An 89,369-nucleotide genomic window follows, 5' to 3' on the forward strand; every position below is an offset into this window, starting at 1 on the left:
CTGCTCCGCACGCTCGGCGCGACGCGCGCGCAACTGCGCGCCGCCGCGGCCTGCGAGTTCGCGCTGCTCGGGCTCGTCGCCGGCCTCACGGCGGCGTTCGGTGCGCTGGGCGCGGGTCTGTGGCTGGGCAATGCGGTGTTCCGCATCGAGGACTTCGTGCCGCCGGTATGGCCGCTCGTCGCCGCGGCCGCGATCGCCGCTTTCATCGTGATGATCATCGGGCTGCTCGGCACGCGAAAGGTGCTGCGCACGTCGCCGATGGCCCTGCTGCGGGAAGGATGATGCCAGGAGGGTGGCTCAGTCCGGCGCCACCATCTCCAGCGACATCACAATCGCGTCCTCGCGACCGCCCTTCGCCGGGTAGTACGAGGGGCGTCTGCCGATCTGGGTGAATCCGAGCGAGTCGTACAGGGCTTTCGCCACCGGATTCGACGGTCGCACCTCGAGAAAGATGCGCTCCGCACCGTACCAGCGGGCGAGATCGATGAGCCGGCGCATCATGCGCCGGCCATAGCCGAGCCCGCGATGCGTATCGGCGATGCAGACGTTGAGCACGTGGGCCTCCCCCGCCGCGACGGAAAGGATGCCGTAGCCGGCGATCTCGCCGTCGTGCACCAGCACCCAACAGTTGTGCCCTGCCTGCAGGCAGTCGCGAAAGATGCCGGCGCTCCACGGGAAGTCGTAGGACGCGTGTTCGATGGCGACGACGGCGTCGAGGTCCTCGCGGCGCATGGCGCGGACTTCCGTCGAGGGGCGGGCCACGGCGACCATAGACTCAGGCTCCGCGAAGCGTGCGTCCGAGCGCGCGCAGACCGTTCCACAGACGTCGCTTCGCCGCGGCGTCCGCGACGATCGCCGCCGGCGGATCGACGAGAACGATCTGGGCCTCGCTCATGACCGCCGCCGGAAGCTCGTGACCCAGCGCCCGTGCCTGCGCCTCGCCGAAGACGAGGTACGACCGCGCCACCGGCACACCCGTAAGGCCCTGCGCGTCGACGTGCATGCGCGGGGCGCGTCCGAGAATGGGGCCTCGACCGCGCAGGGCACGTCCGACGAGATCCAGTTCGCGCTCGGTGGCGTTCGCGGGCAGCACGACGACGCAGTCGACGCGACCGCGCGGTGCATCGTTGGCGGCGTCGACGGGCATCTCCGGCATGGCCGGTGCGCTGCGCAGGCGCCAGGGCGTGACCCCCATCACCCTGAGCAGACGATCCCGACGTTCCGGCCCGGCGACCACAGCCCTACTCCGGGGTCCTGGCGTGACGACGTGCGCGGCGACGGCGCGTAGCACGGCCCCACAACGTCATGACCGGACCGGAGATCGTGTAGATCACCGCCACGGCGAAAAGCACCCGGGCGGTGTCGACCAGCAGGAGCACGACGATCAGCACCGCCGCGATGAGCCAGATGAAGGGCACCCGGTCGCCCTTCGGCCACGCCTTGAAGCTGTAATAGCGAACGTTGCTGACCATCAGCAGACCGGCGATGACCGCCAGAGGCATGGCGATGAACGCGACCGACGGGCCGGCGATGTCGAACTTCTCCATCGTCCAGACGAACGACATGCAAAGGCCCGCCGCGGCCGGGCTGGCCAGACCCTGGAAGTAACGCTTGTCGGCGACCCCGACCTGGGTATTGAAGCGGGCGAGGCGCAATGCCGCGCACACCGCGTAGATGAAGGCCGCGGCCCAGCCGATCTTGCCCCAGACCGGGCCATACCCCGCCAGCGACGACAGGGCCCACGTGTACATGACCAGCGCCGGGGCAAGGCCGAAGCTGACCAGATCCGAGAGCGAATCGTACTGAACGCCGAATTCGCTCTGCGAGTTGGTCAGGCGGGCGACCCGTCCGTCCATGCCGTCGAGGATGCCGGCGACGAAAACCGCCAGCGCCGCCACCGCGTAATGCCCGCCGATCGCGGACACGATCGCGTAGAAACCGGCGAACATCGCGCCCGTCGTGAAGAGGTTCGGCAGCAGGTAGATGCCGCGATGACGCGGCCCCTGGGCCTGGATCGGATCGCTCATGGGCCATTCCGTGACGTGGGCCGACAGTGTATCCCAGGCGCCGTGAAGCGTCAGTGCGGCGCCGGCGGCGAGAATCGCGATCCCGTCGCTTGCGCGGCCGACGGGCCGGTGATACTTGTGTCGCCCACCTCTATCATCGTTGCCGGAAGGCCCCCATGCGTCGTTGCCTCGCCCTTGCGATTCTCGTGACGGTCTGCCCGCTCGCCTTCGCCCAGGCCTATAAGTGGAAAGATGCGCAGGGTGTGACGCACTACGCGGACGCGCCGCCGCCGGGCAGCGTCCGCTACGAGAAGATCAAGACCACGGGCACCGTGGAAGCGCCCGCTCCGCCCCCCGCCACCGCGAAATCCGGGTCTGCGGACGACGGCAAGACGTCCGCCAACCCGGCCTCGGCCGAGGACACCCCGGCGAACCGCAAGAAGCTCTGCGACCAGCTGCGGAAAAATACCGACATCCTGACGAACGAGCGGGTCGTGACGATGGACGACGGGAAGGGTGGCCAGGCTCCCCTCGACGACGCGGCTCGAAAACGGCAGATCGAGACCACGCAGGCGCAGATGACGCTTTACTGCAAGTCGTGACGGAGCGAGCGGCGGCTGCGCGGCGTAAGCGCCTATAATCCCGACTTTACCGTCCGGACCGCTCGCCGATGCGCCTCAGCCAGTTCCACCTCGCCACCGCCAAGGAAGTCCCCGCCGACGCGGAAATCGCCAGCCACCAGCTGATGCTGCGCGCGGGCATGATCCGCAAGCTCGCCTCCGGCCTGTACACCTGGACGCCGCTGGGCCTGCGCGTGCTGCGCAAGGTCGAGCAGGTCGTCCGCGAGGAAATGGTCCGCGCGGGCGCGGTGGAAATGCTGATGCCGTCGGTGCAGCCGCGCGAACTGTGGGAGGAGACGGGCCGCTGGGAGAAGTTCGGCGGCCAGCTGCTCAAGATGAAGGATCGCAAGGAACAGGACTTCTGCTACGGCCCCACGCACGAGGAGGTCGTGACCGACTTCGCGCGCAACGAGCTGAAGAGCTACAAGCAGCTCCCGCTCAACGTCTTCCAGATCCAGACCAAGTTCCGTGACGAAATCCGCCCTCGCTTCGGCGTGATGCGCGCGCGCGAGTTCCTGATGAAGGACGCCTACTCGTTCCACCTGACGCAGGAATCGCTCGCCGAGACCTACCAGGTGATGTACGACGCGTACTCCCGCATCTTCACCCGGCTAGGTCTCGCGTTCCGCGCGGTGGATGCCGACACCGGTGCGATCGGCGGCAGCGCGAGCCACGAGTTCCAGGTGCTGGCCGATGCCGGCGAGGACGCCCTCGCCTTCTCGGACGAATCGGCCTATGCCGCCAACATCGAACTGGCGGAAGCGGTCGCGCCAGCCACGGAACGCCCTGCCCCGTCCGCCCCGCTGACGCGCGTCGACACGCCGAAGCAGCGCACGATCGAGGAGGTCACCGCGTTCCTGGGCGTGCCGGCGTCGCAGGTCGTCAAGACGATCCTCGTGCGTGGCCGGGAGGGCCTCGTCGCCCTTTGCGTGCGCGGCGACCATGAAATCAACGAAGTGAAGGCGGCGCACCTGCCCGAGCTGCCGGACGACTCCGAGCTCGCGAGCGAGGCCGAGATCCTCGCCGCGACCGGTACGCGCCCGGGCTTCATCGGTCCGGTGGGCCTGCCCGATTCCATCCCGGTGATCGTCGATCGCAGCGCGGCCGTGCTCGCGGACTTCGTCTGTGGCGGCAACGCGGACGGCACCCATTACACCGGCGCGAACTGGCAGCGTGACGCGCGCATCAACCGCGTCGCCGACATCCGCAAGGTCGTCGAGGGCGACCCTTCCCCGGACGGCAGGGGCACCATCCGCCTCGGCCGCGGCATCGAGGTCGGCCATATCTTCCAGCTCGGGCAGAAATACGCCGAGGCGATGGGTGCCGGCGTTCTCGACGACCAGGGCAAGATGCGGACCATGTTCATGGGTTGCTACGGCGTCGGCGTCAGCCGGATCGTCGCCGCGGCCATCGAGCAACGCCACGACGATGCCGGCATGATCTGGACCGATGCGATGGCGCCCTGGCGCGTCGCGGTATGCGTCATCAATCCGAAGAACGACCCGGTGGTCGCCGAGGCCGCCGAGTCGCTTTACCAGGCGCTCGCGCAGGAAGGCATCGATGCGGTGCTCGACGACCGTGGCCTGCGCCCGGGCCCGATGTTCGCGGACATGGAACTGATCGGCATCCCGCACCGCGTGGTCGTCAGCGGTCGCGGCCTGGAGGCCGGCACGTTCGAATACCGAGCGCGCACCGACAGCGAAGCGCGCAACGTGTCGCGCGAGGAGCTCTTCGCCATCCTGGCATGAGCCAACCGCACGTCCGATGGATTATGCCCGCGTGCTTTTCATGCACGCGGGTTAATTCGATTAATGCGAAACATCCAATGCGATGACCGCCCTAAGCCCGTCTCGATACGCGGCCGAATCCCATGCGAATGATCCATCTAGGGAATGGCGCCATTTCGGGAAAGGCACGCGTAAAGACCGGACTGTAGGGCGTTTCCGATACTAACGTCGGAAACATGCAGAGGTCTCGATAATGGATGACATTATTTCGCGGATTAGGTCACAATTCAGTGTGTCCGCATTAATCGCGCACTACGCGACCCGTAATTCGCCGGGTCGACGCTGATCAAATCCACGCAATGGGAGATGCCAATGGCCGTCGATATCAAGAATCTCAACCATAACCAGCTCGAAGAGCTGATCGCCAAGGCCCAGACCCGTCAGACCGAACTGCGTAAGGAAAAGGTCGGCCGGCTGCGCGAGAAAATCAACGCGCTGATCAAGGCCGAGGGTTTCACGTTCGACGACGTGTTCGGCGCCCGCGCCCCGAAGTCGAAGCGCGCCGGCGCCACCGTCGCCGCCAAGTACCGCAACCCCGCCGACGCCTCGCAGACCTGGTCCGGCCGCGGCAAGCGCCCCCGCTGGTTCAACGATGCGCTCAAGGCCGGCAAGAAGGAAAAAGACCTCCTGGTCTGATCCCCATCACCGCACCGCGGCACTCATAGGGAGCCACCCATGCCTCTCGTCCGGATCGATCTGCGTCGCGGCAAGGATGCCGCCTACCGCACCGCCCTTGGCCGCGCCGTGCACGATGCCCTCGTCAGCATCGGCGTGCCCGCCGACGATCGTTTCCAGGTCATCGCCGAACACGACACGGAAGGCCTCGTCTACGACGCCCATTACCTCGGCATCGAACGCACCGACGACATCGTTCTGGTGCAGATCACGTTCAACGACACGCGCACTGTCGAGCAGAAGAAGGCCCTGTACAAGGCGATCGCCGAGAACCTCGGCCGATCGCCGGGGGTGAAGCCCGGCGATGTCTTCGTCAGCCTCGTCGAGGTGAAGAAGGAGAACTGGTCGTTCGGCAACGGCGTGGCGCAATACGCCAGCTGAGCGGCGTGCTCTGGTAGGAGCGCGCCCTGCGCGCGACATCTTTTGAAGCCACGACCCCGAGCTGGCGCGCCACCTTGGGAATCGGGGCGAAACGATGTCGCGCCCGGGTGCGCGCCCACGAATGGTGCGGTCGCGGTTACAACGACCGCCGTGGCGCCACCAGCAGGTCGCCGAACAGCAGCCCCGCGACCAGCGAGACCAGCAGGGTCACACCGAGAAGACCCGTGTCGACGCCGAGCGAGGCGTCGCGATCCAGCAGGTACGACACGCTGCGGAAACTGACCGAGCCGGGTACCAGAAGGATGATGCCCGGCTCGCGAACCACCGCGCCCGGTTGCTGCGCGTAACGGGCGTACACGTTGCTGAGCGAGCCCAGCAGCACGCCACCCACGAAGACGCCGAAGGGCGCCCCGGGCAATGAACCGGAGATGCTTCCGCCCCACGTGGTGGCGAGATAACCGAGGATCACCGAGGCCATCACGACGAGCCAGTCGCGGCGCGCGGCCCGGAACAGGATCGCGAACGAGAACGCGCCCAGCAACAGGATGGGCCAGTCGGCCCAGCCGGGCAGCGGCGGCAGCGCGTAGTTGCGCGGTTCGATGCCGAATGCCTCACACAGCTGGCTCGCGGCCACGGTACCGAACGTGAGCTTGAGCAGGGTCGCCATGGCGCCGCCCATGCGGGCGACGCCGGAAACGAGGTGCTGGCTCGATATCTCGCGAACGGCGGTCGTCAGCGCCATGCCGGGCATGAGCACGATCAGGCTACCGAGGATCACGGACTTCACGGCCAGCGGCACCAGATAGGCGCTGACGACGATGGTGATGACGGTCGCGACCATCGCGCTGATCGCTTCGCTCGCCGCCGCCAGGCGCGGCCGGCTGCCCGAGGCGACGGTGATGAGGCCGATGATCACGCCGATCACGCCGGCGGTGATGAGGTCGGGCCAGGAGCTGTGCAGCAGCAACGCGACGACGGCGGCGGCGCAGAGACCATAGCTGGCGATGACGCCGAGTTCCGCGCGGAAGGTTTCGGGCGCCCCCAGTTTGCGCAGCAGATGAAAGCCTTCGCGCAGCTCCATCTTGCCGTCGATGACGGCGTCCGCGATCCGGTCGGCCTCGCACAGGCGTCCCAGGTTCACGTCACCGGGCGGCAGGCGCATCACCTGCGTGACCTGGGCGACGCTCTCTTCGCCCTGTCCCAGATCCGCGAACGACACGATGATGGCCGTGGGGCTGGACCAGACCTCCGCGGAAAGACCCAGCCGTTGCGCCGAGCGCGCGACCGCGGTCTCGAGCCGCGGCGCCGTGGTGCCGTACTGGTGCAGCCGGCGGGCGAGTTCGGTAAGGAAGGCGATGCGGGTGTTGATCGCCGTGGTGGCGAAACTCACCGGTACCGCCAGCGGCACGGCTTCAGCCAACGTCCACCGCCTTCACGCGCAGGGTCGTGCCGTCGATGCCGATGACTTCCACCGGCGCGCCGAGCGGCAGGTCGGGTCCCGCGACGAGCCACATGCCGTCGCCGACCTTCGCCTTGCCGCGCCCGTTGACGATCGCCTCGCAAAGGACGAAACGCTGGCCGACCAGCTGCTCGCCGCGGCGGTTCAGGCGCTCGTTGCCGTGCGGAATGCGCTCGATGCGCGGGCGCACCAGCTTCCAGTAGGCGAAACACGAGACGAACGCGAAGACACCGAACACGATGGCCTGCGCCAGGGCCCCCATGTCGGGCACGGCGAGCAGGACGATGCCCATGGCGGCGGCCGCGATGCCGATCCAGAGCATGAAGTAGCCCGGCAGCACCACCTCGCCGCCGATCAGCAGCAGCGCGACGATCCACCAGACGTAGTGCATGGCGACGTTTTCCATGGCGTCAGCGCGGCAGGGGCGGCGTGCGGTTGGGCGCGGCGTCGGCCGGAGGCCGGCCCTGCGCCGCCAGCGAATCCTTCGCCAGTTCCGCGATGCCGGCGAGCGAGCCGAGGATGCCCGTGGTTTCCATCGGAAGCAGCAACGTCTTCTGGTTGGGCGACTTCGCCATTTCCTTCAGCGCCTCGACGTAGTTGTTCGCCACGAAGTAGTTCAGCGCGTTGACGTCGCCTCCGGCGATCGCCTGCGAAACCATCGTGGTGGCTTTCGCTTCGGCCTCGGCGAGGCGTTCGCGCGCCTCGGCTTCACGGAACGCGGCTTCCTTCTTGCCTTCGGCCTCGAGGATGGCCGACTGCTTCTCGCCGTCGGCCTTGAGGATCGCCGCCTGGCGGAAGCCCTCGGCGTCGAGGATGTTGGCGCGCTTCTCGCGCTCGGCCTTCATCTGGCGCGCCATGGCGTCGACGAGGTCGCGCGGCGGGGAGATGTCCTTGATCTCGATGCGGGTGACCTTGACGCCCCAGGGATGCGTCGCTTCGTCCACCACGCTGAGCAGCTTGGCGTTGATCGCGTCGCGCTGGCTGAGGCTCTCGTCGAGATCCATGGAGCCGAGCACCGTGCGGATGTTGGTCATGATGAGCGCGAGCGCCGCGGTTTCGAGGTTCGACACCTCGTAAGCCGCCTTCGCCGCGTCGAGCACCTGGTAGAACACCACGCCGTCGACGCGCACCACCGCGTTGTCCTTGGTGATGACGTCCTGCGAGGGAACGTCGAGCACCTGCTCCATCATGTTCATCTTGCGCCCGATCGCGTAGACGAACGGAATCAGGAAATGCAGACCGGGTGTCAGGGTGCCGGTGTACTTGCCGAACATCTCGACCGTCCACTCGTAGCCCTGCGGCACGATGCGGATCAGCTTCGCCAGCACGATCACGACCACCGCCACGACGACCAGCGCGACAAGACTTCCCATGGCCCGTTTCTCCCTCTCCCGATGTGTTCCGGGAGTATAGGGGAAGCGCCTCAAGGCGATTGCGTGGGCAGCACCAGCGTCACGCGGAGGCCACCGCCGTCGCGATTGGCCAGCGCGATGCGCCCGCCATGCGCCTCAGAAATTTCGCGTGCCAGGGCCAGACCGAGGCCCGTCCCGGACCGCTTGGTCGAGTAGAACGGCAGCAGCGCCTGCGCGAGCACCGTTTCGCTCATCCCGGGGCCGCGATCGGCGACCTCCACCAGCATCTCGCGGCCGACATGGTGCACCGCGAGCGTGACCTCGTTCGCGTCGCCGCCGGCCTCGTGCGCGTTCTTGATCAGGTTGATCAGCACCTGTTCGACCTGGGTCGGATCGAACCAGCCCGGTTGGTCGGGCGCCGCCGCCACGAGCCGGAACGACGCGTGCAGCGCCAGGCCGTCGAGGAACGGCCCCCAAGGCACCTCGCGCGCCTGCGGGGTCGGCAGCTTGGCGAAGCTGGCGTAGCCGGCGATGAAGCTGTGCAGGTGCTTCGCGCGGTCGCCGATCGAGGCGAACACGCCCGGCAATCGGGCGAGGTCGCCGCGCCGGGCGAGCTCGGCGCCCGAATGCGACAGCGACGAAATCGGCGCCAGCGAGTTGTTGAGCTCGTGGCTGATGACGCGGATGACGCGCTTCCACGTGTGGACTTCCTGCCGCGAGAGCTCGCGCGTCATGCGCCGGTAGAGCTGCAGCCGGTGCGGGCGTCCCTGCAGCCGGAACCCACGCTGCGACAGATGGAAGGTCTCTTCGCTCCCCTCCATCTCCACGGAGAAAAGGGCGTCTTCTCCTCCCTTCGCCGCCTCGCGCAGGCTTTCGGGCATGGATTCGAGCACCGTCCCGAAATCGAGGCCGGCGAGCGCCCTTCCCTCGTTGAACAGATGGCGCGCGGCGATGTTGGCGTAGGTCACCTTGCCCGCCGCGTCGGTGAGGATCAGGGCGACCGGCGTGTTCTGCACCACCGTATCGAGGAGCAGCTCGCGCTGTGCCAGGTGCTGCCGCTGGTCGCGCAGCGTCTGGCCCAACGTGTTGTGCATGCGGATCAGGTCGCCGAGTTCGTCGCCACGCGAGGTGCCGATCGACATGCTGAAGTCGCCGTCGCGATAGCTCGCCACCGCGCTCTCCAGCGCGCGCATCAGGCGGCGCAGCGGTTCCACGAGCGCATGCGCGACCCATGCGGAAAGCGGCAGCAGCACCAGCAGGCAGATGACCAGCGCGGTGCGGCCGTCGAACGATTCCACCACGTGGATCGCGGGCGCCCTGCCCGCCTTCTCCGGCACTTCGCGGATCCAGGCGAGCACCTGCGGGAAGGGCCAGATGGAGACGCCGGCGAAAACCAGCGCGCCGACGATGGCCGAGCCGGCGACGACCAGCGTCATCTTGCCTTCCAGCGAGAGGGTCTTCATGCCCGCGCCCTGGTCAAACGGCCAGCCCGTAACGCTCCATGCGCCGGTAAAGCGCCTGTCGGGAGAGGCCGAGGTTGCTCGCGGCGCGACTCACCACGCCGCCCGCCGACGCCAGCGCGGCCTCGACCGATTCGCGGCTGGGCTCGTCGAGGTTGCGGGTCGCCACCGGCGCCGGCGGCGGCAGGTTCAGGTGCACCGGCTCGATGCGTCCGTCGGCGGCCAGCAGCGCGGCGCGCGCGATGGCGTTCTTCAGTTCGCGCACGTTGCCGGGCCACGCGTGCGCCAGCAGCGCTTCGCGCGCGTCCTCGCTGAGCGTGGCGCGGCCGTCGAGGAAGAACTCGGCGAGCGGAAGGACGTCGTCCACGCGCTCGGACAGCGGCGGCAGGTTCACGTCGATGACGTTGAGGCGGTAGTAGAGGTCTTCGCGGAAGGTGCCCGCGGCGATCATCGCTTTCAGGTCCGCGTTGGTGGCGCTGACCACGCGGACCTTGGCATGCCGCGTGCGACCCGAGCCGAGACGTTCGAACTGCCCCGTTTCCAGCACGCGCAGCAGCTTCATCTGCCCGGGCAACGGCAGGTTGCCGATCTCGTCGAGGAACAGGGTGCCGCCGTCGGCCATCTCGAAGCGGCCCTCGCGCGCCTTGTTCGCGCCCGTGTACGCACCCGCGTCGGCGCCGAACAATTCGGCCTCGATCAGTTCCCCCGGCAGCGCGCCGCAATTCACGGCGACGAACGGACCGCGACGGACCGCGGAATTGGCGTGGACGATCGCGGCGATGCGTTCCTTGCCCGCGCCGTTCGGCCCCGTGATCAGCACGGGCACGTCCGAGCGGGCGACCTGGCAGGCCAGCTCGACGGTCCGGCTCATGGCTTCCGAGGCGAAAACGAGGCCGTCGAGGTCGTAGCGGCTTTCCAGCGCCTCGCGACGGCGGCGCCGTTCCACGCGCGCGCGCGTGACCTCGCGTGTGGATTCCGACAGTTCGAGCAGGTTCTCGACCGTCGCCAGCAGCTTGGTGTCGTCCCACGGTTTGGCGAGGTAATCCGCCGCGCCCGCCTTGACGAGTTCCACCGCCGCCTCGAGATGCGTCCAGGCGGTGAGCAGGATCACGGGCAGGTCGGTGTAGCGCGACCGGATCTGCTTGAACAGCGCGATGCCCTCTTCACCCGACGTCGTATCGGCGGTGAAGTTCATGTCCTGGATGACGACGTCGACGCGCTCGCGCGCGAGCGTGGCCAGGCCGTCGTCTGGGGTCAGCGCGACGAGCGCGCGGATGTCGCGCAGGCTCAGCGCGAGCGAAAGCGCCTCGCCCACGGCGGGGTTGTCGTCGATGATCAGTACGCAGCGCATCTTGTCCCTTCGCATGAACGCATGGATGCCTCTCCCGGCGAAAGGGTTGCATCCCCGCCGGCATTCTTTCCCATTCTAGCCACGGGTGGCGACCACCGGGGGCACCGAGGCCGCCCGCAGCGCGGGCGCCAGCACCGCCGCCTGGCCCAGCGCCCAGAGGATCGCCGCTCCCACGGGCAGGTAGACCAGGGGCAGGCCCGGCAATTCGTACTCGCGCATGAGCACGATGTTGATGCCGTAGGCGAGCACCATTCCGAGACCGATCCCCATGCTCGCCAGCAGGAAGTTCTCGGTCTGGAAGTAGCGGAGGATGTCCTTGCGGCTCGCGCCGAGCGCCCGGCGGATGCCGATCTGGCGTCGCCGCTGGCCGACCCAGAAACTCGCCAGCCCCACGATCCCGAGCGCCGTGATCACGAGCAGCGCGATCGAGACGGCGGCGAGCGTGACCGCGGTCGCGCGGTCGTCGGCGAAGAATCGCGCGCGGATGGCCGGATACGTCCGCGCACTCACGATCACCCGGCGCGGATCCAGCCGCTTCAGCGCCTTGACGGCATCCACGAGCGCCTTTTGCGTCTCGCCCTCGCGCGCTCTCACGATATAGCCGCCGCCGGAGGCCGGCACCATCCGCCACGGCAGGACGATCGAGTCGTTGGCGCGGTCGCGCGTGAAACCCGCCGCCCCGGGCAACCGTTCCAGGACACCGACGACGCGGAGGACGTCGCCATGCATGTACAACGTCCTGCCGAGCGGATCGCCGTCACCGAACAGACGCGTGGCGAGGTCGCGCGTGATCAGGGTCACCGTCGGACCGGGCGCCTTCCCCTGCAGATGATCGTCGAGCCACGCGTATTCGTCGGAACGAAAGAAACGCCCCGCGACGAGGCGACTCCCGAGGAGCTCCGCCAGGCCCTCGCCGTAGTAGAGGGTGACGGCGGTGGCCGGCGCGCCCTGCACGGGCGACCGGCTCACGTCGCTGTTCCACGTGGTACCGCTGAACGGCAGGGAGTTGCCGATCGTCGCGGCCTCGACACCGGGCAACCCACGCAGTTCGGCGAGATCGGCCTGCGCGCGCGCGTGGATGTCGCCACGCCGGCCGATGTCCGAGACGACGATGCGCATGAGGCGATCCTCGGCGACACCGGTGGGCGTCGTCATCCAGCCGAGCCGGTCGCCGATCAGGAAGATGGCGTTACTCACGATCGCGCACGTGAGCGCGATCTGCAGCACGAGGAGCGTCGCGGTCAGCCGATGCCGGCGCAGCGTCGAGAGGATGGGCAGCACGTCGAGGCGCATGGTCATTGGCTCTTCAGTTGCAGGGCGGCCGGGACGCGGCACGCGCGCCACGCGGGTACGACGCCCGCAAGCGCCGTGGCGACGATCGATGCCGCGAACGTCGCGGCCAGCATCGTGCCGTCGAGATGCGCCAGCTGCGCCGCGGCGGTCGACTGCAGGCGGACCAGTGCCAGTCCGAGCAACGCGAAGAGAAGACCGCCGACACCACCGGCGACGCCGATCAGCGTCGCCTCGACGACGAGCTGCGTGAACACGCTGCGCCGCGATGCTCCCAGCGCCCGCCGGACCCCCAGCTCGCCCGCGCCTCGCATGAACTTCGCCAGCATCAGCCCCACCGTGTTGACGAGGCAGACGACGAAGAAGCCGAGCGCGATCCACACCTGCAGGCGGACGTCGCCGGGTACGACCTGCCGCTCGTCGAGGTAACGCCGCACGTTGGTCAGGTCCGACGCCGACGGCCGGGTGAAGCGTCCGAGTGCGACCTGCTCGTGCGCGTAGCCATCGAGGAACGCGCGATACGACGCGACCGCGGCCGCGTCGTCCAGCTGCACCCAGAACTGCAGCCAGACGCACGTCGACGACTCGATCCTGTCGTCGTCCGTCCTGCCCTGTCCCCAGCATTCGATGCCGCCGTTGCGCTTCAGCTTCAGCTCGCGCGCCGTGAACAGCGGCACGAAGACTTCCTCGGCACCCGCGTATTCGCCGGTGGCGAGGTCGTAGAAATGCGGCACGGCGCGCCATGGCTCCAGCACACCGACGATCCGCAGATCCGCGCCGTCCACGTGGAGCGTGCGACCGACGCTGTTCCTGCCATGGAAGAGCCGATCGTTCAGCGACGCGGCGATCACCGCGACGCGCGCGTGTCCGTCATCATCCGCGGCGCTCCAGCCCGCCCCGAAGCGGAACGGCACGCCGAACATCGGGAAGAAATCGCCCGTCGTGTAACGCGCCGTCACCAGATAAGGGTCGACCTCACGCTCGTCGGACTGCACCGCCGTCGCGCCCCCGACCATCAACGCCTGGCGCGCAGCCCGACGCGCGTGGAGCAGATCGACCCCGTCGGTCCACGTCACCTGCGACGGCAGCGCGGCGTACGGGTCGTAGCCGTCGCGGTCGCGTGGATCGAGCCGCGGCAGGAAGACCGATCCGCTGCGCCCCGGCAGCGGATCGCCCGACAGCACGTGCAGGACGGTCAACGTCGTCATGCTTGCCCCGATGCCCAGGGCGACGGCCACGATCATCAGCGCCGTCAGCGCCCTGCTTCGCCGAAAGCTGTGCAGCGCGAGTTCCAGGTAGTAACCGAACATCGACGACCCTTCAGACGCTGCGCGTGGCCTCGACCGGCGACACCTTGGAGGCCTTCAGTGCCGGCGCGAACACCGCCGCCTGACCGAGCGCCAGCAAGGCGACCACGCCGACGAGGATGTACGTGAACGAAAGACGCTGCATCTCGAAGTGCGTGAACATCCACTGGCTCATCCCGATGGCGAGGACCACGCCGACCACGACACCCGCCAGCGCGATCAGGAAGTTTTCGGTCATGAAGTAGCTCAGGATGTCGCTGCGCCGCGCGCCGAGCGCCCGTCGCACGCCGATCTGCTTGCGCCGCTGCCCGACCCAGAAGCTCGACAGACCCACGATGCCGGCGGCCGTGATTGCGAGCAGCACCGCGCAGACCACGCTCATGAGGATCGCCATGCCGCGGTCCTTTTCGTAGGCGCGGCTGCGGACCATCTCGAACGTGCGCACGCCGTACTTCTCCGGCAGCACGCGCATGCGGTTCACGTCGTAGAGCGTCTTCGCCACGGACCTGAACACGGCATCCTGCTGGCCCGGCTTCGCACGCACCAGGAAGATCTGGTAGCTGCTGTTGAACGTCAGCGGCATGATCGTCACCATCTCCGGAAAGTCGACCTCGGTCCACGGCACGGTCAGCTTCGCGACGATGCCGACGATGGTCGAGGGGCGGCCCTTGGAGTAATACACCGTCTTGCCCAGGGCATCGCCATTGGGGAACAACTTGTCCGCGAGTTTCTTGGTCACGATGACCTGCGGCGGCGCCGGACGATCGTCGCGATTGAAAGGCGTGATCTCGCCGGCGTTGAAATTGCGGCCGGCGATCAGCTGCACGCCAAGCGTCTTCAGCGCGTGCTCGTCACCGAAGTACAGCGCCGTCTGGACGCCGTCCTTCTGGCCGTCCGGCTTCAGCTGCACGCCGGTGGACCAGCCACCCTGGCGCAGCGGAAAGGCGTTGGTGGCGTACGCGTCCTCCACGCCCGGCATCGCGCGCAGGGCCTGGATGTCCGTCTTCACCAGCGGCACGTACGACGCCGGCGTACCGACGTAGCGATTCTGGATCGCCACGACGTCCGATTCGTTCATGCCCGTGGTGCGGCTCACGCGCTCGACGCGTTCGTGGACGATGAACAGGGCGTTGCACACGATGGCCAGCGTCAGCGCGATCTGCAACGCGATGAGGATCGTGCCGGCCTTGTGCCGCCGGAGGGCCGAAAGAATGGGTCTGATCTGCATGGGACGATCCTCAGTTCGACTTCAGCTGCCAGGCCGGCTGGACCTGGGCGGCACGCCACGTGGGGTAGAAGGCGGCGATCACCGAGGCGGCGATCGAGACGACGAGCGTCAACACGACCAGCACCGGATCGAGCTTGGCGAGCCGCGCGATGGGTTCCGGGAAGACGAGACCGACGCCAAGGACGCCGAGGCCGGTCAGCAGGAGACCCAGCAGGCCGCCGGCGACGCCGATGGTGCCCGCCTCGATCAGGAACTGCGCGTAGATTTCCTTCCGCGAGGCCCCGAGCGCGCGACGCACGCCGATCTCGGGAGCGCGACGAAGGAACTTCGCCAGCAGGAGGCCCACCGTGTTCACCAGGCAGATCGCCAGGAAGCCCAGCGAGACGATCAGCGACACCTGCGATTCCGGCGGCACCACCTCCTGCACCGACAGCCAGTCGACGACGTTGCGCAGGCGGACGTTCGGCGCCCAGCGGAAGCGACCCGTGCGCTGCTGCTCGGCGGCGTAACCCGTGAGGTACTGGCGATACGCCTGTTCGTCGGCCTTCGTCGGCAGCTCGGTCCACAGCGACAGCCAGATGCACTCCGAACGCAGATAGGCCTCCCACCCCTCGCCCGGCTCGGACACGCAATTGTTGTTGCCGTCGTTCGGGAACTTCAGGTCCACCGCGCGGTTGAAGGGAACATACAACGCCGCGCCTTCGTCGAAGCCCTGCGTGTTCGGCACGTCGAAGAACAGCGGCTGCGGTGCCCAGTCCTCGATCACGCCGGTCACGCGGAACAGGTGGCCGTCGAGGTTGACCTGCTTGCCGACGCTCTGTCCGCCGTTGAACAGCTTGTCGTTGAGCGACTTCGTGATCACCGCGACGCTGGCGTGCTTCTCATCGTCGTCCAGCGTCCAGCCGCTGCCCTGCAGGAACGGCACGTCGAACATCGGGAAGAAATCGGCGCCCGTCGCGTACGCGCCTTCGCGCACCGGCAGTCGCGCCGGATCCTCGGGGATGACCGACACGCCGATCGGGTACGTCACCGTCTGGCGCTTGGCCTTGTGCGCGCGCAGCAGCGTGGTCGCGTCGATGTACGTGAGCGCCGGCGGCGGCTCGTTCTTCTTGATGTTCTCCGGGCCCCAGTTGTCCACCTGCACGTTGAAGAGCACGTCGGACTTCTGCGGAATCGGATCGCGCGACGTCGCGCGGAACACCGAATAGGTGGTCATCGACGCGGCCACGCCGAACCCGATGGCCATCACCATCAGCGCGGTGAGCATCGGGTTGCGGCGCAGGCTGCGCAGGCCAAGCTGGAGGTAGTAGCTGAACATGGGGCCCCCGGGACGGTAGGGTCGGGATCAGGAATGCGCGGCTTGGGCGTGCGCGTGGAAGCGCGGTTCCTCCGCGAGGTCGACCACCTGCCCGTCGATCACGTGGACGTTGCGCTGCGCGCGGGCGGCGAGTTCGGGGTCGTGCGTGACCATCACGATGGTCGCGCCCTCGCGATGGATCTCCTCGAGCAGCTCCATCACGCCGCGCGCCATCTGCGTGTCGAGGTTGCCTGTGGGTTCGTCGGCCAGGAGCAGGCGCGGCGAGCCGGCCAGCGCACGCGCGATGGCGACGCGCTGCTGCTGACCGCCCGAGAGTTCGGCGGGGTAATGCTTGGCGCGCGATGCGAGGCCGACGCGCTCGAGCGCGTCCATGATGCGTTGCTTGCGCTCGGCCGCCTTCATGCCGCGGTAGCGCAGCGGCACCTCGACGTTGTCGAACACGTTGAGGTCGGGAATGAGGTTGAACGCCTGGAAGATGAAGCCGATCTTCTCGTTGCGGATGCGCGAGCGCGCGTTGTCGTCCAGCTGGCTCACTTCCACGCCGTCGAGGTGATAGTGGCCGCCCGTGAACGTCTCGAGCAGGCCGGCGATGGTGAGGAAGGTGGTCTTGCCCGAGCCCGAGGGACCGGTGACGGCGACGAACTCGCCCTCCTTCACGTCGATGTTGAAGTCGCGCAGGGCGTAGGTCTCGACGACTTCCGTGCGGTAGACCTTGGCGAGGTGGGTCATCTTGAGCATGGGGTGTCCCTCGGGTGATGGTGTGTGGTGTGGTCGGTCAGCGGCTGATGGCGACGTGTTTCGCGTCACCGAAGGTATCGGCGCCGGAGACGACGATCTTGTCGCCTTCCTTCAGGCCGTCCAGGATTTCGACCTTGTCGATGCTGCTCGCACCGACGCGGATGTCGCGGCGGTCCGCCATGCCGTCGTTGACGACATAGGCGTAGCGGCCGGCGCTCTCGTCGACGAACGAGCCGCGCTGCACGGTGAGCACGTTGTCGCGACGGTCGAGCAGGATGCGCACCGAGAGGCGCTGGCTCTGGCGAAGCTGTTTCGGCGTCTCGCCGTCGAAGCGCAGGCGCGCCGACACTTCCCCGTTCACCACCTCGGGCGACACGGCGCTCACCTTGCCGTCCCACTGCTTGCCGTTGCCGCTGATCTCGCCCGGCATGCCGATGGCGAGGTCGCGCGCGAAGCTCTCCGGCACCTTCATCTCGACTTCGAGCGCCGACAGGTCGATGACGCTGAGCAGCTGGGCATCCTTAGCGACCGTGGCGCGCTCGGCGATGAAGAGCTGGCCGACCTGCCCGTCGACGGGCGACTTCACTTCGAGGTCGTCGACCTGCCGCTCCAGGTCCTTCACCATCAGCACCTGGCGATCGTGGGCGAGCTTCTTCGCCTGCACGTCGAACGTGAGGCTGTCGTTGTCCATCGCGAGATCGGTCTTCGCGTGCTTGGTGGTGATCTGCGCCTTGTCGAGCGTCGACTTGGCCTTGTCCACATCGGCTTCGGGCACGGCGCCCTTGCTGAAGGCGCCCTGGTAGCGCTTGAGGTCGCGCTCGGCGGTGGTCTCGTCGACGCTCGCGTTGTCGAACGCCTTCTGCAGCTCGGAGCGTTTCTTCTTCGCTTCGATCTGCGAACGGAGGTACTCGACCTCCATCGCGTCGGCGGCGGATTTTTCCTGCGCGAGCTTGCTGGTCAGCTCGGGGCTGGTGACGACGGCCAGCACCTGGCCCTTCTTCACCACATCGCCCGCATGCACCTTCAGCACGACCGCGCCGGCGGATGCCGCGTACATGGTCGGGCTCACTGCCGCGACCACCTTGCCCTCGGCCGCGATGTCGCGGACGAAGGGGCCGCGGGTGACCGTGGCGAAGTTCAGGCGCGACGCGCTGACCGAGCTGTCCGCCGAAAACATCGTCGCGACGCGCGGCGCCGCCAGCGCGAGCAGCGCCACGGCCGCGACGCCGCCGCCGATGAGGAGGAGCTTGCGGTGCCGGTTCGGGCGGACTTCGACGAGACGGTCCTGGGCGGAGGTATCGCGGATCATGTTGGCTTCCCTGAGGTGCTTGCCGATCCATGCAGCAAGCGCCGTGCCAATCATGTTTTCCGCTTCGCGTCAGTTACTTACAATCCCATCGATGGTCGAAAGATGTGTCCGCGGACAGACTGTCCGGACAGTCGCGCGGTGTCCGGCGCACCTGTGGGAGCGGACCTGGCCGCGACATCTTTTCGCGCCGGTCTCGACGATCGCGCGCCAGCTCCCGGGTCGTGGCGAAAGGATGTCGCGGCCAGGTCCGCTCCAACCCGGCTGCGCGGTGCAGACACCTCAGCCTGCGATCCCCACCGATTCCGACACGGCGATGTCGCGCGCGACTCCGCGACCGAGGGACGAGATCGGCGCGTCACAGGTGCCGAGTACGGTGAAGCCGGCCATGCGGCGGCGAGTGAAGCAGAGGACGCGGGCGCGCGACGCCCGGAGCCAGTCGCGATCGGGAGCGCGGTGAACGGGCGCATCGGACGGCATCGCGCCGGCGAACAGGCCGTCCCACGCGAGGTAATCGGTGTCCGGCAGGAGATAGATGCGGGCGACCGTGTCGCCGTCGCGGCTCACGCAGTCGATCCACTCGCGCGGGCCTTCCGCGGTGATCGCGCAGGTGAGGCCGACATGGTGGGTCGCCAGCAGCGGCGCGAGTCCCGCGGATTCGACCAGGCAGCCGTGCGGTCGTGCGGCTTCGGCCGACGTCGCGATGTCCTGCCGCGCGAGGTAAAGCACGCCACCGAGCTGCCCGAGACCCTCGAAGAGCGTGCGAGGCTTCAGTCGCAGCCAGCGCGTGGTGGCGTTGGAACGGGCGCGCGACTGCACGCCGAAGGATGCGAGCCAACCGAACATGGACGTCTCCCGAAGACGAAAGCGTTGCGAAGGGTGCCTGGCTGGGCGGTCCGGGGAGAACCCGCGTGGCTTGGCGTCGGGGAGAGGGTGACGCTTATTTCGTGAGGATCAGCTTGTCGTTGCGCGTCAGGCGCAGGTGGTACTCGCTGCCCTCGTGCTCGATGACGAGTTCGCGCGATCCATCGAGCAGGTTCTTGCTCTGGATGCGGCGTGCGGCGACCGGCGCCGGACGGAGCGGCACGACCCTGTCACGGCCGCCGTTGTCGGTCAGGGGGAGCGTACGAAGAAGCATGGTCTTGACTCCGCTGATGGGTGCGGAGTTGATGATAATGATTCTCACTTGCGCGTCAAGCGCTCCTCTCCGCCGCCGTAGGAGCGCACCTGGGCGCGATTGGGTCTTGCCGGGGCTTTCGGGAATCGCGCCCAGGTGCGCTCCTACGGCCCCGCTTGTCACCCGTTTTGTGCTTTTTCTCATGCCTTGGACGATCAAGCCATGGAATGAAGGGCTTCCAGAACCCACGTAGCCAGCGGCCCACAGCACCGTTCGACATCTTCCGATTGTCATAAGCCCACCTCATGGGTAAGCATGCCGCGTCGTTCACAAGGAGTGTTTCCATGATGCTCGCCTGGAAGGCGTTGGTCATCGTCCTCGCGACGCTCGTCGCGTCCGCCGCCGCGGCCTACGGGTCCGGCTTCCTGATCTACCTGCTCCTGTCCATCGACGCGCCGGTGCACTGGGATACCGCGTGGGGCTACGCGCAGGTGCTCGATGAGCCACCGTACCGGGCCTTCGCATGGCGCATCAAACTGGGCATCGGGCTCGGATGCGCCCTGGCCTTTCTCGCCTGGTGCGCGCTGCTGTGGCCCGTCGTGCGTTCGCTCTTCCGGGACGGCCCGGACGCGGAGTCGACGCATGGCGACGCCCGCTTCGCGACGCTGGCCGACCTGAAGAAAGCCGGCCTGCTGACCCGCACGAGGCAAGGCATCCTCATCGGCAAGTACCGCGGCCGGGAGCTGTGGCTGGGCGGCGCCCAGCACGTCATCACCATCAGTCCGACGCGCTCGGGCAAGACCGCGAGCGTCGCCAAGCCGGTCGCGCTCTCGTACGAGGAGTCGATGGTGGTGCTCGACGTGAAGGGCGAGCTGTACCAGGACACCAGCGGCTGGCGCGAAGCGCAGGGCCAGCTGATCCGCGTGTGGGCACCGTACGACGACGCAGGCAACACCCATCGCTTCAACCCGATGACCGTGCTCGACGGCATGGTCCCGGGCAAGCGCATCGGCGAGATCCAGACCATCGCGGCCATCCTCTATCCCGACGCGCCGGGGCAGGATCCGTTCTGGATATCGCAGGCTCGTGCAGCGTTCACGGCGTTCGCCTCGTACCTGTTCGAAGCGTGGGACCACGGCCTGGCGACCACGCTTGGGCCCAGGCCCGACGTCAACACGTCCGATGCCTTCCCGTCCTTCGAACGGATCCTGCGGCTCTCCAGCGGCGACGGCGAACGCGGCACGAAGGCCATGCTGCAGCTGATCCTGAAGAAGCCCTGCTTCGCCTTCGTCAGCACGCAGACGCGCACCGTGTTCCGGAACCTCGCGAGCCTCTCCGAAGACACCTTCTCGTCGGTCATCGCGTCCATGCAGGCGCCGTTACAGCAGTTCCTGAGTCCCATCCTGGCGGCGGCCACGAACGCCACCGACATCGACGTGACCAGCCTGCGCCGCCGGCTCACCACCCTGTACGTGATCATTCCGACCAACAAGCTCGACGAGAGCGCGAAGCTGCTCAACATCTTCTTCAGCAGCGTCATCGGCAACAACCTGGACAAGCAGTTGGGCGAAGAGCCGGATCTCAGGCACCAGATGCTCATGCTGATGGACGAGTTCACGGCCATGGGCAGAGTCGACGTCTGGGCGAAGCGGATATCGATCTCCGCCAGCTACGGCGTGCGCGACCTCTGCATCGTGCAGAGCCGCGCCCAGCTCGACGGCACCTACGGCGAGAACGACGCACAGAACTTCATCACCAACCATGGCGCGCAGATCGTCTTCGCCCCGCGCGAGCAGGCCGATGCCAACGCGTACAGCGAAATGCTCGGCTACCGGACCGTCCGCAGGAGCCAGCGCAGCACTAGCCGTGGCGGCAGCGGGCACCAGGTGTCGACCAGCCACTCGGAAGAGCGCCGCGCCCTGCTCCTTCCGCAGGAGATCAAGGAACTACCGTCCGACGACGAACTGATCTTCTACGAAGGCTGCAAACCCATCCGCGCGCAGAAGAACTGGTTCTTCAAGGACAAGGTGTACCGGCAACGGGCGAGCCTGCCGCCCGCGCGGATCGTGCGGCCCACGGAGCATGCGGCACCTCCCGCAACCCAGTCCGAGTTCGCGGCGAAGCCGGCGACCGAGGCCACGCGCGTCGCGCTGGCCAGCTGACGATCAAGGATGCGCATGAGTCTTCTCACATGGATCCTCTTTTTTCTGCTCCAGCCTTCGACACCGGCTTCCACCGCGCCAACGAAGCATTTCAACCCGCCCCCGTTGAACCCGCATCCCAAAGAGGCCCTGCACGTCACGATGTCCTTCGATCGCCCGCAGGATGCGAAACGCTACGCGATCACCATGAACGCGCTCTACCAGAATCAGGCGAGGGAGTGCGGCTACATGGTCCCTGGGTTCAACCGCCGCTTCGTCTATCCCGAAGGGACGTTCGACGTCCCCAACGAGAGCCACGATCCGCGCCGTGCAAAGTTCTCCATCTTCCTCGACCGCTACGACAGCGGCCATTGCGACTGGGAGTTCGCGGCCGCTCAATTCCGTGTGCACGAGATCGAGACGGGCCTTTATACCTATGGTTCGTTGGGACTTGCCGAGCACTTCGCACCAGGCACTGTGTACAAAGGTGTTTGCCCGTTTCGGGAGAGCACGTTCCCGATAGGGTGTTTTGGCGGCCGCTTCTCCGTTCCTGACACCCCGTTCTACAACGAAGTAACGGCGAGGCGGCGCGTCCCCGTGACCGTACGCGTTAGCGCGAATTCTGCGCCCCTCCGACCACCCTCTCCCAGCTTCTTCAGCAATTTCGTCAAGCCCGTGGCGCCCAACGATGGCGTTACTTCTCCGCTCTAACGGAGCCTTGCGCAATAGGCGGGGCAAACCGTCGAGTTACATCGCCGTGCAATGACCACATACACAGCCATCATCCAAGGAATCGGACATGCCTTTGCCCCGTGATCAAGGCACTGTGAGCGCCCGCGCGGAAAGAGAGTCGCACCCTACGAGCAAAGCGAGCAGGCAGTCCACTTCATCTGCGCTGCCGGCGAGAGGAAGAACGGTCACATGAACGCTCGTCAACGGATGGCCATCTCACTCATCCTGTACTCGATGCTCTTCGGCTGCACCGAAAAGAAGGATCTGAGCCCGCCACCACTAAACCTCCATCCCACGGAGGCACTCCACGTCACCGTTTCCTTCGATCGTCCAGACGATGCCAATCGCTACACGATCATCATGGAGGCGCTCTACCAGAATCAGCAGAGCGAATGCGGCTACACCGAGGGCAGTTGGAACCGTCGCTTCATCTATCCGAAGGGATCGTTCGAGATTCCGGCCACTGCGCGCTACTCGGGACAGGCGAAGTTCGACATCTATCTCGACAGATATAGCCGGGCGTCCTGTAACTGGGAGCTCGCGTGGCCAGACTTTTCAGTGCGTGACAACTACACGGGAAAGGTGCTGACGGGGGAGTGGGGCACGCGCGATGACCTTTCTCCCGGCAAGACGTATAGAGCGATATGTCCGTTCAGCGATTCCGAGTTTGCACAGCGATGCTTCGGCAACCAGCCCATCCCGAACACGCCTCTCTACAACAGCATTCCTACAGAGAGGCGCATACCGGTGACCCTTCATGTATCGAAGGACTCCGCGCCGCTGCCCCCTGAACCGCCCAGTCACTTCGAGAATTTCGTTCGGCCCGTGCCGTAAGCCTAAGTTCCATCGCCGCCATAGGTGGACGGCAACCATTCGCAACCACAACCATCCAAGGAATCGGATATGCATCGACCACGCGAGAAACGGTTCGACCCTATCGGGCACCTGATTCCGAAGCCTCACCAGACCCACCCGCCATCCGGGCACATGGCACGAGAGAGCACGATGGGAATGACATCTCCGAAGTCACTTCGACACGGCATTGCAGCTGCAATCCTGATGATGGCCCTTCCAAGCGCGGTCGCGCAGACAAAGGTATTTACGCCACCCCCTCTGAATCCTCACCCGAAGGAGGCGTTGCACATCAAGGTGAATTTCGATCGCCCGGAAGACGCCAGACGCTACACCGTGGTCATGAGAGCGCGTTACCGGAATCAACAAACCGAGTGCGGCTATATCGAGCCTGACTGGAACCGGCGCTTCATATACCCCGAAGGCGTGTTCGACATTTCCAATGAGAGCTCGGACCCGGTGCAAGCAAGGTTCAGCATCTACCTGGACCGATACAACGCGCACGAATGCAACTGGGAGTTTGCTTCGCCGTCAATTTGGGTTAAGGACAGCCTGACTGGCAAGCTCGTCACCACGTTTTGGGGGCTTCGTGAGAGCTTGGTACCCGGCTCCACGTACAAAGCGGTTTGTCCTTTCCTCGACAACGAACACGTGCGGCGCTGCTTTGGCGGCGGAGAAGCCGTGCCTGAAACGCCGCTCTACCGCGGCATACCTGCAAGCAACCGAATACCTATCACTATCGAAGTATCCGCAGACTCGGCGCCGCTACGACCCCGCATGCCGAGTCACTTCAGCAACTTTGCTCGACCATCCCCATCCACTGATGAGCGGACTACACCGCAGGCCAATCCTGCAGACTGATATCAATTATCCAAGGAATCGGATATGCATCGACCACGCGATAAACAGTTGGACCCTATCGGGGACCTGAATCCGCAGCCTCACCAAATCCACTCGCCATCTGGGCGCGTTGCACGAGAGAGCACGATGCGAATGACATCTTCGAGGTCACTTCGACACGGCATTGCAGCTGCAATCCTGGTGATGGCCATTCCGGGCGAAAGTGCGGTCGCGCAGACAAAGGTGTTTACGCCTCCCCCTCTGAATCCTCATCCGAGAGAAGCGTTGCATATCACCGTTTCGTTCGATCGACCGGAGGACGGCGATCGCTATTCCATCATTCTGAGCGCGCACTACCAGAACCAGCAGCGCGAGTGCGGTTACGTCGAGGACAACTGGAACCGGCTGTTCATCTATCCAGAGGGCACGTTCGAGATCCAAAACAAGAGTCGCAACCCAAGACAGGCAAAGTTCGACGTCTACCTCGATCGCTACAACCGAGAGCAGTGCAACTGGGAATTCGCCTCTCCACAGATTCGAGTGCTCGACACCTATACGGGCAAATTTCAGATTCCGGATTGGGGTGGGCGCGAAGACCTACGTCCCGGCACGACATACCGGGCGACATGCCCGTTCCGAAACAGCGAGTTCGCGCAACAGTGCTTTGGTAAACGGCCTGTGCCCGAGACAGCCCTTTACGAGGCCGTCCCCCAGAGCCGACGCATCCGAATCACCGTACATGTTCGAGAAGACTCCGCACCGTTACGACCCAGGAGCCCGAGCCATTTCGACAATTTCGTGAGTCCGTTGCCACAACTCGATACACAGACCGTGCCGCCAGCGCTCGGCGGCAGAGACTAACCGCAGTCATCCAAGGAATCGGATATGCCTTTGCCCCATGACCAATACGCATTTCTCGCCCACCGAATCTATAAGCCGCTCATAGTCGGCAGTAGCCTCGAAAGCAATAGTCGACAGTTCCTGGTCAAATACGTCTCTCCACCATCCGCCACCAATTATCGCGGCGCGGTAGTACAGGATGAGGCGACTGGCCAACTCATCGTCGTAAACAAGGGTACAGATCCGACAAATGTTCACGACCTTATCGCCGACCTTGGCATGGGCATGATGGGTGCGCCCACGCAGTGGCCCGAGGCCGCGAGAACCATGCGATGGGCGCTGGACTACGCGGAGCAAAACCATATTCCCAAAAGCCACATCAGCATTACCGGCCATTCCCTCGGCGGAGCACTTGCCCAGCTGCAAGCCAGCCTTCCCGAGGCTGCCGGTATCCGAGCGGAAACGTTCAACGCCTACGGTGCGGAAGCCATGGCGACCGCCCTCGCCAGAACCCAGGCCCTCGACGTCGCTTCAGCGAGAACTCGCGTGGTCAATCACCGCATGTTTCATGATCCAGTGTCCAAGTTTGCGGGACATATCGGCTCCGACAAGTTCTACATGGACCAGAGCGACTATCCGCGGCACAAGGAGGGCAGCCTCTTTCCCATTGGCGAGGCCGTCTCGACCGCGGCGGCGCACGGCATCGGCAACTTCTGGGACAAGGAACGCAATCAGCCGGGCGCGGTTTTCGCGCACAACTACATGCTTGATCTGCAACATCGCCCGCTGGACGACCTTCCACCCGGCGTACCGCTCGACCTGTCGGCACCGTGGAACATTCTGGGCGAACAGCAGCGCTCGCCGGTGTCGCCGGCGACATCGCGGCCATGGGCACCCGGCGCGACGCCCCACGGCGTCGGTCACCTCGGTGACGAGACGCGGGCGCTGTACAGCGCCCTGCAGGAACGCGTTCCCGATGCGGGGCCGAAGCGACTCATGCAGTTCACCGCGGCGTGTCATGAGAACGGCATCACGGCCGGGAACCTCGACCGGGTTTATCTCAATGAAGAGGCGATGACGATCGAGTTCCACGGCAAGAGCTGGCTCGCGGTACCGACGGTCATCGATCTGAAGAAGCCATCCCCCGAGCCGGAGCATTCGGTCCGCCAGATCCAGCAGGTCGACCAACAACAGCAGGCGATCGACCAGTACATCGCGCAGACCGCGCAGCTCGGCCGGCAGGGGCCGACGCGATGAGGTGGCCATTGTTCGGACGCGGCGAGAGCGCCAAGCGCATGGCCCGATACGACGTGCGCACCACCGAACTGACGGCGCTGCGCCGTCACCTTCCCGCGATGCGGACGACGGCGGATGAACTCGCGCACGGTGTGGCCCATCTGCAGGTGCTGACCGGTACGGCGGCGCTGCAGCAGTCGGTGTACGGAGTCACCGCGCTGAGCGATCTGCATGCGGCGGCGGTCTCGGACCTCGAGAAGGGGCGCGACTTCGGCGCGATGGTTCTGGCGAAGGAAGGCATTCGCCTCGCGGTGGACGCGACCTATGTGTTCTGCGATCCGGAGGGCAGCCGTCTGGAGGCGCTGATACGCCATCAGCTGGATGCCGAGCGGGAGCGGCTCGCCCATTGGAAGCGCGCCTTTCCCGAAGACACCCAGCCAGGTCCGTGCCTCAGGCGACTGGACGACCTTTGCCGCCGGTCGCCCTGGTACGCCCAGGCGCCCGAATGGCCGTCGTTCGTCGGCCGGGCGGAAGCCGTGGGCCTCGACTCGTGGATCCATCCCATCTTCGCGGCCGCGAGCGGCGCGAGCGAAGCGGCTACGCGGCAATTCATCAACGCGGTGGAACGCGAACAGCTACCGGAATCCGAGCACGCGGCCGCGTCGCGCTACGGGACGGCACGCGACCTTTCGGACACCCTTTACGTGGAAGCGGTGGCACTGCTCCTCTTCGCCCACGTGTTGCACCAGCTGTCGGTCAACGTCGGCGATGCCGTGGCGACCACCGTGGCGGAGTGCGGCAAGGAACGCATGGAGTCGCTCCTCGCCGAGCACGACGCGCTCGCCGAAGCGCACGCCAACGACAGGAACGTCTACTTCGCACTGCGTTCTGCCGGCGGTTGATGGCGTTTTATCGCGCCCAGGTGCGCTCCAACGGTGGGGGCGTGATCAGGCTTCCGCGAGCATGCCGACGAGCGTGGTCTCGAGCTCTTCCAGGTCCGGGATGATCGCCGTGTCGTCGCGCACGAGGACGCGGGCGCGTACGCCGAACGGCAGCTCGTGCCCATTGTGGGTGGGCAGGAGCAGTTCGGCGTTGAGCGTCGTCAGGCGCGGGAAGCCATGGGTGAGGACCGCGATGTAGGGAAGCTCTGCATGCTCGCTCACGGACTTCAGCACGGCGACGCGCGACGCCTGCGCGGGGGCGTCCTCCGGCAGGCTGGCGACGTGGTCGAAGCTGACGAGCGGAATGCTCCAGCCGCGCCAGGCGATGCGCCCGAGTAGCCACGAGGGCGCGTCCGCCACCGGCTCGACGCCGGCCAGCGTGATCACTTCGGCCACCGCGGCGTTGGGCAGCAGGAGGCGCACGCCGCCGCTGGGAATCAGGACGCAGCGGATTTCGCGCGGTAACGGCTCGCTCATGGGAATTCCTCGATCAGTTTCTGCGCCAGGGCACGTGCGTCCCCGGCGAACCCGGCCACCCGCTCCTCGCGAATGCCGGTGACCATGTGCCCGGCCTCGAGCTCGGGCGGCACGGCCTCGACCCATACGCGGCCACCGCCGTCGTACACGGCCTGCGCGCCGGCGACCGCGTCGTTGCCCTGTCCGGCGAACACGATCGCCAGGGCATCGGCGCCGAAGCCACCCGCGAGGGTGCTCAGGATGCCGTCGATCGAAGGACCCCTGGCGCTGGCGGAGCTGCCATCGTCGTGGACGGTGACGCTGCCGTCGCGACGGACCTGGACATGCGAACCGCGTGGCACGACGAGGCAGTCGCCGTGGTTCACGTGACTGCGATCGGTGGCGACACGACCGCGACCGAGCCGCGCGACGAGCGCGTCGACATCGCCGTCGTGATGGGCCGCGACGATCAGCACGGCGGGCACCCGGGAGGGCAACGCCGCCAGGAAACTCGCGATGGAGGCTTCGCTCTCGTGCGTGCCGCCGACCACGACCACCCGGCGCACGGCACGCGAGGCACCTTCGAGAAACATTTCGTGCGAGAAGGCACCGTCGGTGGGGGGCGCGACCGCCTCCTCCATCGATACCAGTTCGAGCGAAAGTCCGGCCTCGAGCCCGTGCGTTCCGTCGTCGACCACGTCCTGAGCGAGGAACTCGGCGGCGCTCAAGGTCTCGATGCCGAACTCGGCCGGTGGGGCGCGATCGACCGGCTGCACGACCACGGCGTCGTGGTCGACCAGGTCCCACTCGGGGACCGGCGGCGGCACGTATTCCGTCGCACGGGATTCGATGTCGAGGGTCGGCAGCGCGGCGTCGGACGGCGGCGGTGCCGATCCTTCCATCGACGCGAGGCTGAAGCGGCTCACGTCGAACTCGCGCTCGACCGGCGCGGCCGCCAACGGCTCGTCTTCGACGACCTCGAAACCGGACAGATCGAGCGACGCCAGTTCCGTCAGCTCGACCGGCGACGAAGCGATGGACTCGATGTCGTCGCCGCCGATCGGACCGGGACCGGTGTCGGCCAGCAATGCCTCGAGTTCGGCGGCGAGTTCGGTGGGATCCGCACCCTGCCCTTCGTCGTCCACAACATCGAGCGGCGTGGAGAAGTCCAGGTCGTCCATGCGGTCGGCCTCGATGCCGGAGACCTCGTCGAACGCGACATCGGCGGCCGCGTCGACCGGCGCCGGCGCGTCGGGGTAACCGTGGCTGCCGGTGATCGCGAGATCGTCGACCAGCGGCTCGGCCAGGAGCTCTTCGGACGGCGCCGCGAGGCCGGCGATCGCGCTCACGCGCGGCTCGATGGCGCGCGCGTCGTCGGGCCGGGGCGGATCGAGCGCGATCTCGCCCACGAGCTTGGCCGCGAGGTGACGCGCCCAGCGGGCACGATCCCATCCCTGCAGCTGGCGGCTGGCGTCGGCGTCGTTGAAGACGAGGCGCGGATGGCCTCCTTCCACGGTGTCGTAGAGGCGATCGAGATCGTCGTCGCCGGGATCGTCGAGGTCGACCACGACGACGTCCGCCGACGAGCCGACGAGCTCCGCCGGCGCGAACGACTTGAGATCGGACTCGTAGACGATGCGGGCGCCCTGCGCGACGAGCGCCTCGCGCAGGTGGGCGGACAGTCCTTCATCGTCGAAGAGCAGCGCGACCGTCGCCTGCCGGTCAACCATGATGGACTCCGAGCACGTCGTTGATCTGCACGATGAGGTCGTTCTCCTGATACGGCTTGCCGATGTAGCGATCCACGCCGATGTCGAACGCGCGCTGGCGATGCTTGTCGCCGGTGCGCGACGTGATCATGATGATCGGCACGCCGGCCAGCCGTTCGTCGGCCTTCATCTGCGTCGCGAGTTCGTAGCCGTCCATTCGCGGCATCTCGATGTCGAGCAGCATCAGGTCGGGCACGCGTTCGTTGAGCTTCTCGAGCGCGTCCACGCCGTCCTTCGCCGTCATCACCTCGAACTCGTGGCGCTCCAGCACTCGGCCGGTGACCTTGCGCATCGTGATGGAGTCGTCGACCACCATCACCAGCGGTTTCACGCGGACCTCGTCCTGGGCGCGCGGCGCATGCGGCACCTGCGCCTCGGCCTCGAACGCGCGGCGGGCGACGCCATGGCGCACCAGCGGCGCGAGGTCGAGAATCATCAGCACCGAGCCGTCGCCCATGATCGTCGCGCCGAGCACGCCCGGCACCGAGCTGACCTGCGGACCCACCGGCTTGACGACGATTTCGCGCGAACCCAGCACGGCGTCGACGCGGATCGCGGCGCGCAGGTCGCCGGAGCGGGCGAGCAGGAGCGGGATGTCCCCTTCGTCCGGCGACGAGATCACATGCACGCCGAGCAGCTGCGGCAGGTCGTGGATCGCGTATTCCTCGCCGACGTAATCGAACGACGGCGACTCGTCCGCCATGCGATGGGCGAGTTCGTTCGGTTCGACGCGCGCCACGCCGTGGACCGACGTCATCGGGATCGCGTAGTTCGTCTCGCCGATGCGCACGATCAGGGCCTGCGTCACGGCGAGCGTGAACGGCAGGCGCATCACGAACGTGGTGCCCTCGCCCTTCTGCGATTCGATCGCGAGCGTGCCGCCGAGCTGCTTGATCTCGTTGGCCACGACGTCCATGCCGACGCCACGGCCCGCCACCTGGGTGACCTTCTCCGCCGTGGAGAAGCCGGGCACCTGCGTGAGCTGGAAGATCTGGTCGTCGGAAACGCGGGCGTCCGGACGCAGCAGGCCGCGTTCGATCGCCTTGGCGCGGATCGCGTCGCGATCCATGCCCGCACCGTCGTCCGAGAGGCGCACGACGACCTCGGTCGCCTCGCGTGCCACCTGGATGCGGACGGTACCTTCGGCGTTCTTGCCCGCGGCCTCGCGGGCGTCCGGGGTTTCGATGCCATGCGCGACGGCGTTGCGCAGCATGTGCTCGAACGGCGCCTTGATGCGGTCGAGCATGTTGCGGTCCATTTCGCCGTTGGCGCCCTCCACCACGAGCTGGGCGCGCTTGCCCACGTCCGAGGCGGCCTGGCGCAGCGTACGGCGGAGGTTCGGCACCATCGCGTCGAACGGCAGCATGCGCGTCTGCATGAGGCCTTCCTGCAGTTCCGCGTTGACCTTCTGCTGCTGGAGCAGGAGGTTTTCGGACTGACGTGTCAGCTCGTCGAGGATCGTCTGCAGCGACACGAGATCGGAGACCGACTCGGCCAGCGCGCGCGAGTACTGCTGGAGCTGCGAGAAACGGTCGAGTTCGAGCGGATCGAAGCTCGTCACGCCGGTGTCGCGATGCTCCTGGTGATAGCGCGCGATGATCTGCGCTTCCGTTTCGATTTCCAGCATGCGCAGCTGGCTGCGCAGACGGCTGACCGTCTGCTCGTGCTCGGTGAGCGCCGAGCGGAAGCTCGCGGTCTGCTGCTCCAGGCGGGAACGGTAGATCGAGACTTCACCCGCATGGTTCACGAGCGTGTCGAGCATGTCCGCGCGAACGCGGATCTGCTCCTGCGACGCGCGCTGGATCTCTTCTTCCTCGAACTCCGGCAGCAGGTCCGGCAGCTCGCGGTCGAGCACCGGCGGTTCCGGCTCGGACGGGGCTTCGTACGCGGGGGCCGGCACCATGACGGCGGCCTCGCGTTCCTCGCGGTACGCCTCCGCGGTGAGGGTGTCCGGCGCGATGGGCGCACCCGCCAGACGCGCGAACGGCTCGATGTCCGCGTCGACGAGGCCGATCGCCCTGCCCTGCGCGATGCTCTGGATCATGCCGTGCAGGCGGTCGAAGCCGACCTCCATCGCCTCGATGGCGGCGCGATCGCTCTCGCGCTGACCACCGGCGACGGCGTCGAGCAGGGCCTCCATGGCGTGCGACAGGTCGCCCACCGCGGCCATGCCCGCCATGCGTGCGCTGCCCTTGAGCGTGTGCAGATCGCGCTGCAGCGCGGTGACGTGCTCGGCCTGCTCGGGCTCCGCGCGCCACGACGCGAGCGACGCGTCCGCGTGATCGAGGATCTCGCGGCCTTCCTCGATGAAGACCTCGAGCAGGTCCGTGTCGATGTCCGCGTACGGCGACAGTTCGGGAACCAGTGCCGGCGCGGGTTCGTCGATCGGCGTTTGCACCGGCTCGGCGACGGCTTCGTGCGACTGGTCTTCGATGACGACGGGTGCCTCGTCGACCCGCTCCGCCTCGACTTCGGGCTCGAACTGGGGCTCGGCCTCGGGCGTCACCTCGGCGACGGGTTCGAAGGCGGGCTCTGCGTCCGCCGCGGTGTCTTCCAGGAACGAGGGCTCGTCCAGCGCCGCCGCATCGTCGGTGGATGCCATGTCCGCGGCGATCAGCTCGTCGGCGAGGAAACCCTCCTCCTCGGACACCGTCTCGTCGATCGCTTCCGCGTCGACGCGCGGCTCGACCATGCCGTCGTCCGTGTGCAGCACCTCGCCGTCGTGCGACATGGGCTGCGGCAGCGGCTCGTCGTGCGGCACGACGGGGGTCGTGCCTTCGATGTCGCCGACCAGCGCACGCCAGGCCGCTTCCTCGTTCGCGTCGTAGGTGAGGATCGGCTTGACCTCGCCCTCGGGCTGTTCGACCTCGAAGCGCTCGATCGACGCCATGAGTTCGGCGGTGAGGTCGTCCGCCGACTGCGACGGTTCGAGCGAGGCCACGTCGATGGGCGGCAGCTCGTCGAATTCCTCCTCGGGTTCCGCTTCGACAGGCGCGGCCTCGATCGCCTCGTCGGCGAGCTCGTCTTCGAGCAGCGCTTCGTCGAGCGTCGGCGCCACTGGCTCGGGCTGGTCTTCCGGCAGCCAGGCGTCCGCTTCGTCCACTTCCACCGACGATGCGACCGGCTCGTCGAGCGCGAGGTCCGCCTCGGCGTCCTCTTCCGCCAGGACCGGGTCCGCCTCGTAGAGGATGTGCGCGACCGTCGCTTCCGGTTGTTCGTCGCGCAACGCCGCGATACGCGCGGCGAGCCCGGAGACGTCGGGAACACGCGGATCCGGCTCGTCGAACAGCGCCATGACGTGGTCGACGAGGTCGGCGGCTTCCGTGAGCGCGGCCACGCCGTCGGCGCCGAGCGGGAGGCCCGTGGCGCGCACGCGCTTGACCAGGCCCTCCAGCGGCGCGAGCACCTGAATCAGGACCGGGATGTCGACCATGCCGATGGCGCCATGCAGCGTGTGCACGGCGCGCAGCAGGCCGTCGTCGACCGGCAGAGCTTCCTCGCCAGCGCGCGCGAGGTGCGCGCGGATGACGTTGAGGTACTGCCCGACTTCCGTGCGCAGGATGTCGAGCAGGACCGCATCGACCGGGGGCAGCGAAGGCGCGTTGAACGCCGGTTCGGCGAGCACCGTTTCCGACGCCTGCGGCTCTTCCACCGGCTCGGGCACGATGGACGCTTCCGGTGTCGACTCGACGGGCGTTTCGACCGGCGCCTGGCCATAGGCCGCGAAACCCGCCACCGGCACGGCGGCGATGGTGTCGCGCGGAACGCGACGCTTCACCTTGCTGCGGACGCGATGGATGGAATGACGCGCGATGTCCTCGACGTAGGCGGTGTCGCCCATGGCGAGTCGATCGGCGGTCTCCATGATCGCGGCGATCGGTGCCGCCGGCGTCGCGTCGCCTTCCAGCGCGGCCTTGAGTTGCGGCAAGGCGTCGACAGCGTGACGCACCAGCGCCTGCACGCCGTCGTGCGCGCCGATGGTGCCGTCGAGCACGCGATTGAGCATGTTCTCGACCTTCCAGGCGAATTCGCCCAGAAGACGGGCGCCCACCAGGCGGCCGGAACCCTTCAGCGTATGGAACGAGCGGCGGATCGGCACGAGCGCGTCGTTCCGCTCCGGCTCGACCAGCCAGTTCGCCAGGCCCGTACGCAGGTTGCCGATCTCTTCTTCGGTTTCCTCCAGGAAGATCTCGCGGATCTCGTCGTCGATGCCGTCGACCGTGATCTGGAAACCGGCGAACTCGGCCATGCCGGTCCCGCCCACTTCCTGCTCGATCTCTTCCTCGATCTCGATCCAGTCGTCCTCGTCCGCGACGGCGGGCGCTTCCGGAAGAGCCGCGGCGATCTCCGCCTCGGTGGGCGGTTCGTCGACGAGGTCGAAACTGTCGGCGAAGCTCGACACCGTCTCGCCCGCGTCGACGCTCGTCGACGGCAGCACGATGTGCGCGATGGCCTCCGCTTCGATGTCGTCGAGCGCGATCCGGCCGAGTTCGTCACCGGCTTCGTCGTGCGCCGGCTGCGCGTCGATCGGCACGGGCCAGTAACCCAGCTCGGCGAGGCTCTGCTGCGTGACGTCGAGGATGTGCTCGAGGCCGCCGCGGTGCTCACGCGCCGCCTCGAGGTAATACTCCAGCGCCGCGAGCGCGTCCGCCAGGCGATCCATCTGCGTGCCGTTGGGCACGCGCCGGTCGCCGAGGAGCTCGCGGTGGATGAACAGGCCGATACCGTCCGCCAGTTCCGCGGGGCGGCCGGCGCCGAGCATGCGCATCGCGCCGCCGATCTCCGCCATCAGTTCGGGCGTTCCGGCCAGCTGCTCGTGGTCCCAGGACGATTCGACGAAACCGACGATCGCATCCTTCACCTTCGAGGTGTTGGCTGTCGCCTCGCGCATCAGCGTCGAAAGGATGTGGCGCGCCTCGCTGCGCGGCAGCGGCGACGGACCGAGGTCCGCCGCGGAAACCTGTTCGCCTTCGGCGCCCAGGCGTTCGATGTGGTCGTCGAGCGACGCTTCGACATAGAGCAGCGCGCCGGCGACGTCGAGCAACGATTCCTCGTCCGGTGCGCGCGCGCCCGTGGCGATCTCGCCGAGGATCCGGCGCTGCTCGCCCACCACGCGGCGCGGCACCCCGAGCGCCAGCATGCCCAGGGTGTCGCCGACGCGGTCGAGCACGTCGGTCTGCTGGCCGAGCTGGGCCGGATCGCCGTCGGGACGACGCAGGAACAGGTCGAGCGCTTCCTTCACGCGCAGCAGGTCGTCCTTGATGGCGGCCGACACGGTGTCGAGCAGCGCACGGTTGTGGCCCGACATCGAGCCACGCGCGTGTTCGACTTCCGCCGCCTGGGGCAGCAGTCCGTCTAGACGGTAGGTCTGGCGCAGCTCCTCGATGCGCTCGCTGCCCGGCTTGGCCTGGGCGACGTAGTACAGGAGCTTGCGCGCGAGTTCGTCGGAATCGCCGCTGAGCAGCGCTTCCTCGCCGCCATCCACGAGTTCGCGGATGACGCGGTCGACGCGGCCGATGAGCTGGCGCACGTCCTTTTCATGGGCCCGCAGCACGCCACGCTCGAGGCCTTCGAGCACACCGGCGGCGATCCACCACAAGCGGCGGCCGGCGATCGTGTAGCAACGCGCGGCCAGGCTGTCGAGCGTGGCCCGCATGCCGAGAAGCTGTCGCTCGTTGCCCTGCCCGCGGAACCACGCCAGCAACTGCTGCTGGAAGCGCACGCGCAGCTCGGCGACCTCGGCGCGGTTGGCCTCGGCCATCGCGGGATCGCTCGCGCCCGGCGCGGCGGGCGGCAAGAGCGTGTCGAGGTTCGGCGTGAACAGCGCGGACTCGTGCAGCGACTGCTCGCCACGGCTCGCGCGAAGGTCGTTGAGCAACGGCAGCAGCACGATCGGCACGTCGCGGTGACCGCTCTGCAGACGCTCCAGGTAATCGGGCATCTGCATCATGCCGCGCATCAGCGCGGCATAGGCGTCGTCGCGATGGGCCACGCGATCGTCGATCAGCGCGGCGACCAGCTGCTCCATTTCGCCCACGACCATCGCGGCGCCGTAGAGCTCCACCATGCGCAACGTGCCGTGGACCTGGTGAAGATCCGCGGCGCAGGTGTGCATGACGTAGGCGTCGCGAGAGTCCTCGACGTACGACTCGAGGGCCTGGCGTGCCTTGGACAGGGCGTCGTCGAGCTCGGCCTTGACCCAGTGCAGTGTGGTGAAATCGTTGTGGTCTTGAAGTCTCACCGCATCAGCCCGGCAGCTTGAAGTTCGCGACGGAAAGGCGCAGGTCGTTCGCGAGCTGGGCCAGGTTGCCGATCGATTCGGCCGTCTGGCTCGCGCCGAGCGACGTCTGCGACGTGATCTCCTGGATGACGTTCATGGTGGCCGACGTATCCGTCGCCGCGGCCGACTGCTGGCGCGCGGCGGCCGAGATGTTCTGAATCAGCGCCGAAAGATCGTTCGAAACGCGCTCGATGTCGCCCAGCGCCGTGCCCGCGTCTTCCGCGAGACGGGCGCCCGCCACCACTTCCGCGGTGGTCTGTTCCATCGAGCTGACCGCCTCGTTGGTATCGGACTGAATCGTCTGCACCAGCGTTTCGATTCGCTTGGTCGCGCTCGCCGAACGTTCGGCGAGGCGCTGCACTTCGTCCGCGACGACCGCGAAGCCGCGGCCCGCCTCACCCGCCGACGCGGCCTGGATGGCCGCGTTCAGCGCGAGGATGTTCGTCTGCTCGGCGATGTCGTTGATGAGTTCCACGATCGAGCCGATCTCCTGCGACGATTCGCCGAGGCGCTTGATTCGCTTGGAGGTCTCCTGGATCTGGTCGCGAATCGAGTCCATGCCCTGGATCGTCTCGCGCACCACTTCCGCGCCGCGCGACGCGATCTGCACGGAGCGCTGCGCCACGTCGGCCGACTCGGCCGAATCCTTCGACACCGTGTCCATCGAGGTCGCGATCTGGTTGATCGCGGACGTCGCGGAGGTGATCTGCTGCGCCTGCTGTTCCGCCGCGTCGGCGAGGTGCATGGCGGTCGCCTGCGTTTCCTGGGCCGCCGCGGAGACGCGCACGGCCGTCTCGTTGATGGTGGTGACGAGGTTGCGCATCTCGTCCACGGCGGAGTTCATGGCGTCCGCGATGGCGCCCGTGATGTCTTCCGTCACGGTGGCCTTGATGGTCAGGTCGCCTTCGGCGAGCGTGCCCATCTCGTCCAGCAACCGCATGATCGCGGTCTGGTTGCGCTGGTTCAGTTCCGAGGTGGTCTCGAAGCGGCGGCGCTGGTCGCGCACGAGGTTGTAGACGAGCAGCAGCGCGAAGAGCACCGCGCCGATGGCTCCGAGCAGGCCCCACCACACGTTCGGGAACAGGCGGGTCAGCGGCAGCTTGGCGATCTGGTCGGCGGACTCGTTCGCGCGGAGCAGCACCGTTTGCGAATCGAGGGAGGCCTGGTTGCCCGCGCGCTTCACGTCCTGCAGGTTCGGCGAGGCGGCGACCAGCTGGCCGACGGGATCGACCAGGTCGCCCCACGACGTCTGCATGCCTTCGAGGATCTTGCGGGCGTTCGCGTCGCTGATCGCGCGCACGCCGCCATCCGGATTGCCGTCCACGAGGCCCTTGAGCACGGCGCCGTACAGCTGCGCGTCGCGCGAGAGGCCGTCGGCCGCGGACTGCGCACCGTCGCCGCCCTGCAGGATCTCCTGCACGCGGCGGATCATGCGGTCGGCCATGAGCATCCAGCGCGCGATGGTGAAGGTCTGCTCCACCGAGGCGTTCTTCTGCTGGACGATGTTGAGCACCTCGTCGGTGCGGGCGTTGAGCAGCGGCATCTGCCGGGAGAACAGGTCCGCGCGTTCGCCCGAGGACAGCACGAGGTCCTTGTTCGAGAGGATCTTGCCGATATCGGCATCCAGCTGGTGCCAGGCGTTGGCGAGCGCGCCGATCGCGCGGCCGGACTGGGTGGCGTTGTCGTCGGCGTAGGCGGGCATGCCGCTCTTCTCGTCGCCCTTGACCAGGCGCTGCACGGCCGAATCGATGGTATTGCGCGTGGCCGACAGTTCGCGGAAGGAATCGCGGTTGCCGTCGGACGCCTCGAGGGCGTACTTCGCGGTCTGCTGCGAAAGCACCTGCACCTGGGTCGTCAGCGCGATGGCTTCGCGATCCTCGCCGTTCTTGTTGTTCAGCCACCAGAAGTCGACCGACGCCAAACCGATCGCCAGGAGCAGGAACACGATGACGATCGTGTAGCCACGTTCCCGGCCTGCGCCGCCTGCTGTCGTGCTCATATCCACCTCATCCAAACCTGGCAAAACCAGCCGCCGTCGCCTCGACGAGGTCGCCGGCATGACGAAACGGTCGTAACGACCGCCCCTCCGTTCCCATCGCGCGGACGGCTCGGACCGCCGCGCCCATCCTGTGAGGGGACCGGCCGGACGACCGTTCCCCTTCCCCCTGGAGACGCCTTACAGCGCCGCCTGCCGGAAATCCGGCGCACTAACCAGACGGCTCATGCTGAACAACCCGAACGCCTGCTCGCCCAGCTGGACATTGCCGGTGACGAAACGCGCCAGGCGCGGATCGCGCTCGTCCTCGCCGGTGCCGCGCTGCTCGTCGTCCATCGTACGCTGGCCGAACACCTCGTCCACGAGCAGTCCGACCGTGCCGCCGTGCTGGCGCACCAGCAGCAGGCGGGTGCGCTCCGACGAAGGCGTCCGCTCGTCGAAGAGGAACCGGCCCAGATCGATCGCCGGCACCAGGTTGCCGCGGACGTTCGCCACGCCCATCAGCCAGGGCTGCGTGCCCGGCACGTTGGTGAGCGGCGGGACGGCCAGCAGTTCGTTGATCTCCTCGATGCCGCTGACGAACGCGCGGCGTCCGACGCGGAAACCGATGCCACGCCACAGGCCGAGCGATTCGACGCGCTCCGGCGCGTCGGCCGAATGGGCGAGACACGCGCGCTCGTAACGGGCCAGCAGCTCGAAAGGCGAAAGGGTCGCGATCTCGCTCATGGCCGCCTCAGTGCGTCTTGTTCGGCAGGAGGTTGGCGATGGTGGCGAGCAGTTCCTTCTCGTTCACCGGCTTGGTGATGAAGGCCTTCGCACCCTGCCGCAGACCCCACACGCGATCCGTTTCCATGGATTTGGTGGTGATCATGACCACGGGCACGTCCGCCGTCGCCGGATCGCGGCTCAGCGTTCGGGTGGCCTGGAAGCCGTTCATGCCGGGCATGATGACGTCCATGATCACGAGGTCGGGCTTGGCCGCGCGGATGCGGTCGATGCCGGCCTCGGCGTTGTCCACGCTCGCAACGGAGAAACCCGCCTTCTCGAGCAACGTGGTGAACACGCGGACGTCGGTGGGCGAGTCGTCGATGATGAGAATATTTGCCACACGTCCCCCTGGACGCCTTGAAGCCGTGATGAAGGTCAGCTCGCCTTCGCGTAACGATGGATCGCGCCGAGGAGTTCGTCGCGGGTGAAGGGCTTGGTCAGGTACTGCTCCGCGCCGACGATGCGCCCGCGCGCCTTGTCGAACAGGCCGTCCTTCGAGGACAGCATGATCACGGGCGTGCCGCGGAAGTGGGCGTTGTTCTTGATCAGCGCGCAGGTCTGGTAGCCGTCCAGCCTCGGCATCATGATGTCGACGAAGATGATGTTCGGCTTCTGGTCGGAAATCTTGGCCAGCGCCTCGAAGCCGTCGACCGCGGTGAGCACGTCGCAGCCTTCCTTCTTCAGCAGCGTCTCCGCCGTGCGTCGGATGGTTTTCGAATCGTCGATGACCATGACCCGCAAGCCGGCCAGGTCGTTACCGCGTCCGTTTTCGTTCACTACGCCCCCGTCACCACGCACAAAAAACCGCAAATCCCCTCGCAGGATAGCCGGTTTTGCACCGGTCGTTCCGTGCGCCAGGTCGATGTCCGGGACGGCGACGTCCCGGCGGCACGCTCTTTGGCGTTCCTCCCGTTCGCTGTTTAATGGTTGGCCCCTGTCCCGTCAAGATGAATTGTTCTTAAAGGCCGCCTTCACATTCCCGAACGGGCCCCGCCTTCACTAGACTTGACCCCTTTCCTGCCTTTCGGGACCCGCCCCATGCCGCTTTCCGTCGCCGTCCTGATGGACCCCATCCGCGCCATCAAGATCGCCAAGGACACCACGTTCGCCATGCTGCTGGAGGCCTCCCGCCGGGGCCACGCCCTTCTCTACATGGAACAGGGCGATCTGGCGCTGCGTGGCGGCGAGGCCTGGGCGCGCCTGCGCCCGCTCACGGTCAAGGAGGACCCATCGGGCTGGTTCACCCTGGGGGAGCCGCAGTGGCGCCCGCTGGCCGAGGTCGACATCGTGCTGGCCCGCAAGGATCCCCCGGTGGACGCCCAGTTCATCTATGACACGATGGTGCTGGAGCGTGCCCAGCGCGTCGGCTGCAAGGTGATCAACGATCCGCGGTCGCTGCGCGACTGCAACGAGAAGATCTTCTCGCTCGACTTCCCGCAATGCATCGTCCCGACCCTGTTGTCGCGCGACAAGGCGGAGCTCAAGGCATTCCTCGAGGAACATCGCCAGGCCGTGATCAAGCCGCTTGACGGCATGGGCGGCCGCGGCATCTTCAAGGTCGCTGCGGGCGACAGCAATGTGAACTCGATGCTCGAGACCCTGCTGGACGGTGGCCGCGCCCTGACAGTGGCCCAGAAATACATCCCCGAGATCACCTCCGGCGACAAGCGGATCCTGCTGATCGACGGCGAGCCCGTGCCGTATGCGCTCGCGCGCATTCCGCAAGGGGACGAGTTCCGCGGCAACCTCGCCGCCGGCGGCAAGGGCGAGGGCATTCCCCTCTCCGACCGCGACCGCTGGATCGCCGCCCAGGTCGGCCCGGAGCTGGTGCGCCGCGGCCTGCGTTTCGTCGGCCTCGATGTCATCGGCGATTACCTGACCGAGATCAACGTCACATCTCCGACGGGGGTCCGCGAACTCGACGCGCGGTTCGGCATTAACATCGCGGGGCTGCTGTTCGACGCGATCGAGGCCCGATGACGACCCGCACCACCGGCGCCGACCTGTTCGGCGCGACCCTGCTGTTCTCCCTGCTCCTGCACGGCGTCGTCATCCTCGGCATCACCTTCGAGATGGAGAAGCCGCGTCCCGCCGTGCCCACGCTGGACGTGACGCTCGTGGACGTCGCGAACCAGGAGGCCCCGGACAAGGCCGATTTCCTGGCGCAGGCGAATAACGCGGGCGGTGGGGACCAGGAAAAGGCGGCACGCCCCTCGGAACCGGTGTCGGGTCTCCTGCCCACGCCGGTGGCGCACGGTGCGGCCGAGCCGAAGGAAGCGCAGGCACCGGCACCCCGTGAGGCGGTCCCGGAACAGCTGCTGACGACCTCCGGCGAGACCGCCTTCGCGGTCGACACGTCGCGCAAGGACAGCGAACGGAAGGAGCGCCCCCTCCCGGTCTCCGACGAGGAGGTGCAGCGGCGCGAGGAAATGGCGCGGCTCGCCGCCGAGGTACGCGAGCAGTCGCAGGCCTACGCCAAGCGCCCGAAGAAGAAATTCATCTCCTCGAACACACGCGAGTACGTCTACGCCGCCTATATGAAAGGCTGGGTCGGCCGCGTGGAGCGGGTCGGCAACCTGAACTACCCGGACGAGGCACGTCGCCAGGGGGTCTACGGCGAACTGGTGCTCACCGTCGGGCTCAACCGCGACGGCTCGATCAAGAGCATGGACGTCATCAAGAGCTCCGGCCACAAGCTGCTGGACGACGCCGCGCAGCGGATCGTGCGCCTCGCGGCGCCCTTCCCCGCGCTCCCACCGGACAAGACCCGGGTGGACGAACTCTACATCACGCGCACATGGCAGTTCCTGCCGGGCAATGTGCTGCGTAATTACTAGGGCCGCGGTTCCTCGAGAAGCCGGATCTTCTGTGGGAGCGCGCTTGCGCGCGAAGGGTGCTTGCCGCGAGCACCCTTCGCGCGCAAGCGCGCTCCCACAACAGCATTTTCATTTTCCGGGAAGTGGGCCCTCAACGGGGCAGCAGCTGATCGGCCTCGCTCACGTAGGCCTTGTTCGCCTTGCGGTCCCAGACGCAGAGCTCGCGGCCGGGCCGGTTGTTCATGTGCTTCTGCGGGTATCGGCCGGCCAGTACCAGCGCGGTCACCGGCACGCGGTCGTCGTACTGGATCGGGCCGCCGACCGGCTTGACGTCCTTCAGCCCGCTCGCCGCCACGCAGGCGCGCGTCAGCCGTTGGTTGTAGTCCTTCCAGGCGTCGGGCGACGAGGCCAGGGCCGCGCCCGAAAATGCCATCGCCGCGACGACAAAACCCTTTGCAAACATGCGCTTCCTCATCGGCTTTCCTCCTATGATCCGGTCCACACGGTAAGCATCGCCGGCTGAACGTTCGCGTACGACAGACAGCGGGAGCGGCTACAATGCGGCCATGACGTTCGCCAACACCTTCGCCGGCCAATTCCTGATCGCGATGCCCTCGCTCGCGGAGCCGCCTTTCGCCCGCGGTGTCGCCTTTCTCTGCCAGCACGGCGAAGACGGCGCGGTCGGCCTCCTGATCAACCAGATCTCGGAATACCGCCTCGGCGACGTCCTCGCCCAGATGAAGCTTCCCTGCGACGATCCGGAGATCGCCGACAACCCCGTCCTGATCGGCGGACCCGTGCAGCAGGAGCGCGGCTTCGTGCTCCATCGCGAGCCGGGACACTGGGATTCCAGCTATCGCGTCAACGAAGACTGGTCCGTCACCACGTCGAGGGACATCCTCGTGGCCATGGCCAAGGGCGAAGGCCCGCGACGCGCCATCGTCACGCTCGGGTACGCGGGCTGGGAGGCCGGTCAGCTCGAGCAGGAAGTGATGGACAACGCCTGGCTCACGACGCGTGCCGACGAGCGCATCGTTTTCGACACCCCGCTCGAAGAGCGCTGGTTCGCCGCGACGAAGAAGATGGGCGTGCGCGACCCGTCGCAGTTGACCGGCTACGCCGGCCACGCCTGACGCCGCCGGTACCATGAGCTGCCTGTTCGGGTTCGATGTCGGCACGAAGATCGTGGGCGTCGCCGTCGGCAATCGCCTCACGGGTACCGCCCGTGCGCTCGCCGCGATACCCGTGCGCGACGGCCAGCCCGACTGGCAGGCGCTCGACACCCTTCGCCGCGAATGGTTGCCGGCCGAACTCGTCGTGGGCCTGCCGCTGGACAACGAGGGCAAGGAACAGCCGATGACGAAGACGGCGCGACGCTTCGCCGAGAGCATCGGCGCGCGTTACGCCCTGCCGGTGGCGTTCGCCGACGAGCGCATGAGCTCCCAGGAAGCCGCACGGCGTTTCGCGGCCGGTCGGGCGGCGGGCACGCGCAAGCGCTCCGACGCGAAGTCGATCGACGCCGAAGCCGCGGCCGTCATCCTGGAAAGCTACCTCGTATCGTGATTCCGCGCGTTCCGTGTATCGTCCCCCGCATCGCATCCGAATCCGAACCGTTCCCTTCCGTTTGAGGACGTCATGTCACAACGCCTGCGCCATCTGACCACCCTCGAAAACCTGCCGCGCGAAGCGATCGAGCGCCTGCTCGACCGGGCCAACAGCATGCGCGACGCGACCGCCCACGGAACCCGCAAGCTCGACCTGCTCGCGGGCCGCACGGTACTGAACCTGTTCTTCGAACCGTCGACGCGCACGCGCACGTCGTTCGAGCTGGCCGCCCGACGCCTCGGCGCCGATGTGGTCAACTTCGACATCGGTTTCTCGTCGACCGCGAAGGGCGAGGAACTCTTCGACACGCTGCACACGCTCGAAGCCATGCACCTCGACACGATCGTCGTGCGGCACAAGGAATCCGGCACGCCGGAGTCGCTGGTCAAGCACGCCATGAGCGGCGTCTCGGTGGTGAACGCGGGTGACGGTAATCGTGCCCATCCGACGCAGGGCCTGCTCGACGCGTTGACGATCCGCAACCACCACCCCGATTTCCGCAAGCTGCGCATCGTCATCTGCGGCGACGTGCGCCACTCCCGCGTCGCGCGTTCCGACGTGCACGCGTTCAGCGCGCTCGGTGCGAAGGACATCCGCATCGTCGGCCCGTCGGCCCTGCTTCCGGCGGAAAGCGAGCTTTCCAACGTCAGCTACCACGAGGACTTCGACGAGGCGATCAAGGGCGCGCACGTGGTGATCATGCTCCGTCTGCAGAAGGAGCGCATGGCCGCGACCGATCTGCCGGACGAAGCGGCCTACTTCGACCGTTTCGGTCTCTGCACCCGCCGCCTCGCGCTGGCGGAAAAAGGCTGCCTCGTGATGCATCCGGGCCCCATCAACCGGGGCATCGAGATCGCGCCGGAAGTCGCCGACGGCGCCCAGTCGCGGATCCTCGAACAGGTCGGCAACGGCGTGTTCGTGCGCATGGCGGTGCTGGCGGAAGTGATGGGGCGCTGACGCGACACAGGTGTTTGCAAAGGCGCCGGGGCATCACCCCGGCGCCCGATGCGATCATCGACGAGGCGACTGCACCCTGCTGTGCGCCCACGGCGACGCCGAACGCCTGGCCCCGTTCTCGATCCACGAAACACTGATCGATTCCAGGAGCACGAGGTGGGGAGCCTCGTGCCACGCATCGAGGGTGATCGACTTGATGCCTACCGGCGCGCTGAACTTCACGGCGCAAACGCCCAGGCGATCATCGTCCTCGCTGTCTTCGCTACTGCCGTCGTTCGTGTACATCCGCAGGAACGAGCTGGTGAAAGATATGTACTTCAACTCCGCCTGCGTGACCACGGGCTCCTCATCCTTGCCGTAGAACGTAAGCTCGGCGATATTGCCAATCCCCGCGGTGTTCTTCAGTGCGAGGTACCTTCCGCCAAGGAAGGAGAAGTTCCGCTGAGCGTCATGATCAAAGACATTGCATTTGATCATCGCGTCGCCCCGGGTCAGAACGAACTCGTTACCGACCAGCGAGAAGTCTGAAAATGCGTAGGTATCCATACCTGTCTCCCGTAGATTATGAAAGTAAGGGCGGCCAAGGCCGCGGTGAGTAGCGGCGGCGCACGCACCGCCACCAAAGGAATTTCCTGCCAGGTCAGATGCGCCAGGGCGAGAGCGTCCAGGGGATATAGACATCGCCTTCCCCGCGCGCGCTCGCCCATGGCCTGACCGTGAGCGATCTCAGAAGCGCGACGTCCGCGCGGGTGTTCTCGTAGACGCAGCGCAATCGGCGGATGCGGACGTCGCCGGCGTCACGTCGTGCCACGCGCATGCCCGTCAACAACGCGGCCGGTACGTCTTCGCACTCGATGAACGACTCGTTGGCGTACGTCCATTCCAGTCGATGCGGCAACGTCGTCGCGTATTCCAGTTCGACCGTCGAGACGGGATCGGCGAAGTCGAGGGCGAACAACTGCATGCCTTCGCTTTCGAGCCGCAGGAACGTCGCCCCGTCGCCGAACGCGGGCACGATGACCTGCGTGCCGCGAGGGCCCGGACGGTCGACGACCATGTCGACGCGCAGCCCTTCCGACACGACCACCGCCCTCGAGCCTTCGGCGGTCACGAGGAGATCGTCGGTCAGGTCGAGGTACATCGCGGGGCGCGGCGTGTAGGGTCTGGCGGGTGCCGGCGTCGCCGCCATGCCGCGCATCCACTGGGACGCTCGCCCCACCCAGCCGCGGTCCGACGCCGCCGGCACCTCCACGCTACGCAGGCACACGATCGCGGGCGACCGCAGTGGAAATTCGCAGCGCAGGCTCGCCACGCGCGTTCCGCCCACCGCCCATCGCGCCGTGCGGAAACCCGTGAGGTCGGAGGGCCCGACCTCCTGCGGGTGCACCGTGCCGCGCTCGTCGGTCCAGTACAACTGATGGCGCGTGTCCGCGAGGTAGGTCAGCGCGGCGTCTTCGACCGGTTCGTCGAACGCGAGTTCGAAGGCCCAAAGGCTGTGCCGAATGGCACGCAGAACCGGTGGACCCGATGCCGGTACCGCGACGTCCCAGACGGCCCGTGGCTCGCCGACCTCGTCGACCGTGATCGCGAAACCCGGCTCACCCCGATGTATCGCGCGGCCACCTTCGATGGCGAACCGTCCGGCTTCGGCAAGATGAATGTGCATGTCGCCTTCCATGGCAAGGTGCTTCCCATCGATGCGGCGATACCGGTTGCCCGGATCGCGACGACACGCGACCCGGGCACCTCCTTCGCGACAGCGATAGGCGTTCAGCGCGTCACGACCTGTACTCGTAGACGGTGACCGAGTATCGAGTACTCCTTGTAATCGATGCTCTCGAACTCACCGAAGTGATGTCTATAGACTGGCGACCCCGGTGCGTTCCGGGCCGCGAGACTCTTTCGTGCCTGCTTGCGCTTCGGTGAGTGCCTTCCATTGGCTAGACTCCTCTGGGCCACGCGCCATGTGCCCGACGATCCTAACGGTGAGCCACCCGACGTTGCTCTCGACCATTCGTTGTAGGGCGCTCACGTCTTTTTCTGGTCGATGAACCGTATCCGCTCCCCGCTTGCCGGATCGGCTTCGATCGCAGTCGAAAGAATGTACAAACGCGGCGGCCTGCGCGCGATGCAACTGAAAGCCCGATCCCCTCACAAGCGTGCCCTACGACCGAAGAGGGATGGCTTGCACCGTGATGGCGGCGCAAGATGTTCGAGGCGTCGCATTCGCACGCCGGCATCGACGGACGATGCCGTTCATTCAGGGAGAACCCATCATGGCAAGGCATGAGTTCAAGGATTTCCAGCAGGTCGACGGCAGGAATTACTGGTCGGCTACCAACGACGAAGGCGAGACGGTTTACATCGAGCCTCAAGCCAACACCCAGCTGAAGAAGGACGGGGACTACCTCGTCATCTTGTCCGGGGACGACACCGATCAGGCTCTCGTCTTTTTCACCGAGGACTTCAATGTCGACAACTCGCACGTGGTCGTCGCGAAGGTGGGCTTTCAGGCGAACATTCAAGAGACTCATGTCGATTATCTCGACGGCGAGGGCGACTACTATTCGGTGCCCATCGTGGACGGCCCGGATATGACCGCGACTGCGACTCTGCCGGACTCGGCCCCGAACAGTTCCCCGAGCGAGGAGGCGAAGAAACGCTGGCAGCATCTGTACGGAGACAAGGATCCGCCGGCGAACAAGGACCCCTTGAAGCACATCCGCTGGCTCGGTTTCACCACCTTCGCGGAGGTAAAACTCAAGTATCTCGAGATCGAGAAGAGAACGAAGGCATAAGGGCGACGCCAGGCTGACCTCTCCGCTTCCGGTTGCCGCGCTCACTGCGCGGCAACCGTCGAATTCTTCCGGGCTGTCGATCGGGCATTTTTTCGCACCTGCCGAGTCGTTTCACGGTGCGCCGCGCCCCGCGGATCGTCCACCTCCCAGGATTCCGTGGGCCTTTGCCGCCCCGTAGCGCGGCCGTTACCCATGCACGGGGAGGTATCCGGCGCCGTGCAGGTATGCATCGGACTTCCGCGCCCCGCGGTCCAATCCGGCATAATGGCCGCTCCAGGGACCAACTCAACGGGATACAAGATGCGACCGACCAAGCGACTCATCGCGCTCGGCCTCGCCAGCGTGCTGCTGGCGGCCTGCGGCCACAAGGACAAGGATGCCCCGCTGGCGTTCGTACCGGCGGACACGCCGTACGTGCTGGCCAACCTCGACAAGCTCGACGACGACGCCTACGAGGCGGTGATCGCCCAGGCGAACAGCGAGCTGCCGGGCCAGGTGGTCCAGATGAAGTCGGTCGCGCAGGATCTCGAAACGAAGGGCAACGTCGAAGGCGCCCGCCTGCTGCGTGCCTTCGCCGCCGAGTTCGACGGCAAGACCGCCGAGGCGGCGCTGAAGAACATGGGCCTCGACGTGAAGACCGGCTCGGCGTTCTACGGCCTCGGCCTCAGCCCGGTCGCGCGCGTCGCGCTGGCCGACACGGCCGCCTGGGACGCTTTCCTCGGCCGCCTCGAAGCCGCCTATGGCAAGAAGCTGGATGCCGCCGACGCCGGTGGCCAGGCGTATCGCCACGTGACCCTCGGCGATACCGGCGTGCAGCTGATCATCGCGACGGTCGGTAAGCAGGCCGTCGTGTCGCTGCTCCCGGCCGATGCCGCGCAGCCGATGGTCCGCCAGGCGCTCGGCGCCGACCGTCCGGAAAAGAGCCTGCAGGACGACGGCCGCCTCGCCGACCTCGCCAAGGCGAAGGGCTATAAGGACTACGTGGTCGGCCAGCTCGACCTCGTCCGCCTGCTGCCCCTCGTGGCCGCCGGCAAGGACCCCCTGTTCTCCACCTTCCTGAAGCACCAGTCGGCGAAGACCGGCGAACCCATCCCGCCGCTTCCCGCCAGCTGCGTGCCGGAAGCGTCGCGCATCGCCGCGCGCGTGCCGTCGATCAGCTTCGGCTACACGCGCCTCGACCTCCACCACCAGGAACAGCGCGTCGACATCGCCCTCGCCGACGACATCACGAAGGCCTTCTCGGGTCTCAAGGTCGAGCTGCCGGGCCTGGGCCAGGACGCGAAGGATCCGTTCGACCTCAGCATCGCGCTGCCGATGGAGCAGCTGCGCACCTTCGCGACCGCGCAGGCGGAAGCCGTCGCGGCGAAGCCGTTCGAATGCCCCGCCTTCGCGAGCATGAACGACAGCTTCGCGAAGTTCGGTTCCACCATGCAGCAGTCCGCGATTCCGCCGTTCGGCGACATCCGCGGCGTGCGTATCGCGCTCGACTCGTTCAAGCCGGCCGCCGCGGGGCAGCAGCTTCCGTCGTTCACGGGCCGCGTGCTGCTCGCCACGCGCAACCCGGCGGGCCTGCTCGCCATGGGTCAGGCGATGCTCGGCGGCGACTTCAAGCTCGCCGGCGACGGCAAGCCCGCTCCCCTGCCCCAGAACATCACCGCGATGCTCGGCATGCCGGGCTGGGCGGCCATGAACGGCCAGGCGATCGTGATCGGCGTGGGCGAAGGTGAGGATGCGAAACTCGACGACATGCTCATGGGTTCCGTCGGCGATGCCGGCCGCCTCAGCCGCCTGCACCTCACGGGCGACATGTACCGCACCTGGGTAGACGTGATGGCCGACAAGGCGACGTCGTACGCCGCGTCGATGGCCGAAGCCGCGGGTGCGGACGGCGCCCCGGACGACCAGCAGGCGCAGGCCATGGCGGCGGAGCGCTCGAAGGCGCAGTTCGATGCCATGAAGGCACAGGCCGCACGCATCGTGCGCGTCTCCGGCGAATCGCACATGGAAGAGAAGGGCCTCGTGCTCTCCGGCGCCGTCGAATACAAGTAACGATACGCGCAACGCCGCACGAAAAAAGGGGCGCCTTCGGGTGCCCCTTTTTTTCTGCCCCATGACTTCTTGACCTACCTGAACGGAGAAAATTTCCCGGCACGAATCGTTCACGGATGCGCTGTTTCCATTGGCCCCGCGATACGGCAGCCACAGAGCGTGGCGCCATCGCCAGACCCATTCAGCGTGTAACGAAGGAGTTCGATCATGATCAACGCCAACCTCCGCAAGGCCCTGTTCGCCGCCGCCCTCGTCGCCGGTCTCGGCACGGTTCCGTTCGCGCAGGCATATGCTCAGGACTCCGCTGCCGCCGCGTCCAAGGGCGACAATCAGACGGTCGCCGGCAAGGCCGACGATACGTGGATCACCACCAAGGTGAAGAGCGAGTTCGCCGCCAACAAGTCGGTCAAGGCCACCGATATCTCGGTAAGCACGACCGAAGGCGTCGTGACCCTCACGGGTACGGTCGCCACGGCGAAGGAGAAGAGCCACGCGGAAGCCATCGCCAAGAAGATCAAGGGCGTGAAGAGCGTGGACGCCAGCGGCCTGACCGTCTCGGCTGCCGCCGCGAACTAAGCGTCGCTTAGCGCAGGACGAGAAAGGGAGCCCCTCGGGCTCCCTTTTTTGTTGGAGCGGACCCGGCCGCGACAGCTCTTCGCCCCTCCCTGCGAGCTGGCGCGTGAGCTTGAGAACCGCGGCGAGAAGCTGTCGCGGCCGGGTCCGCTCCTACATCGGTTGGGCGCGCGTCAGCGGTGCAGCATGCCGCCGAAGGTGTTGCGATCGGTGGTCTTGTCGATCTCCACGCCCTCGAGGCCCTGCGACAGCGTATGCGCGTCGCCGCCCTGCGCCAGCTTGATGCGCAGTCGCACTTCGTTCGAGCTGTCGGCGTGGCGCAACGCGTCCTCATAGGAGATCTCGCCTGCGTGATACAGCTCCACGAGGCTCTGGTCGAAGGTCCGCATGCCGAGCTGGTTCGAATCGCGCATGAGTTCCTTCAGCTTGTGGATCTCGCCCTGACGGATGTAATCCTGCGCGAGCGGCGTGCCCAGCAGCACTTCCACCGCGACGCGGCGCGCCTTGCCGTCGGGGGTCGGGATCAGCTGCTGCGCCACGATGCCCTTGAGGTTCAGCGACAGATCCATGAAGAGCTGCTGGCGACGGTCTTCCGGGAAGAAATGCAGGATGCGGTCCAGCGCCTGGTTGGCGTTGTTCGCGTGCAGCGTACACAGGCACAGGTGGCCCGTTTCGGAGAAGTTGATGGCGTGCTCCATCGTCTCGCGCGTGCGCACTTCGCCGATCATGATCACGTCGGGCGCCTGGCGCAGCGTGTTCTTCAGCGCGTTCTCCCAGCTGTCGGTGTCGATGCCGATCTCGCGCTGGGTGATGATGCAGCCCTCGTGCTTGTGCACGTATTCGATCGGGTCCTCGATCGTGATGATGTGACCCGTGGAATTCTGGTTGCGGTAACCGATCATCGACGCGAGCGAGGTCGACTTACCGGTGCCTGTGCCACCCACGAAGATGATGATGCCGCGCTTGGTCATCGCCAGCTGCTTGATGATCGGCGGCAGGCTGAGTTCCTCGGGCGTGGGGATCTTCGACTCGATGCGGCGCAGGACCATGCCGACGCAGTTGCGCTGGTAGAAGCACGACACGCGGAAGCGCCCGATGCCCGACGCGCTGATCGCGAACTGGCATTCGTGGGTCTTTTCGAACTCCTCGCGCTGGGCGGGCGTCATCACGTTCAGCACCATGTCGCGCGACTGCTGCGCGGACAGCGGGCTCTGCGTGATGGGCACGACGCGCCCCTGCACCTTGAGCGAGGGCGCGACGCCGGCGGTGATGAACAGGTCGGAGGCCTGCTTGTGCACCATCAGCTTGAGGAAAGAAGTGAAGTCGAAGTCGCTCATGGCCTGTATCCCATGCCGGACCGGGCCGGCGTCCCCTGTGCCGCGATCATATACCCGCCACGCGGGCGGGTGCAGCGACTGCCTTCACGTTAAGGCGGGCTCAGCGGAACCCTTCCTTGTTCTTGGCGTACATCAGGGCTTCCTGGCGGGAGATCAGGCCGCGCTTGACCAGGTCGCTGAGGTTCTGGTCCAGGGTCTGCATGCCGTGCTGCTGGCCCGTCTGGATCGACGAGTACATCTGGGCGACCTTGTCCTCGCGGATCAGGTTACGGATCGCGGGGATGCCGACCATGATCTCGTGCGCCGCCGTGCGGCCACCGCCCACCTTCTTCAGCAGCGACTGCGAGATCACCGCACGCAGCGACTCCGAGAGCATCGAGCGGACCATGGGCTTCTCGCCCGCCGGGAACACGTCGATGATGCGGTCGATCGTCTTGGCGGCCGACGAGGTATGCAACGTGCCGAAGACCAAGTGTCCCGTTTCCGCCGCGGTGAGCGCGAGGCGGATGGTCTCCAGGTCGCGAAGCTCGCCCACCAGGATGTAATCGGGATCTTCGCGCAGCGCGGAACGCAGGGCCTCGTTGAAGCCATGGGTGTCGCGGTGCACTTCGCGCTGGTTCACCAGGCACTTCTGCGAGGTGTGGACGAACTCGATCGGATCCTCGACGGTGAGGATGTGGCCGTATTCGTTCTTGTTGATGTGATCGACCATGGCCGCCAGCGTCGTCGACTTGCCCGAACCCGTCGGGCCGGTGACGAGGATCAGGCCCTGCGGCTGCTCGATCAGCTCGCGGAAGATGCGTGGCGCCGCCAGGTCTTCCAGCGTGAGCACTTCCGAGGGAATGGTACGGAACACGCCGCCCGCGCCACGGTTGTGGTTGAACGCGTTGACGCGGAAACGCGCCAGGCCCGGGATCTCGAAGGAGAAGTCGACTTCAAGGAATTCCTCATAGTCGCGACGCTGCTTGTCCGACATGATGTCGTAGATCAGCGAGTGGACCTGCTTGTGCTCCAGAGCCGGGATGTTGATGCGCCGGACGTCGCCGTCGACACGGATCATCGGCGGAAGACCCGCGGAAAGGTGCAGGTCGGAGGCCTTGTTCTTCACGGAGAAGGCAAGGAGTTCGGCGATATCCATGGTGGTCCCCTGTCTTGGTCGGCATAGGTAACCATGCCCGGGGGTCGGCGGCAAGGCGCGGCACCGTATATGCTCTGCACGTTGTGAACGTCGTCGCCTACGGAGTCTGCAAAACCCATGAATCGGATCGCCTTCATCGGTGGCGGCAACATGGCTACCGCGCTGATCGCCGGGATGATCCGCCACGGCGCCCAGCCGGGCGGCATCGCCGTGGCGGAGCCCCGCGCCGAGTCCCTCCAGGAGCTCTCCCGCGAATACGGGGTGGCCACGTACACCGATAACCTGGACGCCGCGGAGGGCGCGTCGATCCTGGTGCTCGCCGTGAAGCCGCAGATGCTCGCCGAGGTCTGCCGCGGCCTGCGTCCCGCCGTGCAGAAATACCGGCCGCTGGTGATCTCCATCGCGGCCGGCATCCGCATCCATCAGATCGAACGCTGGCTCGACGCCGCCCTGCCCGTCGTCCGCTGCATGCCGAACACGCCGGCCATGATCGGCGCAGGGGCCACGGCCCTGTTCGCCAATGGCCGCGTCAGCGCGCCGCAGCGCGCGGAGGCCCAGCACGTGCTGGACGCCGCGGGGCTCACGGTCTGGGTGCCCGACGAGGACCAGCTGGACATCGTCACGGCCCTGTCCGGCTCCGGCCCGGCGTATTTCTTCCTGCTCGTCGAGGCGCTGGAGAACGCCGCGTTCTCGCAGGGGCTGTCGCGTGAAACCGCTCGAGCGCTGGCCGCGCAAACGGCCCTCGGCGCCGGCCGCATGCTGATCGAGAGCGGCGAGAGCGCCGCGACGTTGCGCGCCCGGGTGACCTCGCCGAACGGCACCACCCAGGCCGCGCTCGACAGTTTCCGGGCCGACCATTTCCCCACCATCGTGGCACGCGCGGTGGACGCCGCACGCCGCCGCGGCGTCGAACTCTCCGAAGACATGGAATCCAGAACGTGAATTACCTGACCAATGCCGGCGCACTGATCCTTCAGTTCGTCTTTGGGGCCGTCGTCACCCTGTTCGTGCTGCGCCTGCTCGCGGAGGCCCACCGCGCGGATTTCAACAATCCGATCTGCCAGTTCCTCTACCGCTTCACGAATCCGGTGCTGCGTCCGCTGCGCAAGGCGCTGCCGAACGTCCGCCGCGTGAACACGGCGGCGCTGCTGATCATCCTGGCGCTGGAATGCCTGAAGGTCGTGCTGATCGTCGCGCTGGCGGGCTTCGCACCCGCCATCGCGGGCGTGATCGTCGCCGGCATCGCCGAAACGGTCGACTTCTTCCTGCTCACCTGGATCGTGCTGGTCTTCGTCTGGTCGCTGATGAGCATGCTCTCGACCGACCGTTACCACCCGGTCGCGCGCCTCGTGTCGAGCCTCGCGGAGCCGCTGGTGCGTCCACTGCGTGGCCGCATGACGATCGGTGGCCTCGATTTCTCGCCCACCGTCGTGCTGCTCGGGCTTTTCCTGCTGCGGATCCTCGTCGCCCAGCCGCTGTCCGACTGGGGCACGCGTCTGCTGATGGGCGGTTGATGGCTAAAGGTGTGGGAAGCGCGCTCGCGCGCGAATGGGGGCTCGCGACAAGCACCCATTCGCCCGCCAGCGGGCTTCCCACGGAAGCCCGCCACGACGTGGACGTCACCGCCCGCCGAGGCGCCGGGCGTCCGTCACGTTCGGCAGCGCGCTCAGCCTGCCGAGCAGCGTCGAGAGCTGTTCGTAGTCCTTCACGCGCAGCGTGAAGCGCATCTCGACCTCGCCCGTCCGCACGTGCACGCGGCTCGACGACGCGACGATGTGCGGGCCCACGTTGTTGATCGTGGTCGCGACGTCCTTCTGCAGTCCCTTGCGGTCGTAGCCGCGCAGCTCGACGTCGACCTCGTAGCTCTGGACATCGACCCGGCCCCAGTTCACGTCGATCACCCGCTCCGGATTGCGCCGGGCGAGCCTCGCCAGCGACGCGCAATCGGCGCGATGCACGGATACGCCGCGCCCCCGCGTGATGAACCCTCGCACGGGATCGCCCGGCAGCGGTTGGCAGCAGCGCGCCAGCGTCGTCAGCAGGTTGCCCACGCCCTCGATCGACAGGGCGCCACGGTCGTGTTGCGCGGCGCGCGAGGCGACCGGATTGCCCGACTGCGTGATCTCCGGTTCGACCGGTTCCTGCAGCGAGCGCGCGATCTGCCCCAGCGTGACCTCGCCGAGCGCGACCGTGACGTACAGGTCGTCGACGCCCTTGAGGCGGAAGTGCGCCGCGAGCTTCGCCAGGTCGACGTCGTCGAGCGCGAGGCGACGCAGCTCCTTTTCCAGCGAGGCCTTGCCGGCGAGGATGTTCGCGTCGTGCGCCTCGCGGCGGAACCACGCGCGCACCTTTTCCTTCGCGCGCGACGTGTGCAGGTAGCCATGGTGCGACGAGAGCCAGTCGCGGCTCGGCTCGGAGAGCTTCGCGGTGAGGATCTCCACGCGGTCGCCGCTGCGCGGCGCGGTGGTCAGCGGCACGATGCGCCCGTTGACCTTGGCGCCACGGCAGCGATGCCCGACCTCGGTGTGGATGTGGTACGCGAAATCCAGCACGGTCGCGCCGCGCGGCATGTCGATCACCTCGCCCTTGGGCGAGAGCACGTACACGCGGTCTTCCATCAGCTCGGTTTCGAAGCCCGCGGCCAGCTCGGCCTCGTCCTCGCCGCGCGGCTCGAGCAGCTTGCGCATCCAGGCGATCTTCGCCTCGAATTCGGCATCCGCGCCGCCACCCTCCTTGTAACGCCAGTGCGCCGCGACGCCGAGTTCGTTGGCGCGGTGCATCTCGTGCGTGCGGATCTGTACCTCGAGCGTCTTGCCCTCGGGGCCGATCACGGCCGTGTGCAGCGAACGGTAGCCGTTGCCCTTCGGCCGGGCCACGTAGTCGTCGAACTCGCCGGGCAGGTGCGGCCACAGGCTGTGCACGAGACCGAGCGCCGCGTAGCAGTCGGCCACGCTGTCGACGAGGATGCGCACCGCGCGGATGTCGTAGAGATCCGAGAACTCCAGCCCCTTCTTCTTCATCTTCTTCCAGATGGAGAAGATGTGCTTCGGCCGGCCGGCAAGGTCGGCGCGGACGCCCGCGCCGTCGAGCACCGCGCGCAACTCGGCGAGGCTGGCGGCGATGAAGTGTTCGCGGTCCGCGCGGCGTTCGTCGAGCAACCGGGCGATGCGCCGATAGGTGTCGGGCTCGAGGTAGCGGAACGCGAGGTCCTCGAGCTCCCACTTCAGCTGCCAGATGCCGAGGCGGTTCGCGAGCGGGGCGTGGATGTCCGACGTGAGCTGCGCGAGTTCGCGGCGTTCGTGGTCCGGCAAGGCCATCGCCGTGCGCATCGCGGCCAGTTGCCGCGCCAGCAACACGAACACGACGCGCAGGTCGCGGATGATCGCCAGAAGAAGACGGCGCAGGCCTTCGGCGCCGCTCCTCGGACCGCGCTGCGCATGCAACGCCCAGACCTTCTCGGCCTCGCCCTGCCCTTCGATCAGGCGCCGCAACGAGGCCGGCCAGGTCTTCTCCGCCTCGTCGGTGGCGCCGGGCAGGCCCCGTGCCAGCGCGAACCAGAGCGCGGAGGCGCAGGTCTCGTCGTCGCACCCCAGCAGGCGCAGGAGTTCGATCACCGTCTCGACTTCCGCGCGGGCCACGACCGGCAGCGGCGCGCAGGCTTCCCGCGCACGCTCGGTCAGCGGCATCGGCTGCGCCTTCGCGTCGGGGGAGCGGACCTCGCTCATCGCCTTGTCTCCGGTGGATTCATCGTGCGGCCTGCGCCGTTTCCAGCGCTCGGGCCAGCCGCTTGGCGGACACCGGCTCGGCGGTTTTCAGCTCCTGTGCGAACAGCGATACGCGCCACTCCTCGAGCAGCCAGCGCAGTTCGCCCCAGGTGGTGTCCCCGAGTCCCGTGCCCCCCGCGTTGAGCAGGGCCCGCCAGTAAGGCAGCACCTGCAGCATACGCGACTGGTCGCGCGCCGGGTCCTGGCGCAGACGCTCGGCGCGCAGGCGCATCGCCTTGAGGTAGCGCGGGATGTGCGCGAGACGGGCCGGGGACAATTCGCGCAGGAAACCCGGCTGCAGGAGCGCGGCGAGCTGCTCGCGCAGGTCGTCGTAACTGGCCTTGGCGAAGCCCATCAGGGGCGGGTCCATCCACGGCTTCAGTTCCGCCTGCGCCTCGATGATCGGTTCGGCCAGCTTCTGCCGTGCCATCGCGGCACCGAAGAGCTCGCGGCCGAGTTCCGTGCGCAGCGCCTCGAACTCGCCCTGGGTCCGGGCATCGAGGCGGCGCCCCGCGATCAGATCGGCGAAACCGCCCTCGACGAGGTCGTCGCGTAGGCCGTCCACGCTTCCCATCGGCGCGTATTTCAGCGACAGCGGATTCGCGATCGGTAGCTGCCGCCGCGCCCGCTTGAATTCCGGCGCGAGCGCCTGGCGGAGCAGCCGCTCGACGCCGCCGACATGCGCGGCCGCCGCTTCGTCGGCGCGTTCGAACACGCGCAGCGCCACGGCCTCGCCGAGGTCGACCAGCGCCGGGTACGCCTCGAGGCCGCCCTCCGAGCGCACCGCCTTCGGAATCGATTCGAAGTCCCAGGCGACGATGTCCTCGCGCGTGAGTTCGACATCCGTCTTGCGCGAGAAGGCCTCCCGGGCCTTGCCCTCCCACTGCGCGCGGATCGCGGCGAGGTCGCGCCCCTCCGCGACGGTGCGGCCGTTCTCGTCGTGCACGCGATAATGCATGAGCAGGTGCGGCGGCAGCTCGGCGCCCTCGAACGCGGACGCGTCGATGTCGACGCCCGTCGTCCGCTTGAGAAACGCCGCGAGCGCGACGACCAGCGGCTGGTCGCGCGGCGCTTCGGCCTCGGCGAACGCCCGCGCGAAATCGGGCGCGGGCACGAAGTTGCGACGCTGCGCCTTCGGCAGCGAGCGGATCAGCTCCGCCACCTTGTCCGTCAGCAGCCCGCCGACGAGCCAGTCGCCACGTGCCGCGGGCAACGCGTTGAGGAAGGCGAGCGGGACGTGGATGGTGACGCCATCGGCCGGATCGCCGGGTACGAAGCGGTATTCGAGGCGATAAGTGTGCTGGCCGATGGCGAGCGATGCCGGGAACGCCTTGGGGTCGAGTCCGGCACCGGCATCCATGACGTCGGCGAGCGTCCAGCGCAGCGCGGCCTGCTCGCCGGGCGACGCCTTGCGATACCAGGCGTCGAGCGCGCGCGTGTCCGAAATGCTCTCCGGCAGCTTGCCGTCGAAGAACGCGGCGAGTTCCTCGTCCGTCTTCAGAAGACCGGCGCGGCGCTGCTTCGCCTCGATGTCGTGCGCCTGTTCGAGCACGCGCGCATTCGCCCGGACGAAGTCGGCGCGGCTGTCGAGGTCGCCGCGCACCAGCCCTTCGCGCAGGAAGATCTCATGCGCGAGCCGGGGGTCCTGCCGCTGGAACGTCACCGGACGTCGCTCGACGAGCACGAGCCCGAAGAGGGTCACCTGCTCGTAGGCGACGACCGTGCCGCGCTTGCGCGACCAGTGCGCGTCGCGCGCCGTCGCGCGGACGAGGTGCGCCGCCTGGCTTTCGATCCACGCCGGATCGACGCGCGCGTTCATCATCGCCCATACGCGGCCGCCGATGTCGAGGATCTGCGCCGAGAAGATCCACGCCGGCGGCGCCTTCGCCAGCGCGGAACCGGGGAAGACCTGGAAGCGGCGCTCGCGCGTGCCGCGGAACACGCCCTTTTCGTCCTTGTGCCCCACCTGCGTCGGCAGGCCGGCGAGCAGGCTGCGGTGGACGGCCTCGAAGAGCGCGTCGCCCTCGGGAACGGGCCCACTGCTGTTGGAGCGCACCTGGGCGCGATCCGGGCGGCGGCGGCGTCCGCCTGAGCCCAGTTGCGCGTCGCGAGGAGCTGTCGCGGCCGGGTCCGCTCCAACCGGAGCGGCTTGACTCGCGGCGCGGGCGTCGTCGGACCAGCCAAGGTCGCGCATCACCAGCACCAACTGGCGGTGCAGTTCGCGCCACTCGCGCATCCGCATGAAGCTCAGGAAATGGCGGGAGCACCAGTCGCGGAGTTTCGAGGAGGTGAGCTCCTCGGCGGCGGCGAGGTAGGCGCGCCACAGGTTGAGCACGCCGACGAAGTCGGATTTCGGATCCGCGAACTGCGCATGGGCCGCGTCGGCCTGGCCGCGCGCCTCGGGCGGGCGCTCGCGCGGGTCCTGGATGCTCAGGAAGGCCACGATCGTCGTCAGTTCCGCCGCGCTGCCGAGCCGGCGGGCCTCCACCATCATGCGCGCGAGCTGGACGTCGATCGGCAGGCGCGCGACCGTGCGGCCGACCTCCGTGAGGCGGCGGTCGTCGTCGATCGCGCCGATCTCGGCGAGCCGGCGGTAGCCATCGGCGACGACACGGGGATCGGGCGCTTCGAGGAACGGGAAATCGTCGACCTCGCCCAGGTCGAGCGCCAGCATGCGCAGGATCACGTTGGCCAGCGACGAGCGCAGCAGCTCGGGATCGGTGAACTCCGGGCGCAGCGCGAAATCGGCCTCTTCGTAGAGGCGGTAGCAGACGCCGGGCCCCACGCGCCCGCAGCGGCCCTTGCGCTGGTTGGCGGCGGCCTGCGAGATCGGCTCGATGTGCAGGCGCTCCAGCTGGCCGCGCTGGCTGTAGCGCTTCACACGCGCCGTGCCCGAATCCACCACGAATCGGATGCGCGGCACGGTGAGCGACGTCTCGGCCACGTTGGTGGCGAGCACGATGCGCCGCTTCGGACCGGGCCGGAACACGCGATCCTGCTCGCTCGCCGACAGGCGCGCGTACAGCGCCAGCACCTCGGTCTCGCGGTACTGCCTGCGCGAGAGCAGGAGGTGCGTATCGCGGATCTCGCGCTCGCCGGGAAGGAACACGAGCACATCGCCGCGCGGGTCGTCGCGCGTGATCTCGTCCATGGCGTCGGCCACCTGCTGGGCGACGTTGCCCTCGACGCGCTCCCCCGGCGGGCGGTAGCGCACCTCGACAGGGTACGTGCGGCCCTCGACCTCGACGACGGGCGCGTCGCCGAAGTGCGCCGCGAAGCGCCCCGTGTCGATGGTGGCGGACGTGACGATGATCTTCAGCTCGGGCCGCCGCGCCGCGAGGCGCTTCAGGTAGCCGAGGAGGAAATCGATGTTGAGGCTGCGTTCGTGGGCCTCGTCGATGATGATCGTGTCGTACGCCGACAGCCAGGGATCGGACTGCGTCTCGGCCAGCAGGATGCCGTCCGTCATGAACTTGATCAGCGCCTGGTCGGACACCTTCTCGGTGAAACGGACCTGGAAACCCACCTTGTCGCCGATCGGCGTGCCCAGCTCCTCGGCCACGCGGGTCGCGACGGAGCGCGCGGCGAGACGGCGGGGCTGCGTGCAGCCGATCAGGCCGGCCTCGCCGCGACCGGCGGCGAGGCACAGCTTGGGCAGCTGCGTCGTCTTGCCCGATCCCGTCTCGCCCGCCAGCACCACCACCTGGTTCTCGCGGATCAGCTTCACGATGTCGTCCGCGCGAGCCGCGATCGGCAGCGAGGCGTCGACCGTGATCGTCGGCTTGGCCGCCTTGCGGGCCGCGCGGCGGGCGGCCGAGGCGGCGATCTCGGTGGCGAGGGCATCCAGCTTGCCCGCGTCGGGCTTGCGGGAGAGGTTGCGCCAGCGGCCGAGGAGGCGGCCGAAGTCGCGACTGGCGACCTGATCCAGCGCGTGACGCAGCTCACGCAATCGGGGATCCGGGGAGGACGGGCGGGCGGGGGTTGTGGGCGTACTCATGGGAACCCCGATAATAGCGTGCGCCTATCGGCCACATCGGAACGTTTCATTTCTCGTCCGCCGGTCCGCTCGTTAAAATTTCACCTGAAACAACGAAAAACACCAAGGAGAGTCGCAACATGGCCATCGATATCGGCATCGCCAAGAAAGATCGCGAAACCGTCGCGAAGCATCTGTCCAAGCTCCTCGCGGACACCTATTCGCTGTACCTGAAGACCCACAGCTTCCACTGGAACGTGACCGGCCCGCAGTTCAATAGCCTGCACGCCATGTTCGAAACCCAGTACAACGCCCTGTGGCTCGCCGCCGACGAGGTCGCCGAGCGCATCCGCATCCTCGACGTCTTCGCCCCGGGCTCCTACAGCCAGTTCGGCAAGCTGACCTCGATCAAGGAAGAGACGGGCGTGCCCGACTGGAAGGACATGGTGGCCCAGCTGGTGGAAGGCCACGAGATCGCCGCCGCCACGTCGCGCGACACGATCAAGGCCGCCGAGTCGGTCGGCGACGACGGCACGGCCGATATGGTCACGGGCCGCCTGAAGGATCACGAGAAGACGGCCTGGATGCTGCGCTCCCTGCTGAAGTGAGTGCTGGATGGGGGGCGGCCGTCGTCGCGCCGCCCCCTTCCCACCCCGCCCGAACTGAGCTATCCCTGACCGTGCGACCCTTCATGCGTTGAGCCGTCACGCCCCGTTCGTTAAGCTCCCCCGGTTACCTCATTGATGCCACTCGGGGGCCGACCGGTCCGGGGATTGTTTTGAGCGCTGCCACGAAGACCGAACGAAGCCACCCGATCCTCGCCGCGCTGATCCTCGCGATCCTCGTCGCGGCCCTGAATGTGGGGCTCTGGTTCGTCGCCAACCTCCCGAACGGCCCCGACGACTGGCACGGCCCCATCCCCGGGTTCGCGTTCACGGCATACCAGCGCTACCAGAACCCGATCAAGGGCGATGTCTCCACCGATCCGGAAATCGACAGCGACCTGCGGCTGATCAAGCGCTATTCGCCGCGCATCCGCACCTATTCCGTGCTGGAGAACCCCCAGGTCATCCGCCTCGCCGACAAGGAAGGGCTCGACGTGATGGCCGGTGCGCAGATCGACACGCGCCTGGAGAACAACGAGCGCGAGATCGAGGCCCTGATCGCCCAGGCCCGGCGCTACCCGAAGACGGTCACCCGCGTCATCGTCGGCAACGAGGTCCTGTTCCGCGGCGACCTGAAGCCGGCGCAGGTCATGTCCTACCTCGATCGCGTGCGTGCCGCCGTGCACCAGCCGGTCTCGGTGGCCGAGCCGTTCCACATCTGGCTGCAGAACCCCGAACTGGCGGACCACGTCGACTTCATCACCGTGCACCTGTTCCCCTACTGGAACGGTATCGAGGCACGGGCGGGCGTCACCGACTCGATCGAGAGCTACAAGGCCCTGCGCCAGCAGTTCCCCGGCAAGCACATCGCCATCGGCGAGATCGGCTGGCCTTCCAACGGCGACCGCTACAAGTACGCGTACCCCAGCGTTTCCAACGAAGCGATCTTCCTGCGCTCGTTCTTCAACGCCGCGAAGACGAACGGCATCGACGACTACTACGTCCTCGAAGCCATCGACCAGCCGTGGAAGGAAAACCTCGGCGAGGGCCGCACCGGCGCCTACTGGGGCATGTTCAACGCGGACCGCCAGCTGAAGTTCCCCTTCACCGGTCCGGTCACCGAGGACGTCAACTGGCCCTGGAAGGCCATCGCCGCGTCGCTGCTCGCGTTCGTCCCGATGCTCTGGTTCGGCATGCGCTTCAGCCGCTTCAGGCTGACCGGCCGCCTTTTCTTCATGGCGCTGATCCAGCTGGCCTGCGGCCTGATCGTGTGGTCGGCCACCCTGCCCTTCAATTTCTACCTCAGCCCCTTCGACTGGGCGATGCTGATCCTGCTGTTCCCGGCGCAGATCGCGATCCTCGGCATCCTGCTGATCAACGGCTTCGAGTTCACCGAAGTGCTCTGGCGGCGCAGCTGGGTACGCCATGCCGGCATGCTGCCGCCCGATCCGGTCGAGAAGCAGCCATTCGTGTCGATCCACCTGGCGTGCCACAACGAGCCGCCGGAGATGGTGCAGATCACCCTCGACTCGCTGGCCGCGCTCGATTACGAGAATTTCGAGGTCCTGGTGCTGGACAACAACACCAAGGATCCGGCGGTGTGGCAGCCGGTCGAGGAGTACTGCAAGCAGCTCGGCCCGAAGTTCCGCTTCTTCCACCTCGAGCCGTGGCCGGGTTACAAGGCGGGCGCGCTCAACTTCGGCCTCACCGCCACCGACGAGCGCGCCGAAGTGGTGGCCGTCATCGACGCCGACTACGTGGTGCGCGAGGACTGGCTCTCGACGCTCACCGGCTACTTCCACGACGCGAAGGTGGCCGTGGTGCAGTGCCCGCAGGCGCATCGCGACTTCGAGAAGAACCGTTTCCGCCGCATGACGGCGTGGGAATACGACGGCTTCTTCCGCATCGGCATGCACCATCGCAACGAGCGCAACGCGATCATCCAGCACGGCACGATGACCATGGTCCGCCGCTCGGCGCTGGAAGGCACCGGCGGCTGGTCCGAGTGGACGATCTGCGAGGACGCCGAGCTCGGCCTGCGCCTGATGCATGCCGGATACGAGCTGGTCTACGTCGACGAACTGATGGGCAAGGGCCTCACGCCCGCCGATTTCAAGGCATACAAGAGCCAGCGCTATCGCTGGGCCTTCGGCGCGATGCAGATCCTCAAGGGCCGCTGGAGCTGGATGACGCGCAAGGGGCCGCTCTCCGCCGGCCAGCGCTTCCATTTCCTGACGGGCTGGTTCAGCTGGTTCGCCGACGCGCTGCACTTCGTGTTCACGATGATGGGCCTGTTGTGGACCGCCGGCATGATCTACGCGCCGGAATACTTCAACCTGCCGATGCAGCTGTTCCTGATTCCCGTGATCGGGTTCTTCTTCGCGAAGGCCATCTTCGGCGTCGTGCTCTATCGCGCGCGTGTCCCGTGCGGCTGGTACGACACGATCATGGCCTCGGTGGCCAGCATGGGCCTCTCGCATGCGATCGCTCGCGGCATCCTCCATGGCCTCACGCGCGAGAAGACCGCGTTCGTGGTCACCGCGAAGAGCCGGCGCATGGGTGGCAGCAGCTTCGCCGCCTTCGCGCCGGTGCGCGAGGAAGGCCTGATGGCGATCGCCCTGCTCTGCGCCATCGTCGGCATGGCGCTGCACTACGGCACGAACTACGTCGAAAGCACGCTGTGGATGTTCATCCTCGCGGCGCAGTCCATCCCGTACGTTTCGGCGCTCGTCGGCGCCTGGATCGCGCACCGCGCGGGTGACGAGGCGGGCTGAGGGCTCGCTGGCACGCCCTTTTCTGAGCCGTCGTTCACGTTCGTGTATCGACCTCTCACACGCCGCGCGGTAAGTTACGGCAAGACATAACGTCAGGGGTCGCCGGAGGCACCCCGTAAGCCGGCCGTGACCACGGCCTTGGATCACGACCGGAACGGGACGCTCATGCGCCGAACCAGACGCCATGGACTGCTGCTTCTGCCGTGGTTCCTCGTGCCCACGATCGCCCAGGCGGGCATCGTCCTGACTGTCGACGGCGTCGACGAGAACCTGCGCAACGCGGTCGTTTCGGGCGTGGAGCTCAGCCAGTACGCGGCGCGCGACGTCACGGCGGCCCAGGTGCGCCGCCTCTACGAAAACGCTCCCGACGAAGTGCAGGCCGCGCTGCGGCCGTACGGCTACTACGAGGCCACGGCCACCGGCGACATGCGCCAGGTCGGCAAGGACTGGCAGGTGACGCTGCACGTGGTGCCCGGCGTTCCCGTGAAGGTGACCTCCGTGAACGTCGAGATCGACGAGGAGGCGGGCAAGGTACCTGCGATCCGCCGCGCCGTGCGCGGCATCCAGAACCTGAAGGACCAGCCCCTCAACGACGGCGTCTACGATGGCGCGCGCGACGCGGTGAGCGGCGCCCTCACCGCGACCGGCTTCCTCGACGCGCGCATCGTCACGCGGCGCGTCGAGGTGAACCGCGCCGAACATACCGCCGCCGTGAAGCTGAAATGGGAGGCCGGCCGGCGTTACCGATACGGCGTGGTGCGGTTCAAGAATTCGCAGTTCCGCGAGGATTTCCTCGATCGCTACGTGCCCTTCAAGAAGGGCGACTATTTCTCTCAGAGCCAGCTGCTGGAGCTGCAGCAGGCGCTGAACGGCGCCGACTACTTCGCGGTGGTCAACGTCATCCCCGATACCGACGACGCGAAGGACGGCACGATCGACATCAACGTCGAGCTCGCACCGGCCAAGCGCACCATCTACACGGGCGGTCCGTTCTTCGGCACCGACACGGGCGCGGGCCTGCGTGGTGGCATCGAAAAACGCTGGATCAACGATCGCGGGCATAAATGGAAGAACGAGCTCGTGCTGGCGCAACGACTCAAGACCGTTTCCACGCTGTACCAGATTCCGATGCCAGGCCCCAACCAGCGCAGCTTCAACTTCGGCGCGAATTTCCGCGATGCGAACACCGTCACGTCGAAATCGCGCACCGTGCAGCTCGTGGCCAACGAAACCCGTCTGTGGCACGGCTGGACGCGCACCATCGGCGTGAACGTGCTCTCCGGCACGTTCACCGTCGGCAAGCGCGGCGGCGAGGGGGATAACGCCGAAGGCCTCGAACGCGGCCGCAGCACCCTGCTCTATCCCGAGGTCACGCTGAGCCGCAAGAAGGGCGACAACCCGACGTTCGTTCGCAACGGCTGGTCGCTCACGCTGACGGGCCGCAGCAAGGCAGGCACGCTGCTGTCCGACGCCAGCTTCTCGCAGGTGATCGGCGACGCGAAGTGGATCCACTCCTTCTGGGGCCGCAATCGCCTGATCCTGCGCGGCACCGCGGGCAAGATCTGGACGGACAACTTCAGCGACCTGCCGCCGCAGCTGCGTTTCTTCGCCGGCGGCGATCGCTCCGTGCGTGGTTACGACTTCGAGAGCATCGGCCCACGCAACGCCTTCAACCGTGTCATCGGCGGCGAAGGCCTGCTCGTCGGCAGCACCGAGGTCGAGCATTACTTCACGCGCAACTGGGGCATGGCCGCGTTCGTCGACGCCGGCAACGCATTCACCGGTACCGACTACAGCCCACGTGTCGGCGCCGGCCTGGGCGTACGCTGGCTGTCACCGGTGGGCATGATCCGCGCGGACATCGGCGTGCCCGTCGGCGACAAGAACGAGCACGGCATCCATCTCCACGTCGTCATCGGACCCGACCTGTGAGGGGCGCCGGCATGACATGGCTCATCCGTATCGGCGCGGCCCTCGCGGTCGTGCTGCTCGTCATCGTCCTGGGCGTCTGGTGGCTCGTCGGGAGCGCCTCCGGCCTTCGATTCGCGCTCGCCCGCGCCCAGGCCTTCACCGACAACGCGCTCACCGTCGACAAGGCCGAAGGCCGACTGGCGGGTCCGCTGGATCTTTCCGGCGTGCGCTATCGCGATGGGAAGGGCATGGACGTGCGCGTCGCCACCGCGCATCTGGATTTCTCGTTCGGCTCGCTGCTGCGCAAGCGTGCGCATGTCTATTCGCTCACCGCCGACGGCATCGACGTGGAGCTCGGCCCGCCGCAGCCGGAGCCTGATACCCCCTCCGAGCCCTTCTCGCTGAAACCGCCCCTCGATGTCGTGCTCGATGCCGTGAAGGTCGGCCATGTGCGCGTGACGCAGGAAGGCAAGCCGCTTTTCGAATCGAACTCGCTCGATCTCGCCGGCTCCTGGACCGATGCCGGCGTCGCGCTGAAATCGCTCGCCCTGCGCGCGCCGGACGGGCAGGCGGACCTCGGCGGGACGCTCGCCGTCGGCGACGGCTACAAGGGCGACGGCAAGGCGAGCTTCCGCTGGAAAGTGGGTGACGTCGATTACGCCGGCGACATCGAGGCCCATAGCGATGGCGCGAAGGCCCACACGATCGTGAAGCTGACATTGCCCTTCGTCGCTCAGGTGGATGCGAACCTCGTGCAGAGCGGCGACTATGCCTGGAGCGCGTCGATCGACGCGCCACGCTTCGATCCGAAACCCCTGCTCGGCGAGGGTACGCTCGACACCTTCGGCGTCGCCCTCAAGGGGACGGGCGACCGGTACAGCGCCAACCTCACCGGCGATGTCGACCTCAACGACTACCGCGTCCGCCTGGCTCCGCTGAAGGGCGCGTTCGACCACGAGTACAAGCGCTTGGTACTGGAAGAGGCTACGGTCGGATCGCCACAGGTCAAGGGCGCGCTATCGGCGAGCGGCAGTGTCGAACTCGCGGCGAATCCGGTGTCGGCCGATCTGACGCTGCGCTGGAAGGACGTGCTCGTGCCCGCGAACCTCGCCGGCCAGGATCTCGCCAGTGCCGGGCAGTTGCGCTTCAAGGGTAGCGCCGAGGCTTACCACGCCGACGGCGACGTCGACATCGGGCCGCCCGGCAACCTCGGCAAGTTCACGCTCGACGTCGACGGCAAACCGGACGTCGTGACGCTGCGTTCGGTGAAACTCGCACAGCCGAAGGGCAGTCTCGCGGCCAGCGGCACGCTCACGCTGAAGCCGGCGCTCGCCTGGAAGCTCGACCTCAAGGGCGATCGATTCGATCCCGGCCAGCTCCTCGCCAAATGGCCCGGCGCGCTCGACCTCGACCTCGGCACGGAAGGTCGTCTGGTGAACGACGAACTGCTGGGAACCCTCGACCTGCGCAGGCTCGACGGCACGCTGCGCAAGCGCCCGCTTCGCGGCAACGGCATGCTGACCCTGAAGCCGAGACAGGTGATCAACGGCAACCTCGACCTCGCCTCGGGCGGCAGCACGATTCGCCTCGATGCCCGTGGCGACACCGCCAACGACGCGACGCTCAAGCTCGCCATCGCATCGCTCGGCGACTGGCTGCCGGATGCCGGCGGCCGCGTCTCGGGCGACATCACGGCGAAGGGCAACCTGCCGAAGCTCGCCGTGACCGCGAACCTGCGCGGCGCCGCGATCCTCTATGCCGACCAGAAGATCGATGCGCTCGCCGTCGACGCCAACGTGCCCGACATCAGCACGCCCGGTGGCAAGGTGAACATCACCGGCACGAACCTCGTCAGCGGTGGACTGGTGTTCGGCAGCGTCGCCATCGCCGCCGACGGCACGCAGGAGCGCCACCAGCTCAGCATCGATGCGAAGGGACGTCCGCTCGCGGCGGACCTGAAACTTTCCGGATCGATGAAGGGCGGCGCCTGGAACGGCACGCTCTCCGCGCTGAACATCGATTACCAGGGCATTCCGCCGTGGCGCCTGCAGAATCCCAGCCAGCTGTCCTGGAAGGATGGCGCGGCGAGCATGAGCGACCTCTGCCTCACCGCGGGCGATCCGCTGCTCTGCGTCGCCGCGAAGCAGGACAAGGCCGGCAACCTCGATGCGAGCTATCGCCTGCGCCGCGTGCCCATCGCCCTGCTGATGTCCGTGGCGGAGGCGTCGAACAGCCCCATGCGCGCGGAAGGCATCCTCGAGGGCGACGGCTCCATTCGTCGCACGTCCGCGGGCGCGTTGTCGGGCCAGGCGAGCATCACCTCGGCGCATGGCTCCGTCGCGTACGCCGATCGCAGCGAACAGCCGCTGCTCGTGTACGACAATCTCTCGGCGAATGCGCAGCTCGCACCCGGCAACCAGCGGCTGACGCTCCGCGCGGCGCTCAACGACGGTGGGACGCTCGACGGCAACGTGTCCATCACCGGCGCGCAGCAAGCGCTGGGCGGAACGGTCGCGCTGCACCTGAAGAACCTCTCGCTGATCGAACTCTTCACCGCAGAACTGGCCGAAGTGAAAGGCGCGCTCAACGCGAACTTCAACCTCGGCGGCACCGTCGCGGCGCCTGCGATCACAGGTCAGGCCGTCGTCGGGGGCTTCGCGGCCGAAGTCCCCAGCGGCGGTCTGAAACTCAAGGATGGCCGGATCAGCATCGACACCAGCGACGCGAAGAACTATCTGGTCGATGGAACGATTCGCTCGGGCGAAGGCACGCTGTCGATCAAGGGCTCCGCCGCGCTCGGCGCCGGCGCGCAGATGCGCCTGGGCATCGAGGGCTCGAAGTTCACCGCGGTCGACATCCCCGCCGCCAAGGCAGTCATCTCCCCCGACCTCACGATCGTGCAGGATGCCAAGGGCATGAACGTCGGCGGCAAGGTCAAGGTCGAGATGGCCGACGTGAACGTCGAACGCCTGCCCGGCGCCGGTGCCACCAAGGCGTCGCCCGACGTCGTCGTGCTCGACGACAAGCAACGCGAAGCGGCCGAGGAATCCGCCCCGATCAGCGCCGACATCCGCGTCGACCTCGGCAACAAGGTGCACCTGGTCGGTTTCGGCATCGACGGCCGGATCACCGGCCAGCTCGACGTGCGCGAGCGTCCGGGCCGCGCCACCACCGGCCAGGGCCAGATCGGCGTCGACGGCACATACAAGGCGTATGGGCAGGACCTGCGCATCGAGCAGGGCCAGCTGCTTTTCGCCAGCACGCCTATCGACAACCCCGGCATCAACATCCGCGCGGCACGCACCCTCAATCCGAACGCCACGATCGACGACGGGCAGAAGGTCGGCCTCTACGTCTCGGGCACGGCGCGCCGCCCGATCCTCACCGTGTTCTCGAACCCGGTGATGGAACAATCCGACGCCCTCTCCTACCTCGTCACCGGCAAGCCGCTGTCGCAGGTGAAGGGCGGCGAAGGCAACATGGTGGGCGCCGCCGCGCAGGCCCTCGGCTCCGCCGCGGGCGACCTCCTCGCCAAGAGCGTCGGCAGCAAGATCGGCGTCGACGACATCGGCGTCAGCAACAACGACGCGCTCGGCGGCACGTCCGCCTTCACGGTCGGCAAATACCTCTCGCCCCGCCTCTACCTCAGCTACGGCGTCGGCCTGTTCGACCCCGGCCAGGTCATCACTCTCCGCTACCTGCTCAGCCATCGCTGGAACTTCGAAGCGCAGAACGCCACGGATTTCAGCCGAGCGAGCCTCAACTACCGTCTGGAGCGGTAGGCGCGGCAAATGCGCTCGCATGCAAGGGCGGCCGCGGGCGGGAGACCACTCCCGCCGCTTCAGCCTGCCATCGCGACCGAAGCCGCGGCTAAGGCGACCGTTCCAGAATAGCGATGCGGCATCTCCGTCACGCGAGGTACGGTTCGTGGACATCCTTGTCATCGAGGACGACGTGCTCCTTGGCGCAGCGATCCAGCGCGCCTTGCGTCATGCTGGTTACGAGACCACATGGGAACAGACGGGCGCGCGCGGGCTGGAGCGACTGCAAGCTCTTGGGGACGGCGTGGCCCTCGTCGACCTCGGCCTGCCCGACATCGATGGACTGGAGGTCCTGCGCGCGGCGCGGTCCGGGAACGTCACCGCGCCGATCATCGTGATGACGGCGAGGGACGATGTCGGCTCCAAGGTGACGGCGCTCGACGCGGGTGCCGACGATTACCTGAGCAAGCCGTTCCACCTCGACGAGCTACGCGCGCGCATCCGGTCCGTGACGCGGCGTTGCCAGGCACGGGCGACCCGTCGCGTAGAGGTCGGTACGCTGCACATCGACCTCGACAACTACGACGTGCAGTCGAACGGCGAACGGGTGGAACTGACGGCGAAGGAATTCGCGTTGCTGCGAGCGCTCGCCGAACACCCGGGTCGCATCGTGCGTCGTGAGGTACTGGAACGCATGCTTTACGACTCCCCGACCGGCGTGAGCAGCAGCGCACTCGAAGTCCTCGTCCACGGCGTCAGGCGAAAGATCGGTCCGGAGAGAATACGAACCGTTCGCGGCATGGGTTACCTCATCCTCGCCGACGGTCCGGCCGAAACGAATCGGTCACCGTCACATGACAGGCTCTCCTAAGGTCCGGCGTGCATCGTCGGCGGCGACTTCCTTCTTCCCGTCACCCCTCGGTGTGTCATGTCGATCGAACTGCCCCTGGTCCATCCCCGTGCGCCATCGCCGGCGCCGGCGCCACGGCACGGACGCCTCCAGGATATCCGGCGCCGCCTCATGCACTGGCTCGTGGAGCGCGTGCTACCTCCCGGTGCCCAGGATGTCGGCGCCGGGCGGCTACCCGCCGTCGGCATCCAGCGGATCCTCGTGACGAGACCGAACCATCGGCTCGGCAACGCCGTCCTGATGACCCCACTAGTCGCGGCGCTCGAAGCGCAGTATCCCGGCGCCGAGATCGACGTCCTCGGCGCCGGCGCCGCCACGGCGCAGGTGTTCAGCGGCTATGGCGCGATCGGCCGCGTCCATCTCATTCATCAGCGCGCCCTGCGCCACCCGGTCGGCACATTCAAGGTGCTACGCGCCATCCGCGGGAGATCCTATGACCTCGTGATCGACGCGGCGACGGGTTCCTCGTCCGGACGCATCGTCGCCACGCTGGCCCGTGCGCGCTTCAGGTTGCGTGCCAGCGCGCCGGGTTCGCTGGTTCCTCCTCACCTCGCCGCGCGTCCCGTCCACGCACTGCGCTGGGCGCTAGGTGGTGTGCTCGACGCGCCATTGCCTCCGCTGGACCTCCGGATGTCCGACGACGAACGGCGCGCGGGACGCCAGGCGCTCGAGCGCGTCCTCGCGGCGGGTCCTCGATCCGATGCACGCGTGCTCGCGGTCTTTCCAAACGCGACGGGCCGGAAGCGTTTCGGAACGGCGTGGTGGAAGCAGTTCCTCGAGGCGCTTACCGTACAGCTCGGACCCATGCGCGTCGTCGAACTGATCGCGGCCGACGGCAAGTCGCGCGTCGACGATCAGTATCCTGCGTACTTCACCAGCGACATCAGAAAGCTCGCGGCTTTCATCGAGGCCGCCGGCACGTACGTCAGCGCCGACTGCGGCGTCATGCATCTGGCCGCCGCGACACGGGCGGCCACCGTGGGACTTTTTTCCACGACGGACCCGAAGCGGTATGCGCCCTACGGCGAGGCGAACGCGGGCATCTCGCCCGCCGATGGCGATCCCCTGGTCGCCGCACGTCGTGTCGCGGACCATCTCAGGCGCGTCTGGCACGATGGCGCCCATGTCACGAACGCACTTCCCTGATCGTCCGCAGTACCTGTGGAATGGGACGCGAATCGCAGGGCGATCGTTCGGAACCTAGCGGCAGACGCCGCCAGCCGATTTGGATGGACTCCGAAGAACGGGCATCAAGGCGAGCCTCCTGGCTGCGAGCACTTCCCCTCGGCCGGCGTCGGCGCGATCATCTGCGCTGACCTCAGGGGGAGTCATCGCATGTCGCACGCGCAGGAGCAGCAGCTCGAACGGCTGACGTTTTTCTCGGATGCGGTTTTCGCCATCGCCATCACCTTGCTGGTGATCGAAATCCATGTACCCCACCCGGCCGACGCCTCGGATGGTGCCTGGGCGCATGCGCTCCTCGAACTGGTGCCGCACTTCATCGGTTTCGTTCTGAGTTTCTTCGTCGTGGGCGCGCTGTGGGTCGCCCACCATCGTGTATTCGGCCTGCTGCGTCGTTACGATCCCGGCATCGTGTGGCCGAACCTGCTGCTGCTCATGTCCGTCGCGTTCATGCCGTTCTCGTCGGCGCTGATGAGCACGCATCCCGCGGAGCGGGTCCCGGAATGGTTTTACGCGGGCAACCTGCTGGTCGCCGGACTGCTCCAGCACCTGCTGATCCGGCGGGCCCTGCGTGCGCCCTTCCTGCGCGAGGACGTCGGCCCCGACGTGGTCGCGATGACGCTTCGCCGGACCCTGGCGCTGCCGTTGATGGCGCTGATCGCCGGACTCCTGGCCATTCGCTGGCCCGGTCCGAGCAACCTGCCGCTGATGCTCATGCCGCTGGCCGTGCGTATGTTCGCGCGTGGAAGGAAGCGCGCCGCGGAAGGTGCCGCTCTCGATAACGCCGGATAGCGGTGTCGGTGCCGCCGCCTAGCGCGGCGAATGCAGCCGGTGCAGCAGCTCCGCTTCCGTGAGCGAGATGCCGCAGGTCTCGGCGATGTCCTGCGGGGTGGCACCCTGGCGCGCGAGGCGCTGCGCCAGCGCCAGGGCGCGGTCGTTAGTGGCGCCAGCGTCGCTCGCCATGCTGACGGCCGGCGTGCGGCGGACCTGATCCTCGATGTCGCCGAGGCGATGGTCGAGGCGGCGGAGCATGCCCGCGAGGGCCTCCGTCGGGATGGTCGCTTCGTCGGTCGCGAGCGGTTCCGGTGCGGGAGCGACGACGGGTTCGCTGGTCGTGGACGGCGACGACACATGACCGAGACGGCGGAAGAGCAACAGCAGACCGACGAGGTTGAGGATCGCCAGGGCGATCAGCACGTATCCGATGACGTCGTTCATGCAGGCGGCACTCCGTTGGGTCGCGGCACACGGTAACGCAACGCGGAGCGATTTCGAAGCGTCGTCTCCAGCGTGCCGCCGCGCTGTCCAGAAGCCTCAGCCGAAGAACACGGCTGGTGGTCAGGCCCGGCAGAGTCGTGCGACGTCCACCAGGGCGATGAAGCCGTCGTCGCGGGTGATGACACCGCTGACCGGATCGTCGCGGCGTTCGGCGCGTCCTGGCGGCGGCGGTGCGACCTCGTCGGCGGCGAACGTGAGCATGTCCCCGATGACGTCGATGCGCATGCCCACCACGCTTCCGCTGTCGTCGAACACGATGACGCGCTGGCTCTCCGCGGCGCCGACTTCGATCGCGGCGTCCAGGCCGAAGCGGCGGCGACCGTCCAGCACCGGCACGATCTGCCCACGCAGGTTGACGATGCCGAGGACGTCGTCGGGGCTACCGGGAACGGGCGTGATGTCGCCCGGACGGATGACTTCGCGAACGCTCGCGAGCGACACCGCGTAACGCTGGCCTTTCAGCGAAAAGCCCAGCCACGCGCCACCTTGGGTTTCGGTCACGGACCCAGCTCCTTTTCCAGCCATTGCACCAGCGCCGTGGTACCGACCACGCCGCACTTGGGTTCGAGGGACATGCCGGCCAGCCACGGACGCGTGGTGGCGCCGATGCGCCACTGGATGGCTTCCGGCAGCAGATCGACCGGCTCGTCGTCCACCACGCAGGCCAGTGCCCAGACACGATCGCGAAGGATCACCAGCGTGCTGACCGGCGCGCCGGCCATGTCGGGCGATAGCACCGCGGCGAGGTCGGCGACACGCGCTTCGCCGCTCGGATGGCGCCAGCGGCCGAGGCAAATGGGGTTGGACGAATTCGGCGGCGACAACGGCGGCATGGGCAGCAGATGCGTGACATCGGCCATGGGCACCGCGAGCCTGACGCCGGCGGCGGCGCAGAGCAGGTAGCGCGTATCGCCCGCGGCGATCGGCTCGCCCAGGGGAGCGGCCTTCCACGGTTCGATCGCGACGACCTGCACGTCCGCGGCGGGTTCGGGCGCGGCGGCGGCGACGGGCGTCAGCAACTCCGCCAGGTAGTCGGCGACGATCTGCTCCGCGTCCTGCATCGCGCGCATCACGCGGCGGCGTCCGTGACGGAAGCCGCCGGCAACGCCAGCAGCTCGTCGAGCAGCTGGCGGTAGGCGAGACCGCCGCGGCGTGCGGCCGGCCACGAGGCGAGTGGCACGCCCGCGGCGCTGGCCTCGCGGATCTGGGTGTCGGTCGGAATGACGGCTGCGCTGACGACGTCGCCGTACTGCTCGCGCAACTGCGCGAGGCAGGCGCGCGACGCATGCGTGCGCGCGTCGAAGAGGGTCGGCACGATGGTGCGCGGCATCGGCTTGCCACGAGAGCGTTCGATCATCGACAGGCTGCGCAGCATGCGCTCGAGGCCCGCGAGCGCGAGCGCCTCGGTCTGCGTCGGCACCAGCAGGCGGTCGCTCGCGGCGAGGGCGTTGACCATCAGCACGCCAAGCGTCGGCGGGCAATCGAGCAGCACGTGATCGAAATCGGGTGCCAGTTCCGCGAGCGCCTGCGAGAGGATCAGGCCCATCCCGGCTCGCGTGCCGAGCTGGCGGTCGAGCGTGATCATCGCGGCGGACGCCGGCAGCACGCTGAGGCGATCCCACGGGGTCGCGTGCACGAGCGTACCGACGGGCAGCGGGTTGCCGCCCACGCCGAAAAGATCGTAGACGCTGCCATGCGCACCGCCTTCCACGCCGATGTATCCCGACAGCGACGCGTGCGGATCCATGTCGATCAGCAGCGTGCGCTTGCCCGAGGCGGCGAGCAGGCTTCCGAGCGCGACGGCGGTGGTCGTCTTTCCCACGCCGCCCTTCTGGTTGGAGATCGCCCATACGCGCATCAGCGTGTTCCTCCGTCCGGGGCAGCGAGCCGCGCGGCGCCTGCGGTGGGCGCCTCGACCTCCGTCGCGGCCGTGGCGGCCGGGGGCGGCGTGGTGGACGGTGTCGCCCCGGCGAGATCGACGCGGTCGGCGTCGCTGTAGAAACGCGCCGGCGCGGCCTTGTCGCTCATCACCACGATCAGGACGCGCCGATTGCGATTGCGCCCTTCTTCGCTGGCGTTGTTGGCCGTCGGACGGAATTCGCCCCAGCCGATGATGCCGACACGATGCGGATCCACGCCCGTGGTGGTGATCAGTCGCGCCACCGTCGCTGCACGCGCGGCGGACAGCTCCCAGTTCGACGGGAAGAGCGCGGTCGCGATCGGCGTGTTGTCCGTGTAGCCCTCGATGCGCATCGCGTTGGGAAACGGCGCGAGGATGCCCGCGAGCTTGCGAAGGACGTCTTCCGCGGCGGGCTGCAGCTTCGCCACGCCGACGGGGAACAGGATGTCCGTCCGCACTTCGATCTCCAGCCAGTCCGGGGTCTGCCGGACGCTGACGAGGCTCTTGTCGATCAGCGGCTTCATCGCACGCTTCACTTCATCGGAGATCTGGCTGAGGCTGGCGTTCTCGGTCTTGCCCACCGTGGTGTTCGCCGCGGTGGCGGTGTTGACGTTGGCGGCGTCCTGGCGTTCGGCGGCCGCGCCTTCGTGTCCGGGCAACGGCAGGTTGCGCGGCGGGATCGGCACGTCGATCTTCGCGATTGGCGCGGCCGTCGGCGAGCGCGACTGGTTCGGCAGCGGCACCTGCGCGGCCGGCGTCGCGTCGCGGATCGGTTCGATCACCTTGCCGGTGCCGTTGAATGCCTCGTTGATGGACTGCGCCATCACGCGGAACTTGGTCTCGTTCACGGCCGACACCGCGTACATCACCACGAACAAGGCGAGCAGCAGCGTAATCAGATCGCCGTAGGGGATCGCCCAGCGTTCGTGGTTGATGTGTTCTTCGTGGTGCCGTCGCTTCACGACAGGAACCCTTGCAGCTTGCTCTCGATGTGCCGCGGGTTGTCGCCCTGCGCGATCGAAACAAGCCCCTCGACGAGGATCTCGCGCATCTGCGAGCGCTGGCGGGCGAGGCCCTTCAGACGCGAGGCCATCGGCAGCGCCAGCAGGTTGGCGAGGCCGATGCCGTAGATGGTCGCGACGAACGCCGCCGCGATGCCGTGGCCGAGCTTGCTCGGTTCGGCGAGGTTCTGCATGACCGACATCAGACCCATCACGGCGCCGATGATGCCCATCGTGGGCGAGTAGGCGCCGGCGTTCTCGAAGACCTTGGCGGCCTCGATGTCGGTGTGCTCGCGTGCGAGCACTTCCACTTCGAGCACCGAGCGCATGGCGTCGGGCTCCGTGCCGTCGACCAGCAGTTGCAGGCCCTTGCGGATGAACGGATCGGTCTCGCGCTCGATGGCCGGCTCGAGACCGAGCAGGCCCGTGCGACGCGAGATCTCGCTCCAGCCGACGATGCGGCTGACGAGGTTCTCCGACTCGATGTCGGGCGGACGATACACCCAGGGCAGCATGCTCCACGCACGCTTGAGCACCGCCCCGGGCGTCTGCACGAGCAACGCGGCGAACGTGCCGAGGAAGACGATCACGAAGGCCGCCGGGTTCCACAGGGCGTCGAGGCTCGACCCCTTGAGGATGGTTCCCACGATGATGACCACGAAGGCCAGGATCGTCCCGACGACGCTCACGATATCCATGTCAGACAGCCATCCTTAGCGAGGGCAGCACCTGGCCGCCATCGTCGGCGAGGCCTGCGAGATCCAGCACGAGCGCGATCCGGCCGTCGCCGGTGATGGTCGCGCCGGCGACGCCGGGAACATCCTTGAGAAACGGACCGAGCGGCTTGGCCATGACGTCCTCGCGGCCGAGCACCTCGTCGACGAGGCAGCCGAGCGTCTGGTGCCCGATCTGGACCACGACGACGTGCCCGCCCTTCCCCGCCGCGCCGGCCCAGCGGCCGAGGTCGGCCAGCGGCAGCGCGCGCTGCCGGTGGGCCGCGACGATGCGTCCGTCCAGCTCCTGGATCTGGCCGGGAACGAGTTCGAAGACCTCGGCGACGTTCGACATCGGCAGCGAGAGCAGACGGTCGCCCACGCGCACCATCAGCACGCGAAGGATCGCGAGCGTGAGTGGCACCGAGAGGCGGACCGTGCTGCCGTGTCCGACGCGCGAGTCGATCGACAGCGTGCCGCCGAGCTCGACGATCTTGGTCTTGACGACGTCCATGCCGACGCCGCGGCCGGAGATGTCGGAGACCTGGCTCGCCGTGGAGAAGCCGGGGCGGAACACGATCTCGTAGCACTCGCGCTCGTCGAGGCGCGCGGCCTGCTCCTCGTCCATCAGCCCCTTTTCGACGGCCTTGCGGCGCAGGACCTCGGGATCCATGCCCTTGCCGTCGTCGGTGACGGTGATGACGATGCGGTCGCCGAACTGGCCCGCCGCGAGGCGCACCGTGCCGGCGCGCGGCTTGCCCTCGCGGGCACGCGCGTCGGGCATCTCGATGCCGTGGTCGACCGCGTTGCGCAGCAGGTGCACCAGCGGATCGGCCAGCGCCTCGACCACGGTGCGGTCGATGTCGGTGTCCTCGCCCTCGGTGACGAGCTCGATCTCCTTGCCGAGCTGGCGGGCGAGATCGCGCACGATGCGCGGGAAGCGCGAGAACAGCTTGCCCACCGGCTGCATGCGCATGCGCAGCACGGCGTTCTGCAGGTCTTCGGCCACGCGCTCCAGCTCGCCGATCGCGCGCTCCATGGGATCGTTCGTGCCGCGTGGCGCGAGGTTGCTCAGACGGTTGCGCACCAGCACGAGTTCGCCCGCGGCGTCGACGAGACCGTCGAGGCGGTGCGTGTCGACGCGGACGGTGGTGTCGGCCGTCTGGGCGCCGCGTTTTTCGGTCGCGGCCTTCGGCTTCGGCGATGTGTCGTCGGTGCTGGACGCGGGAGCCGGGGCGACGGGCGTCGCGGTCGGTGCCACCGCTGCCGCCGGCGCGACCGGCTCGGGCGCCGCGATCGGCGTGGTGCCGGGCGCGGCCGTGCCATGCAGGCTGTCGAGCAGCGCCTCGAATTCGTCGTCGCTGATGGCGTTCGGGTCGGTGGCTGGCGCCGGAGCCGCAGCCGCCGGCGGGACGCCGCCGACGGGCTCGGAGCCCGGCGCGGCCGTGCCGTAAAGCGAGTCGAGCAGCGCTTCGAACTCATCGTCGGAAATGGTGCCGGACGGTGCCGGCGTGGGCGCCCGATCGCTGCGGGCGGCGTCGAGCATCGCCTCGAATTCGTCTTCGATCGGATCGTGCGCGCGCGCGGGTGCGCTGGCGGCGACCGCCACGGGTGCCGCGAGCGCCACCGGTGCCGCCGTCGCCGCGCGGCCGGGAATGAGCAGGCGATCGAGCAGCGAACGAGGCGCGGCTTCGATCGGCACGCCACCGTCGGCGGCGCGCATCATGTCGTTGAGCAGGTCGAGCGATTCCAGCAGCGCGTCCATGAAGCCCGCATCGAGCACGATCGCGCCGTTGCGGGCCTCGTTGAGGAGATCTTCCGCGCGATGGCACAGCTCGACCATCGGATTGAGGCCGAGGAAGCCCGCGCCACCCTTGACGGTATGGAACGCGCGGAACACCGCGTTCAGCAGTTCGACGTCGCCGGGCGTGGACTCGAGGTCCACCAGCTGTTCGCCCAGGCTCTCGAGCAGTTCCCGCGCCTCGATGAGGAAGACGTTGAGAAGCTCGTTGTCCAGCTCCACGCTCATAAGCGCGCTCAGAACCCGAATTCGCTGAGCAGGCGGTCCACTTCGTCCTGGCTGACCTTGTCGGCCGCCGGTGCCGCGCCGCCCGCGAGCGACCCCGTGAGCCGCACCAGCTCCACGAGCGAGGATTCGACCTTCGCCATGAACGCCTCGACCTGCGCCACGCGCTGGCCGGAGAGGTCCTGCCAGGACTGGGCTTCGACCATTTCGCCGAACCCGATGTCGCAACTCTGCGCGAAGTCGCCCACGCGCACGGCCAGTGCCGTCGCGTTGCTGGCGAACGCCGGATCGGCCTGGTCGAGCACGAGCACCTCGTCGGCCTGGCGGGCCAGCGCCTGCGCCTGGGGGCGCAGCTTCTCGCTGAAGTCGAGCGTGCGGTGGGCCGCCTGCGAGCTCATCTCGAGGACGTCGCGCAGATGCTTGCGCGCGTCGCTCATGTTGCCGGGGACGCCGTCGGTGGAGATATCGGCGGCAAGGCGGCGTGCCGACTCGTGCAGGTCGCGCGCGAGGTGACCGAGCGCGAGGAAGATGTGCTGCTCGCGCGTGCGCAGGAGGTTGTCGAGCGCGTGCTCGAAGGCCACGCTGTCGTCGGCCTCGAAGAGTTCGCGCAGTTCGGGGGCGACATCGCGGCCGCTGGAAAGCATCGTGTTCATGGTCATCCTTAGCCGGCGGCCGCGGCGAGCCGCTCGAAGATCTTGTCGAGTTTTTCCTTCAGCGTGACGGCCGTGAACGGCTTCACGACGTAGCCGTTCACGCCGCTCTGCGCGGCGGCGATGATCTGGTCGCGATTGTTCTCGGCGGTGACCATCAGCACCGGCAACGCCTTGAGCGCGGCGTCCGCGCGGATGGCGCGCAGGAGCTCGATGCCCGTCATGTTGGGCATGTTCCAGTCGGTGACCACGAGGTCGAAGGATTGCGAGCGCAGCATCGCGAGGGCCGCGTTGCCGTCTTCGGCTTCCTGGATCAGGGTGTTGGTGAAGCCGAGCTCCACCAGCAGGTTCCTGACGATGCGTCGCATGGTGGAGAAATCGTCCACCACGAGGATCTTCATGTTCTTGTCCAAAACTCGTCTCCGCCTTGCTGACCGCGCGTGCTTCTTACCGGCGACGGCACCGGGGTGCCGTCAATGCTTGTCTTTCCAACCCGACATGCGTGCACGGAGACGGATCAGGGCCTGGCCATGGATCTGGCACACCCGCGATTCGCTCACCCCCAGCACCGCACCGATTTCCTTCAGGTTGAGTTCTTCATCGTAGTACAGCGACATGACCAGCTTCTCGCGCTCGGGCAGTCCGTCGATGGACTGCGCCAGCGCGTCGCGCAGGCCTTCCTGCTCGAACAATCCTTCCGGGCCCGTGGCGTCCGGGTCCGCGACGTCGATCGCGGCGCCCTCGTCGCCTTCGGGCGCCGTCAGGCTCAGCAACCGCGCGCTCGCCGCGTCGGCCAGGATCTGGTTGTATTCCATGGCGTCGATGCCCAGCCGCTTCATCACTTCCGCGTCTTCGGCATCCGCGCCCGTCTCGTTTTCGATCTGCCTCGTCACCTCCGCCACCTCGCGCAACTTCCGGTGGACGGAGCGCGGAGTCCAGTCCGTCTTGCGCAGTTCGTCCAGCATGGCGCCACGTATGCGGATGCCCGCATAGGTTTCGAAGCTGGCCGCGCGAGTCGGCGAATAATTCCTCGCGGCCTCGAGCAGTCCGATCATCCCGGCCTGCATGAGGTCGTTCGCATCCACGCTTGGCGGCAGCCTGCCCATCAGGTGATAGGCGATGCGGCGCACCAGCGGCGCGTGAGTCCTCACCAGTTGGTCAGGCGGAATCCGCGTGATCTCCAGGTATTCGGTCGCGACGCTCACAGTGGCAGCCCTCCCCCCAGGTGGGACCGTTCGGCGAAGAAACCGATACGGCCCTGCGCGCGGGGCTCGGGTTCACCCCATGTATCGACCGACCTGGCCAGATTCTTGAATCCGACCGCGGAGCGGCTGCTCGGCCAGGCGTCGACGACCGCCGCCTGGCGGCGGATGGCCTGCCGCAGGTACTCGTCGTGCGGCACCATCCCCATGAAATCGAGCGACACGTCGAGGAAGCGGTTGGTGACCCGGGACAGCTTCTCGAACAGCTGGCGGCCTTCCTGGGCGTGCCGGACCATGTTCGCCACGATGCGGAAGCGGTTGACCGCGAACTCCCGGCTCATGACCTTGATCAGGGCGTAGGCGTCGGTCAGCGAGGCCGGCTCGTCGCAGACGACCACCACCACCTCGTCGGACGCCGCGGCGAACATCGACACGCTGTCGGAGATGCCGGCGGCCGTATCGACGATCAGGTATTCGGGGGGCAGCGTGTACTCGTCGAACGCGCGGATGACCGCGGCGTGCTCGATGTTCGGCAGCTGGGCCATGCGACGGGCGCCGGACGTGGCCGGGATGACCTTCAGGCCGTGCGCGGCCGGGAGCACCAGGTCCTCGATGGCGCATTCGCCTTCGAGCATGTGCCCGAGGTGCCGCGTGGGCTGGAGGCCGAGGAGCACGTCGATGTTCGCCATCGCGAGGTCGGCGTCCAGCAACAGCACGTCGCGCCCGCCCATGGCCAGGGCCATGCCGAGGTTCACGGCCACCGTGGTCTTGCCCACGCCGCCCTTGCCGCCCGCGATCGCGATGCTGCGGGTGGGCCGGCGGTCGGCGAGCCAGTTGAGGCCGGCGGCCTGGGTCGTATCGACGTGTGTGTTCATAGAAAGATCACTGCAGGAATGGGACGGAGTCACGCAGGGAGTCGGGCGGGCGCGGCGCGGCCGGTCAGGCCATCGCCGGGGGTGAGAGGCCGAACCGTTCGGCCAGGACGGCGTCGTCGGGTTCGTCGTTGCGCTGCTTGAGGAGCTGTGCGGCCAGGCAGACGAGCTTGCGCGCGTCGGCCGTGGCGATGTCCTCGGGCACGCGCTGGCCGTCCGTGGTGTAGTCCAGCGGCATGCCGTGGCGGATCACCGCCGAGAGGGCGCCGCCGATCAGCGGCGCTTCGTCGAGCTTGGTGAGGATCGCGCTCTGCGGCGCCAGCGGCGCATAGGCGCGGATGGCGTTGTCGATCGCCTGCGCCTGCGCGTTGGCGGCGAGCACCAGGCAGACGCGGACGTCGGAGGTCGCGCGCAGCGTCTCGAACTGCTGTTGCAGCTTGGGATCGTTGCCGGCGAGGCCCGCGGTGTCGACCAGCACGGTATGGCGGCCGCGCAGCTGCAACAGCACGTTGCGCAGGCTGGTGGCGTCGTGGGCGTTGAACACGCGCACGCCGAGCAACCGGCCGTAATGCTCCAGCTGGGCGCCGGCGCCGATGCGGTACTGGTCGGCGCTGATCAGCGCGACGTTCGACGCGCCGTGGCGAAGCACCGCGCGCGCGGCGAGCTTGGCGATGGTCGTCGTCTTGCCGACGCCCGTGGTGCCGACCAGCGCGGTGACGCCGCCGCCGACGGTGTCGAAATTGCGACCCGACGTGCGGATGTGACGGGAGAGGATACCGAGCGGCAGATAGCGCGCCTGCTCGGCCGTCATGCCGGGCGGCAGTTCGGCGCTCAGCGAGCGGGCGACGTCGCCGTCGATGCCGAGGCGGGTCATCTCGCGCAGCACGCGGGCCCGCAGCGGCTGGTCGCGGTCCATCTGATTCCAGGCGAGCGTCGAGAGCTGCACTTCGAGCATCTCGCGCAGGTTGTTGATCTCGGCGCGCACGCCGTTGACGGCGGCGTCGTTGGCCGGGGCGACCGTGGCCGCGCGGACCACGTCGGCGACGCTGGCGGCGAGCGCGGCGCTGGACTGGCGCTGCGGCGCATTGCCCGTCCCGGCGAAACCCGCCTTCGCGGCGCGTTCCACGGCGGCGGCGGTCGCGGCGCGGGCCTGGTCGATGCGCGCGGCGCGCTCGGCTTCGTCGCGCTGGGCCCGGATCGGCGCCTCTTCGCGCTTCGGCGCCGGCGCGTCGATGCCGAAGCCGGCCTCGCGAACCAGGGCCTCGTCGTAATCGAGGGCGGCGATGATCTCGATACCGTCGTCCATCCGACGCGTCGACAGGATCACCGCGTCGGGGCCCTGTTCGTCACGAACCTGGCGCATGGCCTGGCGCATGTCGGGAGCAACGAATCGTTTGATTTTCATGCCTTCGATCCTGTCTTCGTCCTGGCGCCCGTCGCGGGGACGCCATCAGTTTCTTCCGCTTGCGCCGCGCGTTCTCCGCGCGACGTCTCAAGTCCTATCGCCCGAGGGCCGTCACCAGCTTGACGCGCCGGTTGTCCGGAACCTCGTTGTAGGCGAGTACATGCAGGTTTTGGGCCACATGACGCGTGAAGCGCGAAAGCCATGGACGCAACGCCGGCGACACCAGGAGCACCGCCGGTTCGCCGGCCGCTTCCTGCCGCCGCGAGGCCTCCGCGACCGACTGCTGGAGGCGATCCGCCAGACCCGGCTCGACCGCGGCGCCGGCGGGGCCGCCACCCTGGAGCGACTGCAGCAGGATCTGTTCGAGATCCGGCGCCAAAGTAATGACAGGCACTTCCGTGCCGAGGCCCGCGATCTCCTGCACGATCTGGCGGCCGAGGGTGACGCGCACCGCGGCGGCGAGGACGCCTGGATCCTGGCTCTGGCCCGCGTGCTCGGCGAGCGACTCCACGATGCCGCGGAAGTTGCGGATGGGCACGCGCTCGGCGAGCAGGTTCTGCAGCACCTTGACCACCGCGCCGAGCGACAGGCGCTTGGGCACCAGGTCTTCCACGAGCTTCGGGGTCTGCTGCGCGAGGCGGTCGAGGAGCTGCTGGACGTCCTGGTGGCCGATGAGCTCGTGCGCGTGGTTCTGCAGGATGTGCGAGAGGTGCGTCGCGATGACGGTGGCGGGATCGACCACCGTGTAGCCCAGCGTCTGCGCGTGCTCGCGCAGGCCCGGCTCGATCCAGACGGCGTCGAGGCCGAAGGCCGGATCGCGCGTGGCGATGCCGTTGATCGTGCCGTGCACCCGGCCCGGATCGATCGCCAGCATGCGCTCGGTGTGGATCTCGGCTTCGCCCATCGGCACGCCCATCAGCGAGATGCGATAGCCGTGGGGCACGAGGTCGAGGTTGTCGCGGATGTGCACCGACGGCACGAGGAAGCCGAGTTCCTGCGAGAGCTTGCGGCGCACGGACTTGATCCGCGCCATGAGTTCGCCGCCCTGCGCCTTGTCCACGAGCGGGATCAGGCGGTAGCCGACCTCGAGGCCGATCGTGTCGACCTGCGCCACGTCCTCCCACGACAGCTCGAGACGCTCGGCCGGCGGCGCCGACTCGAGCGCCAACTCGGTGCCCGGCGTGCCGGCGCCGGGCACGATGCCCGCGGCCGCGTCGAGCTGCTTGCGGTGCAACTTCCACGCGCCGAAGCCGGCCACGCCGGCGAGGATCAGGAACGGGATGTTCGGCATGCCCGGGATCAGGCCCATCGTGCCGAGCACGGCCGCCGCGACGCCCAGCGCCTTCGGCTGGCCGAACAGCTGCCCCATGACGTGCTTGCCCATTTCCTGGGACTTGGACACGCGGGTGACGATCACGGCGGTGGCGATCGAGAGCATCAGGCCCGGCACCTGCGCCACCAGGCCGTCGCCGATGGTCAGCAGCGTATAGGTGCGCGCTGCCTCGCCGGCCGAGAGGCCGTGCTGGAGCATGCCGATGAAGAAGCCGCCGATGATGTTGATCGCGAGGATCAGGATGCCGGCCGTCGCGTCGCCGCGGACGAACTTGGAGGCACCGTCCATCGAGCCGTAGAAGTCGGCTTCCTCGCGGACCTCCTGCCGGCGCTCACGCGCCTGCTCCTGCGTCAGCAGACCGGCGTTGAGGTCGGCGTCGATCGCCATCTGCTTGCCGGGCATCGCGTCGAGGGTGAAGCGCGCCGTCACTTCGGACACGCGGGTGGCGCCCTTGGTGACGACCACGAAGTTGATGATCGTCAGGATGGCGAACACGACGAAACCGACGGCGAAGTTGCCGCCGATGACGAATTCCCCGAACGCCTCGATCACCTTGCCCGCCGCTCCCGGGCCGTTGTGGCCGTGGAGCAGGACGACGCGCGTCGACGCGATGTTCAGCGCCAGGCGGAGCAGCGTGGCGAACAGCACCACGGTGGGGAACGACGCCAGCTCCAGCGGCCGCATCACGTACATCGTGGCCAGCAGGATCACCAGCGACAGCGCGATGTTGAAGGTGAACAGCAGGTCGAGCATGAACGGCGGCAGGGGCAGCATCATCATGCCGAGCATGATCAGCATCGCCACCGGCGCCGCGATGCCGCGGCGGCCGATCTGGCGGAACGTGCCCATGAAGCTGGGGGAAGCTGCCATCGTCAGTTATCCATTCTGTAAGGACCCATGAGGTCCGGGTCGATCTCCTGCCGGGGCAGGTCGGGCGGCAGGTCGCCCATGGCGATCGCCTGCTTCAGCCGGAACACGTAGGCCAGGATCTGGGCCACCGCGACGTACAGCCCCGCGGGGATTTCGCGTCCGATTTCCGTCGTGTGATACAAGGCGCGTGCCAACGGAGGGGCTTCGACCACCGGAACCTTCGCGCCACCGCCGATATCGCGGATCTGCTGGGCGATGACGTCCATGCCCTTGGCCACCACGCGCGGCGCTCCCATGCGGTTCTCGTCGTATTTCAGGGCGACGGCGAAGTGGGTCGGATTGGTCACGATCACGTCGGCCGTCGGGACGTCTTCCATCATCCGGCGACGCGCCATCTGGTGCTGCATCTGGCGGATTTTTGACTTCAGCTCGGGACTGCCCTCGTTCTCCTTGTGCTCGTCCTTCACTTCCTGCTTCGTCATCTTCATCTTCTTGGTGAAGCTGAACTTCTGCCAGGGAGCGTCCACCAGCGCGATGGCGCCGAGCGCGCAGCCGAAGACGAGCGAGGCGTGCCCGAAGATGCCGAACGCCTTGGCGATGCCGTCCGCCACCGGGCCGGTGCCGACGCTGTACATGTCGTGCGTGGAGCGCAGCAGGAACCACGCGAGGGCGCCGCCGATCAGGATGAGCTTGAGCACCGATTTGCCCAGCTCGACCAGACCGTTGACGGACACGAGCCGGCCGAAGCCCTTGATCGGGTCGAGGCGGTCGAATTTCGGGGCCAGCGCCTTGGTGGAAAAGTTCAGCCCGCCCATCACCGCCGGCGCCGCGACCGCGGCGACCATGGTCACGGCGAAGACGGGTCCGAGCAGCTTGAGGCCCTCCAGCGCGGCGGTCATCAGCGCCCGGTACAGACCGTTCGTGGCGAACAGGTCGTCGCGGCCGTAATGGAGTCCGACGCGCATGATGTTCGCGGCGTGCACCGACATCTGGTCGCGCGAGGCGATCAGCGTGGCGACGCCCGAGAGCACGACGATCGCGGTCGACAGATCCCGCGAACGCGGCAGATCGCCCTTCTCGCGCGCTTCGCGAAGGCGTTTTTCACTTGGGGCTTCGGTGCGGTCGTCCTTTTCGCTCTCGCTCACGGGGAAGGCCTCCCGATGAGCTGGCGCATGGTGTCCCACGCGTCCGTCTGCAGCGAATCGAACGCGCCCGGGAGCGCGCGCAGGGCGAGCCAGACGGCCAGCAGGCCGAGGCAGATGGTGATCGGGAAGCCCACCGCGAACAGGTTCATGGACGGCGCCGAACGGCTGATCGCGCCGAAGCCGAGGTTGACCACGAGCGTGGCCGTCAGCGCGGGCAAGGCCACGCGCACGGCACCGGAGAACAGGTGCGTCGCGAAGTCGAGCACGCCCCAGATGCCGTTCGCTCCGATGCCCTGCTCGCCCACGGGAAGCGTGCGGAAGCTGTCGGCCAGCAGGGAGATGAGCTGCAGATGGCCGTTCATGACCAGGAACAGCAGCGTCACCAGCATCATGTAGAACTGGCTGAGCACCGACACCGTGCCGCCCAGACCCGGGTTGATCGTCTCGGCGAAACCGAGGCTCATCGCCTGCGACACCAGCTGGCCGGCGAACGACACGGCCTCGAAGATCAGCCTGAGGATGAAACCCAGCGCGGCGCCGACCAGCACCTGCTGGGCCAGCGTCGCGATGCCCTGTGCCGAGATCGGACGGACGTCGAGCGGCGCCAGCGGGGCGAGCACCATGGTCAGGACCAGCGCCAGCCCCAGGCGTACTCGCATCGGAATCGTCGTCGCGCCGAGCACGGGGGCGACCAGCAGCAGGCCCGAGATGCGCGCGAGCGCCCAGCAGGCGCCGCCGACCCATCCCTCGAGCTGGCCGAAGTCGATCGGCATCAGCGGACCGCCTGGGGAAGGTTCTCGATGAGCGTGCGGGTGAACTGCACCAGCGTCCGCAGCATCCACGGGCCGGCGATGATCATGACCAGCGCCATGGAGATGAGCTTCGGGATGAAGCTCAGCGTCTGCTCGTTGATCTGCGTCGCCGCCTGGATCATGCCGATCAGCAGGCCGACCGCGAGCGCCGTGAGCAGCAGCGGCGCGCCGATGAGCATCGCGATGTGCAGGGCCTGCTGGCCGAAGCCGATGACGGATTCCGGCGTCATTGGAAGAAACTCCCCGCCAGCGTGCCCAGCAGCAGCGTCCAGCCGTCGACCAGCACGAAGAGCATGATCTTGAAGGGCAGCGAGATGATCATCGGCGACACCATCATCATGCCCATCGACATCAGCACGGAGGCGACGACCAGATCGATGATGAGGAACGGGATGAACAGCAGGAAGCCCATCTGGAACGCGGTCTTCAGCTCGCTGGTGACGAACGCCGGGAGCGCGACGCGGTACGGCACCGCGTCCTTGTCGGCATACGGCTGTTCGCCGGCCAGCTTCGTGAAGAGCTGCAGATCGGGGTCACGCGTCTGTTCGAGCATGAAATGGCGGAACGGCGCGGCCGCCAGCGGCAGCGCCTGCTGCACGCTCATCTGGCCATCCATGTACGGCTTGATGCCCGCGTCGTACGCCTTGTCGATCACGGGCGTCATGACGAAAAGCGTGAGGAACAGCGACAGGCCGAGGATGACCTGGTTCGGCGGCGTGCTGTTGGTGCCGAGCGCCTGGCGCAGGAAGCCGAGCACGATGATGATGCGCGTGAACGACGTCATCATCAGCAGGATCGCCGGCAGCGCGGTGAGCGCCGTCATCAGCGCCAGCAGCTGGATCGACAGCGACCACGTCTGGCCGCCGTTGGCGCCCGGCTGCACGTTCAGCAGCTGGATGCCCGGGGGGTCGGCGGCGAACGCCGGAAACGGGGCCAGAAGGAGAAGAAGGAGGACGAGCCAGGGCCAGCGCTTCATGGGCGCTTCCACTGGGCCAGGACGTCGCGGAACCCGCGGATCGGAGGCGTCGGACCCGCGGGGGTGTCGACCTCGACCGGCGTCTCGAGCACGTGCAGCGTGCGCAACCCACCCGTCGGCGAGGCGCCGACCAGCAATTGCGTACCGCCGACTTCGAGCAGCATGACCTTTTCCTTGATGCCGACCGGCATCGATTCGATGACGTGGATCTTGCGTCCGCCCGGACGCACGCGCGCCTGGGCACGGCGGCTGAGCCAGCCGACGAAGAAGATGAGCGCCACGACGCCGAGCAGGCTGATCAGCACGCGGAACAGTTCCGCGCCGGTATCGACGGCCGGGGCGGCGGCCGGAGCCGCCACCAGGGCGCAGGGCAGGAAGCCGCCCGCGAGGGCGGCGACGGTACGGCGCACGTGGATCACCGCAGCTTGCGGACGCGCTCGGCCGGGCTGATCACGTCGGTCAGCCGGATGCCGAATTTCTCGTTGATGACGACGACCTCGCCATGGGCGACGAGGGTGCCGTTGACGAAGACGTCCAGCGGCTCGCCGGCGGCGCGGTCGAGTTCGACGACCGAACCCTGGTTGAGCTGGAGCAGGTTGCGGATGCTGAGCTTGGTGCGGCCGACTTCCATCGCCATGGTGACCGGCACGTCGAGGATGACGTCGAGGTTCACCTCGTTGCCGAGGCCGATGGACGAGGCCAGCGAGGCGTCGCTGGAGTCGATTGCGTCGAGGGTGGTGGGTTCGTTCATGTCCGTTCCAGTGAGAGACGTTGCCGGGTGCAGGCCATGTGAAGCAAGCGGCGTGCCACGGGTCTGGTCGACTGGAAGGATGGTGAAAACGGCGTCGCGACGCGGTTCGGGAAATGCGCGCGGCGTCGCAGTCGGGATGTGACGCAGCGCGACAGTCAGAAAGCTGACGCTCGACGGCAGTTAGTCACCAAGACGGGCCATTGACGGGGTCGCTTTCCGGACATGGATCGCCGATACGATCGGCTCCCACCCCTTCGGTAGCCGGGTCCGGCCAGCAGCTACCGAAGGGTGGGAGCCGATCGCATCGGCGATGCCGGCCGACGGCCGGCCACGGCGCGTCAGACCGGCTCGGTCACCGGCTGAGCGGGGGCCACGGCGGGGCGCGGCGCGTTCCGACGCAACAGCGAGTCGAACTGCACCGCCTTGTTGCCGCCCGAGTTCGCCATGCGGCCACGGAAGATGGGCACGTCTTCGGCGAAGACGGTCGCCGTCTCCGGCAGACTGATCGGAATCACGTCGCCCTTGCGCAGGTGCAGGAAGTCGCCGATGGTCAGGCGCGCCTCGGCCAGCAGCGACGTGATCTCGACCTCGGCGTCGAGGATTTCCTCGTGGAGGTTCTGGATCCAGCGGTCGTCGCGCTCCGCGCGGTCGCTCTGCACGCCCGCGTCGAGGAGCTCGCGGATGGGCTCGACCATGGAATACGGCAGCGTCAGGTGCACTTCGCCGCCGCCACCGTCGAGCTCGATATGGAAGCGCGAGACGACCACCGTCTCCGTCGGGCTGACGATGTTCGCGAACTGCGGATTGATCTCGGAGTTCAGGAACTCGAACTGCATCTTCAGCACCGGTGCCCAGGCCTCGGCCATCGCGGTGAAGGCCTCCTGCAGCACGATCTGGATGACGCGGTTCTCGGTCGGCGTGAAGTCGCGTCCTTCGATGCGGGCGTGGTAACGGCCGTCGCCGCCGAAGAAGTTGTCGATCACCGTGAAGACGAGGCGCGGCTCGAACACCATCAGCGCGGTGCCGCGCAGCGGTTTGATGCGGATGAGGTTGAGGTTGCTCGGCACGGCCAGCGAATGGACGTACTCGTTGAACTTGGTCATCTTCACGCCGAGGACCGACACCTCGCACGACTTCCGCAGCACGTTGAACAGATTGGCGCGGAAATAGCGGGCGAAGCGGTCGTTGACCATCTCCAGCGTCGGCAGGCGGCCGCGAACGATGCGGTCCTGCTGGGTGAAGTCGTAGTCCTGGATGCCGCCAGGCGGCGGCAGTTCGACCTCGGTCTCGACCGCGCCACCTTCCACGCCCGCGAGCAGGGCGTCGATTTCTTCCTGGGTGAGGATGTCGCTCATGGCCGCGGGGTCCCCGTCACTGCATGATGAAGCTGGTGAAATAGACCGCGTCCACGCCGGGACGCCCGATCTTCGCCTTGAGCACGCGCTGGATCTCCGCGAGCGCCGACGCCTGCAGCTTCTGCTTGCCCTTCACGTCGGACAGCGACTTCACGTCCTGTGCCGAGAACAGCATGAGCAGGGCGTTGCGGATCTCGGGGTCCGCCTCTTTCGCCGCGGCGATCGCTTCCGGATCGTGCGACATCACGTTGACGCCCACCTGGAGGAAACGCAGCGCGTTCTCGTCCTGGAAATTGACGACGAACGCCGGATCGAGCTGGAGGTAGACCGCCGGCTTCGACTTCGCGACCTCCGCTGCGCTCTCGGCGCCTTTGTGGCCGCCCTTCAGCATGAACCACGCACCGGTGCCGCCCGCGGCAAGGACGACAAGCGCGCCGACGATGAGCACGAGGCCCTTCTTTTTCTTCTTCGGTGCGCCTTCGGCGTCGGTGGGAGCTGCTGCGGCCATGCGTGGAAACCTCTGGTGCGAATTCGTCGGATGTGTCGGCCCTCGCGGGCCCCGGTACTAGTGTGCAATCGGCGTGCCAGTGGCGACGCAACGGAAAAGGCCCAATTTACCGGGGTGTGACGTGGTTTGCGTCAGTCGGAATGCCGACACAAGTCGAAACTTTGACGCCC

At 67.4% G+C, this 89,369-nt stretch carries 80 protein-coding genes (1 of these 80 cut by a window edge); 29 read left to right on the forward strand and 51 right to left on the reverse strand.

Annotated features, from left to right (window positions below; genetic code table 11):
- On the forward strand, window positions 1-282 hold the final stretch of the coding sequence (locus tag BMY69_RS07300; protein ID WP_090176591.1) for an ABC transporter permease. 2,202 nt of this gene lie to the left of the window's left edge; the window shows 282 of its 2,484 coding nt (coding positions 2,203-2,484); its start codon lies beyond the left edge, outside the window; the stop codon is at window positions 280-282.
- A gap of 15 nt (window positions 283-297) precedes the next feature.
- Here the strand turns inward: BMY69_RS07300 and rimI are convergent, their stop codons facing one another.
- The 3 genes from rimI to pssA are packed head-to-tail and all read right to left on the reverse strand — an operon-like array spanning window position 298 to window position 2,027.
- A complete protein-coding gene (gene rimI / locus BMY69_RS07305; RefSeq protein WP_090052228.1) occupies window positions 298-771 on the reverse strand; it encodes a ribosomal protein S18-alanine N-acetyltransferase in 474 nt (157 codons plus the stop codon).
- A 4-nt stretch (window positions 772-775) separates the two neighbouring features.
- Window positions 776-1,195 (reverse strand): hypothetical protein, encoded by a 420-nt coding sequence (locus tag BMY69_RS07310; protein ID WP_090176593.1) that lies wholly within the window; start codon window positions 1,193-1,195, stop codon window positions 776-778.
- A gap of 46 nt (window positions 1,196-1,241) precedes the next feature.
- Window positions 1,242-2,027 carry a CDP-diacylglycerol--serine O-phosphatidyltransferase gene (gene pssA / locus BMY69_RS07315; protein WP_090176596.1) on the reverse strand — a complete coding sequence of 262 codons (786 nt, stop codon included), beginning with the start codon at window positions 2,025-2,027 and terminating at the stop codon, window positions 1,242-1,244.
- Window positions 2,028-2,182: 155 nt separating this feature from the next.
- Here pssA and BMY69_RS07320 point away from each other — a divergent pair, with 155 nt between their 5' ends.
- The 4 genes from BMY69_RS07320 (at window position 2,183) to BMY69_RS07335 (ending at window position 5,469) form a co-directional block, all read left to right on the forward strand.
- Window positions 2,183-2,608 (forward strand): DUF4124 domain-containing protein, encoded by a 426-nt coding sequence (locus tag BMY69_RS07320; protein WP_090176599.1) that lies wholly within the window; start codon window positions 2,183-2,185, stop codon window positions 2,606-2,608.
- A 68-nt stretch (window positions 2,609-2,676) separates the two neighbouring features.
- The gene (locus BMY69_RS07325) at window positions 2,677-4,374 is read left to right on the forward strand and encodes a proline--tRNA ligase (RefSeq protein ID WP_090176601.1); all 1,698 of its coding nucleotides are present in this window, start codon (window positions 2,677-2,679) and stop codon (window positions 4,372-4,374) included.
- 351 nt (window positions 4,375-4,725) lie between these two features.
- Entirely contained in the window at window positions 4,726-5,049 is a 324-nt protein-coding gene (locus BMY69_RS07330) for an H-NS histone family protein (RefSeq protein WP_090052216.1), read from the forward strand.
- Between the two features lie 39 nt (window positions 5,050-5,088).
- Entirely contained in the window at window positions 5,089-5,469 is a 381-nt protein-coding gene (locus BMY69_RS07335) for a tautomerase family protein (RefSeq protein WP_090052214.1), read from the forward strand.
- 136 nt (window positions 5,470-5,605) lie between these two features.
- Here BMY69_RS07335 and BMY69_RS07340 read toward each other — a convergent pair whose 3' ends face one another.
- The 13 genes from BMY69_RS07340 to BMY69_RS07400 form a co-directional block, all read right to left on the reverse strand.
- Window positions 5,606-6,889 (reverse strand): threonine/serine exporter family protein, encoded by a 1,284-nt coding sequence (locus BMY69_RS07340; RefSeq protein ID WP_255364484.1) that lies wholly within the window; start codon window positions 6,887-6,889, stop codon window positions 5,606-5,608.
- Window positions 6,882-7,319 (reverse strand): NfeD family protein, encoded by a 438-nt coding sequence (locus BMY69_RS07345; protein WP_255364485.1) that lies wholly within the window; start codon window positions 7,317-7,319, stop codon window positions 6,882-6,884. The genes BMY69_RS07340 and BMY69_RS07345 overlap by 8 nt, the downstream gene beginning before the upstream one ends.
- Window positions 7,320-7,338: 19 nt before the next feature.
- Entirely contained in the window at window positions 7,339-8,301 is a 963-nt protein-coding gene (locus BMY69_RS07350; protein ID WP_090176606.1) for an SPFH domain-containing protein, read from the reverse strand.
- A 50-nt stretch (window positions 8,302-8,351) separates the two neighbouring features.
- Window positions 8,352-9,743, reverse strand: coding sequence for a sensor histidine kinase (locus BMY69_RS07355; protein WP_090052208.1), 1,392 nt, complete (start codon window positions 9,741-9,743; stop codon window positions 8,352-8,354).
- A gap of 13 nt (window positions 9,744-9,756) precedes the next feature.
- Window positions 9,757-11,091 carry a sigma-54-dependent transcriptional regulator gene (locus BMY69_RS07360; protein WP_090176609.1) on the reverse strand — a complete coding sequence of 445 codons (1,335 nt, stop codon included), beginning with the start codon at window positions 11,089-11,091 and terminating at the stop codon, window positions 9,757-9,759.
- A 75-nt stretch (window positions 11,092-11,166) separates the two neighbouring features.
- Window positions 11,167-12,390 (reverse strand): ABC transporter permease, encoded by a 1,224-nt coding sequence (locus BMY69_RS07365; protein ID WP_090176611.1) that lies wholly within the window; start codon window positions 12,388-12,390, stop codon window positions 11,167-11,169.
- Window positions 12,387-13,691 (reverse strand): ABC transporter permease, encoded by a 1,305-nt coding sequence (locus tag BMY69_RS07370; protein ID WP_090176614.1) that lies wholly within the window; start codon window positions 13,689-13,691, stop codon window positions 12,387-12,389. The genes BMY69_RS07365 and BMY69_RS07370 overlap by 4 nt, the downstream gene beginning before the upstream one ends.
- 10 nt (window positions 13,692-13,701) lie before the next feature.
- A complete protein-coding gene (locus BMY69_RS07375) occupies window positions 13,702-14,916 on the reverse strand; it encodes an ABC transporter permease (RefSeq protein WP_090176617.1) in 1,215 nt (404 codons plus the stop codon).
- A 10-nt stretch (window positions 14,917-14,926) separates the two neighbouring features.
- Window positions 14,927-16,234 (reverse strand): ABC transporter permease, encoded by a 1,308-nt coding sequence (locus tag BMY69_RS07380; RefSeq protein WP_090176621.1) that lies wholly within the window; start codon window positions 16,232-16,234, stop codon window positions 14,927-14,929.
- A gap of 27 nt (window positions 16,235-16,261) precedes the next feature.
- Window positions 16,262-16,972, reverse strand: a complete 711-nt coding sequence (locus BMY69_RS07385; RefSeq protein WP_090176622.1) for an ABC transporter ATP-binding protein — start codon at window positions 16,970-16,972, stop codon at window positions 16,262-16,264.
- Between the two features lie 37 nt (window positions 16,973-17,009).
- Window positions 17,010-18,281: an efflux RND transporter periplasmic adaptor subunit gene (locus BMY69_RS07390; RefSeq protein ID WP_090176625.1), complete on the reverse strand. Its 1,272-nt coding sequence runs from the start codon at window positions 18,279-18,281 to the stop codon at window positions 17,010-17,012.
- 279 nt (window positions 18,282-18,560) lie between these two features.
- Complete coding sequence (locus BMY69_RS07395) at window positions 18,561-19,124, reverse strand: hypothetical protein (RefSeq protein ID WP_090176627.1); 564 nt, start codon at window positions 19,122-19,124, stop codon at window positions 18,561-18,563.
- A gap of 94 nt (window positions 19,125-19,218) precedes the next feature.
- A complete protein-coding gene (locus tag BMY69_RS07400) occupies window positions 19,219-19,416 on the reverse strand; it encodes a hemin uptake protein HemP (RefSeq protein ID WP_090052189.1) in 198 nt (65 codons plus the stop codon).
- A gap of 323 nt (window positions 19,417-19,739) precedes the next feature.
- Between BMY69_RS07400 and BMY69_RS07405 the strand changes: the two genes are divergently transcribed.
- From BMY69_RS07405 to BMY69_RS07430, 7 genes are all read left to right on the forward strand, one after another.
- Entirely contained in the window at window positions 19,740-21,557 is a 1,818-nt protein-coding gene (locus BMY69_RS07405; RefSeq protein WP_255364486.1) for a type IV secretory system conjugative DNA transfer family protein, read from the forward strand.
- Window positions 21,558-21,572: 15 nt separating this feature from the next.
- Entirely contained in the window at window positions 21,573-22,247 is a 675-nt protein-coding gene (locus BMY69_RS07410; RefSeq protein ID WP_090176630.1) for a hypothetical protein, read from the forward strand.
- A gap of 210 nt (window positions 22,248-22,457) precedes the next feature.
- Window positions 22,458-23,102 (forward strand): hypothetical protein, encoded by a 645-nt coding sequence (locus BMY69_RS07415; RefSeq protein WP_143070416.1) that lies wholly within the window; start codon window positions 22,458-22,460, stop codon window positions 23,100-23,102.
- Between the two features lie 69 nt (window positions 23,103-23,171).
- Window positions 23,172-23,981 (forward strand): hypothetical protein, encoded by an 810-nt coding sequence (locus BMY69_RS19280; protein WP_143070417.1) that lies wholly within the window; start codon window positions 23,172-23,174, stop codon window positions 23,979-23,981.
- Window positions 23,982-24,164: 183 nt separating this feature from the next.
- Complete coding sequence (locus BMY69_RS19285) at window positions 24,165-24,821, forward strand: hypothetical protein (protein WP_143070418.1); 657 nt, start codon at window positions 24,165-24,167, stop codon at window positions 24,819-24,821.
- Between the two features lie 24 nt (window positions 24,822-24,845).
- Entirely contained in the window at window positions 24,846-26,057 is a 1,212-nt protein-coding gene (locus tag BMY69_RS19290) for a Tle-like phospholipase domain-containing protein (RefSeq protein WP_143070419.1), read from the forward strand.
- Window positions 26,054-26,938, forward strand: a complete 885-nt coding sequence (locus BMY69_RS07430) for a hypothetical protein (protein WP_143070420.1) — start codon at window positions 26,054-26,056, stop codon at window positions 26,936-26,938. Before BMY69_RS19290 ends, BMY69_RS07430 begins: the two co-directional genes overlap by 4 nt.
- A 45-nt stretch (window positions 26,939-26,983) precedes the next feature.
- On the opposite strand, the gene BMY69_RS07435 is transcribed toward BMY69_RS07430, so the two are convergent.
- The 7 genes from BMY69_RS07435 to pilG all read right to left on the reverse strand — a co-directional run bounded on the left by BMY69_RS07435 (window position 26,984) and on the right by pilG (window position 39,023).
- Entirely contained in the window at window positions 26,984-27,454 is a 471-nt protein-coding gene (locus tag BMY69_RS07435; protein ID WP_090052182.1) for a chemotaxis protein CheW, read from the reverse strand.
- Window positions 27,451-29,163, reverse strand: a complete 1,713-nt coding sequence (locus BMY69_RS07440) for a chemotaxis protein CheB (protein ID WP_090176643.1) — start codon at window positions 29,161-29,163, stop codon at window positions 27,451-27,453. Before BMY69_RS07440 ends, BMY69_RS07435 begins: the two co-directional genes overlap by 4 nt.
- The gene (locus tag BMY69_RS07445; protein ID WP_090176646.1) at window positions 29,156-35,443 is read right to left on the reverse strand and encodes an Hpt domain-containing protein; all 6,288 of its coding nucleotides are present in this window, start codon (window positions 35,441-35,443) and stop codon (window positions 29,156-29,158) included. Before BMY69_RS07445 ends, BMY69_RS07440 begins: the two co-directional genes overlap by 8 nt.
- 4 nt (window positions 35,444-35,447) lie before the next feature.
- The gene (locus BMY69_RS07450; RefSeq protein ID WP_090052178.1) at window positions 35,448-37,481 is read right to left on the reverse strand and encodes a methyl-accepting chemotaxis protein; all 2,034 of its coding nucleotides are present in this window, start codon (window positions 37,479-37,481) and stop codon (window positions 35,448-35,450) included.
- A gap of 177 nt (window positions 37,482-37,658) precedes the next feature.
- Window positions 37,659-38,204 (reverse strand): chemotaxis protein CheW, encoded by a 546-nt coding sequence (locus BMY69_RS07455; protein WP_090176648.1) that lies wholly within the window; start codon window positions 38,202-38,204, stop codon window positions 37,659-37,661.
- A 7-nt stretch (window positions 38,205-38,211) separates the two neighbouring features.
- A complete protein-coding gene (locus BMY69_RS07460; RefSeq protein WP_090052176.1) occupies window positions 38,212-38,586 on the reverse strand; it encodes a response regulator in 375 nt (124 codons plus the stop codon).
- A gap of 35 nt (window positions 38,587-38,621) precedes the next feature.
- Window positions 38,622-39,023, reverse strand: coding sequence for a twitching motility response regulator PilG (gene pilG, locus BMY69_RS07465; RefSeq protein WP_304441822.1), 402 nt, complete (start codon window positions 39,021-39,023; stop codon window positions 38,622-38,624).
- 261 nt (window positions 39,024-39,284) lie between these two features.
- On the opposite strand from pilG, the gene gshB reads away from it, so the two are divergent.
- Entirely contained in the window at window positions 39,285-40,226 is a 942-nt protein-coding gene (gene gshB / locus BMY69_RS07470; protein ID WP_090176650.1) for a glutathione synthase, read from the forward strand.
- Window positions 40,223-41,083 (forward strand): energy transducer TonB, encoded by an 861-nt coding sequence (locus BMY69_RS07475; protein ID WP_090176653.1) that lies wholly within the window; start codon window positions 40,223-40,225, stop codon window positions 41,081-41,083. Before gshB ends, BMY69_RS07475 begins: the two co-directional genes overlap by 4 nt.
- A gap of 130 nt (window positions 41,084-41,213) precedes the next feature.
- Here BMY69_RS07475 and BMY69_RS07480 read toward each other — a convergent pair whose 3' ends face one another.
- Window positions 41,214-41,525 carry a hypothetical protein gene (locus tag BMY69_RS07480; RefSeq protein WP_090055552.1) on the reverse strand — a complete coding sequence of 104 codons (312 nt, stop codon included), beginning with the start codon at window positions 41,523-41,525 and terminating at the stop codon, window positions 41,214-41,216.
- Between the two features lie 103 nt (window positions 41,526-41,628).
- Here BMY69_RS07480 and BMY69_RS07485 point away from each other — a divergent pair, with 103 nt between their 5' ends.
- The 3 genes from BMY69_RS07485 to BMY69_RS07495 all read left to right on the forward strand — a co-directional run bounded on the left by BMY69_RS07485 (window position 41,629) and on the right by BMY69_RS07495 (window position 43,624).
- Entirely contained in the window at window positions 41,629-42,195 is a 567-nt protein-coding gene (locus BMY69_RS07485) for a YqgE/AlgH family protein (protein WP_090052172.1), read from the forward strand.
- A gap of 13 nt (window positions 42,196-42,208) precedes the next feature.
- Complete coding sequence (ruvX, locus tag BMY69_RS07490; protein WP_090052171.1) at window positions 42,209-42,625, forward strand: Holliday junction resolvase RuvX; 417 nt, start codon at window positions 42,209-42,211, stop codon at window positions 42,623-42,625.
- Window positions 42,626-42,697: 72 nt separating this feature from the next.
- Entirely contained in the window at window positions 42,698-43,624 is a 927-nt protein-coding gene (locus BMY69_RS07495; RefSeq protein WP_090052170.1) for an aspartate carbamoyltransferase catalytic subunit, read from the forward strand.
- 54 nt (window positions 43,625-43,678) lie between these two features.
- On the opposite strand, the gene BMY69_RS07500 is transcribed toward BMY69_RS07495, so the two are convergent.
- Both BMY69_RS07500 and BMY69_RS07505 read right to left on the reverse strand, forming a co-directional pair.
- Window positions 43,679-44,170, reverse strand: coding sequence for a hypothetical protein (locus BMY69_RS07500; RefSeq protein WP_090176656.1), 492 nt, complete (start codon window positions 44,168-44,170; stop codon window positions 43,679-43,681).
- 94 nt (window positions 44,171-44,264) lie between these two features.
- On the reverse strand, window positions 44,265-45,290 hold the full coding sequence (locus BMY69_RS07505) for a hypothetical protein (RefSeq protein ID WP_143070421.1): 1,026 nt from the start codon (window positions 45,288-45,290) through the stop codon (window positions 44,265-44,267).
- A 514-nt stretch (window positions 45,291-45,804) separates the two neighbouring features.
- Here BMY69_RS07505 and BMY69_RS07510 point away from each other — a divergent pair.
- From BMY69_RS07510 to BMY69_RS07520, 3 genes are all read left to right on the forward strand, one after another.
- Window positions 45,805-46,422, forward strand: coding sequence for a hypothetical protein (locus BMY69_RS07510; protein WP_143070422.1), 618 nt, complete (start codon window positions 45,805-45,807; stop codon window positions 46,420-46,422).
- A gap of 300 nt (window positions 46,423-46,722) precedes the next feature.
- The gene (locus tag BMY69_RS07515; RefSeq protein WP_090176664.1) at window positions 46,723-48,471 is read left to right on the forward strand and encodes a hypothetical protein; all 1,749 of its coding nucleotides are present in this window, start codon (window positions 46,723-46,725) and stop codon (window positions 48,469-48,471) included.
- Window positions 48,472-48,678: 207 nt separating this feature from the next.
- Window positions 48,679-49,047, forward strand: a complete 369-nt coding sequence (locus tag BMY69_RS07520; RefSeq protein WP_090052160.1) for a BON domain-containing protein — start codon at window positions 48,679-48,681, stop codon at window positions 49,045-49,047.
- Between the two features lie 170 nt (window positions 49,048-49,217).
- Here the strand turns inward: BMY69_RS07520 and BMY69_RS07525 are convergent, their stop codons facing one another.
- Together BMY69_RS07525 and BMY69_RS07530 are read right to left on the reverse strand one after the other, a co-directional pair.
- Window positions 49,218-50,381 carry a PilT/PilU family type 4a pilus ATPase gene (locus BMY69_RS07525; protein ID WP_090052159.1) on the reverse strand — a complete coding sequence of 388 codons (1,164 nt, stop codon included), beginning with the start codon at window positions 50,379-50,381 and terminating at the stop codon, window positions 49,218-49,220.
- Between the two features lie 100 nt (window positions 50,382-50,481).
- The gene (locus tag BMY69_RS07530) at window positions 50,482-51,519 is read right to left on the reverse strand and encodes a type IV pilus twitching motility protein PilT (RefSeq protein ID WP_090052157.1); all 1,038 of its coding nucleotides are present in this window, start codon (window positions 51,517-51,519) and stop codon (window positions 50,482-50,484) included.
- A gap of 117 nt (window positions 51,520-51,636) precedes the next feature.
- Here BMY69_RS07530 and proC point away from each other — a divergent pair, with 117 nt between their 5' ends.
- Window positions 51,637-52,461, forward strand: a complete 825-nt coding sequence (proC, locus tag BMY69_RS07535; RefSeq protein WP_090052155.1) for a pyrroline-5-carboxylate reductase — start codon at window positions 51,637-51,639, stop codon at window positions 52,459-52,461.
- On the forward strand, window positions 52,458-53,033 hold the full coding sequence (locus tag BMY69_RS07540) for a YggT family protein (protein ID WP_090176666.1): 576 nt from the start codon (window positions 52,458-52,460) through the stop codon (window positions 53,031-53,033). Before proC ends, BMY69_RS07540 begins: the two co-directional genes overlap by 4 nt.
- A gap of 105 nt (window positions 53,034-53,138) precedes the next feature.
- Here the strand turns inward: BMY69_RS07540 and BMY69_RS07545 are convergent, their stop codons facing one another.
- Window positions 53,139-55,244, reverse strand: coding sequence for a bifunctional (p)ppGpp synthetase/guanosine-3',5'-bis(diphosphate) 3'-pyrophosphohydrolase (locus BMY69_RS07545; protein ID WP_090176669.1), 2,106 nt, complete (start codon window positions 55,242-55,244; stop codon window positions 53,139-53,141).
- Between the two features lie 19 nt (window positions 55,245-55,263).
- Window positions 55,264-59,280 carry an ATP-dependent RNA helicase HrpA gene (gene hrpA, locus BMY69_RS07550; RefSeq protein ID WP_090176671.1) on the reverse strand — a complete coding sequence of 1,339 codons (4,017 nt, stop codon included), beginning with the start codon at window positions 59,278-59,280 and terminating at the stop codon, window positions 55,264-55,266.
- Window positions 59,281-59,399: 119 nt separating this feature from the next.
- On the opposite strand from hrpA, the gene BMY69_RS07555 reads away from it, so the two are divergent.
- The 7 genes from BMY69_RS07555 (at window position 59,400) to BMY69_RS07585 (ending at window position 71,194) form a co-directional block, all read left to right on the forward strand.
- Window positions 59,400-59,867 (forward strand): Dps family protein, encoded by a 468-nt coding sequence (locus tag BMY69_RS07555; protein ID WP_090176673.1) that lies wholly within the window; start codon window positions 59,400-59,402, stop codon window positions 59,865-59,867.
- A gap of 164 nt (window positions 59,868-60,031) precedes the next feature.
- Entirely contained in the window at window positions 60,032-62,638 is a 2,607-nt protein-coding gene (locus BMY69_RS07560; protein ID WP_177191111.1) for a glycosyltransferase, read from the forward strand.
- Between the two features lie 165 nt (window positions 62,639-62,803).
- Entirely contained in the window at window positions 62,804-64,570 is a 1,767-nt protein-coding gene (locus tag BMY69_RS07565; RefSeq protein ID WP_090176679.1) for an autotransporter assembly complex protein TamA, read from the forward strand.
- Between the two features lie 11 nt (window positions 64,571-64,581).
- Window positions 64,582-68,331: a translocation/assembly module TamB domain-containing protein gene (locus tag BMY69_RS07570; protein ID WP_090176682.1), complete on the forward strand. Its 3,750-nt coding sequence runs from the start codon at window positions 64,582-64,584 to the stop codon at window positions 68,329-68,331.
- Window positions 68,332-68,476: 145 nt separating this feature from the next.
- On the forward strand, window positions 68,477-69,181 hold the full coding sequence (locus tag BMY69_RS07575; RefSeq protein WP_090176685.1) for a response regulator: 705 nt from the start codon (window positions 68,477-68,479) through the stop codon (window positions 69,179-69,181).
- Between the two features lie 150 nt (window positions 69,182-69,331).
- A complete protein-coding gene (locus tag BMY69_RS07580) occupies window positions 69,332-70,366 on the forward strand; it encodes a glycosyltransferase family 9 protein (RefSeq protein ID WP_143070423.1) in 1,035 nt (344 codons plus the stop codon).
- Between the two features lie 189 nt (window positions 70,367-70,555).
- The gene (locus BMY69_RS07585; protein WP_090176691.1) at window positions 70,556-71,194 is read left to right on the forward strand and encodes a TMEM175 family protein; all 639 of its coding nucleotides are present in this window, start codon (window positions 70,556-70,558) and stop codon (window positions 71,192-71,194) included.
- Window positions 71,195-71,212: 18 nt separating this feature from the next.
- Here BMY69_RS07585 and BMY69_RS07590 read toward each other — a convergent pair whose 3' ends face one another.
- From BMY69_RS07590 to BMY69_RS07690, 21 genes are all read right to left on the reverse strand, one after another.
- Window positions 71,213-71,620, reverse strand: a complete 408-nt coding sequence (locus BMY69_RS07590) for a DUF2802 domain-containing protein (RefSeq protein WP_090176694.1) — start codon at window positions 71,618-71,620, stop codon at window positions 71,213-71,215.
- 120 nt (window positions 71,621-71,740) lie between these two features.
- The gene (locus BMY69_RS07595) at window positions 71,741-72,181 is read right to left on the reverse strand and encodes a chemotaxis protein CheW (RefSeq protein ID WP_255364487.1); all 441 of its coding nucleotides are present in this window, start codon (window positions 72,179-72,181) and stop codon (window positions 71,741-71,743) included.
- Window positions 72,178-72,750, reverse strand: a complete 573-nt coding sequence (locus BMY69_RS07600) for a hypothetical protein (protein ID WP_090176699.1) — start codon at window positions 72,748-72,750, stop codon at window positions 72,178-72,180. Before BMY69_RS07600 ends, BMY69_RS07595 begins: the two co-directional genes overlap by 4 nt.
- The gene (locus BMY69_RS07605; protein WP_090176701.1) at window positions 72,750-73,538 is read right to left on the reverse strand and encodes a ParA family protein; all 789 of its coding nucleotides are present in this window, start codon (window positions 73,536-73,538) and stop codon (window positions 72,750-72,752) included. The genes BMY69_RS07600 and BMY69_RS07605 overlap by 1 nt, the downstream gene beginning before the upstream one ends.
- Window positions 73,538-74,542: a flagellar motor protein MotD gene (motD, locus tag BMY69_RS07610; RefSeq protein WP_090176703.1), complete on the reverse strand. Its 1,005-nt coding sequence runs from the start codon at window positions 74,540-74,542 to the stop codon at window positions 73,538-73,540. Before motD ends, BMY69_RS07605 begins: the two co-directional genes overlap by 1 nt.
- The gene (locus BMY69_RS07615; RefSeq protein ID WP_090176706.1) at window positions 74,539-75,279 is read right to left on the reverse strand and encodes a flagellar motor protein; all 741 of its coding nucleotides are present in this window, start codon (window positions 75,277-75,279) and stop codon (window positions 74,539-74,541) included. Before BMY69_RS07615 ends, motD begins: the two co-directional genes overlap by 4 nt.
- 1 nt (window position 75,280) lies before the next feature.
- Window positions 75,281-77,323 (reverse strand): chemotaxis protein CheA, encoded by a 2,043-nt coding sequence (locus BMY69_RS07620; protein ID WP_090176707.1) that lies wholly within the window; start codon window positions 77,321-77,323, stop codon window positions 75,281-75,283.
- An 8-nt stretch (window positions 77,324-77,331) separates the two neighbouring features.
- Window positions 77,332-77,973, reverse strand: coding sequence for a protein phosphatase CheZ (locus BMY69_RS07625; RefSeq protein WP_255364488.1), 642 nt, complete (start codon window positions 77,971-77,973; stop codon window positions 77,332-77,334).
- Between the two features lie 8 nt (window positions 77,974-77,981).
- On the reverse strand, window positions 77,982-78,383 hold the full coding sequence (gene cheY, locus BMY69_RS07630) for a chemotaxis response regulator CheY (RefSeq protein ID WP_090052120.1): 402 nt from the start codon (window positions 78,381-78,383) through the stop codon (window positions 77,982-77,984).
- A gap of 60 nt (window positions 78,384-78,443) precedes the next feature.
- Window positions 78,444-79,175: an RNA polymerase sigma factor FliA gene (locus BMY69_RS07635; protein ID WP_090052119.1), complete on the reverse strand. Its 732-nt coding sequence runs from the start codon at window positions 79,173-79,175 to the stop codon at window positions 78,444-78,446.
- Window positions 79,172-80,047, reverse strand: a complete 876-nt coding sequence (locus tag BMY69_RS07640; protein WP_090052117.1) for a P-loop NTPase — start codon at window positions 80,045-80,047, stop codon at window positions 79,172-79,174. Before BMY69_RS07640 ends, BMY69_RS07635 begins: the two co-directional genes overlap by 4 nt.
- 64 nt (window positions 80,048-80,111) lie before the next feature.
- Complete coding sequence (gene flhF, locus BMY69_RS07645; protein ID WP_090176711.1) at window positions 80,112-81,449, reverse strand: flagellar biosynthesis protein FlhF; 1,338 nt, start codon at window positions 81,447-81,449, stop codon at window positions 80,112-80,114.
- 94 nt (window positions 81,450-81,543) lie between these two features.
- On the reverse strand, window positions 81,544-83,652 hold the full coding sequence (gene flhA, locus BMY69_RS07650; RefSeq protein WP_090176714.1) for a flagellar biosynthesis protein FlhA: 2,109 nt from the start codon (window positions 83,650-83,652) through the stop codon (window positions 81,544-81,546).
- Window positions 83,653-83,654: 2 nt separating this feature from the next.
- On the reverse strand, window positions 83,655-84,797 hold the full coding sequence (flhB, locus tag BMY69_RS07655) for a flagellar biosynthesis protein FlhB (protein WP_090176718.1): 1,143 nt from the start codon (window positions 84,795-84,797) through the stop codon (window positions 83,655-83,657).
- Window positions 84,794-85,570, reverse strand: a complete 777-nt coding sequence (gene fliR / locus BMY69_RS07660) for a flagellar biosynthetic protein FliR (RefSeq protein WP_255364489.1) — start codon at window positions 85,568-85,570, stop codon at window positions 84,794-84,796. Before fliR ends, flhB begins: the two co-directional genes overlap by 4 nt.
- Window positions 85,570-85,839, reverse strand: a complete 270-nt coding sequence (gene fliQ / locus BMY69_RS07665; protein WP_089974172.1) for a flagellar biosynthesis protein FliQ — start codon at window positions 85,837-85,839, stop codon at window positions 85,570-85,572. Before fliQ ends, fliR begins: the two co-directional genes overlap by 1 nt.
- Complete coding sequence (gene fliP / locus BMY69_RS07670) at window positions 85,836-86,585, reverse strand: flagellar type III secretion system pore protein FliP (RefSeq protein WP_090176721.1); 750 nt, start codon at window positions 86,583-86,585, stop codon at window positions 85,836-85,838. Before fliP ends, fliQ begins: the two co-directional genes overlap by 4 nt.
- Window positions 86,582-86,995, reverse strand: a complete 414-nt coding sequence (gene fliO / locus BMY69_RS07675; protein ID WP_255364490.1) for a flagellar biosynthetic protein FliO — start codon at window positions 86,993-86,995, stop codon at window positions 86,582-86,584. Before fliO ends, fliP begins: the two co-directional genes overlap by 4 nt.
- Before the next feature lie 5 nt (window positions 86,996-87,000).
- Window positions 87,001-87,336, reverse strand: coding sequence for a flagellar motor switch protein FliN (gene fliN, locus BMY69_RS07680; RefSeq protein WP_090052109.1), 336 nt, complete (start codon window positions 87,334-87,336; stop codon window positions 87,001-87,003).
- Window positions 87,337-87,674: 338 nt separating this feature from the next.
- Window positions 87,675-88,691: a flagellar motor switch protein FliM gene (gene fliM / locus BMY69_RS07685; protein WP_090052108.1), complete on the reverse strand. Its 1,017-nt coding sequence runs from the start codon at window positions 88,689-88,691 to the stop codon at window positions 87,675-87,677.
- Window positions 88,692-88,707: 16 nt separating this feature from the next.
- Window positions 88,708-89,199: a flagellar basal body-associated FliL family protein gene (locus tag BMY69_RS07690; protein WP_090176724.1), complete on the reverse strand. Its 492-nt coding sequence runs from the start codon at window positions 89,197-89,199 to the stop codon at window positions 88,708-88,710.
- Window positions 89,200-89,369 lie beyond the last annotated feature (170 nt).

This window comes from Luteibacter sp. UNC138MFCol5.1 (genome assembly GCF_900110505.1).
GTDB lineage: Bacteria > Pseudomonadota > Gammaproteobacteria > Xanthomonadales > Rhodanobacteraceae > Luteibacter.

What these genes read in the sequence shown, in the direction of transcription:
- BMY69_RS07355 (WP_090052208.1), bottom strand. Translation starts at nt 9,743, where the DNA reads ATGAAGACCCTCTCGCTGGAAGGCAAGATGACGCTGGTCGTCGCCGGC.
- BMY69_RS07615 (WP_090176706.1), bottom strand. Translation starts at nt 75,279, where the DNA reads ATGGATATCGTGAGCGTCGTCGGGACGATCCTGGCCTTCGTGGTCATC.
- fliQ (WP_089974172.1), bottom strand. Translation starts at nt 85,839, where the DNA reads ATGACGCCGGAATCCGTCATCGGCTTCGGCCAGCAGGCCCTGCACATC.
- BMY69_RS07365 (WP_090176611.1), bottom strand. Translation starts at nt 12,390, where the DNA reads ATGACCATGCGCCTCGACGTGCTGCCCATCCTCTCGACGCTGCGCCGG.
- BMY69_RS07385 (WP_090176622.1), bottom strand. Translation starts at nt 16,972, where the DNA reads ATGCTCAAGATGACCCACCTCGCCAAGGTCTACCGCACGGAAGTCGTC.
- BMY69_RS07555 (WP_090176673.1), top strand. Translation starts at nt 59,400, where the DNA reads ATGGCCATCGATATCGGCATCGCCAAGAAAGATCGCGAAACCGTCGCG.
- BMY69_RS07440 (WP_090176643.1), bottom strand. Translation starts at nt 29,163, where the DNA reads ATGGTTGACCGGCAGGCGACGGTCGCGCTGCTCTTCGACGATGAAGGA.
- BMY69_RS07485 (WP_090052172.1), top strand. Translation starts at nt 41,629, where the DNA reads ATGACGTTCGCCAACACCTTCGCCGGCCAATTCCTGATCGCGATGCCC.
- rimI (WP_090052228.1), bottom strand. Translation starts at nt 771, where the DNA reads ATGGTCGCCGTGGCCCGCCCCTCGACGGAAGTCCGCGCCATGCGCCGC.
- BMY69_RS07390 (WP_090176625.1), bottom strand. Translation starts at nt 18,281, where the DNA reads ATGATCCGCGATACCTCCGCCCAGGACCGTCTCGTCGAAGTCCGCCCG.
- BMY69_RS07450 (WP_090052178.1), bottom strand. Translation starts at nt 37,481, where the DNA reads ATGAGCACGACAGCAGGCGGCGCAGGCCGGGAACGTGGCTACACGATC.
- BMY69_RS07480 (WP_090055552.1), bottom strand. Translation starts at nt 41,525, where the DNA reads ATGTTTGCAAAGGGTTTTGTCGTCGCGGCGATGGCATTTTCGGGCGCG.
- BMY69_RS07310 (WP_090176593.1), bottom strand. Translation starts at nt 1,195, where the DNA reads ATGGGGGTCACGCCCTGGCGCCTGCGCAGCGCACCGGCCATGCCGGAG.
- BMY69_RS07570 (WP_090176682.1), top strand. Translation starts at nt 64,582, where the DNA reads ATGACATGGCTCATCCGTATCGGCGCGGCCCTCGCGGTCGTGCTGCTC.
- proC (WP_090052155.1), top strand. Translation starts at nt 51,637, where the DNA reads ATGAATCGGATCGCCTTCATCGGTGGCGGCAACATGGCTACCGCGCTG.
- BMY69_RS07330 (WP_090052216.1), top strand. Translation starts at nt 4,726, where the DNA reads ATGGCCGTCGATATCAAGAATCTCAACCATAACCAGCTCGAAGAGCTG.
- BMY69_RS07500 (WP_090176656.1), bottom strand. Translation starts at nt 44,170, where the DNA reads ATGGATACCTACGCATTTTCAGACTTCTCGCTGGTCGGTAACGAGTTC.
- BMY69_RS07625 (WP_255364488.1), bottom strand. Translation starts at nt 77,973, where the DNA reads ATGAACACGATGCTTTCCAGCGGCCGCGATGTCGCCCCCGAACTGCGC.
- BMY69_RS07320 (WP_090176599.1), top strand. Translation starts at nt 2,183, where the DNA reads ATGCGTCGTTGCCTCGCCCTTGCGATTCTCGTGACGGTCTGCCCGCTC.
- BMY69_RS07350 (WP_090176606.1), bottom strand. Translation starts at nt 8,301, where the DNA reads ATGGGAAGTCTTGTCGCGCTGGTCGTCGTGGCGGTGGTCGTGATCGTG.
- BMY69_RS07620 (WP_090176707.1), bottom strand. Translation starts at nt 77,323, where the DNA reads ATGAGCGTGGAGCTGGACAACGAGCTTCTCAACGTCTTCCTCATCGAG.
- BMY69_RS07475 (WP_090176653.1), top strand. Translation starts at nt 40,223, where the DNA reads ATGACGACCCGCACCACCGGCGCCGACCTGTTCGGCGCGACCCTGCTG.
- BMY69_RS07435 (WP_090052182.1), bottom strand. Translation starts at nt 27,454, where the DNA reads ATGAGCGAGCCGTTACCGCGCGAAATCCGCTGCGTCCTGATTCCCAGC.
- BMY69_RS07545 (WP_090176669.1), bottom strand. Translation starts at nt 55,244, where the DNA reads ATGAGCGAGGTCCGCTCCCCCGACGCGAAGGCGCAGCCGATGCCGCTG.
- BMY69_RS07410 (WP_090176630.1), top strand. Translation starts at nt 21,573, where the DNA reads ATGAGTCTTCTCACATGGATCCTCTTTTTTCTGCTCCAGCCTTCGACA.
- hrpA (WP_090176671.1), bottom strand. Translation starts at nt 59,280, where the DNA reads ATGAGTACGCCCACAACCCCCGCCCGCCCGTCCTCCCCGGATCCCCGA.
- BMY69_RS07525 (WP_090052159.1), bottom strand. Translation starts at nt 50,381, where the DNA reads ATGAGCGACTTCGACTTCACTTCTTTCCTCAAGCTGATGGTGCACAAG.
- BMY69_RS07585 (WP_090176691.1), top strand. Translation starts at nt 70,556, where the DNA reads ATGTCGCACGCGCAGGAGCAGCAGCTCGAACGGCTGACGTTTTTCTCG.
- BMY69_RS07530 (WP_090052157.1), bottom strand. Translation starts at nt 51,519, where the DNA reads ATGGATATCGCCGAACTCCTTGCCTTCTCCGTGAAGAACAAGGCCTCC.
- BMY69_RS07690 (WP_090176724.1), bottom strand. Translation starts at nt 89,199, where the DNA reads ATGGCCGCAGCAGCTCCCACCGACGCCGAAGGCGCACCGAAGAAGAAA.
- BMY69_RS07590 (WP_090176694.1), bottom strand. Translation starts at nt 71,620, where the DNA reads ATGAACGACGTCATCGGATACGTGCTGATCGCCCTGGCGATCCTCAAC.
- BMY69_RS07395 (WP_090176627.1), bottom strand. Translation starts at nt 19,124, where the DNA reads ATGTTCGGTTGGCTCGCATCCTTCGGCGTGCAGTCGCGCGCCCGTTCC.
- BMY69_RS07345 (WP_255364485.1), bottom strand. Translation starts at nt 7,319, where the DNA reads ATGCACTACGTCTGGTGGATCGTCGCGCTGCTGCTGATCGGCGGCGAG.
- fliM (WP_090052108.1), bottom strand. Translation starts at nt 88,691, where the DNA reads ATGAGCGACATCCTCACCCAGGAAGAAATCGACGCCCTGCTCGCGGGC.
- BMY69_RS07380 (WP_090176621.1), bottom strand. Translation starts at nt 16,234, where the DNA reads ATGTTCAGCTACTACCTCCAGCTTGGCCTGCGCAGCCTGCGCCGCAAC.
- BMY69_RS07415 (WP_143070416.1), top strand. Translation starts at nt 22,458, where the DNA reads ATGAACGCTCGTCAACGGATGGCCATCTCACTCATCCTGTACTCGATG.
- BMY69_RS19285 (WP_143070418.1), top strand. Translation starts at nt 24,165, where the DNA reads ATGGCCATTCCGGGCGAAAGTGCGGTCGCGCAGACAAAGGTGTTTACG.
- BMY69_RS07360 (WP_090176609.1), bottom strand. Translation starts at nt 11,091, where the DNA reads ATGCGCTGCGTACTGATCATCGACGACAACCCCGCCGTGGGCGAGGCG.
- BMY69_RS07605 (WP_090176701.1), bottom strand. Translation starts at nt 73,538, where the DNA reads ATGCGCGTATGGGCGATCTCCAACCAGAAGGGCGGCGTGGGAAAGACG.
- ruvX (WP_090052171.1), top strand. Translation starts at nt 42,209, where the DNA reads ATGAGCTGCCTGTTCGGGTTCGATGTCGGCACGAAGATCGTGGGCGTC.
- BMY69_RS07430 (WP_143070420.1), top strand. Translation starts at nt 26,054, where the DNA reads ATGAGGTGGCCATTGTTCGGACGCGGCGAGAGCGCCAAGCGCATGGCC.
- BMY69_RS07580 (WP_143070423.1), top strand. Translation starts at nt 69,332, where the DNA reads ATGCACTGGCTCGTGGAGCGCGTGCTACCTCCCGGTGCCCAGGATGTC.
- BMY69_RS07375 (WP_090176617.1), bottom strand. Translation starts at nt 14,916, where the DNA reads ATGCAGATCAGACCCATTCTTTCGGCCCTCCGGCGGCACAAGGCCGGC.
- fliN (WP_090052109.1), bottom strand. Translation starts at nt 87,336, where the DNA reads ATGAACGAACCCACCACCCTCGACGCAATCGACTCCAGCGACGCCTCG.
- BMY69_RS07405 (WP_255364486.1), top strand. Translation starts at nt 19,740, where the DNA reads ATGATGCTCGCCTGGAAGGCGTTGGTCATCGTCCTCGCGACGCTCGTC.
- BMY69_RS07640 (WP_090052117.1), bottom strand. Translation starts at nt 80,047, where the DNA reads ATGAACACACACGTCGATACGACCCAGGCCGCCGGCCTCAACTGGCTC.
- BMY69_RS07565 (WP_090176679.1), top strand. Translation starts at nt 62,804, where the DNA reads ATGCGCCGAACCAGACGCCATGGACTGCTGCTTCTGCCGTGGTTCCTC.
- gshB (WP_090176650.1), top strand. Translation starts at nt 39,285, where the DNA reads ATGCCGCTTTCCGTCGCCGTCCTGATGGACCCCATCCGCGCCATCAAG.
- BMY69_RS07510 (WP_143070422.1), top strand. Translation starts at nt 45,805, where the DNA reads ATGGCTTGCACCGTGATGGCGGCGCAAGATGTTCGAGGCGTCGCATTC.
- BMY69_RS07600 (WP_090176699.1), bottom strand. Translation starts at nt 72,750, where the DNA reads ATGCGCGCGATGCAGGACGCGGAGCAGATCGTCGCCGACTACCTGGCG.
- flhF (WP_090176711.1), bottom strand. Translation starts at nt 81,449, where the DNA reads ATGAAAATCAAACGATTCGTTGCTCCCGACATGCGCCAGGCCATGCGC.
- BMY69_RS07400 (WP_090052189.1), bottom strand. Translation starts at nt 19,416, where the DNA reads ATGCTTCTTCGTACGCTCCCCCTGACCGACAACGGCGGCCGTGACAGG.
- flhA (WP_090176714.1), bottom strand. Translation starts at nt 83,652, where the DNA reads ATGGCAGCTTCCCCCAGCTTCATGGGCACGTTCCGCCAGATCGGCCGC.
- BMY69_RS07370 (WP_090176614.1), bottom strand. Translation starts at nt 13,691, where the DNA reads ATGTTCGGTTACTACCTGGAACTCGCGCTGCACAGCTTTCGGCGAAGC.
- pssA (WP_090176596.1), bottom strand. Translation starts at nt 2,027, where the DNA reads ATGAGCGATCCGATCCAGGCCCAGGGGCCGCGTCATCGCGGCATCTAC.
- BMY69_RS07495 (WP_090052170.1), top strand. Translation starts at nt 42,698, where the DNA reads ATGTCACAACGCCTGCGCCATCTGACCACCCTCGAAAACCTGCCGCGC.
- BMY69_RS07325 (WP_090176601.1), top strand. Translation starts at nt 2,677, where the DNA reads ATGCGCCTCAGCCAGTTCCACCTCGCCACCGCCAAGGAAGTCCCCGCC.
- BMY69_RS07455 (WP_090176648.1), bottom strand. Translation starts at nt 38,204, where the DNA reads ATGAGCGAGATCGCGACCCTTTCGCCTTTCGAGCTGCTGGCCCGTTAC.
- fliP (WP_090176721.1), bottom strand. Translation starts at nt 86,585, where the DNA reads ATGAAGCGCTGGCCCTGGCTCGTCCTCCTTCTTCTCCTTCTGGCCCCG.
- BMY69_RS19290 (WP_143070419.1), top strand. Translation starts at nt 24,846, where the DNA reads ATGCCTTTGCCCCATGACCAATACGCATTTCTCGCCCACCGAATCTAT.
- BMY69_RS07520 (WP_090052160.1), top strand. Translation starts at nt 48,679, where the DNA reads ATGATCAACGCCAACCTCCGCAAGGCCCTGTTCGCCGCCGCCCTCGTC.
- fliR (WP_255364489.1), bottom strand. Translation starts at nt 85,570, where the DNA reads ATGCCGATCGACTTCGGCCAGCTCGAGGGATGGGTCGGCGGCGCCTGC.
- BMY69_RS07335 (WP_090052214.1), top strand. Translation starts at nt 5,089, where the DNA reads ATGCCTCTCGTCCGGATCGATCTGCGTCGCGGCAAGGATGCCGCCTAC.
- BMY69_RS07505 (WP_143070421.1), bottom strand. Translation starts at nt 45,290, where the DNA reads ATGCACATTCATCTTGCCGAAGCCGGACGGTTCGCCATCGAAGGTGGC.
- BMY69_RS07515 (WP_090176664.1), top strand. Translation starts at nt 46,723, where the DNA reads ATGCGACCGACCAAGCGACTCATCGCGCTCGGCCTCGCCAGCGTGCTG.
- BMY69_RS19280 (WP_143070417.1), top strand. Translation starts at nt 23,172, where the DNA reads ATGCATCGACCACGCGAGAAACGGTTCGACCCTATCGGGCACCTGATT.